The 99,423-nt window shown below is 45.3% G+C and carries 82 protein-coding genes, 1 tRNA gene and 1 pseudogene; 40 read left to right on the top strand and 44 right to left on the bottom strand.

All coding sequences use genetic code 11. The annotated features are described in order from the left end of the window. Positions 1-41: 41 nt before the first annotated feature. Positions 42-1,073: a hypothetical protein gene (locus tag AC438_RS08645; protein ID WP_053980853.1), complete on the bottom strand. Its 1,032-nt coding sequence runs from the start codon at positions 1,071-1,073 to the stop codon at positions 42-44. Between the two features lie 496 nt (positions 1,074-1,569). On the opposite strand from AC438_RS08645, the gene AC438_RS08640 reads away from it, so the two are divergent. From AC438_RS08640 to AC438_RS08630, 3 genes are all read left to right on the top strand, one after another. Then, complete coding sequence (locus tag AC438_RS08640) at positions 1,570-2,010, top strand: molybdenum cofactor biosynthesis protein MoaE (RefSeq protein ID WP_053980852.1); 441 nt, start codon at positions 1,570-1,572, stop codon at positions 2,008-2,010. A gap of 14 nt (positions 2,011-2,024) precedes the next feature. Then, positions 2,025-2,342, top strand: coding sequence for a hypothetical protein (locus AC438_RS08635; protein ID WP_238376357.1), 318 nt, complete (start codon positions 2,025-2,027; stop codon positions 2,340-2,342). A 93-nt stretch (positions 2,343-2,435) separates the two neighbouring features. After that, complete coding sequence (locus tag AC438_RS08630; RefSeq protein WP_053980851.1) at positions 2,436-4,937, top strand: diguanylate cyclase domain-containing protein; 2,502 nt, start codon at positions 2,436-2,438, stop codon at positions 4,935-4,937. A gap of 67 nt (positions 4,938-5,004) precedes the next feature. On the opposite strand, the gene recJ is transcribed toward AC438_RS08630, so the two are convergent. The 5 genes from recJ to AC438_RS08605 all read right to left on the bottom strand — a co-directional run bounded on the left by recJ (position 5,005) and on the right by AC438_RS08605 (position 13,058). Beyond that, entirely contained in the window at positions 5,005-6,726 is a 1,722-nt protein-coding gene (recJ, locus tag AC438_RS08625) for a single-stranded-DNA-specific exonuclease RecJ (RefSeq protein ID WP_053980850.1), read from the bottom strand. Between the two features lie 83 nt (positions 6,727-6,809). Further along, entirely contained in the window at positions 6,810-7,646 is an 837-nt protein-coding gene (locus AC438_RS08620; RefSeq protein WP_053980849.1) for a nitrate- and nitrite sensing domain-containing protein, read from the bottom strand. A gap of 422 nt (positions 7,647-8,068) precedes the next feature. Further along, positions 8,069-9,463: a threonine synthase gene (gene thrC / locus AC438_RS08615; protein ID WP_053980848.1), complete on the bottom strand. Its 1,395-nt coding sequence runs from the start codon at positions 9,461-9,463 to the stop codon at positions 8,069-8,071. A gap of 34 nt (positions 9,464-9,497) precedes the next feature. Beyond that, positions 9,498-10,802 (bottom strand): homoserine dehydrogenase, encoded by a 1,305-nt coding sequence (locus AC438_RS08610; RefSeq protein ID WP_053980847.1) that lies wholly within the window; start codon positions 10,800-10,802, stop codon positions 9,498-9,500. Between the two features lie 675 nt (positions 10,803-11,477). After that, entirely contained in the window at positions 11,478-13,058 is a 1,581-nt protein-coding gene (locus AC438_RS08605; protein WP_053980846.1) for an AbgT family transporter, read from the bottom strand. Positions 13,059-13,532: 474 nt separating this feature from the next. Here AC438_RS08605 and AC438_RS08600 point away from each other — a divergent pair, with 474 nt between their 5' ends. Beyond that, positions 13,533-14,333, top strand: coding sequence for a haloacid dehalogenase type II (locus AC438_RS08600; protein WP_082354045.1), 801 nt, complete (start codon positions 13,533-13,535; stop codon positions 14,331-14,333). A gap of 311 nt (positions 14,334-14,644) precedes the next feature. On the opposite strand, the gene AC438_RS08595 is transcribed toward AC438_RS08600, so the two are convergent. After that, positions 14,645-15,157 carry an RNA methyltransferase gene (locus AC438_RS08595; RefSeq protein WP_053980845.1) on the bottom strand — a complete coding sequence of 171 codons (513 nt, stop codon included), beginning with the start codon at positions 15,155-15,157 and terminating at the stop codon, positions 14,645-14,647. A 253-nt stretch (positions 15,158-15,410) separates the two neighbouring features. On the opposite strand from AC438_RS08595, the gene AC438_RS08590 reads away from it, so the two are divergent. Then, entirely contained in the window at positions 15,411-16,943 is a 1,533-nt protein-coding gene (locus tag AC438_RS08590) for a bifunctional GNAT family N-acetyltransferase/carbon-nitrogen hydrolase family protein (RefSeq protein WP_053980844.1), read from the top strand. Next, positions 16,943-18,103 (top strand): tRNA epoxyqueuosine(34) reductase QueG, encoded by a 1,161-nt coding sequence (gene queG, locus AC438_RS08585; protein WP_053980843.1) that lies wholly within the window; start codon positions 16,943-16,945, stop codon positions 18,101-18,103. The genes AC438_RS08590 and queG overlap by 1 nt, the downstream gene beginning before the upstream one ends. Here queG and AC438_RS08580 read toward each other — a convergent pair. Both AC438_RS08580 and AC438_RS08575 read right to left on the bottom strand, forming a co-directional pair. Next, entirely contained in the window at positions 18,084-18,515 is a 432-nt protein-coding gene (locus AC438_RS08580; RefSeq protein ID WP_053980842.1) for a protein YgfX, read from the bottom strand. The two genes, queG and AC438_RS08580, sit on opposite strands and share 20 nt — an antisense overlap. A gap of 105 nt (positions 18,516-18,620) precedes the next feature. After that, the gene (locus AC438_RS08575; protein WP_053980841.1) at positions 18,621-18,866 is read right to left on the bottom strand and encodes an FAD assembly factor SdhE; all 246 of its coding nucleotides are present in this window, start codon (positions 18,864-18,866) and stop codon (positions 18,621-18,623) included. Positions 18,867-18,988: 122 nt separating this feature from the next. Between AC438_RS08575 and ygfZ the strand changes: the two genes are divergently transcribed. From ygfZ to AC438_RS08545, 6 genes are all read left to right on the top strand, one after another. Next, the gene (gene ygfZ / locus AC438_RS08570; protein ID WP_053980840.1) at positions 18,989-20,038 is read left to right on the top strand and encodes a CAF17-like 4Fe-4S cluster assembly/insertion protein YgfZ; all 1,050 of its coding nucleotides are present in this window, start codon (positions 18,989-18,991) and stop codon (positions 20,036-20,038) included. Between the two features lie 94 nt (positions 20,039-20,132). After that, the gene (locus AC438_RS08565; RefSeq protein WP_053980839.1) at positions 20,133-20,984 is read left to right on the top strand and encodes an HDOD domain-containing protein; all 852 of its coding nucleotides are present in this window, start codon (positions 20,133-20,135) and stop codon (positions 20,982-20,984) included. A gap of 341 nt (positions 20,985-21,325) precedes the next feature. Further along, complete coding sequence (locus tag AC438_RS08560; RefSeq protein ID WP_053980838.1) at positions 21,326-21,700, top strand: HvfA family oxazolone/thioamide-modified RiPP metallophore; 375 nt, start codon at positions 21,326-21,328, stop codon at positions 21,698-21,700. A 192-nt stretch (positions 21,701-21,892) separates the two neighbouring features. Further along, a complete protein-coding gene (locus AC438_RS08555; protein WP_053980837.1) occupies positions 21,893-22,777 on the top strand; it encodes an HvfB family MNIO-type RiPP peptide maturase in 885 nt (294 codons plus the stop codon). Between the two features lie 8 nt (positions 22,778-22,785). Beyond that, entirely contained in the window at positions 22,786-23,562 is a 777-nt protein-coding gene (locus AC438_RS08550; RefSeq protein WP_053980836.1) for an HvfC family RiPP maturation protein, read from the top strand. A 49-nt stretch (positions 23,563-23,611) separates the two neighbouring features. Next, positions 23,612-24,265 (top strand): HvfX family Cu-binding RiPP maturation protein, encoded by a 654-nt coding sequence (locus AC438_RS08545; RefSeq protein WP_053980835.1) that lies wholly within the window; start codon positions 23,612-23,614, stop codon positions 24,263-24,265. A 327-nt stretch (positions 24,266-24,592) separates the two neighbouring features. On the opposite strand, the gene AC438_RS08540 is transcribed toward AC438_RS08545, so the two are convergent. Together AC438_RS08540 and ppc are read right to left on the bottom strand one after the other, a co-directional pair. After that, on the bottom strand, positions 24,593-25,873 hold the full coding sequence (locus AC438_RS08540) for a hypothetical protein (protein WP_053980834.1): 1,281 nt from the start codon (positions 25,871-25,873) through the stop codon (positions 24,593-24,595). A 381-nt stretch (positions 25,874-26,254) separates the two neighbouring features. Continuing rightward, on the bottom strand, positions 26,255-28,933 hold the full coding sequence (ppc, locus tag AC438_RS08535) for a phosphoenolpyruvate carboxylase (RefSeq protein WP_053980833.1): 2,679 nt from the start codon (positions 28,931-28,933) through the stop codon (positions 26,255-26,257). Between the two features lie 209 nt (positions 28,934-29,142). On the opposite strand from ppc, the gene AC438_RS08530 reads away from it, so the two are divergent. From AC438_RS08530 to AC438_RS08505, 6 genes are all read left to right on the top strand, one after another. Then, positions 29,143-30,351 carry a GAF domain-containing sensor histidine kinase gene (locus AC438_RS08530; RefSeq protein WP_053980832.1) on the top strand — a complete coding sequence of 403 codons (1,209 nt, stop codon included), beginning with the start codon at positions 29,143-29,145 and terminating at the stop codon, positions 30,349-30,351. A gap of 56 nt (positions 30,352-30,407) precedes the next feature. After that, positions 30,408-30,863 (top strand): hypothetical protein, encoded by a 456-nt coding sequence (locus tag AC438_RS08525; RefSeq protein ID WP_162230712.1) that lies wholly within the window; start codon positions 30,408-30,410, stop codon positions 30,861-30,863. A 96-nt stretch (positions 30,864-30,959) separates the two neighbouring features. Further along, complete coding sequence (locus tag AC438_RS08520; RefSeq protein WP_082354044.1) at positions 30,960-32,285, top strand: TolC family protein; 1,326 nt, start codon at positions 30,960-30,962, stop codon at positions 32,283-32,285. 70 nt (positions 32,286-32,355) lie between these two features. Continuing rightward, entirely contained in the window at positions 32,356-33,345 is a 990-nt protein-coding gene (locus AC438_RS08515; RefSeq protein ID WP_053980829.1) for an efflux RND transporter periplasmic adaptor subunit, read from the top strand. 12 nt (positions 33,346-33,357) lie between these two features. After that, on the top strand, positions 33,358-36,492 hold the full coding sequence (locus AC438_RS08510; protein WP_053980828.1) for an efflux RND transporter permease subunit: 3,135 nt from the start codon (positions 33,358-33,360) through the stop codon (positions 36,490-36,492). 246 nt (positions 36,493-36,738) lie between these two features. Continuing rightward, positions 36,739-37,308 carry a nicotinamide mononucleotide transporter gene (locus AC438_RS08505; protein WP_053980827.1) on the top strand — a complete coding sequence of 190 codons (570 nt, stop codon included), beginning with the start codon at positions 36,739-36,741 and terminating at the stop codon, positions 37,306-37,308. Between the two features lie 48 nt (positions 37,309-37,356). Here AC438_RS08505 and AC438_RS08500 read toward each other — a convergent pair whose 3' ends face one another. Next, positions 37,357-38,268 carry a 2OG-Fe(II) oxygenase family protein gene (locus tag AC438_RS08500; protein ID WP_053980826.1) on the bottom strand — a complete coding sequence of 304 codons (912 nt, stop codon included), beginning with the start codon at positions 38,266-38,268 and terminating at the stop codon, positions 37,357-37,359. 285 nt (positions 38,269-38,553) lie between these two features. Here AC438_RS08500 and AC438_RS08495 point away from each other — a divergent pair, with 285 nt between their 5' ends. Next, complete coding sequence (locus AC438_RS08495) at positions 38,554-39,177, top strand: alpha-ketoglutarate-dependent dioxygenase AlkB family protein (RefSeq protein WP_053980825.1); 624 nt, start codon at positions 38,554-38,556, stop codon at positions 39,175-39,177. A gap of 20 nt (positions 39,178-39,197) precedes the next feature. On the opposite strand, the gene AC438_RS08490 is transcribed toward AC438_RS08495, so the two are convergent. The 5 genes from AC438_RS08490 to AC438_RS08470 form a co-directional block, all read right to left on the bottom strand. After that, positions 39,198-39,614: a VanZ family protein gene (locus AC438_RS08490; RefSeq protein WP_053980824.1), complete on the bottom strand. Its 417-nt coding sequence runs from the start codon at positions 39,612-39,614 to the stop codon at positions 39,198-39,200. A 1-nt stretch (position 39,615) separates the two neighbouring features. Further along, positions 39,616-41,016 carry an ATP-binding protein gene (locus AC438_RS08485; RefSeq protein WP_053980823.1) on the bottom strand — a complete coding sequence of 467 codons (1,401 nt, stop codon included), beginning with the start codon at positions 41,014-41,016 and terminating at the stop codon, positions 39,616-39,618. Beyond that, the gene (locus AC438_RS08480; protein WP_082354042.1) at positions 41,016-41,759 is read right to left on the bottom strand and encodes a response regulator transcription factor; all 744 of its coding nucleotides are present in this window, start codon (positions 41,757-41,759) and stop codon (positions 41,016-41,018) included. Before AC438_RS08480 ends, AC438_RS08485 begins: the two co-directional genes overlap by 1 nt. A gap of 11 nt (positions 41,760-41,770) precedes the next feature. Beyond that, a complete protein-coding gene (locus AC438_RS08475; RefSeq protein WP_053980822.1) occupies positions 41,771-42,049 on the bottom strand; it encodes a hypothetical protein in 279 nt (92 codons plus the stop codon). Between the two features lie 695 nt (positions 42,050-42,744). Then, positions 42,745-42,990, bottom strand: coding sequence for a DUF1145 domain-containing protein (locus AC438_RS08470; RefSeq protein WP_053980821.1), 246 nt, complete (start codon positions 42,988-42,990; stop codon positions 42,745-42,747). A 359-nt stretch (positions 42,991-43,349) separates the two neighbouring features. Here AC438_RS08470 and ydiJ point away from each other — a divergent pair, with 359 nt between their 5' ends. The 3 genes from ydiJ to AC438_RS08455 all read left to right on the top strand — a co-directional run bounded on the left by ydiJ (position 43,350) and on the right by AC438_RS08455 (position 49,688). Further along, entirely contained in the window at positions 43,350-46,835 is a 3,486-nt protein-coding gene (ydiJ, locus tag AC438_RS08465; protein WP_082354041.1) for a D-2-hydroxyglutarate dehydrogenase YdiJ, read from the top strand. A gap of 312 nt (positions 46,836-47,147) precedes the next feature. Beyond that, entirely contained in the window at positions 47,148-48,020 is an 873-nt protein-coding gene (locus tag AC438_RS08460; protein WP_053980820.1) for a helix-turn-helix domain-containing protein, read from the top strand. 222 nt (positions 48,021-48,242) lie between these two features. Then, a complete protein-coding gene (locus AC438_RS08455) occupies positions 48,243-49,688 on the top strand; it encodes a DUF4139 domain-containing protein (protein ID WP_053980819.1) in 1,446 nt (481 codons plus the stop codon). A gap of 178 nt (positions 49,689-49,866) precedes the next feature. Here the strand turns inward: AC438_RS08455 and AC438_RS08450 are convergent, their stop codons facing one another. Together AC438_RS08450 and AC438_RS08445 are read right to left on the bottom strand one after the other, a co-directional pair. Further along, positions 49,867-50,997, bottom strand: coding sequence for a spondin domain-containing protein (locus tag AC438_RS08450; RefSeq protein ID WP_156317039.1), 1,131 nt, complete (start codon positions 50,995-50,997; stop codon positions 49,867-49,869). Positions 50,998-51,007: 10 nt separating this feature from the next. Then, on the bottom strand, positions 51,008-51,709 hold the full coding sequence (locus tag AC438_RS08445) for a spondin domain-containing protein (protein ID WP_202904728.1): 702 nt from the start codon (positions 51,707-51,709) through the stop codon (positions 51,008-51,010). A 15-nt stretch (positions 51,710-51,724) separates the two neighbouring features. Here AC438_RS08445 and AC438_RS16805 point away from each other — a divergent pair, with 15 nt between their 5' ends. The 6 genes from AC438_RS16805 to AC438_RS08420 all read left to right on the top strand — a co-directional run bounded on the left by AC438_RS16805 (position 51,725) and on the right by AC438_RS08420 (position 57,691). Then, the gene (locus tag AC438_RS16805) at positions 51,725-51,919 is read left to right on the top strand and encodes a hypothetical protein (protein WP_156312519.1); all 195 of its coding nucleotides are present in this window, start codon (positions 51,725-51,727) and stop codon (positions 51,917-51,919) included. A gap of 68 nt (positions 51,920-51,987) precedes the next feature. Continuing rightward, positions 51,988-52,992, top strand: coding sequence for an ArsR/SmtB family transcription factor (locus AC438_RS08440; RefSeq protein ID WP_053980817.1), 1,005 nt, complete (start codon positions 51,988-51,990; stop codon positions 52,990-52,992). A gap of 116 nt (positions 52,993-53,108) precedes the next feature. Continuing rightward, a complete protein-coding gene (gene metK / locus AC438_RS08435) occupies positions 53,109-54,263 on the top strand; it encodes a methionine adenosyltransferase (protein ID WP_053980816.1) in 1,155 nt (384 codons plus the stop codon). A gap of 73 nt (positions 54,264-54,336) precedes the next feature. Further along, positions 54,337-55,743 (top strand): adenosylhomocysteinase, encoded by a 1,407-nt coding sequence (ahcY, locus tag AC438_RS08430; RefSeq protein ID WP_053980815.1) that lies wholly within the window; start codon positions 54,337-54,339, stop codon positions 55,741-55,743. Between the two features lie 100 nt (positions 55,744-55,843). Then, on the top strand, positions 55,844-56,695 hold the full coding sequence (metF, locus tag AC438_RS08425; RefSeq protein WP_053980814.1) for a methylenetetrahydrofolate reductase [NAD(P)H]: 852 nt from the start codon (positions 55,844-55,846) through the stop codon (positions 56,693-56,695). Positions 56,696-56,965: 270 nt separating this feature from the next. After that, positions 56,966-57,691 carry a 16S rRNA (uracil(1498)-N(3))-methyltransferase gene (locus AC438_RS08420; protein WP_053980855.1) on the top strand — a complete coding sequence of 242 codons (726 nt, stop codon included), beginning with the start codon at positions 56,966-56,968 and terminating at the stop codon, positions 57,689-57,691. A gap of 73 nt (positions 57,692-57,764) precedes the next feature. On the opposite strand, the gene recQ is transcribed toward AC438_RS08420, so the two are convergent. From recQ to AC438_RS08380, 8 genes are all read right to left on the bottom strand, one after another. Then, the gene (gene recQ, locus AC438_RS08415; protein ID WP_053980813.1) at positions 57,765-59,567 is read right to left on the bottom strand and encodes a DNA helicase RecQ; all 1,803 of its coding nucleotides are present in this window, start codon (positions 59,565-59,567) and stop codon (positions 57,765-57,767) included. A gap of 167 nt (positions 59,568-59,734) precedes the next feature. Continuing rightward, on the bottom strand, positions 59,735-62,680 hold the full coding sequence (locus AC438_RS08410; protein WP_202904727.1) for a restriction endonuclease: 2,946 nt from the start codon (positions 62,678-62,680) through the stop codon (positions 59,735-59,737). A 9-nt stretch (positions 62,681-62,689) separates the two neighbouring features. After that, positions 62,690-64,744, bottom strand: a complete 2,055-nt coding sequence (locus AC438_RS08405; protein ID WP_053980811.1) for a site-specific DNA-methyltransferase — start codon at positions 64,742-64,744, stop codon at positions 62,690-62,692. Positions 64,745-64,749: 5 nt separating this feature from the next. Continuing rightward, positions 64,750-66,006: an RNA-binding domain-containing protein gene (locus AC438_RS08400; RefSeq protein ID WP_053980810.1), complete on the bottom strand. Its 1,257-nt coding sequence runs from the start codon at positions 66,004-66,006 to the stop codon at positions 64,750-64,752. Between the two features lie 22 nt (positions 66,007-66,028). After that, on the bottom strand, positions 66,029-68,866 hold the full coding sequence (locus AC438_RS08395) for an SNF2-related protein (RefSeq protein WP_053980809.1): 2,838 nt from the start codon (positions 68,864-68,866) through the stop codon (positions 66,029-66,031). 262 nt (positions 68,867-69,128) lie between these two features. After that, positions 69,129-70,394 (bottom strand): serine hydroxymethyltransferase, encoded by a 1,266-nt coding sequence (gene glyA, locus AC438_RS08390; protein ID WP_053980808.1) that lies wholly within the window; start codon positions 70,392-70,394, stop codon positions 69,129-69,131. Positions 70,395-70,644: 250 nt separating this feature from the next. Further along, positions 70,645-71,904, bottom strand: a complete 1,260-nt coding sequence (locus AC438_RS08385) for a c-type cytochrome (protein WP_053980807.1) — start codon at positions 71,902-71,904, stop codon at positions 70,645-70,647. A gap of 126 nt (positions 71,905-72,030) precedes the next feature. Continuing rightward, positions 72,031-72,621, bottom strand: a complete 591-nt coding sequence (locus tag AC438_RS08380) for a hypothetical protein (protein ID WP_053980806.1) — start codon at positions 72,619-72,621, stop codon at positions 72,031-72,033. A 214-nt stretch (positions 72,622-72,835) separates the two neighbouring features. Here AC438_RS08380 and ettA point away from each other — a divergent pair, with 214 nt between their 5' ends. After that, entirely contained in the window at positions 72,836-74,500 is a 1,665-nt protein-coding gene (gene ettA / locus AC438_RS08375) for an energy-dependent translational throttle protein EttA (protein WP_053980805.1), read from the top strand. Between the two features lie 98 nt (positions 74,501-74,598). Here the strand turns inward: ettA and epmA are convergent, their stop codons facing one another. Further along, on the bottom strand, positions 74,599-75,549 hold the full coding sequence (gene epmA, locus AC438_RS08370) for an EF-P lysine aminoacylase EpmA (protein WP_053980804.1): 951 nt from the start codon (positions 75,547-75,549) through the stop codon (positions 74,599-74,601). Positions 75,550-75,696: 147 nt separating this feature from the next. On the opposite strand from epmA, the gene AC438_RS08365 reads away from it, so the two are divergent. Continuing rightward, a complete protein-coding gene (locus tag AC438_RS08365) occupies positions 75,697-76,443 on the top strand; it encodes a pseudouridine synthase (protein ID WP_053980803.1) in 747 nt (248 codons plus the stop codon). A gap of 3 nt (positions 76,444-76,446) precedes the next feature. Then, the gene (locus AC438_RS08360; RefSeq protein WP_053980802.1) at positions 76,447-77,481 is read left to right on the top strand and encodes a DUF6635 family protein; all 1,035 of its coding nucleotides are present in this window, start codon (positions 76,447-76,449) and stop codon (positions 77,479-77,481) included. Between the two features lie 52 nt (positions 77,482-77,533). Here AC438_RS08360 and yfbR read toward each other — a convergent pair whose 3' ends face one another. The 5 genes from yfbR to polA form a co-directional block, all read right to left on the bottom strand. Beyond that, positions 77,534-78,169 carry a 5'-deoxynucleotidase gene (gene yfbR, locus AC438_RS08355; RefSeq protein ID WP_156317038.1) on the bottom strand — a complete coding sequence of 212 codons (636 nt, stop codon included), beginning with the start codon at positions 78,167-78,169 and terminating at the stop codon, positions 77,534-77,536. 21 nt (positions 78,170-78,190) lie between these two features. Continuing rightward, the gene (locus tag AC438_RS08350) at positions 78,191-78,424 is read right to left on the bottom strand and encodes an anti-sigma factor family protein (protein ID WP_053980801.1); all 234 of its coding nucleotides are present in this window, start codon (positions 78,422-78,424) and stop codon (positions 78,191-78,193) included. Between the two features lie 5 nt (positions 78,425-78,429). Continuing rightward, on the bottom strand, positions 78,430-79,077 hold the full coding sequence (locus AC438_RS08345; RefSeq protein WP_053980800.1) for a sigma-70 family RNA polymerase sigma factor: 648 nt from the start codon (positions 79,075-79,077) through the stop codon (positions 78,430-78,432). Beyond that, positions 79,067-79,693, bottom strand: a complete 627-nt coding sequence (locus AC438_RS08340; RefSeq protein ID WP_053980799.1) for a hypothetical protein — start codon at positions 79,691-79,693, stop codon at positions 79,067-79,069. Before AC438_RS08340 ends, AC438_RS08345 begins: the two co-directional genes overlap by 11 nt. Positions 79,694-79,754: 61 nt before the next feature. Then, positions 79,755-82,508, bottom strand: coding sequence for a DNA polymerase I (gene polA / locus AC438_RS08335; protein ID WP_053980798.1), 2,754 nt, complete (start codon positions 82,506-82,508; stop codon positions 79,755-79,757). A 174-nt stretch (positions 82,509-82,682) separates the two neighbouring features. Between polA and AC438_RS08330 the strand changes: the two genes are divergently transcribed. Then, positions 82,683-82,871, top strand: coding sequence for a DUF2986 domain-containing protein (locus AC438_RS08330; protein ID WP_156312517.1), 189 nt, complete (start codon positions 82,683-82,685; stop codon positions 82,869-82,871). A 23-nt stretch (positions 82,872-82,894) separates the two neighbouring features. On the opposite strand, the pseudogene AC438_RS17390 reads toward AC438_RS08330, so the two are convergent. Together AC438_RS17390 and AC438_RS08325 are read right to left on the bottom strand one after the other, a co-directional pair. Then, a pseudogene (locus AC438_RS17390) lies at positions 82,895-83,002 on the bottom strand (GNAT family N-acetyltransferase); the annotation flags it as partial. Positions 83,003-83,383: 381 nt separating this feature from the next. Beyond that, positions 83,384-83,740, bottom strand: a complete 357-nt coding sequence (locus AC438_RS08325) for a 4a-hydroxytetrahydrobiopterin dehydratase (protein WP_053980796.1) — start codon at positions 83,738-83,740, stop codon at positions 83,384-83,386. A 346-nt stretch (positions 83,741-84,086) separates the two neighbouring features. Here AC438_RS08325 and AC438_RS08320 point away from each other — a divergent pair, with 346 nt between their 5' ends. The 7 genes from AC438_RS08320 to AC438_RS08290 all read left to right on the top strand — a co-directional run bounded on the left by AC438_RS08320 (position 84,087) and on the right by AC438_RS08290 (position 90,249). Beyond that, positions 84,087-84,608 (top strand): FKBP-type peptidyl-prolyl cis-trans isomerase, encoded by a 522-nt coding sequence (locus AC438_RS08320; protein ID WP_053980795.1) that lies wholly within the window; start codon positions 84,087-84,089, stop codon positions 84,606-84,608. 186 nt (positions 84,609-84,794) lie between these two features. Next, complete coding sequence (locus tag AC438_RS08315; RefSeq protein WP_053980794.1) at positions 84,795-85,115, top strand: c-type cytochrome; 321 nt, start codon at positions 84,795-84,797, stop codon at positions 85,113-85,115. 158 nt (positions 85,116-85,273) lie between these two features. After that, positions 85,274-86,548 (top strand): hypothetical protein, encoded by a 1,275-nt coding sequence (locus tag AC438_RS08310; protein WP_053980793.1) that lies wholly within the window; start codon positions 85,274-85,276, stop codon positions 86,546-86,548. A 219-nt stretch (positions 86,549-86,767) separates the two neighbouring features. After that, the gene (locus AC438_RS08305) at positions 86,768-87,670 is read left to right on the top strand and encodes a MipA/OmpV family protein (protein WP_082354038.1); all 903 of its coding nucleotides are present in this window, start codon (positions 86,768-86,770) and stop codon (positions 87,668-87,670) included. Between the two features lie 49 nt (positions 87,671-87,719). Continuing rightward, a complete protein-coding gene (locus AC438_RS08300) occupies positions 87,720-88,124 on the top strand; it encodes a DUF3019 domain-containing protein (RefSeq protein WP_053980791.1) in 405 nt (134 codons plus the stop codon). A 45-nt stretch (positions 88,125-88,169) separates the two neighbouring features. Next, positions 88,170-88,862, top strand: a complete 693-nt coding sequence (locus AC438_RS08295; RefSeq protein ID WP_053980790.1) for a winged helix-turn-helix domain-containing protein — start codon at positions 88,170-88,172, stop codon at positions 88,860-88,862. 82 nt (positions 88,863-88,944) lie between these two features. Beyond that, positions 88,945-90,249, top strand: coding sequence for an ATP-binding protein (locus tag AC438_RS08290; protein WP_053980789.1), 1,305 nt, complete (start codon positions 88,945-88,947; stop codon positions 90,247-90,249). Here the strand turns inward: AC438_RS08290 and AC438_RS08285 are convergent. The 9 genes from AC438_RS08285 to rlmE form a co-directional block, all read right to left on the bottom strand. Continuing rightward, positions 90,229-90,840 carry a protein-methionine-sulfoxide reductase heme-binding subunit MsrQ gene (locus tag AC438_RS08285; RefSeq protein ID WP_053980788.1) on the bottom strand — a complete coding sequence of 204 codons (612 nt, stop codon included), beginning with the start codon at positions 90,838-90,840 and terminating at the stop codon, positions 90,229-90,231. The two genes, AC438_RS08290 and AC438_RS08285, sit on opposite strands and share 21 nt — an antisense overlap. After that, on the bottom strand, positions 90,840-91,784 hold the full coding sequence (gene msrP, locus AC438_RS08280) for a protein-methionine-sulfoxide reductase catalytic subunit MsrP (RefSeq protein ID WP_053980787.1): 945 nt from the start codon (positions 91,782-91,784) through the stop codon (positions 90,840-90,842). The genes AC438_RS08285 and msrP overlap by 1 nt, the downstream gene beginning before the upstream one ends. 217 nt (positions 91,785-92,001) lie before the next feature. Next, positions 92,002-92,086: transfer RNA gene (locus AC438_RS08275), tRNA-Leu, on the bottom strand. Positions 92,087-92,111: 25 nt separating this feature from the next. Further along, a complete protein-coding gene (secG, locus tag AC438_RS08270; protein ID WP_082354037.1) occupies positions 92,112-92,516 on the bottom strand; it encodes a preprotein translocase subunit SecG in 405 nt (134 codons plus the stop codon). A 55-nt stretch (positions 92,517-92,571) separates the two neighbouring features. After that, entirely contained in the window at positions 92,572-93,336 is a 765-nt protein-coding gene (gene tpiA, locus AC438_RS08265) for a triose-phosphate isomerase (RefSeq protein ID WP_053980786.1), read from the bottom strand. 218 nt (positions 93,337-93,554) lie between these two features. Next, the gene (gene glmM, locus AC438_RS08260; RefSeq protein WP_053980785.1) at positions 93,555-94,895 is read right to left on the bottom strand and encodes a phosphoglucosamine mutase; all 1,341 of its coding nucleotides are present in this window, start codon (positions 94,893-94,895) and stop codon (positions 93,555-93,557) included. A gap of 65 nt (positions 94,896-94,960) precedes the next feature. Next, entirely contained in the window at positions 94,961-95,803 is an 843-nt protein-coding gene (gene folP / locus AC438_RS08255; protein ID WP_053980784.1) for a dihydropteroate synthase, read from the bottom strand. Positions 95,804-95,874: 71 nt separating this feature from the next. Then, on the bottom strand, positions 95,875-97,797 hold the full coding sequence (ftsH, locus tag AC438_RS08250) for an ATP-dependent zinc metalloprotease FtsH (RefSeq protein WP_455324952.1): 1,923 nt from the start codon (positions 97,795-97,797) through the stop codon (positions 95,875-95,877). Between the two features lie 179 nt (positions 97,798-97,976). After that, on the bottom strand, positions 97,977-98,606 hold the full coding sequence (rlmE, locus tag AC438_RS08245; protein WP_053980782.1) for a 23S rRNA (uridine(2552)-2'-O)-methyltransferase RlmE: 630 nt from the start codon (positions 98,604-98,606) through the stop codon (positions 97,977-97,979). A 205-nt stretch (positions 98,607-98,811) separates the two neighbouring features. On the opposite strand from rlmE, the gene AC438_RS08240 reads away from it, so the two are divergent. Beyond that, entirely contained in the window at positions 98,812-99,111 is a 300-nt protein-coding gene (locus AC438_RS08240) for a YhbY family RNA-binding protein (protein WP_053980781.1), read from the top strand. Positions 99,112-99,423 lie beyond the last annotated feature (312 nt).

The following is a 99,423-nucleotide window of genomic DNA, read 5'->3' as shown; positions in this document are numbered from 1 at the left end:
GGCCCTCAAAAAACCAAGTAATTAGCCTATTTTTTATTGACCTATGCATGCTTAGACTCTAATAATTTGCGTAACGCTTCAGGTAAAAAGCTTCTTATTTTTGATGTGATTGCAAGTTCATTTTTTTGCCAAAGTATACCCAAATAAACAACGAATAGCCCAAACAAGGTTAACACAATGGGAAATAGCCAACTATCTCTAAATATATCTAAGGCTAAATGACCGATATAAATAGAAACACCTATAGCCCCAAATATAACAAAGACTCTCCTAATAACTAATACACCAAAAAAAATCATAAGCAGGTTAACGACGCAATATATAAACTTAGATAACTCGCTATCGGAGTATTGGAATGTCATTCCAACCCAAAAAGCGATCACGCCAAAAAGGTATATCCAAAATGAATAATCGGCTTTATTTTGAGACCTAATATCAATCCAAAAGGCTAATCCAATCATCAACAAGCCCGCATACATAGACACTAACTTTCTCAGCTCCCAGCTATAATTATCGCCGCCAATCATTACCGCAATATCCATCGTTAAATACCAAAGAGTCACTGCAATTGGCATCATCAAGAAGGGATATTTATACCTCCAGGCAATAATAACCCCTACTGCGAGCGTACTTAATTCCATATAGAGCCAATGCCATTTTATGTATCTGTGGTATTCGCGATACACACTGTCATCAGGCCAAACCCCTAAAGCATGCTGAAGGCCATACACCGCTAACGGTGTTAACGCTATAACAAAAGTCCCACATATTCCCGCCGGAACAGCTAAGCATTTAGCTTTAAAAACGTTGGTTAGCTTCAAACCAACCGAGGCATAAAATAAAGAGATAAACACAATACCCACACCACCAAAAGACTCCCATCCTAAGCCCATAAAAAGGGTCATTGCGCCAATAGCAATTAGGCCGCCTATGTAATAAAGCACATGAGTAAAATAAAATTTAGAGGGGGTATTAGGTTGTGCCTTCAAAAATTCGATGAGCTTTTCAGATTGCTCAAATGAAATTATTTTTTCAGCTACAGCGTCATCAATATTCTGTTTTGTAATATTCAATGTCGATTCCCTTTTATAACACATTTTTTATCGGACATAATTAGCACCGCTTAATCAAAAAACAGCAAACATCTAGATCACACAATACCCAAATAGATATCTATAGCAATCGCAGCCAGTAAGCTAATTATCGAAAAAATTAAAGGTGTTATTATAATTAAGGTAATTGTTGTTATAATAAAAAACACAGTTTCAAATTCAATAAAAAATCACATAGTAAACACATTATTTGCAGTTAGCTTACCAACAGAATATTGAGCATTTAACTATGTATCAGAGTATTACTTATAAATGAGTTTACGGCGATTTTTTGCTGGCAATACCCGACCGCATACTCGATTCCCCACAAAAATACAACCTCAAAAAACCCCTCTCTTTACAGCAACACTAATAAGCCTCAATATAGCGATAAGGCATAAAGATTTACTCAGTAACAGTGATTGGCCTAACGCTTAAATGTCACTAATTGCACTTATTTAATACCGTAGCTATTCCTATGATTAACATTACAATTCAGACACATGATTTTTGCCAAAACACCCTTTATGAGCAATTGCGAGGACATCGCCAAACAGGCGCGATTGTAACCTTTACAGGGCTCGTTAGGGAGTTTGCAGGCGAGCATGCCATGCAGCTTGAACACTACCCTACCATGACGCAAGCTGTGCTTAATACTATTGCCGAGCAAGCCACAGAGCAATGGCAGCTGCAAGCGGCCACTATTGTACACCGTGTGGGGCGGTTAACTCCTTGTGAGCAAATTGTATTTGTAGGTGTCGCTAGCAACCATAGACAAGCGGCTTTCGATGCTTGCCATTATATGATTGATTTATTAAAAACGCGCGCGCCATTTTGGAAAAAAGAAGGCGCGCATTGGGTTGAGGCAAAAACAACAGACCAAGAAGCAGCCAAGCGCTGGCTAGAAGCCAATAGTTAAGCAATACTTAGCGGATGAATACTCAAGCTAAAAACAAAGCTGTAACCAAGGCACCGCGCGTTAATAATCGCTATGTACAGCTACTGATCAATCATTACAGTACACCACTGGAGCCCATTTTTAAGCAGTTTCGCTTGGGCGTTATTGCTTTTGGAGCGGGCTTGGCCTGTATTATTATTGCCAACACGCATTTACTCCCCTCACTAACCCAAGAGCTTGCCGTATTAATTGGCCTCATTAGTATAGGGGCTGGCTTTACGATTGCTATGCTGGCACAAATACGACTATTTATTAGCCGTATATTACAGTTTATGTGGCGCGATAAATTTTAATACTGGCGTCCATTAAGCCCATCCAGCACACCCGTTTTAAACGACTAGCTTGCTATAGCCTATGCTGTATAAAAAGCATATGAGGCCCAAGCCATGGCATACCACCCGCTGCTCGAGCAACAAATTAAAGCCAACCAACAAAGCGCATCACCTAGCGATAAAACACTATTAGACGTTATTAACGCCACTTACTTGACCTTTGGTGCAGACTCCGCAGCATTCAATGGCGACGAACATAAACGCACCCAAGCACGTATTAAGCGCCAAAATGCGGCCCTAATAACACTCAGCCATGCACTTGATGCTAACCACAAAACAGACAGCCAACCCCCTCATAATCCTGACAACTCCAAAGCTAATAAAGCTCATTCTAATAATGTCAATATCGCCGTGGCCTTTCAAGAGATTTGTCGCAACTGTGCCAATACCTTAAATGCTTGCCGAGCCGGTATCTGGGTTTTTAATAGCGACCAAAGCCAACTCGAATGCGAGCACGAATACGACAAGCAAAGCGATACCTTTGTGCACGCTAACAGTATTCACACCTCGATTAACCCTATCTATTTTGCCGAGCTTGCCACGCGACGCGTAATTGCAACTAGTGATGCTACAAACCATGATGGCAACACGCCACAAAGTCTGCAATACCTGCAGGAGCACTCGGTGAGAGCCATGCTTGATACCCCCATTAAAGCCGACGGCCTATACTTAGGCGTATTGCGCGTATACCAAATCAATAACACGCGTGACTGGCACCCAGATGAGCAACAATACGTCGCAAGCCTTGCCGATATTACTGCTTTAACCTATCAGCAATATCGCAAACATGCCGCCATTGCGGCACTACATGAGAGTGAGCACCGCTTTCAAGCTTTAGCCCAATCGACAGGAGCTGCCATTTTTGCCTTTAGAGAATCTATTATTTATGCCAACAAGGCCGCCGAAGCACTCACGCAACTAGACCAATCGGCACTTAAGCTATTACCTATTTCGGTTATTTTTGGCGAAGACTTTAGCCAGCAATTTAACGATCGCACGCTGCTTAAAAATAATGCCAGCAAGGGTATAGAAATAGAGTTTTCGCGCAGCAGTGGCGAAGTCAGGTGGGCTTACATTAACGTCACTCAAACCAATTATGACGGGCAACAAACATGGTTAGCGAGTGCTTTTGATTTCACCGAGCGCAAGCGTGCCGAAATACAAATGCGCTACCAAGCCTTTCACGATAACTTAACCAGCCTACCCAATCGCACCCTGCTCGCCAAAAAACTCGATGAGTGTTTAAACAAATCCAGTCGCGACCGCTATTATCGCTTTGCGGTAAGCCAAATTACGTTACAAAATTTAAAAGATTTAAATCAACAGGTCGGTCACAGCACCGCTAATCATTACATTATAGATTTCGCATTACGCCTAAAAAAATCCTGCCATTTAACGAGTTTTTTAGCCAAAATAAATCAAGATACATTTATTATTATTCGGGAAAATTTAAACTCAAAAGAGCAGTTTATAGAGGAGTGTGAAGCACTTTATTCAACACTAAATCAGGAAGTTATACTAGAAGAAAACATAATTTGCTTACCCATAACTATGGGCCTTGTTTACTGCGATCACTTTTACAGCATTGGTGAAGATATTATTCGCCATGCCGCCATTGCCACCGAGCAAGCACTGCAAAAAAATCAAAAAATCACTCACAACCATGTGTGTATTTTTGATGCAGTCATGCACCAAAATTTTAAACAACAAAAAGAGTTAGCATCACGCTTACGTAAAGCACTTAGTGCGAATGAATTTAGCTTACGCTATTGGAGTATAGTACCGCTGCATGACCAGCAAACAACCGCCAAAAAAAACATTATAATAGAGCCACTAATCCAATGGACAGAGGGCAATGCCTACCGAATAAACCAAGGGCATTTTTTACTCACTCAAAAAGATCCTCACTTTACGCGCAGCCTAAGCTACTGGCTCATTAAAAATACACTCAAGCATTGTGCCACTCAACATCATTTAAGCGATATAAAAATCTGGCTAGATATTACACATAACGGATTTAATGAACCTCAAGAGTTTGAAGCGTTAATTACCACTATTGGCCAACAACATGTAGGTAATTGCACAGTGATATTACAAATACCTTTTGTACTAGCACAATATTACAGCTCCAACAGAACAGGCCATATCGAAAAAGTAAAAAGCATCAAAAAAACAGACTCTCATCCTACTCATAAACTGCAAAGTCTATTGCAAAAAAGCCATTGTCAAATAAGTTTAGATATTAGCCAGTGCAATCTTAACAACCTCGATATACTGCAAAACCTGCCCTTAACTTACCTCAAGTTATTACCCACCATTGCTCAAGGCTTACAGCCTAAAAGCCCGAGCACACACTTATTGCAAGCACTAATACACTACTGCCAAAGCTTAGGCCTAACGCTATTTATTCAAGGGTTAAACGAATACGATGCATTACACCATATTCGTCAACTCATTACGCCAATGGCTGCCGTTTGCGGGCAAGGCTATAGCCTAAGCAGCCCCATACTTCCTTGCGACCTAGGCAATGAAAGCAACCAAAAGGTAGTTACCTAGCATGAGATGGCAGACACTTTAATACGTCTTAAGCTAACAGTAATATGTATTAGCACTAGACTCACACTCACAAAGCTTCGATATAATCTATCAATAGCTGCACATTACGGCGACCATTAAACTCATTGACTTGCAGTTTATAGACAACTAAAACGCGATGACAAGTGTCGTTAGGCCATACAGAAACATCCACATTAAAACTAATCGCATCCATCGTTTGCTGTGGGTTTTGGGGTAATGCTAGCACCAGCTTTAAATGTTTTTGCCCAACAATGCGCTGGTTAACTAGAATAAATTCTCCACTAAACGTAGGCTCGGGGAAGGCTTGCCCCCAAGGCCCTGCATTTTCCAAAGCTTCAGCTAATGGCAAATTAAAATCCTCTGAAGTTAAAGCCCCATCGGTAAATAACACAGGAGTTAAGCCTTCTTGACCGGCTTTTTGTGCGACAACCTCATTAAAACTTTTTTGAAAATTGAGCAAGTGATGCTTCTCTAAACTTAAGCCTGCTGCCATAGCATGACCGCCAAATTTAGTGAGCATACCAGGATTTTTGGCGGCCACCTCATCAAGCACATCGCGTAAATGAATACCTGCCACCGAGCGGCCTGAACCTTTTAGTATACTCTCGCTATCATCGGCAAAAACAATAGTAGGGCGATGCAATTTATCTTTGACCCTAGAAGCCAAAATACCAATCACCCCTTGATGCCAATCACTTTGGTAAAGACATACGCCGCTTAAAGCCTCGTCTTCATTGTTATGGTTGAGCGCCTCTAATATAACGGCTGCATCAGCTTGCATAGACCCTTCAATAGCTCGGCGCTCTTTATTTAATGCGTCTAGCTCGCTAGCTAATGCTAAAGCCTCAGTGGGGTCGTCGGTGAGCAAGCAGCGAATCCCCAAACTCATATCATCTAAGCGTCCTGCTGCATTTAACCGCGGGCCTACCATAAAACCTAAATCGCTAGCGCGTAATTTGGTTATTTCACGGCCCGCAACTTTGGCAATGGCTTTAATTCCTTCGCAGGCCAAGCCAGCACGCATACGTAGCAAACCTTGCTGCACAAAAATACGATTATTATGATCAAGAGGCACCACATCAGCCACGGTACCCAGTGATACTAGGTCTAAAAATTGAGCAAAATTAGGGGCTGGTTTTTGACTGTAGTACTCCGATTGCATTGCAGCGCGCAAAGCACTTAAAACATAAAATATAACACCGACGCCTGCACAATTTTTAGTCGGAAACTCACAGCCTTGCTGATTCGGATTGACAATAGCACCAGCACTAGGAAGCTGAGCTCCAGGCAAGTGATGGTCGGTTACTAATACTTTCATACCCGCCGCTTGTGCAGCGGCAACACCTTCGATACTGGATATTCCATTATCAACAGTAATCAGTAAATCAGGCTCAAATTGCTTAGCCACTGTCACAATTTCAGGCGTTAGGCCATAACCATATTCAAAGCGATTAGGAACTAAATAATCGACACTATTAAAGCCAAGCGCTCGTAAGCAACGCACCGCCACGGTAGTACTGGTAGCGCCATCGGCATCAAAATCACCCACAATTAAAATGCGCTGTTGCTTGGCACGGGCTGCTAATAATAATGTTAAGGCTTGTTCAATACCTTTTAATTGACTCGGCCTAAATAAATGCTTGAGCGAATAATCTAACTGGGCGTTATCAAGTACGCCACGAGCGGCATAAATACGCGCTAACACTGGCGCTACGTCGGTAAGCATTGAATTGCTGGGCACCGTACGGGCCATAATTTTTTTTTGCATAAATCAATCACATTAGAGAGTTAAATAAATATTTTTTGCATATTTATTAATAATACTGGTGTACAAGGTATGATTTAAGATCATTACAGGCGGTCTTGGAGTTTCTTTATTTCTTTATCAAACTCCATATACAATGCATCCATAATGGCCGTTGCACTTTGGTGATAATGCTTAATAGAGCATTTTTTGGGGTTCTTGAGTAGAGCCTCGGGAAAGCACTCAATAAACTGTAATATGCTATTTTTCTGAGATTTCGAAACCGACTGATTACAGTCGTTCAATTCGAGTGCTTGCGTGAGCTCAGTCACCTTAGTTTGCAATGCATTGCGTAAACGCGGAGCCTGCTCACCACGCTCCATACTGGCAATATAAGCTAACCCTATCGCTCGTAATTGCCCAAGTCCTTCAGTTAAATCCAATAAATAACGCCACGAGGTTTGCCCTTGCAACGGATAACCTACTCTGGGTGTCCGTAAATTCAGCGTTGTAATAATCTCATCAATAAAGGCTAATAAGTTTTTAATAAGCTTGGTATGCTGATCTAAATTTTGACGGATATTTAAATACTGGTAGCGCCCCGCTAAACGTGCCCAATGGGCTGTAATGGCTAACCAATCGGCGGGAACATCTTTTTTGGCCCAATCAGCCTCTAACGCGATACATTGTAAGTCGCGACTGGTATTACTTTGCACCAATGCCAACTCGGCGAGCATGCTTTGGTCGCCATCGAGTACTGCAACCGACAATGTACGGTGTCGTTGAAGGTGCATTAGCATAGAGCGTAACGCTTGCAACGCTAAAAAATCTTTTGCTTGTAGATATTTTTTTTGCTGTCTGCGCACATTCCATACAAAAAAGATTAACACTAAAGCAATAGCTATTAGTACGCTAGCGATCATAATTAAATGCTTGGCTTCCATCAATCTATAGCCTATAAGTTATTAACATCAAAGATAAAACACATGCTGCAAGCGTGGTGCTTACAGTGTGCGCTGCTGCAACTATTCAGAGATACCGACATTAAGGGTTAATAAGCGATTAAGCTAATGCCCCTTTAATTGGCACGCCCACTATTGACATATACGCCACGTCTGCTCACCGCAAGTGCAAGCATTTTGCGCTCCAACTTTGTTAGCAGTCTTATGCCATGCAATACTAGCGGTCAGTGGCATTACACCCTTGGCCGCCACAAACAAAAACCGCCCATTTAAGGGCGGCCTAAATATAATGACACACAGAGTCATCCGAGTTAACGCTAGCATTCAAGTAGATTGATAGCGCACTCACAATATCACAGGCCACTCGACTGAATACTCAGTCAAGCGCTCAGCTCAAAACCTACTTACTCGTGAATATTTTTGCTAATGAAGCGGTGCACCAATGCTATATCATTATCGAGCACTTGATAGTGCTCTTTCCGGTCAAATAAATCACTCATATGGTGCGGTAGGACTGGATCATGACACCCTGCTTTTTGAATAGCCTCGGGGAATTTAGCCGGGTGTGCCGTTGCTAAGCAAATCATGGGTACCGCTTTATTACGCCGTGTTTTACGCGCCGCTTGTACGCCGATGGCGGTATGAGGGTCTAACAAATATTCTGTGCGATCATAAACCTGCGCGATAACCTCAAGCACTTCGTCATCATTTAAGCGATAGCTACTAAACAGTTCGCGCGCACGCGCCAGCGCGTCATCACTTAACGTTATGCTGCCGCTTTTAGAGGCTTCCATGAGCTTAGCAATAACATTGCCATCACGACCGTGTAAGTCAAATAGCATGCGCTCAAAGTTACTCGACACCATAATATCCATACTCGGTGACAACGAGTGCTCTAACGGCTGCGGCGAGTGATCATTGCGACTGATACAGCGGTGCAATATATCGTTTTGATTGGTGGCTATAACTAACTGGTCAATAGGCAGGCCCATACGGCTGGCTAAATAACCGGCAAAAATATCGCCAAAATTACCCGTCGGTACCGAAAAAGACACCTTACGTGCAGGTGAGCCCACCGCTACAGCCGCGTAAAAGTAATAGACAATTTGCGCCATAATACGCGCCCAGTTAATAGAGTTAACAGCAACCAGTTGACGACCTTCGGGCAAAAAAGACTGATCGGCAAAGCTGGCTTTCACCATATTTTGGCAATCGTCAAAATTCCCTTCTAAGGCAATATTATGCACGTTATCTTCGATGACCGTCGTCATTTGGCGGCGCTGCACCTCTGAGACGCGTTTATGCGGATGCAAAATAAAGATATCCACATGCTTGCAGTGACGACAGCCTTCAATAGCTGCCGAGCCTGTATCGCCCGAGGTTGCACCCATAATGACGACTTTTTGCTGGCGCTTTTCTAAAATAAAATCGAGCAAGTTACCTAAAAACTGCAAAGCAAAATCTTTAAACGCTAAAGTTGGCCCCTGAAACAGCTCTAAAATAAACTCGTTGTGGCCTGTTTGCACTAAAGGCGCAATAGCGTCGTGGCGAAAGGTCGCGTACGAACGATCGATAATATCTTTTAAATCAACATCGCTTACCTCGCCATCTACAAACGGCGCCATAATTTTAAATGCTAACTCGTTGTAAGGCAGGCCGCGCATCGCTTCAATATCGGTGGTGCTAAATTGTGGAATAACTTCAGGCAAATATAAACCACCATCGCTTGCCAACCCCGTTAATACAACATCTTCAAAACTTAGCGCTGACGCTTGGCCGCGAGTGCTTATAAATTTCACAGTTTCTTCTCTCTAAATTGAACAGGGCGGTTAATTAATTGAGTGCTTCCACGCGAATACGTACAACACTACCCAATACCGTATCCAGCGCTTCGATTTTATGCATCGCTTCATTCATTTTTTGCTCTAACACTTTATTGGTTAAAACAATGACAGGGACTTCAACTTGGTCTTCTTTGGGCTCTTTTTGAATCAATGCCTCAATACTAATCCCAAGATCACTCAATATTTGCGTCACCTTAGAGAGCACACCGAGCTTATCGGCAGCGCTTAAACGCAAATAATAGCTGGTTTCGACATCGCTCATGGGCAATATCGTGTGGTTTTCGAGCCTGTTAGTAACAAAACCTAAATAAGGTACACGATTTTCAGGGTTGGCCGAAAGCATGCGCGCTAGGTCAATCACATCTGAAATCACCGCTGATGCCGTCGGCTCGCTGCCGGCGCCGGGGCCGCAATACAGTGTTGAACCAACCGCGTCGCCATGGACCAAAATGGCATTATCAACACCGTCAACCTTGGCAATAAGTTGGCGCTCAGGAATCAGCGTAGGGTGTACGCGCAGCTCTATCCCATGGGCATGTTTGCGCGCGATACCCAAATGCTTGATACGATAACCTAGCTCGTTGGCATAGCGTACGTCTTCTGGAGCTATAGCGCTGATACCCTCACAGTAAACTTTATCAAACTGCAGCGGCATACCAAAAGCCAAGGAGGCCAAGATAACTAGCTTATGCGCCGCATCAACCCCCTCGACATCAAACGTGGGGTCAGCTTCGGCATAGCCTAGCGCTTGCGCTTCGGTTAATACATCTTCAAATGTACGGCTTTTATCGCGCATTTCGGTCAAAATAAAATTGCCCGTGCCGTTAATAATACCGGCCAACCACTCTATTTTATTGGCACTTAAGCCTTCGCGCAGGGCACGAATAATAGGAATACCCCCAGCGACAGCGGCCTCATAAGCCACGGCAACACCATGGGCTTTAGCGGCGGCAAAAATTTCGCTACCAAATTCGGCAATTAAGGCTTTGTTAGCCGTCACTACATGCTTGCCCTGTGCTATGGCCTGCATAATTAAGTCTTTAGCGACCGTGGTGCCGCCTATTAGCTCGACGATTATGTCAATGTCTGGGTCATTCACTACTGCAAAAATATCACGGCTTAGCATGATCTCAGAGGTATCTGTATTGGGGTTGTCGCGGCGTGCCCCCACGTGAGTGATGGCAATATGACAACCCGCACGTGCATTGATCTCTGCTTGGTTGCGCGCAATAACATTAAATGTACCGCTGCCTACAGTACCAAGACCACAAATACCTATTTTTACGGTTTTCAAAACTCACCTCATGCAGACTAATCAGTGATAACAATGCTACGACTCAAGCCTAGAAAACGCAGCAAAAAGGGCCAATACGATACTGGCGGCAGAGCTAGGTGTCAATGCCACAGGTCGGCAGAGCAGTCAACCCAAAGGACTATTATGACGCTTAATAAGCACACTAAGATCGTTTTTTTGCCTTTCATTAGCATTTTAACGCCAATAAACACTAATAAAGCCTAAAAAATAGCGCACAAATTAAAAGCCATAAGATGACAGCTAAGTGCAAAATAGTAAAAAGGAGGAAAAAGAACAGGCAAAGCCTAAGGGGCGAGGCGACAATACTTTACCTCATTTAAGTCGGGTTCTGCTTTCTCGGCAAAGCGCCCTAAGGGGCGCATGCCGAGCCATGTAACACTGTGAGCAACGCTGCTGAAGAAGCAGAAGCCACGTGTTATTGAGTAATGTACTTTTTTCCCTCGTCCCTAATCCCTGCTGTGGAATGAGACTGTGCCTAAAAGTAACCCATCAGCACCTTATTAGGTGAGGTTTATTCGTATAACTAAATACTGTATTACAGTAATATGCAAAGCAATACGCCACTGCAAAACCCGGTATGCGCACATACAACCTAGCATTGAAGTCACTCTTGCATTAAAACCACTAGGGATGGAGCCACTAATATTGCATCGGCTAAGGCTGAAAATAAATAGCTGCACCAGGCCCAACGGGTAAACCCAAAGCAAAAACCCAAAGATAAAACAACGCAATCCAACCCACCAAAAAGGCCATACTGTAAGGCAGCATTGTGGCAATGAGTGTTCCTATACCCATGTCTTTTTTATATTTAGTAGCAACAGCTAAGATCAAACCAAAATAGCTCATCATCGGCGTAATCAGGTTGGTCACAGAGTCACCAATACGGTAAGCCGCCTGTATGGTTTCAGGAGCATAGCCAATTAGCATAAGCATGGGGACAAAAATCGGCGCGGTCGCTGCCCACTGCGCCGATGAAGACCCCAGTGTTAAGTTAATCACCGCACACATTAAAATGAATAAGATAAAGACTTCTGGTCCCGTCATGCTCAGTGTTTGTAATAACTGGGCGCCATTAATCGCCAAAATAGTGCCTAAATTAGTCCACTTAAAAAACGCAACAAACTGTGCGGCAAAAAACACTAAAACAATATACATACTTAATGAGCCCATACTCTTGCTCATCGCATTAATCACATCAACATCGTTTTTCATAGTGCCAACCACTTTGCCATACACAAAACCTGGTATTGCAAAGGTCACAAAAATAAAGGCCACAATTCCTTTAAGAAAAGGCGAGCCTTTAACAAGGCCTGTATCGGGGTGCCTTAAAATACCATCGGCCGGAATAATTGTCAGCGCCAATAGAATCACTAAACCCAAAAAGGTTAGCCCTGCATACATTAAGCCTTTGCGTTCAAGAGCTGATAAGCCTTCGACACTGGCGCTCAGTACTTCACTGGCCTCCTCTTCATTGTATTTACCCAGCCTAGGTTCAACAATTTTTTCAGTAATCACCGTACCTAAAATAGCAATTAAAAAAGTCGATATCATCATAAAATACCAATTAGCCTCGGCGCCTACTTGGTAGCTAGGGTCGATAATCTGAGCCGCTGGTGTAGTGATACCTGCCAGTAACGGATCAATGGTGCCTAGTAGTAAATTGGCACTATAGCCCCCCGACACACCCGCAAAGGCAGCAGCCAAGCCCGCCAATGGGTGGCGCCCCAAACTATGGAATATCATCGCCGCTAGTGGAATCAACACCACATAGCCCAGCTCAGAGGCGGTATTTGATAAAATCGCCGCAAATACAATCATGAAGGTGACTAAGCGCTTAGAGGCGCCCATTACCATGCCGCGCAGTGCAGCCGACAATAAACCCGAATGCTCAGCAACACTCACACCCAGCAAAGCCACCAAAACCGTCCCTAAAGGGGCAAAATTGGTAAAGTTAGTCACCAAGCCTGTGACTATTTTTTGCAAACCTTCCGCGCTCAGTAGGCTGACCACCTCAATAATGCCGTCGGGGTCGCGTCCGACGGCACCAATGGGCCGAGGGTCTATAGCACTCAAACCAAACCAATCAGCAATGCCGCTAAAAACAACAATAAAGAGGCAAAACAAAGCAAACAACGTGATGGGGTGCGGCAATAAATTACCTAAAAATTCAACCGTTGATAAAAACCGGTTAAACCAACCCGACGCAGGGGCCGGCTGTGTTGTTTTTATTGACATACGTAGACACCTAAATAATAAAAAGGCGTAATTTAACATTCCATGCCACAAATGGCTAAGTTTGCAGTCTTTCTAACTATTTTCTAACAACTCCACTCACCTTTTTAGTCATCACTGTAGCCATGCAAAAGCAATTCAAAGGTGCAGCGAATGGGCACTGATGAGTCATTGGGGTAACACACCTTAACGGAGATACCACCTTAAGCGCCGTTATGGGCCGTGTAACAAGCGCTGCGCTAAGCGCCTACGGTCAGGTCCGCTCGATAAACCATCATAAGGGACGATTCTTTCCGCAATCATCTAACAAAATACGGATATTGCGGTCTATTCACGCCATTCATGCAAAAGCTTTCTTTTGGCGCTCTTGTTTGAATGCTTGTTTAAACGGCTACTTGAGCCCTGAATAAGCCTTTGCTAAACAGCAATACCACCCTCTCACATTCACATCAACCAATTACATACTGTCGAGGTATTATGAACATTCGCGCTTTACTCCCTAGGTTTGCTACTGCTTTACTGTTTACCGCCAATACTCTTTTTGCCGATCAAGCCGCACCAATTCAAGCCCCACCGACCCAAACAACACAAGCGCAGCTCAGCAAACCCAAAGTCATTATTTTTGATGTTAACGAAACCTTACTCGATCTAGAAAGCATGCGTAAGTCGGTAGGTGCTGCACTCGGCGGTCGCGAAGATTTACTACCATTGTGGTTTTCAACCATGCTGCATCACTCTCTTGTTGTGTCGGCGACAGGCGATTACGAGAGTTTTGGTAATATTGGTGTCGCGGCACTACAAATGGTCGCCGAAATTAACCATATTGATATAACTCAAGCACAAGCCAAAACCGCTATTTTAACGCCTCTACGCTCACTGCCACCGCATCCTGATGTAGCCAAGGGTTTAGCCAAGCTCAAGGCGCAAGGTTATAAGCTGGTCACACTCACCAATTCGTCTTTAGAGGGTGTTCAATTACAGCTTAAAAATGCGGGTTTAAGCCAATACTTTGCCGCAAATTTAAGCATTGAATCGGTTGGTGTCTTTAAACCTCACCTCAGCACCTACCAATGGGCATTAAAAAACTTGGGCGTCAATGCCGATCAAGCCTTAATGGTCGCCGCTCACGGATGGGATATTGCAGGTGCTCACAAAGCGGGCTTGCAAACAGCTTTTATTCAGCGCAAAGGTAAGGTGCTTTTCCCGCTGGCGGCACAACCTCATTACAGCGTATTAGACATTAATGCGCTAGCAAGTGCTTTGAGCAAGCTTAAGTAACGCTATAATTATTGTAACTATTCAACCAAGCTAACAAACCTTACTGATAAAGCGCCCGTCCCAATATGGGTGCGTAGGAAATAGGCCCTGCGCTTGAATAAGAATGAGTCAGCTAAACAAATTTGGGGCTTCAAGAGCATAACATCGAGGCGTACAAAGCCGCAGAAGCTTGAGCGGCCCAATCAATGATTTATTAGCGCTCATTTTCGGTAGCTCTGAAAGTGACTCATTATTAACGATGAATAGAGCCTAGGTTAAATACCTGCGCTCTATTTAACAATCCCCTTAACAACCTCCCTTAACAACCTCCCTTAACAACCTTCCTTAACAACCAAGCGATTATTCACATCGCGGCTTTTTTGAATAATGGCTTGATGGTCAACCGGCGTGTTACTTTTTGCGAGCCTGTCATACAATACAACATTCACCGTTGCCGCAAGGTTCATACAGCCTATAGTCGGCACATACACCACCGCGCAAGCTTGATCGATAATATCTTGTGCAATAGAACCATCTTCAGGGCCAAAAATATACAGGCTTTTAGCGGGGTGCTTGAATTCAGGTAAGGCGATGGCGCCCTCGGCTAACTCTACACACACAATACTCACGTCAACAGGCAAATCTTCGGTTAAACTCTCAACACCTAACAGCGGTATTTCACGCTGGCGATTTTTAGTGTCTGTTTTAAATTTAGCTGCCCGCGCAAAACGCTCGCCGGTATAACTCACAGCATCAACGCCATAGCAACCTGCCGCGCGCATAACAGCCCCCACATTAGAGGGGCTTTTGGGGTTACATAAACCAATCGTTACATCATTTTTCATGTTTGTTACTCACATTTTTTACCATTTTAACACAGCCCCACTAACAGCTTTAGCCACTTGAATGCAGGCTTTATGATGCGTTGCATTAAAAGCTTTTGTGACTGTACGCTAAATGCCATAATATTCATCCAATCAACTCTGCTGATAGTAGACATAATACTCAACCCTAATGAATTTGACGGTGTAGTGAAGCCTGACTCCACGTATCACCGCGACTCTCGACACATATTTTCCAATCATCGGATCACCCAATATGACAGCTGAGCATACGCGCTTAGAGCTTTGTAATTTATCCATGGCTTTATACCCTCAAGTTAAAGACTTAATGGATAACGTTTATTCTACGTTAGGCGGCGCTTGGCCAAGCCATACGATTGAGTATTTGATTAATGAATTTCCAGAAGGCCAGATTGGTATTTTGGATGATAATCAACTCGTCGGTATTGCGCTGAGTGTACAAGTCGATTATTCGCGCTTTTCTAACCCTCACACCTATGAAGATATTGTTGACACCAACGATCAAGTCAACAACAACCCCAAAGGTGATGCACTTTACGGCTTAGATGTGGTTATTGCTAAAAGCCATCGTGGCATGCGCTTGGGGCGTAGGCTTTATGATGCACGCAAAGAGCTCTGCCGACAGTACAATTTACGTGCAATCTTAGCTGGCGGCCGCATACCCAACTACCATCAACATAGCCAGCAGTTCTCGCCTATGCAGTATATCCGTGAAGTAGGCCAAAAAAGTATTTATGACCCGATATTAAGTTTTCAATTATCGAATAACTTTCAAGTTAAGCGCTTATTAAAAAAATACCTCCCCGAAGATGCTCAATCCGTAGGTTACGCCACACTGCTCGAGTGGAATAATATTTTATACGAGCCACAAGACAGCGTATTAGAAACCACCAAATCTATTGTGCGTGTGGGCGCTGTGCAGTGGCAAATGCGTGCAGTTAATAGCTATGAACAAATGCTAGAACAAATAGAATTTTTTGTAGACACAGTCTCAGACTACCAAAGTGATTTTATTTTGTTTCCAGAGTTTTTTAATGCGCCGCTAATGGGGTTAAGCGCACAAAGCTCTCAAACCGAAGATATTCGTCGTTTAGCACACCATACTGAGCGACTCAAAAATGATATGTCGCGCATGGCTATTGAATATAACGCCAATATTATTACCGGCTCGATGCCTTTAGAAGACGCTGGTAAACTTTATAACGTCAGCTATCTGTGCCACCGCAATGGTCATATCGATGAGCAACGTAAAATTCATATCACTCCGCATGAAAAAAATGATTGGGTTATTCAAGGGGGGGATACCGTCACAGTGTTTGAAACCGATGCTGGTCGCGTTGGTATTTTAATTTGTTACGACGTTGAGTTTCCTGAGCTATCGCGTATTTTGGCAGAGCAAGGGCTCGATATTTTATTTGTCCCTTTTTGGACGGACACTAAAAACAGTTATTTACGCGTTAGACTGTGCGCTCAGGCACGCGCTATCGAAAATGAATGCTATGTTGTGATTGCTGGTAGTGTAGGCAATTTACCGCAAGTTGAGAGCCTTGATGTACAATACAGCCAATCGGCAGTACTCACCCCTTCTGACTTTCCTTTTCCGCATGATGCGGTATTAAATGAAGCCACCCCCAATACTGAGATGCTGTTGTTTTCTGATTTGGATATGGCCAAACTAAAAGTCTTACACAGCGAAGGCTCTGTCAGAAATTTAAAAGATCGTCGTACCGATTTATATAATATTGTTGTGACAAAGAAGCCCCAATAATGCCAGAACAACTAAGCGCACACTTTTTACATACACTCAGTCAAAACATTAAAACCTGGGGCCAAGAACTGGGTTTTGATGATGTGGGCATTACCGATACCAACCTCGACGGTTACCGTGAAAAGCTCCAACAATGGCTCGCTAAAGGCTATCACGGTGATATGAATTGGATGGCCGATCACGGCACTATGCGCCATACACCCGAGGATTTAGTGCCCAATACTGTGCGCGTTATTTCGGTGAGGCTTAATTATTTAGCGCTTAACAGTGACCATATTAAAACACTAAAAACGCCCAATAAAGCCTACATTGCACGCTATGCACTAGGCCGTGATTATCACAAACTCATGCGCAAACGCCTTGCAACCCTGACCCAAAAAATTAATACCGCCGCTCTAGAGGCTGGACTTACCCCCCCCAGTCAGCGTGGTTTTGTCGATAGCGCTCCAGTACTCGAGCGCCCACTGGCCGAAAAAGCCGGTCTAGGCTGGATAGGTAAAAACACCTTAGTGATACATAAAGAAGCGGGAAGCTGGTTTTTTTTAGGGGAAGTATTTACCTCTTTACCCTTAATTACTGACGATATCCAAAGTGAAGATCACTGCGGGACCTGCACGGCCTGCTTAAAAGTATGCCCCACCGATGCCTTTCCTGAACCCTACACTCTAGATGCCACTCGCTGTATTAGTTATTTAACCATCGAGAATAAAGGCGCTATTCCTGTTGAGTTTCGCGAACCTATGGGGAACCGCGTTTTTGGTTGCGATGATTGCCAAGCTATTTGCCCTTGGAATAAATACGCTCACACCACCACTGAACCTGATTTTAACGCACGCCATCATCTGAATAATATTGAATTACTCGATTTATTCTTATGGGATGAAGCAACATTTTTAACACGCACCGAGGGCTCACCCTTGAGGCGAATCGGCTACCGTGGTTGGCAGCGTAATTTGGCCGTTGGCCTAGGTAATGCTCCTAATGATATCCGTATTATAGAAGCCCTAAAGGCGAAATACACCAGTGCCGATACTATGGTACAAGAACATATTGCATGGGCAATACAACAGCAAGAAAAACAACAAAGCCCTCACTTTAGGCGCAAACGCAAAATTAAGAACACAGCAAAAAAGTCCATCACTAACCACAATGCGTTTTAACAAAAACTTTAAGCTGCCTAAATTCATCACGGCTTACGGCATCTGCAGCAATGCCCCAGCAATATTGCTGACCATCTTCCCTGACAATATTTAATTCGACTAGCCAAGGTAGTACACGCTGACGACCCACAAGGTGAATAAGCTCGGGCTCTGATGTTTGCCCATGACTAAAGCCTAAAATTAAATTACCGCTTTCAAGCCTTAGCTGGCTGTAGTGTCGAGTCCTGTTTAACTGGTACCAATAATACACACCTATGCCAAGCCAAATGGCGATAAATAATACTTTAGCCACAGTATAAAATGGTCCCAATAACGCAAGTACCACTGCCGCCCCCCATAGCACAAAGGGGGTTACAACCATCAAGCGCGAAGGCTTAACAGTCAATTGAAAATTAGTACCTGAATAATTCATCGTATACTATCGGCATAACACGGCCTTCTGTACTCGAGGCTGATAAGTCATATTAAGTCTCGATTATTGAAAATACTGCTTCTATAGCGCTGTACTTGGTAAGAGTTAGACCTTAAGACCTGTATTATCCAGTACAATATCAACAATACCCTTTAGCTCAGGCGTAGGTGGCTCTTTATGCTGCATTAGCCAACCAAACATATCTTGGTCTTCACAGGCCAAAAGGTCGACATACCAGCTTTGCTCTTGCTCACTAAGCGTTAAATAAATATTTTCCAAAAAGGGCATGAGAATCAAATCAAGCTCTAACATACCACGGCGGCTTGCCCACTTTAGGCGGTTGTATTCCATAAAAATACCTCAATTATCGTGCCTTAGCACTTTTTACATTTATTACTGACTGTCATTACTTGCAGTATTATACGCTGTATTTGCCAGTTCAATTTACAGGCTCTATTTAATAGGTATATACCATGACTCACCCTTGGGCGCCTTTTTTACCTCTCAATACGTCACTAATGGCCAATACCGCTCACAATGACACCTCAAAAGAAGGCGGCAACCTAGGCCTAATTCCTCTGAGTGACTACCGTATTATTACCTTAACAGGGCCCGATGCCCTGGCTTTTTTGCAAGGTCAATGCACCTGTGATTTTGGCGTATTCGCTCAAGAACAATGGCTGCGAGGCGCCCACTGCAACCCCAAAGGGCGCATGATCAGCAGCTTTACCGCCGCACAACTCGCCCCTGAAGTCATTGGCCTGCGTGTACACCATAGTATTGCCACGCAAACGATTGAGGCCTTTAAAAAATATTTAGTCTTTTCTAAAGCACAGTGCGAGCTTAGCGAGTATTTAGCGGTAGGACTAACACAGGCCAGCGTTGCAGCACTCGCTGTGGTTTTACGCCCAGAGCCATCTTTGACTCCAGAACAACCTTTAACCCCAGAGCCTGCCAGAGCCCCCGAGCCGCCCATCAACTTAGCACAACTGGTAACGCGTACGAGCACTTATGGTTTGCTGCTCACGGGTCATCATATGGCCGAGCTATGGCTCACGCCCGAGCAGCTGCGCGCATTAATAGACTATTTGATCCAGCAAAATATAGCGCAACCATTACTCGCGCCGGCGCTATGGCAACACATGATGATCGAGCAAGGCATTGCGGAAGTCACCGAGCTAACCACACAGCGATTCTTACCTCAGGCTTTTAATTACGATGCCATTGGTGCAGTCAGCTTTAAAAAGGGCTGCTATACCGGACAAGAGATCATTGCACGCATGCACTATAAAGGACAAAGCAAGCAGCGCTTACATTTATTGCGCAGCCATGACGCCAACCTAAGCCTTGGCCAACCTTTGTTAAATACTGCCGGCAAGGCCGTTGGCGAGGTGATTAATGCCAGTGGCCACCTAATACTGGCCTGTAGCAGTGCTTACTTAGGTGATGAGCCTTTGCACGTAAAAAGCGCAAATAATGCACCACTGAGCGCCGTTGCGCTACCTTATTCATTAGTGCAATAGCAGCCTCAATTCACCGAAGGACGTAGCTTAAGTACTGCAACAACACGAGCTGTGCTATACCTTAAGAGAGCGACAATTCTTTTGAGGGAGCACAATGTCTATACAGTCACTATCACCGATATCGCAAAAGGTTTATAAAGCGATATGTGACGCCATTGAGGCCGATAAACTCGTTTTACCAACGATGCCAGAAATGGCCATTAAGGTACGCGATGCTACCGATGATCCAGAAACAGACATCAAAAAACTGTCTGGAATTATTGGCCATGATGCCGCGCTAACCGCCCGCATTATTAAAGTGGCTAACAGCGCCCTATACCGAGGTAGTAAAGATATTGAAGACCTCAACATGGCACTTATGCGCTTAGGTCTTGCCACCACATCATCACTCGCTATTGGCTTAGCTATGGAGCAAATGTTTCAGGCAACAACCGATATGGTTGATCAGCGCTTGCGCCAAGTATGGGCAACCTCTTCGGAGATGGCCGGCATGTGCAGTATGATTTGTAAATTTCAAACTAAATTGCGCCCCGATATGGCCACTCTAGCGGGCCTAACGCACAAAATTGGTGTACTGCCTATTTTACAATTTGCTGAGCATTTCCCCGCTTTATTGCGCGACGGCATGACGCTCGATGGCATCATCCAAGAAATACATAGCTTACTGGGCACCAAAATTCTCACCGAGTGGTCCTTTCCGTCAGAGATACGCAACGTACCTAGTAGTCACCTAGACTTTGGCCGCATAACCGCAAAAGCGGATTACTCCGATATTGTCACTGTTGCTATGCTGCAAAATATGGCCGCCAATGGCCAGCGCTATGGCGACCTAGATTACAGTAGCGTCACCGCATTTGACCGTTTAGGGCTAGATTTTGACATCGAGTCCGCAATAGCCGAAGGCGTTAATGACGATATAGCAGATGCCATAAAACTGTTTAAATAAGCACAAACAGAGCCTTAAAGCTCTTGTTTACTGGTGTGTATTACGCCCTCGAGTCATCGGTTGTCTCACAACCGATGACTCGAGGGCTTTTTGATCATGGCGTACCAACACCCGTTGTTACAAAAAAGTGAGAAATAAACTGTAAGAATCCTGTCACACTAACGACTAATACAACAAAGGCCCTGCCAGCAAGGCTCAAGCGTATTAAGCTCTGGGGAGTAATTAAGCGTAGAGTCAGCACGGCACATTACACTTTATCATGCGCTATAGAACTTTTTGCACAAACAAGAGCCATAGCTCACCCAACTTTACGTTAAATATTAATTAATAAGGTACTAATTATGAACCAGCAAATCAAAAACATCACTATTAGCTCAGCTGTTGCCATTGCTCTTGCCGCGGGTAACGTTAATGCCACCGAAAACCCCTTTAGTGCAACAGCCTTAGAAAGCGGCTACCAAGTTGCGGCCGCAGAAGGTGCCTGTGGCGGCGACGCTAAAAAAGCAGACGGTAAGTGTGGCGAAGCTAAATGTGGTGCTGACGCAGCCAAATCACACAAAAAAGCTGACGGCAAATGCGGTGAAGGTAAGTGTGGTGGCGACGCTAAATCAGACAAAAAAGCTGATGGCAAATGCGGCGAAGGTAAGTGTGGCGGCGACGCTAAATCAGACAAAAAAGCTGACGGCAAATGTGGCGAAGGTAAGTGTGGCGGCTAAATGCCGCTAGTACCGCTTATTAGCAGGGCGCTTTACGCCCAACTTAGCGATACTGAACCAACATGGCTTTGCCTGGCGCACACATCCAGTCAAAGCCATGCGCCTCAACCGGAAGCTCGCATAGCCAATTAACAGCTTAAAGTGTATGACTCTGACATTAGCGACTGAACCTTGTATTTTATGAAACACACTATGACTCAAAAACACTCCATCACCGAGCAATCGCTACGCGGAGCAGGCCTAGGCTTTCGGCGCGAGATGCTTAATGAACTCAAAACCGGAGACCTCACTGGCATCGATTTTTTTGAGTTAGCGCCAGAAAATTGGCTGGGCTTAGGCGGTCGCTACGCAAGCGATTTGCGCAGCTTTACGGAGCGCTTTAATTTTGTGTGTCACGGTTTATCACTATCCATTGGTAGTGCATCAGAGTTGGACACTCAATTGTTACGCAATATCAAAGGATTTATGAAGCATCATAATATCCATTTATACACCGAGCATTTATCGTGGTGTTCTGATGATGGCCATCTCTATGACTTACTGCCCATTCCCTGTACACACGAGGCAGTTCACTGGGTAGCCGATCGAATCAAGCAAGCACAAGACATACTAGAGATGCCCATCGGCATCGAAAACGCTTCGTATTATTTTGCTCCAGAAGGCGCTCAAATGCGCGAAGAAGAATTTATTAGCGCCGTGGTACAGGCATCTGGCTGTATGCTACACCTCGATGTCAATAACATTTATGTAAATAGCCAAAACTTTGGTTTTGATGCGCATGACTACTTGAAAGCTTTACCTCTTGATAAGACTTGTTATTTACATGTGGCGGGTCATTATGTGGAGCCCGATGGCTTTATTGTTGACACGCACGGCGCTGATGTCATCGATCCGGTCTGGGAGCTACTTAAGCAGGCTTACCAGCTTATTCCTCATGCAGCACAAGTACCCACCTGCTTAGAGCGAGACTTTAACTTTCCAAGCCTTAATCAACTGCAACAAGAACTCAACCATATTAAGCGCTTACAAAGCCAAGCTCCTAAGGCACCACACACCATAATTAGCGCGGCTCAATAGGGGCTACTATGACGCAATTTAGCCCTAAGGCCCCCAAAGGTTTAGTTGATTTTCAAGCTAGTTACGGTGCATATCTACGTCAACCCAATGCACGCCAAAAACCTAAAAACATTCCCGCTCGGGCTAGCAGAATTTATGAAGAGTTATTTTTTAATAACATTTGCGGCTTTATCAGCAATTGCTTCCCCGTCGCTAAAAGCTTGTTCCCCGCTGATCAATGGCTGGCTTTTAGTCGGGCTTTTTTTACTGAGTGGCGCTGCCGTACACCTTATTTTAGCGAAATTCCTAAAGAGTTTGTCAGCTACATTAAGCAAGGCGAACACACACTATGCCTACCCCCTTGGTTTTGTGAGCTTATCGAGTATGAATGGTTAGAGCTCGAAGTCGACATTTGCAATGCAGTGCCGCTCAAGCAGCCTACAGCGCCAGCCAAAAGCTCATCAAACCAAGACAATATACTGTATGCCAACCCTACGCTACGCAACCACACCTTTGAGTGGCCAGTACATACCATAAGCCCCGACTGCATACCCGAGACACCTGAGACTACTTTTTTAGCCATCTACCGCGACCCTAGCCATCGCGTACAGTTTATGGCAATGAATGCCATGACTTGTGCACTGCTTGAAATAATAACTAAGCATTCAAGCACAGCAGAGCACGCGCTGCTGTGCTTAGCCGAAACCATTCATCATCCCGACCCAGCTCAGATAGTCGCCTTTGGTACCCCTATAATTGACGATTTTTTACATCGCGGCATGTTAGTTAGCCTACACCCAAGCTAGTCGTTTCAACGCGACTCACCTTTAAACCTCTCCTTAATTGAGCCAAGCTATGAATAAAATACTCGGTCTGAGTCGTTGCGCCCAACAACTGCTCGACAAAACACGAACAGCGGATTTTTTAGCGCCGCTTTTTTTACGCCTGTACCTTGCCCCTATTTTTATATCGGCCGGTTTCAATAAACTCAATAGCTTTGAAAGCACGGTAGAATGGTTTGGCAATAGTGACTGGGGGTTAGGTTTACCGGCTCCTTTTTTGATGGCCTTTTTAGCCACCGCCACCGAAATTATTGGCGGTTTTGCCTTGTTACTAGGCATTGCCACACGCTGGTTTGCGGGCCCGTTAATGTTCACAATGATTATTGCAGCCACAACGGCGCACTGGAGCAACGGCTGGTATGCCATAGCCCCTTCTAGTACCCAAACTAGCATGTCTAATGTCTTAGCCCCTATTGGCTTTCCGGGCGCTGAGGCTAGCTTACAAAATAGTGAAGAAGTGGGTGCTCGGCTAGGCGCAGCGAAAGGGCTATTGCGCGAACACGGTAACTACGAATGGCTAACCGAGACCGGCAACTTTGTTGTACTTAATAATGGTATTGAGTTTGCTGTGACTTATTTTATTATGCTACTGGCCCTGTTTTTTATGGGTGCAGGCCGCTATGTCAGTATGGACTATTGGGTAAGAAGAAAACTTAATCCGGCTTAAGACCGCATTAACGTAAACAATATGTAACTATTCAGAGATACCGACATTGAGCACTGATGAATCATTGCCTGGACCGTTCAAGCTATCCATGGCGCTATATGACACTCCCAGCATTAAATGCCCAGAAGATATCCATCAGTGCCCTATCAGGTGAATTTTTTCAGCTTGGCTGAATAATTACAACAATATAGCATTTAAAAGTACGCACTATATCATTTAAAAGTACGCACCTAGCAGCAAGTCACAGTACACAACATCGACTGTTAAAAAGGCAGCGTACAATACGCTGCCTTTTTGAGAGCTTGTAACCTGTTATTACTTTCGTATTTAATTGTTAACTTCTTGCTTTTGCAATACCAAAATATGCTCAAAAAAGTTTGGGGCCATGCCGGGCTTCATGATAAAACTACTTTCATAGCTGGCATCGCCCAATATTTTAAGCAAACGAATAGCTGTTAGGGGCAAATGCGTATTACAGTATTCTTGTACTTCTGGTAAATGCAGTGTGTGAGTATTTTTAATGTAGTACTTATCCGGTGTAGTCGGCTGAGTATAGCCAGCATAAATCACAACGTGAATTTTTGTACTTTCATGAATATGTGGCAATAGACGTTCTTTTAAAGCAACTAATTGTTCTTGCGTACAATACCCCAATAACCCCCACGTAAAAATAACATCAAACTTTTCATCGGGCTCACAGTTTAATAGGGCCTCATTAACAAGAATATCTTCGGGCGCAATATTATTTTTAAGATCATCGTATAGTTGCGCAAAAACAACATGACTAGAAAAATTATTATAAAACTCTAAATTTGTGGCGATATTAGCACCCAGGTCTAAGATTCGCGGCTGTTCAATATGCGCTAAATGATCACATAAAACCTCTAACGCGTAAGAGCGATGAGGCTCGCCTGCTAAAGAGCCTGTATCAACAGCAGGCACATCAAGCTTAGCGCCATGGCGCAATACATTTTTTTTAGAGGGTAAAAACCGAAAGACATCTTCACTAACACCCATAGGCATACCGCTTTGCTGGGCAAAGCACGTATCAAGATGATAAAACGGTAAATGGCGAACCAAATCGGGCAAGCTATGCGGTGCGCGTATAGCCGCTTGATGCCGATCAGCCAGTGTTTTGACTTCGTGATCGCTGACTATTTGAAATTGAACGGGTGCCAATGGCGATTGCTCAATATAGCGCACACTATGCAATAAACTATTCTCGTGGCAAAAGTGTCCCAACATTTCCATCAGCCACTCAATAGTTTCTAAATCTAAGAAACTAAAGAGATCCCAAGTGAGCACCACATCAAATTTTTCGTGACTGCGAAAGCCACCAAGATACCCTTCAAGCTGTGCTCGAATAGCCTTAGAGTCACCGCGCGACTCTACGGGCCCCGATACTTGATCAGCCACAAATTGACTAATATTTTCAAAGCGTACCGTACAGCCTTTGCGCATAAAAAAATTAAAACTTGCCGCCGATGCAGAGCCCAAATCGAGTACGCGACGACTACTGTTAATACTTAAAGCTTGCGCAATAAATGTAATGCCCGGGTAGCGATGTTTAGCATCTTGAGTATGTGAAGCATTCAAATGTGTAACCATGGTCAAGTCTCTTGCGGATAGCCGAGCAACAAACCATGTGCTACGTCCATCATCTCCTAAACCGATTGAATTTAGGGGTTTTTAGGTATTGATTAAAGCGTGATATGCAGTGTTATACCGTATTGACATCCTTTCAAAAAAAGGCGCTATCTAGCGCCTTTCAATAGCCACTAGCCTAAAACTTAATGCTAAGCATAGGCTGTAAGGCAACAATTATACGCCTAAGCGCTTTTGAACTGACAGCTAAGTTTTTACAGCTACGTTTTTACAGCTAAGTTTACACCTAAGGGATATCTAAGCTTTTATATCTAAGCGTTTAAGCTTGAATTAAACCTAAGCCGTTTAAAAATCTTGGTGTTTTTTTAAAACGGCTTAGTGCTTTTAGCCCGTATTGCGCATGCCGGCTGAGATGCCTGTCATAGTCACTTTAAGTGCCCGCTCCAAATCAGCGCTAATACTACCTACTTTACGCTCTCTTTTTAATAGTTCAACTTGTAAAAAATTTAGCGGGTCGACGTATGGCTTGCGTACGCTCAATGTTGTTTGCAATACAGGGTCGTGATCGAGCAGTTGCTTTTGCCCTTTTATGGACAAAATCAACTCTCCTAACTCAGCCAAGTCTGCACGTAATTGCTGACCTAGCGGGCGAACACTCGCATCGACTAGCTGGCTTTCGTAATGGGCATTGACCTGTAAATCTGCTTTACCTAAAACCATTTCAAGCAAATCCATATAACTCGCAAAAAACGGCCAAGCCACCAGCATATCTTGAAACGTATCGGGCGCTTGCTTTAGAGCAAATTTGAGTGCTTGCCCCATACCCAACCAAGCCGGTAAATTTAAACGTACCTGCATCCATGCAAACACCCAAGGAATAGCGCGCAGACTCTCAACGCCCCCAGTCGATTTACGCTTTGCTGGGCGGCTTCCAAGTGCTAATTTATTGAGTTCTTGCTCGGGGGTTAAGCTTCTAAAATACGGTACAAAATCGGGGTTTTCGCGTACCACACTGCGATAAGCATGCAGGCTAACTTTAGACATTTGCTCGATCAATTCTCGCCACTCGGGCTTTGGCGCAGCGTCGGGGGCTAATGTTGCCATCAGGTTGGCCGTAACGTACGTCGACAAGCTATTAAAGGCCACGCGCTTGCGACCAAATTTATAGCGGATCATCTCGCCTTGCTCCGTTACCCGAATAACGCCTTTCACCGAGCCCGGCGGCTGTGATGCCATAGCTTTTTCGACGGGGCCGCCGCCTCGACCTACGGTACCGCCACGACCGTGAAATAAAACCAATTTCACACCGTACTTATCGGCGATGCTCACTAACTGCTCTTGCGCTTTATATTGCGCCCAAGTTGCCGCTAACTTACCCGCATCTTTAGCCGAATCTGAGTAGCCAATCATAACGGTTTGATCGCCAGCGCTGTAAGTTTGATACCAGTGCATTTGCCATAAGCGGTTCATAACACTTGGCGCGCGATCTAAATCATCAAGTGTTTCAAACAGAGGCACTACAGGCATATTCCAACGCATGCCGCTTTCTTTCAGTAATAATGCCACAGCTAGCACATCACTGGGTTGTTGCGCCATAGAGATCACATAATGAGACAGCGCTTCGCGCGGTTGCTGGGCAATAACGCGGCAAGTATCCAAGACTTCTTTTGAATCTTCACTCATTGGCCACTCACGTGGCAACAGGGGGCGCTTACTGTCTAATTGCTCAAGTAAAAAAGCTTGGCGCTGCGGCTCGTCCCACTGGCTATAACTACCGACATCGCGATAGCCCGGCATCTCTAAATAAGCCGTCAGTTCATCTAAAACCTTAATATGGCGTTCACCATCTTGGCGTACATCTAAAGGCACCAAATTAACACCAAAACAATTTAAACGGCGAATAAAGTCCATCAGCGGGCCGTCGGCAATTTCTTGCAAGCCTTCGCTACACAGCGAGCGATAACACAACTGCGCCGCTTCAAGTACTTGCTTACGCTCAGTAAATACATGCGCGCTATTGGTATAAGCATCTTGACCGCGCAACTGATTATCAGCCCACTCTACAGTATTTTCTAATAAGTGAATCGCAGGCATTAGTGTATCGCGATAGGGGGTTGTACTGGCGCTGGGTAACTGAGCCAGTAACTCATGTGAGGCGGTACTCATACTGAGCTCGCCAGCCAGTAATTTTAAATCTTTAAGGTAGAGCGTCGCGGCCATCCAGCGGCCCAACAAAATAACCTTTTGAGTGACATCATGGGTAACATTCGGGTTGCCATCACGGTCACCACCCATCCACGAATAAAACGAGAAAGGCGCGGCATTTAAGGGTAAGCCAGCACCTAGACGTTTGCGCGAAAGCCCATCAAGGTGACGAATAAAATCAGGGACAGCCTGCCACAAACTACTTTCAATAACTGCAAACCCCCAGCGGGCTTCATCAACCGCTGTTGGGCGCTCATTGCGAATTTCATCGGTGGTCCAAATTTCTTCGATCAAGCGACTCAGACTGTTTTGCTCTTTGCTGATTTCGTGCGGTAGTAAATCGGCTCGGCGAAGACTGCTTAAGCTGTCAGCGATTTTGTCATATTTATGAATTAAAGTACGGCGTGTGACCTCGGTCGGGTGCGCGGTTAATACCAATTCTATTTTTAACGTATTCACCACTTCGGCGAGTTTATCTTTACCGAGCTTATCAACCTGCCGACTCAATAGCGCATCTAAATGATCACTAATATCCGCTTCAATACTGGCGCTGTATTCTTGTTCTGCAATGTTTGCAAGATTGAGGAACTGATTAAACGATCGAGCAATGGGCAAGACTTCAGCGTCTTCTACACTGCTGAGTAAAGATAAAAGGGGTTGATCATCTTGAGCACCGGCAATAACATTTTTACCTTGCGTACGGATGTCTTCTACTTTTTTAAAAATTTTAGCGCCTTCATGTTTCAGCAAAGTATCCCCTAAAAGTTCACCGAGTAATCTCACATGATCGCGCAGAGAATCAGGTAAATTGATTGCAGAAACCAGTTCAGCAGGCTGTGAAGAAACTGAGTGCGACATAATATGACTCCTCGACATAGTATTGCTTCTCGACATAGTATTGCCTCTTAAAACCCTTAACATAAAGGTAAAAATACACAGTGAAGAGCCATTCTAGCACTTAGGTGACTACTGACTACAACCCTTAAATATATTCACGACTAAAGCACAATGATGCATCTTCGACTAGTCTTAATCTATTGAGTCATAAGCCACTAGCGAAAACAGCTATGAAAAGTGCCCCTCTACATAAAAATGAACAGCAACGCTTACTCACACTCAAACACTATGAGGTTCTCGATACCGAAGCCGAGAGCATGTTTGATGACCTCACCGACCTCGCTAGTCGCATATGCGGTGCACCTATTTCGCTGGTGAGTTTAGTCGATACTGACAGGCAGTGGTTTAAATCCCGCGTAGGGATTGATGCTACGCAAACAGATCGTAGTATTGCCTTTTGCAGTCACGCCATTTTGCAAGATGATATTTTTGAAATCCCCAATGCGCTCGATGACGAGCGCTTTCGCGATAATCCTTTAGTAGCTAGCGCACCAGCGATTCGCTTCTATGCTGGCGCGCCTTTAGTGGCACCCGATGGCTCACCTATTGGCACACTGTGTGTTATTGACGATAAGCCTCATCAATTAACCGAAGACCAAAAGCAAGCACTGCGCATTTTGTCTCGCCAAGTGATCACTCAATTAGAGCTGCGCCTCACTAATCGGCAGCTTAAACGTACCGCAAAAGAGCGCGAGCACTTTTTCACTTTACTCGCGCACGATTTGCGCTCACCCTTTAATGCCATTTTAGGCCTTTCAGAACGTCTCGCCAATACCGCCGATACTTTAACGCCGCAACGCATTATTAAATCGGCATACGGTATTTTAAGTTCGTCCATTAGAGCTTTTACGCTACTAGAAGAGCTCCTGCAATGGTCACAATTACAAATTGATCAAAAGCAACTGACGATTAATGAAGAGCAACTACGGCCACTGGCCAGCCAAAGCATCGACTTTTTAAGCGATGCGATTAGCCTCAAAAAAATTACCATCGACAATACAATAGCCCGCAGCCTCTTAGTGTTAGCCGATGGCACGCTAGTCAAAACCGTTTTGCGTAATTTATTATCCAATGCCGTTAAATTCAGCCCCGAAAAAGGCACAATTACCCTATGCGCAACAGAGAGTGAAAAAACCATAAAAGTCAGCGTACAAAATACAGGGGAACCCATGAGCCCTCGCGCTGCCCAACAGCTGTTCAAAAGCGCAGTTGATAGTACACAAGGGACGCAAGGCGAGGAGGGTTGCGGGCTTGGCCTAATGCTATGCCAGCAGTTTATCGATCGGCAAGGCGGCCGCATTTGGTTAGATACCCATTTTACAGCGGGCACTAAAATATGCTTTACTTTGCCAAGTGCTGCACCGCTGGCTTGGCATTAATTACCACCGTCTGTCGCTTGCAATGCACCCACGGGTCGATCACCCCACTAATCATTATGATGAAACAACGCTACTTCACCTATTTACTGCTCTTACTGGTTGCCCTGCAATCGGTAATGACTGTGGCCGATACACACTCGTTTCATCAGCTGATTAATCAGCGCCACCAAGCGCTAACTCCAGACAGCGATTCCGCTCATCCGAGCAGTCATCGTGTCACTGCAAATATGCCATTAGCACGATCAGGCTTAACCCCCCCAAAAAGCCCGATTGCTCACCACAAACCTCAGATTTGCTTATCGTGCGACTTAAGTACCCAACCCCCTAACAACAGTAACGATGAGTCTAAAGCATGCCAGCATTGCTGCCATTGCCACGGTACAACCTTTAGCGCATTGGCCGCTTCATTATTGACCAAGCTCCCTCTTATTCAGCAACAAAGTCATACTCGCTACCTAAAGCGTGCCGTTCTTGCACCGCCCTCATCACTGTACCGCCCTCCGATTGCTTAAAGCTTAATATCCGAATACCGATTCCAGCATCGCTGTATCCCCGCACTGCGCATAAATGCAGCGACTTTGCATTAATATTAAGAAACGAGCTACACCATGAAAAATATAATCCTAAGACCGATATTACCGGCCTTAACTCTCGTGATCGTCAATATCACATTATTAAATATGAGTTATTCCTCCAGCGCTTTGGCTGATGCACCTATCGTCACAGACGCGACGAAAAGTCTCCATTCGCATTCACAAGCACTCACACTCGAAGCCGCTTTGGAGCGCACACTCAAGCATAATCCAGCACTATCGCGCTTTAAGTTTCGCAATCAATATTTGCAAGCACAAAAAACACAGGGGCAATTACGCCCAGCTCTCGCATTGGATATAGCACTCGAAAATGTTGCCGGTACGCAGCAATATCAAGGCTTTGACTCTGCCGAGCTGACGATGGCCTTATCATCGGTTATCGAAAGGGGTGGGCAACGCCGTGCCCGTGGCGCATTGAGTGATACATATTTATCCCAGTCGCAGTTACATCAACAACTAAAGTCTCTTGATGTATTGGCCAACGTGACACGCCTTTATATCGATACATTAGCCGCACAAGAGCGCGTGGCTCTTGCCAAGCGCTCATTACTTTTTGCACAAAAAAATGATGCAACGGTACGCCAGCGTGTAGACGCCGGAGCCGCTCCTAGCGCCGATGCCAGTCGTGCCCAGTCGAGCGCACTTCAAGCGCAGCTAACGGTACAGGCCGAGCGCCAACACCTAAACACCCTTAAAATGGCATTGGCCGCGCAATGGGGCAGCTATAAACCAGACTTTAACAAGCTCACCGGTAGCCTTTACCAGCAGCCTTCGGCACAAGCGTTTGAGGCATTATTTGAACATGTTAAAAAGAGCCCTAATGTGCAAATTTATACCGCACAGGCACGGGTTAATAGTGCACAACTGCGCCTAGCCGAAGCCGAGTCGGCCACCAACATTGGCTGGTCTGTGGGTGTTAAGCAATGGCAAGACGCTAGCAGTCACAATAGCCAAGCCTTAACCGCCAGTGTCAGCCGTCCACTGTTTAGCGCTAAACGCAACAAAGCTTCTATCGCAATGATCAAAGCCAACCAAGCCCAAGATACTGTTCTCCAAGAGCAGGCACTACTGAATTTTTATAATCAGCTATACCGCGCGTACAACAGCCGCCAACAAGCACTGCTCACATTAAAAACATTACGCGATCACATTATTCCGCTCCTTAAACAGGCACGCCAACAAACACAGCAAGCCTATCAAAAAGGGCGCTATAGCTATCTCGAATATATTAGCTCAAATACCGAGCTCATTGCGGCCGAGCGCGCGCAAATTGATAGTGCCGCCGCTGCTTTAAAGTACAACACACAAATAGAGCAGTTAACCGGTCAATTACAACCTTAATTGACTCCGTATTCATGGCAAGCTTTTGTACTTTTACTCTATTTTTAATCACAAATTTTGGATGTACCCCATGACATTAAAAACACGATTAGCCTTTCCATCATCAGGCTATAACGCAGTACTTAACCATATAATAAAACGCATCACTTACAACACCACTCAATATCGAGTCACTGCCATCGCGCTATTGATCGCCTTGCTGCTGACTCCGCTCACGCACGCAGGGAGTGATCACAAGCATGGCGATGAAGACCATCACGACGCCACAATAATTAGCGAAACTATGGCTAAAACAGTGGGGATTCAAACAGCTGAAGTAAGCGCGGTCACGCTACAAAAAACAACGCAAATCTACGGCAAAGTAGCATTAGCGCCAAACAAAGTGAGTCATCTACGTGCTCGTTTTGCCGGTGTCATTAAGAACGTTCGTGCCACGATTGGCGATCATGTAAAAAAGGGCGACATACTCGCCGACATAGAATCTAACGAAAGCTTAAAGCGCTACACATTAAAAGCACCCTTTGACGGCATGATCACCGCGCGCCACGCTAACGCCGGAGAGCTCATCCAAGAAACACCGTTATTTACCCTAACCGATACCAGCCAATTATGGGCAGAGTTTAGTGTCTTCCCCAGTCACGCTGAGCATGTTGAAGCCGGCAAAAAAGTTTCCATCAAGCATAAAAATACACCCATCCATACCGTGATCGCCCATATTTTACCCAGCGAATCCAATCAAGCCTATATCGTGGCACGGGCGCCTTTACCTTCAAATACTCACTTAACACCTGGGTTATTTATTGAAGGGGCAATAGCAACGCAAACAATCACTGTCGCATTAGCTATTGACAATAATGCCATCCAAACAATGGAAGGCAACCGCGTCGTTTTTGTTAAAAAGGGCGAGCGCTACGAAGCGCATGCACTCACCTTGGGCCAAAGTGACGGCCAATATACCGAGGTCCTTAAAGGCCTGCACGCCGGTGATGAATATGTCACGGATAACAGTTTTTTAGTCAAAGCTGATATTGAAAAATCTGGCGCCGAGCATTCGCATTAATTGGGGCACATTATGATGACATTAATTTTACGCACCGTTATTGCTCGCCGCGGAATAACCCTCGCTTTATGCTTATTGATTATTGGGGCAGGTTTATTAAGCTTTAAAAATTTACCCATCGATGCTGTACCCGATATTACCAATGTGCAAGTACAAATTAACACTGCGGCGGTAGGTTATTCGCCCTTAGAAGTTGAGCAACGCATTACATTTTCAATCGAAAGCGCTTTAGCCGGTATGCCTAAGCTTGATTATACACGCTCTATTTCGCGCTACGGTTTATCGCAGGTAACGGTTGTATTTGAAGAAGGCACTGATATTTATTTTGCAAGGGCGCTCGTCAATGAGCGCCTTGCCACCGTTAAAAGCACCTTGCCGCAAGGCTTAAAGCCTGCAATGGGGCCAATGGCAACAGGGTTGGGCGAGATTTTTACCTACAGCGTACAAGCGCAACCCGGCGCTCTACAAGGTAATGGTAAACCCTTTGATGCAATGGCTTTAAGAGAAATACAAGATTGGATTATTAAACCGCAATTAGCACAGGTCAAAGGCGTCACCGAAATCAACACTATTGGCGGTTTTAATAAGCAATATCATGTCACACCCAACCCGCTGAGCATGCAAAATTTTAATGTTAGCTTACATGATATCAGTCAAGCACTCGCCCTTAACAATCAAAACCTAGGAGCCGGTTATATCGAAAAAAACGGTCAGCAATTGTTAGTGCGTTTACCTGGGCAGTTGCAAAATATTCAAGACATTGAGCAGGTGGTCATTAAAACCCTCAATACCGCGCCGGTATTTATTCGTGATGTGGCGAGTGTCGCTATTGGTAAAGAGCTACGCACAGGCGCCGCCACGCAAGATGGTAAAGAAACCGTCTTAGGTACCGCCATGATGTTAATGGGCGAGAATAGTCGTAGTGTGGCGCTGGCTGTCGCTCAAAAATTAGAAGAGATAAAACCCTCTCTGCCTCAAGGCGTTATGATTACGCCAGTGTATGACCGCACTACGCTAGTCAATAAAGCCATAAAAACAGTGAGTAAAAATTTAATCGAAGGTGCGCTACTGGTTATTGTTGTTTTATTTTTATTATTGGGCAATTTTAGGGCAGCTTTAATTACCGCCGCCGTTATTCCCCTTGCTATGCTCGCGACGATTACTGGCATGGTACGTACCGGTGTGAGTGCCAATTTAATGAGCCTAGGCGCACTCGATTTTGGTTTGATTGTTGATGGTACGGTGATTATTGTCGAGAATTCCGTGCGTCGTTTAAGCCTAGCTCAAGCGCAAAGCGCAAAACCGCTAGACACTCAAACACGCTTAAATACCGTATTCCAAGCCACTAACGAAGTGGTGCGCCCCAGTTTATTTGGCGTGCTGATTATTACCATTGTTTATATCCCTTTATTTTCGCTCACAGGGGTAGAAGGTAAAATGTTTCACCCTATGGCCGCCACCGTCGTGATGGCACTACTTGCCGCCTTGGTATTATCTATCACTGTAGTACCAGCTGCCGTGGCTGTTTTTATGCGCGGTAAAATAAGTGAGCACGAAAGTCCCATTATTCGAGTATCCAAAAATGCTTATAAACCGCTGTTAACGGCAGCGCTTAAAATGCGCGGGTTAGTACTGAGCATTGCCTTAACGCTCACTATAGCCGGTGCATGGCTGGCCACAACGCTCGGCACAGAATTTGTTCCTAAACTTAATGAAGGTGATATAGCCTTGCATGCTATGCGTATTCCAGGCACCGGCTTAGAGCAATCGGTGGATATGCAGTTTGCTCTAGAGCAACGCATTGCCGAATTTGCCGAGGTTGATAAAGTTTTTGCCAAAATGGGCACTGCTGATATTACCACCGACCCTATGCCACCCAATATTTCCGATGTGTTTATTATACTAAAACCACAGGCACAATGGCCAGATCCCAGCCAAACACAAGCACAGTTTGTACAAAAATTAGAAGCCGCCGTTGCCCCGATACCGGGCAATAACTATGAATTTACACAACCAATAGAAATGCGCTTTAACGAGTTAATTTCAGGTGTGCGTGCCGACTTAGGCATCAAAATATTTGGCGATGATTTAGCCCAGCTCAGCATCGCAGCCAACAAAATTTTACAGGTGATCAATACTATCGAGGGCGCTGCCGACACCAAAGTCGAGCAAGTCACAGGCTTACCAATGCTAAGCATTGAGCCTAAAAAAATTGCGCTTGCACGCTATGGTTTAACTGTAAAACAATTACAAAGTACCTTAGCCACAGCCATTGGCGGGGCCTCAGCGGGTTTGATTTTTGAAGGTGATCGGCGCTTTGAATTAATAGTGCGTTTACCCGAGCATTTACGTACCAACACCGATACGCTAAAAGATTTACCCCTGAGTTTGCCGCAAGGCGGTTACGTGCCGCTCTCTGAGGTTGCCACGCTCAGCATCAATCCCGCGCCCAATCAAATTAGTCGCGAAAACGGTAAGCGTCGGGTCGTTGTCACCGCTAATGTCCGCGGTCGCGACTTAGGCTCATTTGTTGATGAGGTTAAAAGCAAAGTACGCCAAGAGGTAAAATTACCAGCCGGTTATTGGGTTAATTATGGCGGTACCTTCCAGCAACTAGAGTCGGCCAGTCAACGGTTATCGCTCGTGGTTCCCATTACGCTCGCTGTCATATTTGCTTTATTAATGATGATGTTTGGGTCTTTTAAAGATGCGTTGATTATTTTTACCGGTGTTCCACTGGCTTTAACCGGCGGCGTCATCGCACTTTGGTTACGCGATATGCCTTTATCGATTTCGGCAGGTGTTGGTTTTATTGCGCTATCGGGGGTTGCTGTACTTAACGGCTTGGTCATGCTGTCTTTTATCCGCGAGCGGATAAAGACTATGAATCACTTTAATGAAGCCATTATTGAGGGCGCACTCATACGCCTACGCCCAGTGCTTATGACCGCATTAGTGGCCAGCTTAGGGTTTATTCCTATGGCGCTTAATAGTGGCACAGGGGCCGAGGTACAAAAACCATTGGCAACTGTTGTCATCGGTGGGATTATCTCATCGACTTTGTTAACCTTATCTGTATTGCCAATTTTATATGGATTATTTCATCAGCCTAAAAATCACAAGCCATTGAAACAAAATACGCCATAAGTTATTCACAATAAAAATTATCAACGCTGACTAAAAAGGCTCGACTCTCCCCATAGTTTTAGAGAGCTTTCGAGCCTTTTTAGGATAAATCACAAAAAAACAGTATATTGTTTACTCAGATCAAAAAAGGTAGTATTGCCAATGAGCCAATAATGTGATTTTTAATTATTGGTCATATTTTGAAATATTTCATCAAACAACATACCGACATTGCGTATACAGCGATAGTTGATCAGAAGAAAAAATATGGACTTGATTTTACAGTTATGGGGCGGGTCATTTTACCTGATCAATAAGGTATTATTTGCACTGAGTGCAAAGCACCGTGGCGAAGTCCAAAAGCGCCTAAAAATTGCAGGCTGGTCAATGTATATTCTGGGTGTGCCGGCATGGGTTATCTTATTAATTAGCCATCAAAATTGGATAGCCGCATCAATAGAGGCCGGTGGCGTACCCGCTATGTTGCTGGGTTTATACAACACCTACCATAACAATAAAAAGCCTCACAAAAAATTTAACCTTTTTGTCACAGTGTGCACTTACTCGTCTTTGGCTTTTGGACTTACCTATAGTCTGAGTGTTCACGGCGGTATTACGTCGATATCTCAGGTGATTGAAATGGGTGTCATGCTAGGTTTTTTAATGGGTAGCTATTTTATGGCAAAAAACAGCCCTAAAGGTTGGCTGTTTTTTATGCTGATGAATATTAGCATGGCAGCGTTAATGCTCTTACAAGACAAACCGCTATTAATGGCGCAGCAACTTTTATCTCTTTGCTTTGTCATTTATGGCTTTAACAAAGCCAGAGACAACTAATTTAGCCTATATAGCCTAACCAACATAGCCTAACCAATCATACACACATCAAAACGGTGCAAAGTCATCAGCGATAACCGGCGGTATTGTCCAGCGTTGAGCCGGCTCAATAAGCTTTCTCGGTGTGCTGTGGGGAGGTATTTGCCCGCGCTCCCCGTATAGCCATAAAACAAAATTAGTCCGCTCACCGCTGCTAATGGGGTGGGCCTTATGCGCAACACTGCCTCGATGAATGACGGCGGTACCGGGCTTAAAAGTAAACGCCTTCACTTGCCCTGTCGCTGAGTTGTAAAAATCAACGACAGACCCTGTAAATACTTCACCAGGCTTATTCAGGTTAATATTCAGCGTGACCGCCGAGGCATCCGTGTGCAAGCGCAACGACGTATCTTTGCTGGCTTGATACTGAATCGAAAAACCAAACGTTTGCGTATCATAGCCCGTCACCTCAGGAAATAAGAGCCGTGCAATGGGCCGCATATACCGATCCAGTAACTCACGGTAAAAGACTTGGAAACCCGGGGCCGCCAAAAAACCTTCTGAGCGACGATCGAGCATTGCACCCCCACGGTTAAGTGCGATGCCGTAAGGCGGGCGCATCGGAATATTGGCCATCGATACTTTATCGAGATAATCGCGTAAGTCCGCAAGGCGCTCTGGATCAAAGAACTGACATTCAAAAACATCAGGGGCGAGCTCTTGCCAAAGCTCTTGCACAGCCGACTCTTTAGTCGGATTTTGCCAGGCTTGTGCAACCGTCTGACGCAAGTTGGCATCCAGCAGCGAATCGTCAAGAGCTACTAGGTGGTCTTTCTCGCTGTGCTCCCACTGCGCCCACGCATCACTGAGTAAAAGCTGGTTATCCATCCAAAACTGCTGAACTGACGGGGCACGCTGAAGCATGGCTTCTCGTGACGGTAAATCTAAAGCGCGAGCACGCTGTAATTGATTCAGTGACATAGCTATTTCATTCCTCTGCTGACTTTCATATTGGCTGGCTTATCATGATTCGGCTTATATCTGGGTGTAATCACCAGTTACTCCGTCACCGTGGCGCTCATTGCATACGCTGACGAGAAAGTGACTTTATTCGATTCAATCTTGCAGATAAACCGCGCCAAAAAAGAAACAGTATCCATATTTTTTATATAATCGATAGGCCAGCCGAAATAGGCCGTATGAACACTTATTCAGTGACACCAATACACTATCAATACATGTCTCTCAAACAGGTAACTCTATTTTATGGATTTATTGAATCAGCACGCGGTAGGGTCATGGCACACACATGATAATCTCAGCCTATACTGGCACCCAGATTACATACAAAGCCACATGCATTTAGACCCCAACACAACTTACACACAGCTGCTTGAGCAATTAACTTGGCGGCAAGGTGAGGTGACCGTGTATGGTAAAAAACATTTAGAGCCTCGCCTAAGTACTTATTACGCAGACCCTCATACAAACCACAGCTACTCAGGCAAAAGGCTTGAAGCGCAACCTTGGCACCCGCTACTACTGATAATAAAAAACACCCTTGAGGCAACACTTGATACACATTTTAATGCCGTACTGTGCAATTATTATCGCAATGGTAATGATGGTATGGGGTGGCACAGTGATGATGAGCCTGAACTGGGTGCAACCCCCACTATAGCCTCCGTCAGCTTAGGTAGCCCACGTCAATTTAACTTGCGTAATAAACAAGACAAAACACAAAAAATGGCTTTTAATTTGGGGGGCGGCGATTTATTGGTAATGACGGGTAAGACTCAGCGTTACTGGCAGCACAATATCACCAAAACAACACAAGCCATCGAGGGCCGCATTAATTTAACATTCCGCCATATTCAGCCCAGAATATGAAGTATTACCCTACAAAGGCTCTACCCGAGGAGCTTAGCCAGCAACCGCTGAAACACAGCAGACACAACAGCCCCAACACCCAGGCCTGTAATATTCACGATCATATCTTTGGCATCGACCATACGGCCCGGTGAAAAGTACTGGGCCAGCTCAATAGCGCAGCTAAAGGGCAGTAAGCAAACCGCTAACTTAATAATCGGAAGACGTCCCCACAAAGCCACCCAAGCAGAAACAAACAACAAGACATTGCCTACAAAATGCATAGAGGTATCAGTATGGTTGCCCACAAATTGAGGCGCTGGCGATAAAGCCGCATAACAAAAAATAATCAATGCCACCGCAAACTGTAATATGCGTATAGGCAGTGTAAATCTTTGAAAGCGAACCAACCGAGAGGGCCCGGCAATGACTAAGCCAGTATGAACATCAGGGCACAAGTTATGACTCTCCGTGCGCAGGTAGGGAAATATTGAAGCTAGCCCCTCCTAAATTGGAGCGGCTAATTTGAAGACTGCCACCATAACTACTCACAATATCAACCGCAACCGATAAACCAATACCTTGACCCGATGTCGCCGTGTCAGCACGAGCGCCGCGGGTCAAAATTGTGCTCTTAAGAGTATCCGCGACACCGGGGCCATCATCTTCAATGCTAATCAGTAGATCATCACCTACAATATTTGCACAAATACGTACTTGACTATTACCGTATTTACAGGCGTTTTCGATCAAATTACCCGCCACCTCCATCAAGTCGGCTTCATCACCCAAAAACGGTAGGTTATCGTCAATAAACACTGAGATACTCACCTCTTTTTGTTGATACACTTTTTGCATTGCCACCGCCAATCGCTCAATTAGCGGCTTAACCAACACCCGTGCATAAACCGCATTTTGCGTGACCTGAGCACTGGCGCGGCGTAGTTGATGGTCAATAATCATACTCATGCGATTAATTTGCTCATTGACCACCGCTGTGAGCTCTTGTGGGTTGCTAGCCGCAGTCTCTAACTGCCCGCGCACCACCGACAGGGGTGTTTTCAGACTATGAGCCAAATCACCGAGCGTATTGCGATAGCGCTCACGCTGAGCTTGCTCGGCACGCAGCACCTTGTTGAGGTTTTCGGTGACGGGGCGAATATCGGCAGGATACTGCCCTGCCAGCGCCTGGCTTTTACCTGCCTCCACTAGCTCTAAGTTGCGCGCTAAACGACGCAAAGGCAACAAGCCCCATCGCGCAATCACACTTTGCACCACAATAAGGAGCAGTGCTAAGCCCACCACCCACATCAATAAACGCTCACGGTAAGCGGCAAGGCTGGCTTTTAAATCGGCTTGACTATGCGCAACAACAAATCTGAAAGGGCGATCTGCGCCCCCCACAGGCCAAATCGTGTCGTAACTCATGACATAAAAATCATCGGCATTAAAGGCGCTGCTAAAAAAGTGTTTAATACCGGCATTAAAAGGCGATACCAAAGGCGGGAAGTAATCGGCAGGAATAAGATCCGTCGAGCGGGACTGCCAAATGACCTGCCCCTGACCATCAACAATCCAGCCGTACAGGCCCGAATTAAGCTCACCAAAGCGTGGCTCGGTTAACGCCGGTGGCATCTCGAGGGTGTGCTCATCGGGCTCGGCCACACCGAGCAATAAATACACTTGGCTGCGCAGAGCATCGCGCTCGGCCGTTTCTAAGCTGAGCTTAAAAGCGTAGTCGAGCATCGTGGCGCTAAAGCCCAGTAAAAACGGCAACAAGACCACCGAGGCAAAAAATAACCGTATACTTAGCGATGACGCTGACAATCGAGGCCAACCCACCGCCGTCAACCAACGCATTAAGAGGCGGTATTATTGTGCGCGGCGCCGGTATCACTGTCAGCGTCAGGCGCATTAACAGCCGGGGTATTCGGTTCAGGGTTAAAGCGGTAGCCACGCCCACGAATTGTTGTAATCAACTCTAGCTCGCCTTTAGGATCTAGCTTTTTGCGCAAGCGCCCAACAAAGACTTCAATCACATTGCTATCGCGCTCAAAGTCTTGTTGATATAAATGCTCAGTTAAAACTGTTTTTGTAATGGCCTCACCTGCATGGTGTGCTAAATACTCTAGGGTATTGTATTCGTAACTCGTCAAATCAACTTCATTACCACTGAGCAATACCTGCTTGCCAGCGGTATCAATAACAACGGGGCCAAACTCTAGCTGCGGCTTCGCATGGCCAGAAGCACGGCGAATAAGCGCATTGACGCGCGCGCGCATCTCTTCATTATGAAAAGGTTTAACTAAATAATCATCTGCACCGGCTTCAAGGCCTGTGACTTTATCTTGCCAGTTACCGCGCGCAGTCAAAATCAGTACCGGGTAGCTTTTGCCGGCTGCGCGGGCCTTAGTGATCAACTCTATGCCGTCTATTTCAGGCAAGCCGATATCGATAATAGCCAAATCGTAATCGTACTCGGTAGCCAAAAACAAGCCTTCACGGCCATCAGCGGCAACATCCACAGCAAAGCCTTGACCACCCAAAAACTCAGCTAATTGCGTACGAATAGCCGCTTCATCTTCTACTACTAATAAACGCATGACCTAGTTCCTTATTTTTTTTGACGGGCATTGCCCTTGGCATCAACCACAATAATATCCACATGTCCCTTAGTATCTAAACGGACTTCAAAAATTGTGCTGCCATCACTGGCTGTTGTTTTTTTGATTTTCCCGAATAGCTCGCCACCAAATTTACTTTGGGCTATTTCGGCAGCACGGCCTTTATCGATCACGCGTCCTGCTTGAGCCTGCACATGCCCCCCCACCAGAGCGCTAACCATGGCGACACCCAGCACCCAACATTTTTTACAAAAAAACAAACGCGTCATATGAAATCCTAATTAGAGGCTTTATCGCTCTTGCTGACAAGTCATTGAACTCAACCTTAAAGCTTACATCGCCTTTTCTCAAGCCTTCAAGCTCACTTCACGCTAGAAGATAAAGGCATAAAACAACTTACTCTATAATGAATACTGAATATAACTAAAGCACTGGAATCAAAGTGTACTAAGCGCAAACTGAACCCACGCTAAATTCCAGTGGCGCAGCGTAGTATCTGCACATTAATAAAAGCCACCACGTCACGCACATGACCACTTAACGCGCTATTAACACAGCGGGTTCTCAATGGTATTTCTGTGATACCTAGTTTCATGCGGCTTTATTTGAAGTACGTATTTCGAGCACTTATCTCTAAAGCACAACACAAAATAAAGCAACTTTATAAACCTGACTTACTTTGTAGGTATGCAAACAATATCCATACGATATTACTCACAATAACAAACACTGGGTCAGTGATAGCTCATTATATTGTAAGTGTTTAGCCAAGCTGACACCTTTCACCTGATAGGATGCTGATGGATTATTTGCTGGGTATTTAAGCGTCGGCCTTGCAGGGAAAGCGAGGATTAGGCTTTGAGGAACACAGAGTCGAGAAGCAAACGGTCAAGAGCGCTTGTAGCGCGCCCAATCCCAGTATGGATATAGGGGGGCGCAATGTTGTTACCTCTGAATAGCGATATTATTTTTTTACCATGGGCAACCAATGACCACAGCCATAAATCATTGTTTTAAAGAAGCTAATAGGCTTACGCATTATTAATCGCACAAACACATATTCAATAGAATGAATCATGCATAACAGCACACCTAGCACAATCAACACCTGTCGACCGCCTACAGTAAGCACTATCAGTACATTAATGGCAACGCCTAACCAAAATATTAACGTCACCCACTGAATAATACTGGTTACTTGACTAGACATATTAAACCCTTATTCATCATTCATCGAATCACTGGACTCAGGCATAAGCTCAAGCCAAAATGATAAAAATAAATCATCTACCGCTCTCATTTAGTCATAAATAAATTCATTAGCAGCCATTGGTATGACCCAGAAAAGTAGGATTCACACTCTACAGTGCACCTCAGCATAGCCAACACCGGATTGCCGCCAAATTTTTTATATTTACACAAAACACGACCAGCATACAACATCTGCACACAACATCTACAAACAGCACCAATGCACAAACCTAAACACACCGCTGACCTATCAATCATTTGGAAGCTGGCGCGCGTACAGGTAGAATAACCGATCAAAAATGTTTGAGCTTTTAACCAATGATTCCACGAATACAGCAAACGTCTAGCATCCAATCACTCTATTTACAGTTTTTAGAGTCACTTAAAGAAGCAGATTTTGAAGGTGACATCTCGCCGGACTACGCCAGCCGTACCGTGTTATCCACGGATAACTCCATTTACCAAGTTTTACCCCAAGGTATTGTATATCCCAAAAATATCAATGACCTAACACGCCTAACAGAGCTTGCTGCCCGCTTGCATTATCATAGTATCGTACTGTCGCCGCGCGGAGGGGGTACCGGGACAAATGGCCAGTCATTAACCGATGGTCTAGTGGTTGATATGAGTCGCCACATGAACAACATCCTCGAAATAAACGCTGAACAAGGCTGGGCACGTGTACAAGCAGGGGTTGTCAAAGATCAGCTCAATGCAGCCATCAAGCCCTATGGCTTATTTTTTGCTCCAGAACTGTCAACCAGTAACCGTGCCACTATTGGCGGTATGATCAATACCGACGCATCAGGCCAGGGCTCTTGTCGCTATGGCAAAACACGCGATCACGTACTAGAGCTCACTACCGTTTTGATGGACGGTAATGTATTGCGCAGCCACGCTATCAGCGACGAGCAGCTGGCCACCAACGGTGAAGAGCAAAATATTTGCGGTCTGGCCCATCGCTTGGTCAATAATATTCAGCAAGAGCACCAAGCACTGATCAAAGAAAAATTTCCACCGCTAAATCGCTGCCTCACCGGCTACGACTTGGCGCATATTCGCGATGCTAATGGCCAGTTCAATTTAAACAATATTTTATGTGGTAGTGAAGGCACTTTAGGGTTTATAGCCGAGGCAAAGATTAACCTACTCACTATTCCTCAATATAGCGCATTAGTCATTGTTAACTATGACAGTTTTGACAGCTCATTACGCGATGCCACACACCTTATGAAAGCTGGGCCAACCAGTATTGAAACCATTGACTCACGCGTATTAGCACTTGCCATGGGTGACAGCGTTTGGCACGACGTGGCCGCTTACTTTCCTAGCGAAAACATCGATAAAATTAAAGGCATGAATTTAGTTGAGTATACTGCCGACACTAAAGAAGAGCTCAGTAATGGTATTGCGCAACTGATAACGGTACTAAAAAGTGATGAAGCCGGTAAAGGTGCCGTTGGCCACGGCCTGGCAATGGGTGATGAGGCCGTCAAAAAAATATGGAATATGCGCAAAAAAGCCGTCGGTCTATTGGGTAATGCCAAAGGCGAGGGCCGACCAATTCCCTTTGTTGAAGATACTGCCGTTCCCCCCGAAAACTTGGCCGATTATATTGCCGAGTTCCGTGCAATTTTGGATAGCTATAATTTAACCTATGGCATGTTTGGTCATGTAGATGCTGGCGTTTTGCATGTGCGCCCAGCCATTGACATGAAAGATAGCACCGCACTTAAAATGGTACGTGATATTACCGATCAAGTCAGCGCACTCACACAAAAATACAACGGTCTATTATGGGGCGAACACGGTAAAGGTGTACGCAGCGAATACGCACCAGCTTTTTTTGGCGAGCTATTTGTGCAACTGCAACGCATTAAAGGCGCCTTCGATCCGCGTAATCAACTTAACCCAGGCAAAATTGCAACACCGGTTGATAGCGGCCAACTCTTAAAAATTGATGAAGTCCCCACACGCGGGCAAAATGATCAAACTATTCCGGTTAAATTGTGGGACGGTTTTAGTGAGGCTGTTTACTGCAATGGCAATGGCGCTTGCTTTAACTGGAATACCGCCGATGCCATGTGCCCTTCTTATAAAGTCACTCGCAACCGTGTGCACTCCCCGAAAGGTCGCGCTTCGCTGATTCGCGAGTGGATCAAGCAACTCGGCGAGCACGGTTTTAACCCCGAAAACTTCGAGGGTAATTACGACAAACTCCCCGCTGCCGACAGCTTTATGCAGCGCCGCAGAAATAGCAAAGACAGCAACCTTCACACTAAAAACGCTACCCCCAGCGGCGGCGTAAAGCAATACGACTTTTCGCATGAAGTCATGGACTCTATGAGTCAGTGCTTAGCCTGCAAATCATGTGTTGGACAATGCCCAATTAAAGTCGACGTTCCCGAGTTTCGCAGTAAATTTTTAGCGCTTTATCACACTCGCTATGCCCGCCCGCTCAAAGATTATTTTGTTGCCAATCTCGAGCGCTTTGTCCCTAAAATGGCTCATATTGCTGGCATAGCCAATTTTATGCAAAGCCTGCCACCGGTTAAATATTTTTTACAACGTGCCGTGGGCTTTGTGGATAGCCCAAAGCTTTCACGCATTCCGTTTAATCAGTGTTTAAAAGAGCTCGGCATTCAATATGCAACAACCGCTAATATTCAGAACATCCGTGACGAACAAAAAAGTCAGAGTGTGATTTTAGTACAGGATGCCTTCACACGCTTTTTTGAGGCTCAAGTAGTTCTCGACAGTATCAGTATTTTACAAAAACTGGGCTTTAATGTCTTACTGGCACCCTATCGCCCTAATGGCAAACCCATGCATGTCCATGGTTTTTTAAAAGAATTTAAAAAACAAGCCACCGTCACTGCTGAGCATTTAAATACTTTAGCCCAAAGCGGTATTCCCCTTATAGGCCTAGACCCCGCCATGACACTGGCGTATCGCAGTGAATACGTCAAAGCGCTAGGCGAAAAAGATGCTCCTAAAGTGCAACTAGTCCAAGAATGGTTAGCTACTCATCTAGAATCTCTTACCGACAAAAAAGCCTTGTTCAACGAAGGCACTTTTAAATTATTAGGGCACTGCACCGAAAAAACCAACGCGCCTGCCAGTACGAGCCTATGGCAGAGCGTCTTTAGTAAGCTTGGTCAAACCCTCAACATTGAAGCCGTGGGCTGCTGCGGTATGGCTGGCACCTTTGGTCACGAAACACAAAACCGCGAAGCCTCGGCCAAAATATTTGACCTTAGTTGGCGTCAGCCAGTCACCGCCGCCGAAAACAAAGACGCGCTAGTAGCCACTGGCTACTCCTGTCGCAGTCAAAGTTTACGCGAAGCTGGCGTACACATTGCTCACCCTTTACAGGCCTTGCTTGCCAACTTTATCGGTGAAAGCTCAGGCAAACCGACCCATCATGCCAAAACGATAGCGCCTCACACGGCCGCCACTTACGTAAAGCCAACCGACGGTTCAGTTGCCCCCGCACAGACGGTAGAATCAACTATTGTAGGACCGACTATTGTAGGACCGACTATTGTAGAACCTGCCATTGTTAAGCCCATAATTGAAGCGCGGGCGGCAGAAAGCCTAGCCCCCCAAGAAAAGCTAGAGCCCGTTCAATTGATTGAGTCCACAGCTCCTGCTGAGTCTGTAGAAATCATTATCCCCGCTTCCAACAATCCAGCAACACAGGCAGACGCCAATGACACTGTCGACCCCATCACTAAGGCATTAGAAGATGAAATTAAAGCGCTGCTCAACAACTCACAAGAAGAAACCCATACAACAAAATAACGCACCTAAAAATAGCAACGCAACGTCAATTTTTTGTTGATTCTTTAACTAAGCAGCCAAACCTTACCTGTAGGATGCTAATGGATTACGCTCTAGATATGTAAACGCCCAGCCGCAGCATGGATGCGTGGGGTAGACCTTGCACCCGTCTAGGAGCATACAAAGTAAGACTTAGAGGAACACAAGCACCAACGGTTTGAGCAGCCCAGACAGTGATTCATTAGTGCCCAATTTAGGTACCGCGCAAGAGTTACTTTTCATTTATAATTAAATTTTTGAATAAAATTTTTTATTAATGAAAAGCATATGGCTATGAATAAACCCTACTTTGAAAATGTTGTGCTAGATGCGAGCGAGTCTATTCGCGTTTTGCAGTTTTCTTGCCCCGCCTTTCAGAGTAATCATACTTGGCATTTTCATCCCGAGTATGAACTCACTTTAATTGTAAAAGGCAGCGGTAAATGCTTTATTGGTGATCATATTTCGGCGTTTTACCCCGGGGACTTAGTGCTTATAGGGCCTAATATTCCTCATTGCTGGATCAGCGATGAGGAAGAAACCGAAAATGAAATGTTTGTAATCCAATTTGAACGCGACTTTTTAGGGCATGATTTTTACAATATTCCAGAGTCGCGTGGCGTACAGCGTTTATTAAGTGACTCTAACAAAGCCATTTTATTTGACAGCTATGGGGACGATATTCGTCAACAGCTTGCCTGTATGCGCACCAGCGAAGGATTGCCGCGCATTGCTCAATTGCTACTCACCTGCGACTTACTCAGCCAATGCCCGCAACACATGCTCACCAGTGATGATTACCATTTAGAAAAAGAAATACGCGGAGTCGATCGCCTGACTACCGCCATTAATTATGTTAAACAGCACCTGCACGAAGAAATTAAACAACCCGATGTCGCTAAGCAAGTACACATGGCACCACAAAGCTTTTCACGCTTTTTTAAGGCCCAGACAGGCCGTACTTTTGTGTCGTTCGTTAATGAAATTCGCATAGCCGAGGCATGCCACCTATTAACTACCACCGATAAAGATATTTTGCATATCGCGCTAAGTTGCGGATATGGTAATAACTCACATTTTAATCGAAAGTTTCTCGAAAACAAAAAAATCACACCCAGCCGCTACCGTGAAAATCAACGCTTAAAAGCTCGCTCTGCTCTACTATAGTGCACAGAGTCATAGGGTAAATAAGGTAAGAGCGATGCAAGCTGAGCGACAACGGTATAACAATGTGAAAAATGTATCATCATGTAACACTCGGAATCTCTGAATAGTTATGCATTTTATTATAACGTGAACTAATTTCTTGCTAGCAATTCTAATCGCTTGTGCATAGACTCAAAGTCATACACACCAACCTTCAATATCGATACCTGCCAAAGGCCTCTTATGTTAATGACACCCAAAGCTTTTACACGCCTTAGCGCGCCAATAGCCTTAGCCGCTTTATTGGCTAATCACAGCTATGCAGCTGACTCAACCATTAACAGCCAACTGCAAGATCAAACAGGCCTTGCAGTGACTATTTATAACGGTAATCTTGCGCTTGTCAAAGATCAGCGCCGCTTAAATATACCCAAGGGCGAGCACGATGTTGCCTTTATGGGAGTTAGCGCCTTAATCAAGCCTCAAACCGCATTGTTACGAAATACCCAGGATGCTAATGCGATAAAAGTCTTAGAGCAAAACTTTGACTTTGATTTACTAAGCCCACAAAAATTGCTTGAAAAGTCGCTAGGCAAAACTATTAAAATAGCACGCACCAACCCTGCAACAGGCAAAGAAACCCTACAAAATGCCGAAGTATTATCGACCAATGAGGGCGTGATTGTAAAAATTGGCGACACCCTCGAAACCAACCCCCAAGGGCGTTTTATTTTTGACGAGCTCCCCCCTAATTTACGCGCTCAACCCACGCTTACCAATACACTAAGAAATAATCGCAGTGGCGCACAAACCTATGAGCTAAGCTATCTCACACAAGGCCTTAATTGGCAAGCCGATTATGTCGCCGAGATTACCAGCAGTAATACACTTGATTTAGCCAGTTGGGTAACGCTGACTAACAATAGTAATACCGAGTACCGCGATGCTAAAATTCAATTGATTGCTGGCGATGTTAACCAAGTGCAGCCGCAGCAACAGCGCCCCATGATGATGGCATCAAGAGCGCTCAACGAGTTAGAAGATGCTACACCAGCCGAAGATTTAATGGAGTACAAACTCTACACCCTACCGCGCAAAACCACCTTGGCTAATGCACAAACAAAACAAGTGTCGCTATTTAATGCTAGTAATGTGCAAAGCCTACAAAAGCTCATTTTTAACGCCAGCACTATTAGCCGCTACAATAAAGATCAACAATCTCAATCGCTAAAACCCACCGTCGAGCTACACGTTACAAACAGTAAAAAAGCCAATTTAGGCTTAGCGCTGCCTAAAGGCATTGTGCGTGTCTACCAACGTGACAGCCAAGGTAATGCACAGTTTGTTGGCGAAGACTCCATTAACCATACCGCCGAAAACGACACTTTAAAATTAACCTTGGGTAAAAGCTTTGACGTTGGCGCTAAACGCAGTCAAACAGCATTTAACATACTCGAGCAAAACAATCGCCAAACCATTACCTACAGCACAAGCTACAATGTAGAATTCACCAACGCCAAAGCCGAGCCTGTGACCGTGAGTTATGTTGAGTCGTTTAGCGGCGAGTGGGAGCTCACTCACAATAGCTTAAAGCCACACAACACCGCAGCCTATCAAGCAACATGGCAGATCACCATTCCCGCTAAAGGCAGCACCAATTTAAGCTTTACCGCTAAAGTCAAGCAATAGTGATAAAGCTATAACCATAAAGCCATCAATAATAAGTCATAAAAAAGGGAGCTGCATTACGCAGCTCCCTTTTGCTTTTTAGCCTCGATCAATTAAGCTTTATCAATGGCTGTCACTAGGCTTTTTATTGTTGTCATGTTATCAAGCCTATCACTGCTATCGCTCATTCAGTGCGCGCCTATTGAGTACGTGTGACTTTTACCTTAAAGCTACCACTATCAAAGCGATGCATTTCACTTAAATCGGAGCTGCTCAGCTCGGCATTACTCACAACACCTGGGTGCAAAGTAACCTGATCATTACCCGTTAGCTCGTTGCGCTCAGCAGCATAACCGGCACCTGTAACACCCAAACCTGGCACAGTCTCTTTAGTTTCGGTATTGGCTTCGGTACCAGCATCTAAAATATAAGCATCGATCATCATGCTATGGCCAACGGCTAAACCGTCGATCGCCACATTTTGAATACTCACAACCGCATCGTTGGTCAAAATGGGCATAGAGGCGACCGATAAAAATGTAGGCTTGCCTGCCATCATTTCAAAGGTGGCTGTATTTATTTCGCCTTGTGATGTCAGCGCAAGTGTCGCATTGGCCAAACCAGGGTTTTCATCGAGTAGCATTTGTGGAGAACCCGATTCGGCTAGCATTTCTAGTGCTTTAGTGGCTGGTGCACCGATGGTCCACAAGTTGAGTGGCTCGCTATTTAAAATGACAGCCGCCGGCGACAATTTTTGCCCTGCACTGGCGTTAATTAAGCTGACTGAGTACTCAGCCATTGCCGCAGCACATAGCGGGGTATCGGTTAACGATTTAATATAGACCGCCAAGTTAATACCACAGTCTTCATCACACGTACCACCTGGTGGTGGCATATAGGCACTGATAAAAGCCGCTAAATCTGTTGAGGTATTACCATTGTAAACATAGCTAGTGGCATTCGCATCAAAAGGGTCGGCATTAGCAACACCACCAATAGCAATACCATCGTCATCAAATAATTGATGACAAAATGCGCAGTCTTTCTCGTATATTGCCTGACCTTTCGCTGCTGTATACAGGTCGCAATCGAGTGCGTTAGCAGGCTCTGATGAGCTAGACATCGAAGAACTCATCATTGAAGAGCTAGACATCGATGCACTAGATATCACAGAACTCATCGATGAACTAACAACAGAGGATACGCTCGTCTGTGACGACGATTCAGTAGTCATGCTAGAGCTTGCCGTGCCGTTACCGTTAGAGCTACTACCGCAAGCGGCTAAGGCCACTGCACTAGCTAACGTGAGTGAAAGTGTTCGTAAATTCATAAAGCTCTCCCTACTTAACGGTTACAGTAACGCGAGCAACAGGGTTCAACCAACGGTGAATGCGATTGTCAAAATCACTCTGGCCAGCATCTATCTCACTATCGCCTAAATTACCGCGATGAATATGCACAAAGCCTTCTACCTCAGCGGCGATACCTGTGGCACCGCTACCACCGGTCATCACAAAAGGTGGCGCAGGCGTGTTGGTATCAGCGCCACCAATAATTTCATTGTTGGCCTCGGTACCGGCATCATAAGCATTTACATTAATGGTATAGGTGCCAGGCTCGGTAGGTATCGTCCAATTATTCAACCCCAAAAAAGCATCATTGGTTGGCAGCAACATAGAGACCACACTTAGCTGCGTATTAACGCCGGTACTTAAATCAACCATCGGAGTTGACGCCCCCGGCGCTAAAGCACCGCCAGCGGGATTATTATAATTAACAGCACCTAGGCTTTCGGTGGCGGTAATCAACGGCGCTATATCACCGCCTTCGGCCATCATTTTGAGCGCGTCAGAGGCAACAGCACCGACCTCAAATAAACTATCATCAGCACCGTGAGACGATACCAGCAAAGGGGTAAAGTACATGCCATGCGTGAGGTTAGTGACACTCACAGATATTTCGGCGGCGTTAACAGCCGTGGCTGATGCAAGTAATGCCGTTGCGCACACGATTTTTTTGTACATTAATTGTTTGAAGGTCATGTTCGGTTCCTGTCAATGAGTAAGCCAGTGTTATCAATGGGTGGCAAGCGAGGCGTAGTCGCTCGTCAAGCACAGGCACACAATACAAAACAGGTATCACAAGGTAGTCACACCCTAATCACACTTTTATCACGCTTGTTAACATTTTTATCACTGTCAAAAAGTCCCGTTACCCAAGGCGCAGACGATGGAGAAAAGTACATTGGCTAATGCGCCTAAAGAGAAAACCTATATCAAAATATTTTGATATAGGTTTTAAGGACTGCTACACTGCACTCATGCAAACATCAGAGCGTTCTCTTATCAAAACCCAAAGTCACCTTGGCGGCCTTAGTGCACTGCTCAAAGCGGCAGGCGATGAGTTGCGCTTGGGTGTTTTGCAAGTACTCGCGCACGATTCGTACGGCGTACTTGAGCTCGCCCAAGTCTTTGGCGTTAAACAATCGGGTATTAGCCACCACTTAAAAGTGCTGGCTAACGCCGGCCTTGTGAGTACCCGGCGCGAAGGTAACTCTATTTTTTATCGCCGAGCCCATGTGGCCACTAACGATGCGCTAGCGATCACCAAAAATGCTATTTTTACACAAGCCGATAGCCTTGCAATGCCGGCAGAGCTACAAGGGGCATTGGCCAATATTTGGCAGGTGCGCAGCCAAACGAGCCATCAATTTTTTTTAGAAAACGCCAATAAATTTAAAGCCCAACAAGACCTCATCGCCAGCTACGACGTATACGGTCAACAAGTGGTCGAACTCTTAAAACTCACACCCTTTAAGCATCGTAACAATGCGCTAGAGGTAGGCCCTGGCGAAGGCGAATTTTTAACACCGCTGAGCGAGCACTTTAAACACGTTGTGGCGCTAGATAACAGCCCGCAAATGCTGGCTAATGCACAGCGCAATGCCTGCACGCTACACAATATAAAATTTATATTAGGCGACACACAAGCGCTCAGTACTCACACTCAAACATCGGAGCCCGACACCACAGCAACCTTTGACTGCGCCATTTTAAATATGGTGCTGCATCACACACCCTCACCGGCACAGGTACTAGCCGATGTGAGCCAGGCGTTAAACCCTCAAGGCGCATTGATTATTACCGAACTCTGTAGCCACCCACAAAGCTGGGCGCGCGACGCCTGCGGTGATGTCTGGTTAGGCTTTGAGCCCACGGATTTAAGCCGCTGGGCACAGGCAGCAGGTTTAAGCCCAGGGCAAAGTACGTATTTTGCCTTGCGAAATGGTTTTCAAATTCAAATACAACAATTTTTTAAACTTTAACTTTTAAACCCTGTTAAAAACACTGATTAAAAACACTGATTAAAAACCTGTTAATAACTTTATTACAACGAATACTTTTCATCTTTTACATTAAACATCAACGCTGAGGCTTTACTATGGCGCAATACAATGTTTTTACTTCAGAGTCTGTCTCTGAAGGTCACCCCGATAAAATGGCAGATCAAATATCTGATGCCGTATTGGATGCCATTCTCACCGAAGACAAAAACGCACGCGTCGCCGTCGAAACACTTGTCAAAACCGGCATGGCCGTAATTGCCGGTGAAGTACGTACCAGCACCTACATCGACCTTGAAGATCTAGTGCGCCAAGTTATTTTAGATATTGGCTACAACAGTAGCGATGTCGGCTTTGATGGCGCCTCTTGTGCCGTGCTCAATGCCATTGGCAAACAAAGCGTCGATATTGCTATCGGCGTCGATGAAGCCAGCGATAAAGACTTAGGTGCTGGTGATCAAGGCTTGATGTTTGGTTATGCCTCTAACGAAACACCAGTATTAATGCCCGCTCCTATTTTTTATTCGCATCGTTTAGTTGAGCGTCAAGCACAGCTGCGCAAAAGTGGTCAAATCGATTGGTTGCGTCCCGATGCCAAAAGCCAAGTCACCTTACGCTACGAAAACGACAAGCCTGTTGCTGTTGATGCTGTTGTGCTATCTACGCAGCACAGCCCTAATGTCTCGCAGGCAACGATTAAAGAAGCCATCATGGAAGAAGTTATTAAAGAGGTTCTGCCTGCTGAATGGTTGCACAAAGACACTCAATTTCACATTAACCCCACCGGCCAATTTATTATTGGCGGCCCAGTGGGCGATTGCGGCTTAACGGGTCGTAAAATTATTGTCGATACCTACGGCGGTATGGCGCGGCATGGCGGTGGTGCGTTTAGTGGTAAAGATCCCTCAAAAGTCGATCGCTCTGCCGCCTATGCCGGTCGCTATGTAGCAAAAAACATTGTGGCTGCAGGCCTTGCCGATAAATGTGAAATACAAGTGAGCTACGCCATTGGTGTTGCCGAGCCTACATCTATTTCGATTAATACTTTTGGCACCGGTAAAATTAGCGACCTTGCCATTGCCACACTTGTACGTGAGCACTTCGATTTACGCCCACGTGGCTTAATCGAAATGCTGGATTTATTGCGCCCTATTTATCGTGCAACTGCCGCCTATGGGCACTTTGGTCGCGAGCTACCCGATTTCACATGGGAAGCCACTGACAAAGCCGAGCAATTAAAAGCGGCACTGTAATTTTATTTATTCAATATCAGCATAACGTCCACATTACACATTTTAATCGCGCATGAGCGCAAGCGAGAACACAATGACCATTACCGCCGCCAATAATTTTACCGACTTTAAAGTCGCCGCCAAAGATCAAGCTCACTTTGACGAGCTAGCCGCTTACGGCCGCCGCGAAACACAAATTGCCGAAGGCGAAATGCCTGCGCTAATGGCTTTGCGCAAGCAGTACCACGCCGAGCAACCGCTTAAAGATGCAAAAATTATGGGTTGTATTCACATGACAATCCAAACAGCCGTCCTTATCGAAACCTTAGTAGCTCTGGGTGCCGAAGTGCGTTGGTCTAGCTGTAATATTTTTTCAACACAAGATCACGCCGCTGCCGCTATGGCCGCTGCGGGCATTCCTGTTTTTGCTTGGAAGGGCGAAACCGAAGAAGAATTTTTATGGTGCATCGAGCAAACCATTCAAAAAGAAGGCGTGACTTGGGAGCCTAATATTATTTTGGATGATGGCGGCGATTTAACTGAAATGGTTCACAGTCGTTTCCCCCACTTACTCGATAACATTCACGGCATTTCAGAAGAAACCACCACCGGTGTTCATCGTTTATTAGAAATGATGGAAAAAGGCGAGCTTAAAGTACCAGCTATCAATGTTAACGATGCCGTCACCAAATCTAAAAACGATAACAAGTATGGCTGTCGTCATAGCTTAAACGATGCCATTAAGCGCGGTACCGACCACTTATTATCAGGTAAAAAAGCCCTGGTTGTCGGCTATGGTGATGTAGGTAAAGGCTCAGCAGCATCACTGCGCCAAGAAGGCATGATTGTTAAAATTAGCGAAATTGACCCCATTTGTGCGATGCAGGCGTGTATGGATGGCTTTGAAGTGGTATCGCCTTATAAAGGTGGCGTGAATACTGGCAAAGTAGAAGACATCGACACATTGTTGTTAGGAACGACCGATTTAATTGTGACAACCACCGGTAATGTTAACGTGTGCGATGCTGCCATGTTGCAAACATTAAAATCACGTGCGGTTGTGTGTAATATTGGCCATTTCGATAATGAAATCGATACCGCTTTTATGCGCAGCAACTGGGAATGGGAAGAAGTTAAACCGCAAGTACACAAAGTTTACCGCGACAAAGCCACTGACAATCACTTATTGCTTTTATCTGAAGGCCGCTTAGTGAACTTAGGTAACGCTACCGGTCACCCAAGTCGAATTATGGATGGCAGTTTTGCCAACCAAGTACTGGCGCAGATTCATTTATACAAAGCTAAATTTGCCGACTTACCTGCTAGCGAAAAAGCACAAAATGTGTATGTCAAAATCTTACCTAAAAAGTTAGATGAAGAAGTGGCTAAAGCCATGGTAGAAGGCTTTGGTGGTGTATTAACACAATTAACCACAAGCCAAGCCAACTACATTAATGTGCCACAAGAAGGCCCTTACAAGCCCGAAAGCTACAAGTATTAAAATTTAAATTATTTAATACTGACAAGCGATAGCGTAAAAGCATTCATAAATTCTGCTACTCTATCGCTCTACACTACACTTTAACCGCCAGGTACATGCCATGAGTGATTCAGATAATCTCCGCTTAAGTTTTGAGTTTTTCCCTCCCAAAACCGAACAAGGCCGCACTAAGCTTGCCGCGGCCCATCAAGAACTCGCCCAGTGCGAGCCTGAGTTTTTCTCGGTCACTTATGGTGCCGGCGGCTCAACGCGCGACAACACCCTCGGTAGTGTAAAAGCTATTCAAGCGGCAGGCAGCAGTGTTGCACCACACCTTTCGTTTGGTGGCGACGATGATGAGTCAATGATTGCCCTACTAAATGAATATAAAGACCTAGGTATTGATCGCATTGTCGCTCTGCGTGGCGATATGCCATCGGGCATGGGTGGCGCTTATCAAATGGTTTACGCCAACCAATTAATTGAGTTTATTCGTAAACACACGGGTGACCATTTTCATTTAGAAGTCGCCGCCTACCCCGAAATTCACCCCGAAGCCAAAAGCTTTGACAGTGATATTGAATTTTTAAAGCAAAAGTTTGATGCCGGCGCCAATAGCGCAATTACGCAATATTTTTACAATGCCGATGCTTACTTTTATTTTATTGAAAGCTGCCTAGAAGCGGGCATCACTCAGCCTATTTACCCCGGTATTATGCCCATTAGCAATTACCATAGCTTGTCGCGCTTTAGCATGAATTGTGGCGCCGAAATACCACGCTGGATGCACAAGCGTCTTGAAGCCTTTGGTGATGACCAAGAAAGCATTAAAGCCTTTGGTTTAGATGTCATTACCGAGCTAAGCGAAGTACTGCTCGAAAACGACGCACCAGGGTTGCATATTTACACTATGAATAATGCCGAGCCCACCATGAACTTAATGAATGAGCTGGGTTTATTGCCCGGCGAATAAGCTCATAAGCGGCTCTCAATAAGTAAGCCCTAAGGGACGAGGAAAAAATACATTATCCAATAATATTTGTTTTCTGCTGCGTTGCTCAAAGCGTTACATGCCCCGGCATGCGCCCCTTCGAGCGCCTTGCCGAGAAAACAGAACGCTACGTCTAATTGGACAAACTATTATTGCCTCGCCCCTAATAAGTACACAACTAAAGCGCTTTATATTGCCCAGCAATCAAGCGCTTTAATTTTTTACAACCTCTACTCGCCTACCCCCTTATTTATGCGTATTCCACGAATTTACACAACAACTCCACTAGCAAGCCAAACACACGTTAACCTTGAAGAATCCATTGCACATTATTTAGGCAAGGTTCTACGAATGACTGCTGGGCGCGAGCTTGTTTTATTTAACGGCCAAGGCGGCGAATACCAAGCAGTGATTAGCGCCATCACTAAAAAAAGTATTAGTGTTGAGGTTGGTGCGTTTAATACGCAAAACAGAGAGTCGCCCTTAAGCACACACTTAGCCATTGGGCTATCGCGTGGTGAGCGCTGGGATTTAGTCTTACAAAAAGCCACCGAGCTAGGGGTTAGCCAAATCACACCCTTATTTACCGAAAACAGCGAAGTTAAATTAAGTGGCGAGCGCCTAGAAAAAAAATTTAACCATTGGCAAGGTATTATTGTAAGTGCTTGCGAACAGTGCCAGCGCAATATTTTACCGGTCTTAAACGCCCCGCAACATTTTAATGACTTTATTCAAGGCGCTCACAGCGAGCTCAATTTAGTCTTGCACCATCGCAGTACACAAAAGTTTAGCGACTATAGCCAACCCCAAAGCTGCAGCCTACTCATTGGCCCCGAAGGCGGCCTAAGTGCCGATGAAATAAGCCAAGCACAACGTCATCACTTTAATGCTCTCACATTAGGCCCGCGAGTATTGCGCACCGAAACCGCCCCGCTCACGGCATTAAGCTTATTACAGATGGCCTGGGGGGATTTTTAGCGAGCAAAGACTAAATTAAGCGTGGCTTAATAAAATACGACTTAAAAAGCCACCCAACACAGTAGTAAAAAATTTAACGCCCAGAGTATTCATATTCGCGTAATACATCTAAAAAGGATTGGCCGTATTTTTGGGCTTTTGCATCGCCCACACCACTGACCTGCATTAATTGCTGTGTGCTTTGTGGGCGTACCTCTAGCATATGCTTGAGCGATGCATCGTGAAAAATCACATACGGTGGCACGCCGTACTCTTCAGATAAACGCCTGCGGCACTGTCGCAGCGCATGCCATAGTGGTAGGTCTTCGTGATCGACTTCGATGGCTTGGCGCTTGCCGCGTTTAGTGGTGATTTTGGCATCTTTGCGCAACTCTACATTCACCTCGCCGCGCAATAAAGCGCGGCAGCTTTCAGTTAATAATAAGCTACCAAATTCACGATCAACATCTAAATATCCCAATGCTGCCAGTTGCCTAAATAAGGCTTTCCACTCGGTTTGTGAAACACCAGCGCCAATACCAAACGTACTGAGTTGATGATGCTCCATACTTTTAACGCGCTCGGTTTTTTCGCCGCGCAGTACATCAACAACGTGCTGTACGCCGAAGCGTTGGCCCGTGCGGTACACACACGATAGCGCCTTTTGCGCCGCCTCGGTGGCATCCCATGTAAGCGGCGGGGTAATGCAGGTATCGCAATTGCCGCACGGCTCGGGCAAGTCATCATCAAAGTAGCGCAGTAATATTTGACGGCGACACGTTGCTAGCTCGCACAAGGCCAGCATGGCATTTAAGCGGTCTTGCTCGGCGCGCCTAAAGGCTTCGCTGCCTTCGCTATTACTGGTCATTTGTCGCAGCTTTACCACATCTTCAAAGCCATACAGTAAAAGCGCGGTGGCCGGTGCGCCATCGCGCCCTGCACGGCCCGTTTCTTGATAGTAGGCCTCAATACTTTTGGGCATATCTAAATGCGCTACAAAGCGTACATCGGGTTTATCAATGCCCATACCAAAGGCAATAGTCGCCACCATCACTACGCTGTCTTCGCGCAAAAAGCGGCGCTGATGCTTGGCGCGTATTTCTGCTGGTAAGCCGGCATGATAAGGCAAGGCATCAAAACCTTCTTCGCGCAGCCACATCGCTGTTTTTTCGACTTTATCGCGTGACAGGCAATAGACAATACCAGCATCGCCGTCATGCTCTTGCTTTAAAAATTTAATGAGTTGCTGGCGGGCACGGTCTTTGGGTTGAATGCGGTACTGAATATTAGGCCGATCAAAGCCACTTATAAATTGCCGTGCATTATGCAGCGCTAAACGATCGATAATTTCTTGCCGGGTGCGAGTATCGGCTGTTGCCGTTAAAGCAATACGCGGCACCGCAGGAAACTCATTATGTAACACCTCTAAGCGCAAATAATCGGCTCTAAAATCATGCCCCCACTGCGCCACACAATGCGCCTCATCAATGGCAAATAATGATATTTGACTGTGGCGTAACAAGTTAATGGTACGCGCTTGCACAAGGCGCTCGGGCGCGATATAAATGACATCAAAATCACCCGACTGCAAGGCTTGCTCGTTATCGTAAAGCTCACGCGAGCTGAGTGTGCTATTTAAATAACCGGCACGCACACCCAGCGCACGCAAAGCCTCGACTTGGTCTTGCATTAGCGCAATCAAAGGCGACACCACAATAGCCACACCAGGGCGCAATAACGCTGGGATTTGATAACACAGCGATTTACCACCACCGGTCGGCATAATCACCAACGCATCATCGCCACCGGTAACGGCCTCAACAATAGCCTCTTGCTGACCACGAAATTTATCGTAACCAAAAATGTGCTCTAAAACTGATAAAGGGGTTTGTTTCATATTTAATTTTTTATGAATACTTCTAACGAGGATTTATTGTGGCATCAGTCTTTATTTTTGGGACTCGCTGTAAATACACCCTTGTACGCTTGATGTCGGCCTCCTGCCTCCAACAGCCTCAAAAATAAACGCTGATACCTTCTATACATCAAGTAACAATGAGGCTATCACGTAGTAACTACCTCCGCTACGGTAGTTGCCACTCTGTAATCTACATCGCCCAAGGCTTTAAAATGCGCTTCGCCACAAATAATTTTTAAATTTTCTTCCACGCGGCGCTTGTCGCTGTCGTGTGTGGATTTCGTTTCACGTATTAAGTAGATTTTTTTATCCGCTTCTAATACAACAGCCCAATCGGGATTGTAATCGCCAACGGGGGTTGGAATTTTAAACCAGCGCGGTAGTTTACAGAAGAACTTTACATTTTCTGCGCCATCTAGGGCATAGGCGGTTTTATGCTCTATATCTGATTCGTACTCAATATAATCATAAGGCGTTTTCGTGTGACCATCGACTGCACCGCTTTGCACTTTATAGCCTCTATCTAAATAAGCTTCCAACTCAGCTTCATCAAACAGCGTCATACTGTAATGCTCATCAGCTAGCCTTTCGTAACGAATACCATCCACCAGTAATTCATCTAATGCCTTATGTATTTGCTTGGCCGCTTCGGCCATAAAACCTTGGGGATTATTTTTGAACTCACTCAAACGACCGCAGCGCTTAACAATAGCTAACACACTAGAGCGGGTTAGTTGCGTTCGCTCTTGCAACTCAGAGATAAGGTCAGGCAAAACGTCATGCGAAGTAACATACTGCGCTTTAGGCGTTTGTACCTTTAAACCTGCACCAAAGCCCGCATCCGTGAGCGAAGCTTGCGTATGGTCTACCAGTAATGCAATAGGCTTAACAACAGGCATTGTTTGTAATTTATGACTCGATAAATCAATAAGCTCCTGTGTTGAGAATTCAATACGATACTGGGTTTTGTGTTTTATTTTATCCCACAAAGCCTCAAAATCGGGGTTAAGTTCAACACGCTTATTGTAGGTAATAGAGGTTCGCGTGCGCTCGTTTTTAACACGCCCAGCAAACATAAAGCTACGTAGCTTATCAATAACCTCACTCTCAATAGTCTGGTAGCCTTCTGGCAATTTTAAATGAAAGTGCAAATCATTCGGTTGGAATTTGGCGGTAATATCACCGCCTTTATCAATATAACCATCAACTTTAAGTGATTGCCAAAGCTGTTTGGATTTTTCTTGCCCCAAACTGGACTCGCCATCTAGCGATAGCGGTGCAAAAGCAATAGCGGGCACACGGCCAAACTTAAAGCCGCCACCAATATCTTTTTCCATTTCATTCTGGAGGTTTTTGGCGTACTGCTCAAAAGATTCACTCGCCACTACGGTTAAACGGTTAACGGCGGGGTCATAGATTCGGTCACCATTGGCGTTTACCGCTAGACGTAAACCGCGCCCCAAGGTTTGGCGGCGCTCCTTCTCGCTGCCTATTTCGCGTAAGGTGCATATTTGGAAAACATTGGGATTATCCCAGCCCTCTTTTAATGCTGAGTGGCTAAAAATAAAGCGCAGTGGTTCAATGTCATCCAGCAAGCGTTCTTTATCTCGCATAATGAGTTCATACACTTCGGCATCACTGGTCGTATTTCCGCTGGTATCTTTAAGCTCTACCACTTTGCCGCGCTTTTTGACTTCGGCAAAATAGCCATTATGAACTTGTGCTACATCACGTTGGGCCAACCCACTGTACTGTGGCAAAGCAGCCACTTCGCTATAGGCCTCTTCAAACCATTGTGCTAGCTTACCTTTTTGAACAGACCCTTGTTCATCGTAAAACCGGTAATTGGCAACCCTATCAATAAAGAATAATGACAAAACCTTTATCTGTAAACCTTGCTTTTGTAGGTTGCGCTCCTTTTTAAAGTGAGCTTCTACAGTTTCGCGGATTTGCAGCTTTAGTATGTCATTGTGCATACCGTCTTTTTCTTGCTCTGGCTCTAACACGACATTATTCGCAAAGCGTACATATTCACTGCCGGGCTCAGCGTAAATCTCATCAACAATATAACCCGCATAACCTTTACGGTTAGTATGGTCGGCTAAATCTGTTTTTTGTTTGAGTTTAACTGTTTTTTCTTTGGTGCCGTTAGGTGTGTCTTCAAAAATAATCACCGAGGCGGTGGGTGTTTTCGCTTTACCCGTAAAGCCCACCTTGGCTAACTTGATATAGTTTTGGTTGATATTATTTTCTGCCTGAATAGACGCCACCGATATTTGCTTGACCAGTTTCATATCATAAGCTTTTACTGGCCCTAACTGATACACCACATTGTAAGGGTTTTTATGCGTGGCAGAATAACGTAAGGCTACAAGCGGGTTAAGGTGATTAATGGCTTTACGGGCTTTGGGTGTAGCATCTACAGATTGCGGTTCATCAATAATTACCACGGGGCGCATTTGCTGAATAAAATCAATAGGTTTACCCTGCATACGGTCTAAATCTTGGTGAATAATATTGACCATTTTTTTACCCGTCGCGGTATCGGCGTCGGCATCTTTTTGGAAGGCCTGAATATTAATAATCATAATTTGCAAAGTATTCGCCGTGGCAAATTGGCGCACCTTGGATAGGTCTTTTGAGTGATACACATAATGGTCAAAAGGCACGTTATCGTACAGCTGCCTAAAGTGCTCACGCATTAGCGCAAGCGATGATAATACCCCTTCACGAATCGCCACCGAAGGCACCACGATAATAAATTTTCGCAGGCCCTTATGTTTATGCAGCTCAAAAATGGTGCGCAGGTACACATAGGTTTTACCCGTACCGGTTTCCATTTCTACCGAAAAATTAGGGAAGCTATAATCATCAGCCTCAGTAAATAAACTGGCCGACTTCTCGATAAATTGCTGTTCTTGAATAACGTGTAAATTTTCGAGTAGTTGATTCGGATCTAAGCGTAAACTATTGCCAATACCACGCTCGGTATAAACAGCACCGTCTCCCGCGAGACTATCAAACAAGCCGGTAGTCGCTTGAATCGCCTCTTGCTGATACGCTAAATTGGGGTCAAATTTTAGTTTCATCATTCTGCCCCGCTAGACCGTTTGAAATTCAATGCGATCAATACTCTCTTTACCTTGATTAAAAGCCTCAAAGGTTTTGGCGGCATTGGTTTTAAGCTGGTCATTACCCCGAAAGGCATCATCTAAACAGATAAACTGCTGCGGTGCATGCGTCACTACGGCCTCAATTAAAGCCGGCTGAATATTTAACGCCAAGTGAATAAGTAAAATCCCTTCAGCCACAGAGTAAAGCGAATGCCCAGCCAGCTCAATAGCTTCAATTTTGACCGTTGGTTTAACGCCCGCTTTAATCAGTAGCTCGTAAAGTAAATATTCTTGGGGTGTATTCGGGTCAATATGATCAACATTTAATTCAAACTGCTTAACCAAATCTTCATCACTAACCTCTTTAGTGGGCGCTTGCCATTGTTTGAAATTGCTTTGGTTGAGTTTTAGGACTTTGAAGCCAAAATCTAGGTTTTTATTATTATCTAGATCTAGTTGGCCTTCTTGTTCTTGACGAATTTTATTGCCTGCACGGCGAATACGCTCTTTAGATATTTCAGATATAACATTAAAGCCAGAAAGGTATGCTTGACTTTTAACATTCACCGGCTCAGGAAGCTGCACCAGAATGAATTTAAACTCTTTTTTGGATTTTATCGATGCGGTGAAACATGCATGACCAGTTGTGGCTGATCCACAGAAGAAATCCAAAATCAAATCTCCATCATCACAGACATACCGAATTAGACGCTCAATATCTGATATAGGCTTTGGGTTATCAAAAATTCTTTTACCATCAAATATTTCAATAAATTCATTAGTCGCAGTTTGGGCATAGCTAAAATTAACACTATTCATTACTTGTTTGGAGTTTTCAAATAAATTGGTTCGAATTCTAGGGACGGTACTCTCATCTACGCCAAATACAACTCGCCCTGTTTTATACTCCTCCCAAAAACGCGCCTCAGAAGGATAACGCCACCCACTCTTTGGGACTTTACAAGGTGCCCCAGTCTTTGGATGAAGAACTTCGTATCGAGGGCCGTTCCCTCCCGGCCAGTTTATATTTCCGTCATCACGATACGGTCCATGGGTATCTATTTTCCTAAATCGTTTAATGGCTTCTCTGGGATCACCTTTTGTTATATTCGAGCACCATTCATCATAATCTTTTTGAACAAGAGTTAAATCACCTTCATTTTTATTCAGTGACTCTTTGAAAAAACCTTTGAGCTCTTCCACCCCATCTTTATCTATCCTAAACTCAACAGATAATTCAGAAAGATATGCTTCCCGTTTTGCATAGACAAGCATATATTCATGACCAACAGAAAAATATTTAGCATCATTTTTTCTGTTTTTATCCCAGACTAAGCATGCAATTTGATTTTCCTCTCCAAAAATCTCATTACACATCCTGCGTAAATTTTCGATTTCACTATCATCAATGGAAATAAATATCACACCATCCTCACGCAGTAAATTTCGTGCCAAATACAAGCGTGGAAACATCATATTAAGCCATTTAGTATGATAGCGGCCATCATCCTTATTGCTAGAAGAGCTCCATTTTCGGCCAGAAGTACCAACCTCTTTCAATCCAGCACACTCTAAATAAGTATCGAGACTTTCAGAAAAGTTATCCTGATATATGAAATCTCCATTTCCGGTATTGTACGGCGGGTCAATGTAAATCATCTTGACCTCGCCGTAGTAGCTTTTTTGCAGCAGCTTTAGTACCTCCAGGTTATCGCCTTCAATAAACAGGTTTTCGGTAGTATCAAAATCGACGGATTCTTCACGGCAGGGGTTAAGGGTTGCCTGTGAGGGTTCCTGTATTAAACGCAGGCAATCCTTTTTGCCCGGCCAATCCATGCCATAGCGCTCGCGGCGATTATCATAAATTTCACTACTTTCGCCAAGCTCCGCTTTTAAGCGCTCTACATCTAATGTTTTAACCAACTCGCCATTATCGTTTTTGGTTTCGGTCCATATTCCGGGGAATAGCCGCTCTAACTCTTGCTGTTTTTGCTGGGCGATATTTAAGGAGTCGCCGTTCATTTGGGTCTTGTTATTAGGCATTGTATTTACTCGAATTCTTTACTGGCGGCATATTTATTCGCGGCATAAATAGTAAGCAGTAGCTCGGCATCATCAACCATGCGGTATTCGGGCTCTTTACCACTGAGTGTGTAGCTGGCGTTCATGATTTTGGGTACGCCTTCGCCTCGGCGCTCGATTAAGGCTTGGCGGCCGGCTTCTTCGCGGGCGTTGTAATAGCGGCTTAATAAATTCACTAATGCTTCGTTACGGGTGACGGTGTTTTCCATTAGGCCATCAATGGTTAAGCTATTAGATAACTGCCCTGGGCTAAATAGCTCGAGTCGATCGGCAAACAGATGTAGTCGAATTTTACGGCCTGTCATGGAATAGTCACGGTGGGCAACGGCGTTCACAATGGCCTCAAAAACAGCGCCTAAGTCATATTGCGGTATATCAATGCGGCCGGTTTCTTTTTTGGCTTGTATACGCATATTGCGTTTTACAAAATCGAGCGCGCCATTAATTTGCTGATCTACTGGGCCGGTGTGGTCTTGTGCGTCAAGCTGGTCATTAGCATCGCGCTGAGTACCGCTATAAAACACACACTGAATATAGGCATTATGCAACCATTGCGTTGGCTCGGCGGTGAGTAATAATACGCCACTGACCGATAAGCCTTGGTCGTAGTCGTCTTGCGCGCTAAGGTGCAATTTTTTAAATTGTAAATGCTCTGGCATACCCACTTTTATAAAGCGCTGAGTTAAGGTTTTGTCTACATCGCTTAACGCGGTGCCGGGCACTAAGGTCTCATCAAAACGAATCAGGCGCGATTGCGAGCGCTGCTGAAATAGGCGCGCTAGCACTTCAGGTTTCATCTCTTGTTTTGTAGAGCCGATACGCTGGTAATAACGGCCTGCACTTTGGTGCACAGATATACTGCGCGGCACCTCAACATAAATAACCGTTTTAAGCTCGCCACGGGTATTGGGTAACTGTAATAGGCGAGTGTGTATTTTTGCCGGCGGGCTAATGGTTTGCTGACTTAAGTTAACAACCCATTCTTCGGTTACCGATACCTTGTCATCTTCAAAACCAATCACCTCGCGGGTTTTATCTTCTACGCCTAATAAAATACTGCCCCCCTGGCCATTGGCAAAAGCGGCAATTTCGTGAGCGATACTGTCGCGGTTAGGGCTTTTTATTTTTTTGCCCTCAAAGACTATTGCTTTGAATTCGATACTGGAATCTTCACCCAAACGCAGATGAAACATTAACTCACGGACGAGTTTTTCGCGGTCCATAATTACCCCTTAAAAGTTTGCCCTAATGGTTAAGCTGCCAGCGCACTTGAAAAATCATTTTAGCTTCACACGATAATTCGAGCTTGCTACTCACCTCATCCAGCAAACGATCTTCTTCTTGCTCGATGCCTTTTTTGGCATGATGAAACACCTCAAAAGCATCATCGCGTTGACGCTCTAGCTTGCGTAGTGATTTTTTAGCTTCTATTTTTTCTTTGGTACTGGCAAGCTCGCGCGCTGTTTTTTTAAATTGGCGAATGTCTTCGTCTAGCTCTTTGACGGTTTGCTCTAGTGCATCGCGGCGGTCTTTGGCCCAAAACTCTAGCTTTTGAGTTTCACGCTCAAGGTATTCACCTAGCTCCTCTTCTTTCACACCCGTTTGCTCCTCCACCAGCTTACCCAGCTGGCTCGAGAGTGCACCATGATTAATGCTGTGTTGCAACGGTGCATGCTGCCCCGGTATACAAAGTAGGTGGTCGGCCACTGCAGCTGGCAGCCACTCGCCCTTATCGGTACGTGCCAATACAAAAATTTGAGACGGCCGTGTTTTGCCTTGGTTATATGAAAACGTCATATTTACTACGGCAAGGTCGCCAGCCTGACCAATGTAAGGGCGTAATGCACCGTAGTTACCTTGCTGTAATTGGTCATAACTCAGTTGCAGGCTAACCTCTGGTAGCTCGCGTGCTTTAGCCATTTTTACCAAATCCCACGCTTTATAATGCTCTGCGGCTTGTAAACGGAAAAACTCAGAGTCATTTTCTTCTGCTAGATGCCAGCGCACATCAAAACGTTTACCTTCATATACAAAGTGTGTGTCTTCAAATTTCGCACCCGGTAACTCTGCTTTTGCTAAATCAAGCAGCATATGCTCATATTCTTGCAGGAATATTTTGTTTTTATCCCGCGAATTTTTAAGATTTGCGACAACCTCACGATCAAAATTAGCCAGCAAGCTTTCACGTGCATTCGCCTCGCGTGCCGTTAGTGATTCACTCATTTCTTCTTGCAAGCGGTCAAACTCATACTGTACTTGCTCATCACTGCGGCACTTTTGAAAAATTTCGTAAATGCGCTTTTCAATATCGATGCTGCTCGCCACCGCACCTAAAACCTCATCCGAAGCACCAAAAACCCCTTCAAATAAGTGGAGCTTTTCACTGAGTAATTGATAAACGCGCTGGTCTGCAGGGTTTTTGCGGTTAACAAAATTAAAAATAACAACATCATTTGTTTGACCGTAGCGATGCACACGCCCTATGCGCTGCTCAATTTTTTGTGGGTTCCATGGCAGGTCGTAATTAATCAGTAAAGAGCAAAATTGTAAGTTAATGCCTTCGCCGCCAGCCTCGGTAGAGATGAGTATATCGGCTTCATCACTTTTGAATTTTTCGACCAGTGCGGCTTTCATATCAGCGGTTTTTGAACCACTGATCCGTGATGAGCCGGCGTGCTTTACTTTCCATGCTTGGTAAATAGCCTGTGAACCTGAATCTGTATTTGAGCCATTCAATAAAACCAAACGGCCTTGGTAGCCATTTTTCTCAAGCTCATCAAACAAATATTGCTGTGTACGGCAGGATTCGGTAAATATCACCGCCTTGGCCTGGCCCCCTAGGTTTTCGGTGTTGGCCATTGCATTTTTGAGTACTCTGAGTAAGGCCTCGCCTTTGGCATTACTTTTGATGTTTTCGGCTAGCGCTAGGCAATCGGCTAATACGGCTATTTCTTGTTGTATTTTGCTTTTTGGCGCCCTTTCTTGACTGCTTGCATCATCAGCGCTTTCACCAAAATCGACATCTTGCCAATCATCTTTAGCATCTAGGTCTGCAATATCATCATCATCCAGTAACTCGGCCTCTTTTAACCGACGTACCATGCCTCTTAAGGTATCTGCAACAGCAAAAGACGACGACGCCAAAATTTTACGCAAACCCATACTGACTAAGTGCTTAGCTTTTGGGTGTATCGCAATGTTATCGGGATCTTGCAGGTATTCGGATAACCGCTCGTACAGCTCCCACTCTGGCCCGGAGGGCGTAAAATCTTCGGTAAAGGCGTAGCGATTAGTGAATTTAATGCCGCCTTCTTCTTGTACCTGCCGGCGCAAGGTGCGGTGACACAGCGGTTTTATTCGCTCTTTTAATTCCTCTAATGCCAGTGTATTTTTTTTGCGTAAATAACGGCTTCTAAATGATTTCTCATCACCAAAAAAATGCTCATCAATAACTTGGCTTAAACCATAAAGCTCCATCAAATCATTTTGAATAGGTGTGGCCGATAACAAGACCCGGCTAGCCGCACTGGCCGTCGCGTTGAGGATTTCTTTAGCGCGCTTGCTACCCTTTTTTTTATGTACATTACGCAGTTTATGCGCCTCATCAAATACGACAAGATCCCACAGTACTAACTGCACATTTGCACACTGGCGCGCGACATAATCATATGAGCAAATTACAATTTTATCGTCATGCTCAAAGGGGTTATGTGCACCCTCTTTTTTAAGGGCGGCTGCAATCTTGCTATCAATCACTATAGACGGCAATTCAAACTTTTCTTGTAGCTCTTGCGCCCACTGTTTACGCAGTGATGCCGGCACTACCAGCAATATATTTCGCTTCTGCTCTGCCCACTTTTGCGCCATAACCAAGCTGGCCTCAATGGTTTTACCTAGACCCACCTCATCAGCCAAAAGTACACCCTTCTCTAATGGAGACTTAAGCGCAAAGCAAGCAGCCTCAACTTGGTGCGGGTTCATATCTACACGTGCAGATGCCACAGCACGTGAAACTTGCTCTTCAATTTTGCCGGTTTGGGTTAACCAATAAGCAAAATAAGCACTTTGATGGGGGGTAAACATACGATTAGTATCCTTTATTAGGCTCAGGTATTGAGTCGATATTCGTACCTGCTTCATGTACCAGCACCCTTACCAGCTTGCTTTATCGCTGAGCATTGTCTTATCTCATACACTTTTGTAAAGGGCCGAGTGGCATTTAATAACAGCTGTCAACAAGTATACCCCGTGCTAATGTACTTTTAAGCTTTGCATGTTAAGGCGTACAGCCAAGCCATGGGCACAAAAAAGGCGGCCATTGGCCGCCTTTTTTTATTGCTTAATACTATTCGCCATAAACGGGGAATTTTGAGCAAAGCTCTAATACTTGACCTTTGACTTTAGCAATCACTTCTTCTGAATTACCGTTTTCTAGGCTATCAAGAATATCGACCATCCAGTGGGTTAATTGCTCACATTCTGCTTCACCAAAACCACGGGTTGTTATGGCCGGTGTACCCACGCGCAAGCCCGAGGTGACAAACGGTGAGCGTGGGTCGTTAGGTACGGCGTTTTTGTTAACGGTAATGTTAGCAGCGCCGAGTGCGGCATCGGCATCTTTACCGGTGTACTCTTTACCGATGAGATCAACCAACATAAGGTGATTTTCGGTACCGCCAGACACAATATTAATGCCGCGCTTAATAAAGGTATTAGCCATGACTTTTGCGTTTTTAACCACTTGCTGTTGGTACACTTTGTACTCATCGCTCATGGCTTCTTTAAAGCTAACCGCTTTAGCCGCAATAACATGCATTAATGGGCCGCCTTGGCCACCTGGAAATACTGCCGAGTTGAGTTTTTTCTCGATTTCTTCGTTGGCTTTAGCCAAAATAATGCCGCCACGTGGGCCACGCAATGTTTTGTGTGTGGTTGAGGTCGTGACATCGGCAATGCCAACTGGGCTTGGGTAAACGCCCGCGGCCACTAAACCGGCAACATGCGCCATATCAACCAGTAAATAAGCGCCTACTTTATCGGCGATATCGCGAAAACGCTGCCAATCGGCAACTTGTGAGTATGCCGAAAAGCCCGCAACAATCATTTTAGGCTTATGTTCAAGCGCTAAACGCTCAACCTCGTCGTAATCGATAAGGCCGGTATCGGTGTTTAAGCCGTACTGTACCGCATTGTAGTATTTACCCGAAAAGCTCACTTTAGCGCCGTGTGTTAAGTGGCCGCCGTGGGCAAGGCTCATGCCTAAAACGGTATCGCCTGGGGCGCACAATGCCGCGTAAACAGCCGCGTTAGCTTGCGAACCTGAATGCGGCTGCACGTTGGCGTAGTCGGCACCAAAAAGGGCCTTGGCGCGCTCAATGGCTAAGCCTTCAGACTTATCGACATACTCACAGCCGCCGTAGTAGCGCTTACCGGGGTAGCCTTCGGCATACTTGTTGGTGAGTTTAGTGCCTTGTACGGCCATAACTTGCGGGCTAGTGTAGTTTTCGCTGGCGATGAGCTCGATATGCTCTTCTTGGCGACGGCTTTCATCTTTTATAGTGGCCCAAATTTCGGGGTCAAAATCGGCAACGGTTTGGTTTTTATCAAACATGGGAATCCTTGAATCACAGCGACGGCCTAGGCCTGCATGGGGTTAGTCAATAGGTACGTAACGGTCACAATAAAGGCCTCGATTGTACACTAATTGCCGTGATGTGGAGCCCCCAAAAACAAAAAAGGCCAGCCCTGTAACAGGCCGGCCTTTTAATATTGTGTCGCTTACACGCTGAATAACTAAGCCCTTAATAACTGGGCCCTTAATGACTAGGCGCTAACGCCCGTCACTCAGCGCTTATTTAGGCTTAAGGCTTTACACCGCCGTCAGCGGTCAAGGTGTACCCTAAAAATTCAACCCAAATGTAGTCAGCTATTTGCGCACCACAATCACTGGGTGAATCACATGCAGGCATACTTGGCGCACCGTTAGTGATAATAGCATCGATTTCATCATAGCTTAGCGCTGTATTATTGATTGCCTTAAAGATTCCACCTTCACCACTAGCACCATGACAACCACCACAATTTTTACCAGTATAAAGAGCCTTACCCGCTGCCACGCGTGCATCAACCTCGGCTTGTGTTGGCCCGCTTGGCGCTGATGATGAGCTCATCATAGAAGATGAACTCATCATAGAAGATGAACTCATTTCACTGCTCATCTCAGAGCTACTTGAGTTGGCATTCGCCACTTCACACCCTACGCGTGCATCGGCAACCACAATGTCATCGAGTAAAAAGGTAAACTCATCGCCTTGATAGTTTTGAATACCAATACGTAACTCGGGGATAACAGCAGGGATTGGCGTCATCGCTAATTCATCATCAGAGGCGTAATTTTTAGCGTTTGTAAGATCGGTTGAATTGGTTTCTGTACCGCGATTAGCGAGGGTGATTTCGGTGCCGTCTCTAAATAAGTGAAATTGTTGCTCGGTGGTATCTACCGACCACTCAATACAGACCCACTCGCCATCATAGCTATTTGTGTAGCTACCCTCTAACGAAAGATCGTTAGGTTCGGTATTGTATAAATGCTGATACTTACCGGCATCGGCTGCGCTATCGGGTGCCGCAACCATATCTACAAAGCGAAAGTGCGCAGCGCCATCAATACCCGACACTAAAGTAGTGTGCGAATAATTGGCAATAGCCGCTGGCTTTGCGGTATTTTTATAATACATACGACCCCAGTGGGTACCGGTAAAGTCTGCTAATGATAAGTAGCTGGCGCCAGCGCCTGATACTTTAAGGGCTAAATCGCCACTGTAAGCGCCTTCGCCTTCAACGACTTCAACGCCTGTACCGGTCAGATTAAAACCGTCAGGTATCGCCCCTGGCGACATATCGTCAAAGTCTAAAGAAATGGCAGTCGTCATAGGCGCAGCAACTGAAGAGCTCCCCATACTTGACATATCGCTCGAAGCAGCAGCACTACTGGTGGCTGTCGTTGATGAGCTGGTGGTAACAGGACTGCTATTATTATCACTGCCACAAGCGGCAATCATTAATGCCAACAAGCCGGTCGCCGAGAGACGCGCCGTATTTAAATAGATATTTTTATTCATAAAATTCCCCAAGTGTGTGTCATTGTTGTGTGGTTTACTGTCATTATTATGGCTAAAATTAGCTTATAGGATGCACACAAATATAGTAGTGCCAACAAAAGACATCAAGTACTAAATACAAACGTTTTAACGAGTAAACCCACCGATCGGAATAGTCATACCCAAGAGTATATAGGAGTCTTTGGCATTGATATTCATTTCAGCCACATAACCTATACCCACATAACGGCCAAAAGAGGCTGTCGCCCTTAAAGGGATACCCAGAGTCACAAATTGCTTAAGGTCGCACTCTTCCGAACGCCCAAAGCCCTCCATGGTAGACCTTGCACAGTTAACGCCCCATCGGCCTTTTAACAGGCTACCACCGACCGACACACTGGCATAGCCAAGCCTATAGGGCCAGTGCCACAACTTAGAGACGCTGTACGCTTTTATGTTGCCATTGATAGAGTTACCGGTGGCTCTATCGACGGGGTCCCTAACAAACACAAAACTCTGATGCAAACTATTATAACCCAGTGTCCAATTATGCTTATCGGTGTGCATATTCAAGTGCAATCCTAGCGCCCCTCCACCACCCAGCCTTCTCAAAAACGATGTCTCAAGCCAATAATGTTTTTTGGCAGGCTTAATGGTATCGCCTTCTTGTGCATACGCAGAATTCAACAGGCTGGTGGCCATCACACATGCACCGAGCACACCCTTTAATAACGTCATAATAATGCCTCCTTATATTATTTTTTAGGTACACAAAAAAAATAGATTGTATACCACTAATAACTGAGATGACAGCCACTAGGGTGGCATTGTTCTTTATTTGGGTGGGCCGTAGCATTGCATTCCGATCTTAAGCTAAGTACCCTTCTTTGCATTCACTTTTGTCATTTTTTGGCATGCATTTTTTATCAAACTAATTTTTGAGGCTGTTTCAATGGCGCAATATGTTTATACCATGAACCGCGTGGGCAAGGTTGTCCCACCTAAGCGTGAGATTTTAAAAAATATCTCACTGTCGTTCTTCCCTGGCGCCAAAATTGGTGTACTCGGCTTAAACGGTTCGGGAAAATCAACCTTACTAAAAATTATGGCTGGATTAGACACCGACATTCAAGGCGAAGCGCGCCCTATGCCTGGTATTAAAGTGGGCTACTTACCCCAAGAGCCCGCACTTAACCCCGATAAAGACGTGCGCGGCAATGTCGAAGAGGGCGTATTTGAAGCCGTTAATGCACTCGCCGAGCTAGATCAGGTGTACGCCGCCTATGCCGAGCCCGATGCCGACTTTGATGCCCTAGCTAAAAAACAAGCCAAATGCGAAGACATTATTGAAGCTTGGGATGCACACAACCTGAACCACACCCTAGAAATTGCCGCCGACGCATTGCGTTTACCCGCATGGGATGCCGATGTGACTAAACTATCGGGGGGTGAAAAACGCCGTGTTGCATTGTGCCGCTTGCTACTATCACGCCCTGATATGCTTTTGCTTGATGAGCCGACTAACCACTTAGATGCGGAGTCGGTTTTTTGGTTAGAGCAATTTTTGCAAAACTTTAGCGGTACCGTTGTGGCGATTACCCATGACCGTTACTTTTTAGATAACGCTGCCAGCTGGATACTAGAGCTTGACCGTGGCCATGGCATTCCTTACGAGGGTAACTACTCGAATTGGCTAGAGCAAAAAGAAGCTCGCTTAGCGCAAGAGCAACGCGGTGAAGCCTCACGCCAAAAAGCCATGAAAGCCGAGCTAGAGTGGGTGCGCCAAAACGCAAAAGGTCGCCAATCTAAAAGCAAAGCCCGCTTGGCCCGCTTTGAAGAGATGCAAAACCAAGACTTCCAAGCCCGCAACGAAACCAACGAAATTTACATCCCGCCGGGTGAGCGCTTAGGCGATAAAGTTATCGAGTTTCACAATGTGAGTAAAGGCTTTGGTGACAGGCTGTTAATCGATAATTTAAACTTTAGTGTGCCTAAAGGCGCTATTGTGGGTATTGTGGGTGGTAACGGTGCAGGTAAATCAACGTTATTTCGCATGATTGCTGGCACCGACACGCCCGATAGCGGCGAAGTGGTTATTGGCGAAACCGTTAAAGTCGCCTATGTCGAGCAAGGCCGCGAAAACCTCAATAATGACGAAAGCGTTTGGGAAGCCATTAGTGGCGGCGCCGATATACTCAAAATTGGCAATTACGAAGTGAGCTCTCGCTCTTACGCGGGCCGCTTTAACTTTAAAGGCACCGATCAGCAAAAACGCGTGGGCGATTTATCGGGCGGTGAGCGTGGCCGTTTACATCTCGCCAACACTTTAAAGCAAGGCGCTAACGTATTGCTACTGGATGAACCCTCAAACGATCTCGACATCGAAACCTTACGCGCCCTAGAAGAGGCCATCGAAAGCTTTCCAGGTTGCGTGATGGTTATTTCGCATGACCGCTGGTTTTTAGATCGTGTAGCCACCCATACCTTAGCCTATGAAGACGAAAGCGAAATTGTCTTTTTTGAAGGCAACTATAGCGAATACCACGAAGACTTTATCAAGCGTAAAGGCAACAACGCACAACCTAAACGCGTTAAATACAAGCCACTCAAAAACTAAGCATTGCAAAAAAACGTGTCGAAAGGCTGCCCATAAAGCAGCCTTTTTTATGTCACTATTGAGAGGTCCCGAAATTGGGCTAACTATTATTGCCTCCCTTAACCCTGCGCAAAGGGTATAACGGCGGCAATATCTTTTTCCTGTAATAAACACATTAACAAGCGATCAACACCCAACGCGACACCGGCGCACTCTGGCAAACCGTGCTCCATAGCCGCTATAAAATGGGGGTCGGGGGTGATCGGTTGCAGGCCTTGCTTGCTGCGGGTTGCATTATCTTGTTCAAAGCGCGCGCGCTGCTCTTGTGGGCAGGTTAGCTCCCAATAACCATTCGCAAGCTCTAGGCCCTGCCAATACAATTCAAATCGCTTCGCGACTTTTTGGCCCGCGCTATTGTTGGCAATTTTTGCCAATGCACACTGGCAAGCCGGAAAGTCAAAAACAAATGTAGGCTCTAAAAGAGTGGGCTCTACGTGTTGGCTAAAAATTAAATCTAACCATGTACTTTTGGGGGTATTAGGCCAAGCGACATCAAAGTGTTGCAAGGCGTATTGAGCAAGCGCATCATCAGCGCCCTCGCCGGCAGTATGCGGGTTGAGCCCTGTTACACGCTCAAAGACCTCACCGTAAGCGACCTGTTTAATAGGCTCGCTCACGCCAACAGCTTGCAATAGCCCAGTAATATCGGCCATTAATGCGCCATCATCAAAACCACAACGGTACCACTCGAGCATGGTGAATTCAGGCCGGTGCCGCGAACCGCTTTCATCGGCCCGGTAAGCTTTGGCTAGGCTATAAATATCACCCATTCGCGCTGCCAATAAGCGCTTCATATAAAACTCTGGCGAGGTTTGTAAATATTGCGTGCTATTGCCGACCTCAACGACTAAGGCGGCCAAGTGCACATCAGTCACACTAAAATGGCCCAAAGCCGGTACATCGACCTCGGTAACTTGTTGCTGTAAAAAGTACGCTCTAATGGCGGCTAATAACTGCGCGCGGGCTTTTAGTGTTTTTATTGTGGCTGTGGGGGTAAAACCGGTGGTCATAAAATACTCAAATATCGCGTTTTAAAATAGTATTAGGTTACCCAAAGTTGCTTATAAATACTATGTGCGCCTAAATACTCTGTGTGCCGCTATGTGATAGCTCAGTGAATGATATGATGGCAGTCCTCAAAAAACCTATACCCTCTTATGAAACTCTCTCGCACCCGCCTCGATAGGTTTGTTAGCCTGCACACCGATATTGCCAAAAACAGTATCAGATTATTGATTGCCCAAAAAAAAATCACTATCAACGGCCTACTCGCTCACAGCGCCAACCAAACCATCACACCCTTTGACCAAGTAAACGTCACCGGCAAAATGCTCCCGCATAAAACCGCCCATTATGTTGTATTGCATAAACCTAAAGGTGTGGTTAGCGCAACACGTGATGATAAAAACCAAACCGTACTGGATATTATTCAGCACCCACATAAAGACGAGCTGCATATTGCAGGGCGATTAGACTTTAATACTACAGGGCTCATGCTACTGAGCAATGATGGTTTTTGGACACGCCATTTATCACTACCGGAGCTGTGTATTCAAAAACATTACCTTGTCACAACAGCCGACCCTATTACCGAGCAATATCGCACGCAATTTTTAGCCGGTATTGACTTCAATTTTGAAGGTATTACAACAAAACCCGCTGTACTCACAATCATCAACAGCCATCAAGCCGAGCTAGCACTGACCGAAGGGCGCTATCATCAAGTAAAAAGAATGTTTGGCTTTTTTAATAATACAGTCACACAGCTGCACCGCTTTGCGATTGGCCCATTACATTTACCCGCCAACTTGGCACCAGGCAATTACGCTGAGCTCACGCAGCAGCAAGCCTACAGTATGTTAAAACCCAATAACTCAAACCAAATTACACCAAAACCAGATTAGAATATGACCGAATCAAATAATACCTTCCAAGATGTAACACCGGCATTGCAAGCGGCGATTAACCGTGGTGCCCAGCGCTATTTTGAGCATTGTAAAAAGCGCATTCCAAGCTTTACTCAGCAGCATTTTAGCTACCCAGGTGCTTGGCACACCAATAAAGTCGCTTTTGGTTGGGATTTAATCAAAATGCCTGTTAATTTAATGTGGGCGCCTTTTTTTGTTTTATTGCAATTAACCGCTTTTATTTTGGGCAAGTGCAACCAGCACGCCTGGCGCAACCGCTTACTCAAAATACCTAATGGCTTTGGCACTGATGTACAAAAGCACAGCGTCAACATTATTAATCAGCATTTATTAGGTAACCGGCAAGACCCAAAAAAAGGAGAGCTACACCAATACATCGCCGATGAACTCGCCCGCACCTTGCAATGCAATCTGCATCAAGGTGACAACAATAAAAATAACAATCACAGCAGTAATAACGACACAATCAATACCGAAGCGCACAATCAAAGGTTACACGCGCAACGACAAAAAATCATTCAGGCTATCGACCCCATTACCACACAGGCACTCGAGCAATACGCCATTACACGCACCGCATCAGCCGATATTACCAATACGTTAATTAGCACGATTGCTGGGGCTTTAGCTTTTAAAAAATTCACCCCTGGTGGGCTGGGTTTAGGGATTATTGTGGCGGCGCTTAGCGCTAAACACCAACAAACCCAAACTTTTATTTTAGGCAGTACGCTAGGCGGGTATTACTACGAGATATTCCCACCCTCACCCTCCGCTGCGCTCATTATTACTTGTAGTTTTGGTGTTATGTGTACATTGGCCGTAGTGGCTTCTTTTTCGGGTTTAATCACCGACCCCATACAATACTATACAAGACTGCATCATTATCGCCTGCGCAAACTGATCACGCATTTAGAGCGTGATTTTATTCAGCAAAATAGCAGTAGTTTTAAGCCAAAAGACCAATACATTGCCCGTATTATGGATATATTTGACACCTTAAAAACACAATTTTAAAGGCTATAAAACGATGACTAAGGCGCTAAGGAACGAGGCAAGTGATTGCGCCCTATTGCGCCGGTAAACTACGCACTTTTTCGCTACCATTTAAAAGCTCATCAAGCGTGAGCTTATAGCTGGGGGCAAAGACTTCTAAAAATACATCAACCGCTGGAATATCTGAGCGCGCTAGTCGCATAGCAATATCTTCTGCCGCCTTAGAGAATTCACTATTACCCGCTTTAAGCTCTTCTTGGCATTTTAAAAAAGCTGCAATGGTATCGGCCCCTTTAATTAATTGCTTAATATCTTTAGGCACTTGCGAGCTAACCACTAAGGGCTCAAAGTCTTGCTGTAAATCGCGGGGAAGCAAGGCTATAAGCTCACGCTCAGCTTGCACCTCAACCTCTTTAAAAGCTGCTTGCATACCTTTTGAATGATATTTAATGGGTGTTGGCATGTCGCCAGTAATCACCTCTGAAACATCGTGATACAGTGCAGCGGTAGCTACGGCATTAGCATCATAGCAGCCCTCAAAGCGCCGGTTACTAATGAGCGCCAGTGCATGTGCAATCGTGGCAACCTCCCAGCTATGCTCCATCACGTTTTCGGGAATGGCATTACGCTTTAGGCCCCAGCGCACAATCCATCGAATTTTACTAATGTAAGCAAAAAAATGACTCACTGTTTGATTCATTTGCCCCATAAAAACTCCATCACTCTATTTTCACTTTAATTGGCTATCGCTATCATCGCTGTCGCTGGTATCAGTTTTTTGATCTTTGTTGTCATCGCCCCTTAAAAAGCTTTGCATTGAATGACTCAACTGTTCAATATTTTTATTAAAGTTACGGCAGTGTTTGCATATTAAAAGGTGAAACTTTAGGCTTATTTTTTTTGACAACGATAATGGCTGATCGTATTGACGAGAGGCAAGCTCGCTAGCTTTTTGACAATTCATATCAATTACCGATTTTTTTGGCTGGTATGCGTTAAATTTTTTTTAATGCTTTTTTGTAGTGTTGCCTGACGATCATCATGCAGCCAGTTATTGGCCATGCACTTTTGCAAACCCATTCGGGCTCGATACAAAAGTACATGCAGGTTACTTTCGGTAATTTCAACCTCTGTGCAAATTTCGTCAGAGGACAAGCCCAAAAATTCACGCATCATAAAAACTTGCGCCTGACTGCCTGGCAGCTTGTTTAAGCACAGCTCCAGTATCACCATAAATTGCTCTTGTTTTAAGCCTGCCTCAGGGCACTGCCACGGCATGGGCTTAGCCTCTTGCTGCCAATGGCCTTTTTCATTAAATTCTTCGGCATCAATGCTGTGCGTTGCTGGTGCTCGGCCTTGCTTGCGAATATGATCGAGCATTTTATTTTTTAAAATAGCGAACACCCAGCTTCTAAAAGCGGCACGCCCAGCAAAAGCCTTGAGGTTTTTAACCGCACCTAATAAGGCCTCTTGCACAATATCTTCGGCAATTTCGGCATCGCGTAGCTGGGTCTGTGTAAAGCGAATCATTTGCTCGCGCAACTGAGACATAAACCCCACATCATTAAAGTGTTGCGTCACTGAACTTTCAGCGTGCAATAGTGCATTACTTTGCATTGGGTAAACTCATCATTAAGAAACCACAAAAAGCCGGGTTATTGGGCTTTAAGCTTTCATCGATATGTGCTTTCATCTGTAAGATTTGCGCGCGATAATGTTGATAAAACGCCCAACTAGGGCTTGGCTTATAAAGTAAATCGGGTAACTCAAAGTGCGCAATAATGCCTTTAACCGTATTAGGCTTCATAAAAATTTCATCGTGTAGGCGATAATAAGCAGGTACAGCACTGATCAATGTCCACTTAGCCAACTTATCACGCTTTAGTAAATCACACTGCAAACTAAATCCAATACTGGCTTTGCCGTGTAATATTTCGTAAAGGCTATCAACCAATACCTTGCGCTCATCGCCCATCGCGGTATTAATAAAGCCTTTAAATTTAGGCTTCTCAAATAACGAGATCATTGATGAGCGACTCACCACCTTCACCCAATTATCGAGTAGCTCGTCGGGCTGGTTAAATCGCTCTTCGGCGAAGGACTCTACACAAAAATCAGCCAATTTATGCACATTATGCTTTTTACCGATAGCTATCATATCGGGGTGACTAAAACCACCGGGGTAGGCGCTGAAGAACTGCTTTTGGGCGTGTTTTAATTTTTGTAAATTCATACATTTACCCTAGAAATCTACCCAGCCGGTTGCCATTGCAGATAGAATACTTATTCATTATTTAGTGCGCTTCATCCCAGTTGTCGCCCATACCCGCCTCAACCAATAAAGGCACATCGAGTGTCATAGCCTGGCCCATTAAATCACACACCTCGTCTTTAAAGGTTTCGACGGCATCTTCTTTGACTTCAAAGACCAATTCATCGTGTACTTGCATAATCATTTTGGCGGGTTGGTTGGTTTCGGCCAGCCAATTATTCACTGTAATCATGGCAATTTTAATAATATCGGCGGCGGTGCCTTGCATGGGTGCGTTAATAGCGGTGCGCTGCGCTGCTTGACGGCGCATACCGTTGCGGTCGTTAATTTCGGGTAAATATAAACGTCGGCCGCCAAGGGTTTGTACGTAGCCCTTTTCGGCGGCATCGACGCGGGTGTTGTCCATATAATTTTTAACACCTGGGTAACGTTCAAAATATAGGTCAATATACTTTTGCGCCTCGGCGCGGCCAATATGCAATTGTTTGGCTAAGCCAAAAGCACTCATGCCGTAAATCAAGCCAAAATTAATGGCTTTAGCGCTGCGGCGCTGCTCAGCTTGTACATCGTCTAAAGCGACACCAAACACTTCTGCCGCAGTTGCGCTGTGTATATCTTTACCGTCATTAAACGCCGCGAGCAAGGTTTTATCACCCGATAAATGCGCCATAATACGCAGTTCAATTTGTGAATAATCGGCCGCGACTATTTTATATCCAGGCGGCGCGATAAAGGCTTTACGAATGCGCCGGCCCTCGGTGTTTTTAATAGGGATATTTTGCAAGTTAGGGTTATTAGAGCTTAAGCGCCCTGTTGCAGTGACTGCTTGATGATAAGAGGTATGCACACGACCTGTGTCTGGCGCAATCATTTGCGGGAGTTTATCGGTATACGTCGATTTAAGTTTGGCTAGGCCACGATGCTCTAAAATAAGTTTAGGCAATGGATAATCAAGCGCTAACTCTTGCAGTACTTCTTCGGCGGTAGACGGTGCGCCGCCTTTGGTTTTTTTAAGTACGGGCAAACCTAATTCATTAAAAAATATTTCGCCTAGCTGTTTAGGGCTAGCTAAATTAAATTCGCGCCCGGCTAAGTCAAAGGCCTCTTTTTGCAGCTCGGCTAAGCGCAGCGTTAATTCTTGGCTATGAGTATTGAGAACATTAGCATCAAGCAATACACCGTTGCGCTCTATGCTGTGCAATACATTCACAAGCGGCATTTCGATGCTATTAAATACCGATAATAATTCAGGCTGCGTCTCTAATTTTGGCCATAAAGCCAAATGTAAGCGCAAAGTAATATCAGCATCTTCAGCGGCATAGGGCGCGGCTTTGTCTAACTCGATTTGATTAAAGGTGAGTTGCTTAGCCCCCTTACCTGCGATTTCTTCAAAGCTAATATTGGCATGACCTAAGTGTGCTAACGCCAAGGTGTCCATATCATGACGCCCTAGCGAGTTAGACACATAGCTTTCTAGCATGGTATCGTATTTAAACGCTTTAAAGTCTATGCCGTGGTTGCTCAATACATTGGCATCGTATTTTAAATTTTGCCCCACAATGGGTGTATTGGCATCTTCGAGCAGTGGTTTTAATTGTGCGAGCACCCAATCACGCGCTAACTGCGCTGGCGCACCTAAATAGTCATGCCCAAAGGGTACGTAAGCGGCGCTGCCGGGCTCTACCGCAAAAGAGACACCAACCACTTGTGCTTGCATGTAATCAAGACTGGTGGTTTCGGTATCGAAGGCAAATAATTTTGCCGCTTTTAACTTTTGAAGCCACACATTAAAAGAGGCCTCATCGAGTATGGTTTCATAATGGGTTGGCGTACTCGGTGTTAATACCTCATCGGCGCTTTCGAGCACCGTGGGAGCCTCGGCTTTTGAAACTGTAGACTCAGCACCTGCCGCTTTCACCCAGCTTTTAAATTCAAACTCGGTAAACAGGGTATTTAGGGCCTCTTGATCGGGGCCGGTATTGGCCAGTTCATCGAGCGTAAAATCAAGCTCAACATCTTGCTTAATCGTTGCGAGCAAATAAGACAGCTCGGCCTGCTCTTTATTAGCTTCAAGCTTTTTGGCCATGGTTTTAGCGCCGCGAAAGCTGAGTGTTGCGACCTCGTCTAAGCGCTGATAAATTTCTTTAATACTGCCTAAGCCTTGCAATAAACCCAGCGCTGTTTTTTCGCCAACCCCTGGCACCCCTGGGATGTTATCGACTTTATCACCCATTAGCGCCAAAAAGTCGATGATTAGCTCAGGTGGAATACCAAATTTTTCTTTTACACCTTCGACATCCATTTTGGTGTCTGTCATTGTATTAACGAGCGTCACATGTTGATTGACCAGCTGCGCCATATCTTTATCGCCAGTTGATATGACAAGGTCACGCGAGTGCTCGGTGGCTATACGACCTAAGGTGCCAATAACATCATCGGCCTCTACGCCTTCAATGCAGATAAGGGGAAGACCCATCGCGCGAATAATGTCGTGTATGGGCTGAATCTGGCAGCGCAAATCGTCGGGCATGGGCGGCCGATTGGCTTTGTATTCGCTGTAAATTTCATCTCTAAAGGTTTTGCCTTTAGCATCAAAAATGACCACCACGGTACTTTGCGGGTAATCTTTGATGAGCCGACGCATCATATTAATGACGCCCTTAATAGCCCCTGTTGGTTGGCCTTTAGAGTTATTGAGCGGTGGCAGCGCATGGTAAGCGCGAAACAAATAAGAGGAACCATCAACAAGCACCAAAGGCGCGGCGGCAGCAGTCATAATAAAACCTAGTCGTAGAATAAGGGCAAAGAGGCCATACAGGCCTTGGAATAAGGCAATATTACCTCATAAGGCGCTCGCTTGCCGCTCTATGCCTTGCACTTGTCTGTGAAAATATCGCAGTGGCCTGTTAAAATGCCGCGCTTATATTTTACCCACTGCTATAGGCCCATTATGAACCGCCGTAAAAAAGTGAATCAAATACTGAAAAAGCGCGCAAAAAAACAAACGGCTGGCCAACTTCCCAAGCAAAAATCGAGTTATATCGCTAAAGCCAATAGAGTACCAAACGCCGAGCTAAGTAATGCCATCGATAGCAATACGGTTTATCCCGTCGCCAACGAGCCCGACAATAACGTTTAATGGCTAGATATTTTTGATAAGTGCTATTTGATGAGCATTAAAACCTCTAATGTCATTTTGCAACACCCGCGCTCCATGGCTATCTGCTCGACAAACTTAAACATTTGACGACTCACCCCCAGACCTCGATAAGAGGCAAGTACACGTTAAAATACCCTATTGTTATCATGTCACTATTCAGAGGTACCGAAATTGGGCACTAATGAATCATTGACTGGGCCGCTCAAGCCATCTATGACTTTGTACTCCCGCAAAATCTACCCCCACGCATCCATGCTGGGGCGGGCGCTATATAAGCACTCTCGACAGTTTACTCCTGCACTGTCTAACCCTTGCTTTCCCTGCAAGGCCCAGCGCTTAAATGCCCAGAACATAATCCATCAGCACCCTATCAGGTGAACTTTTTCAACTTGGTTGAATAGTGACGTCACAACAAAGATGAACACTATCAGTATTTAATAGAATACCGAGTGAAAATATCAACATAAGACCCGTATGCCACCTATAGCCGCCTACCGCACAGCATGGGGAGCCAACCTGTTATATATGCGCTGTGTTTTGGCAGCCATAACTACATCGGCGTGGTGTATATTTTGAATGTTGTGCGTCCACCATTGTACGCGCACTTGCCCCCACGCCACAGCCAATGTGGGGTGATGCTGATACTGCTCAGCCAGCGCCCCAACCGCGTTAGTAAAAGCCAATGCTTCGCTAAAATCTTCAAAATGATACGTGCATTCAAGCTTTGGGGCGTTGCCCGCGATACAGTCCCAAGAGGGGAGTTCTGCCAGCGCTTGGCTAAGCTCAGATGATGTTAATGCTTGCCCGTTTCTACCACATGGCAAGCAGTGTTGATCCGCCAATGTCATGCTCTCGTCCTCTCATTGGTGATTGAGTGTATTTATACGCAACCATTTGTATGCACCGAACTTGTATGCACCGAAATTGGGTGCTAATGCATCATTGACTGGGGCACTGTTGTCGTCTGCGACTCTTCGACTTTATACTCCTTACACAGTCTAATCCTGCACTTCATTATGCAGGTGCAAAGTCTATTCTATCCCCGCGCATCCATGCTGGAGTAGGCGCTATATCAGTGGTTCAGGCATTTAAATGCTCAGAATATAATTCGCCAGCATACTATCAGTGTGAGATTTGTCAGCTTGGCTGAATAGTTACGTTTATACTAACCACTTTACCAATCAAAGTAATGCTATGACCACTCATCAATATTTACTTACGCTCTTTGGATTAATCGCTTTAACTGGTTGTGTCAGCCATCCTATTGCTAACCCAACTCATCAAAACCAAAACGCCAAGACCAACTTAGCCTTTGCCGAGCAGTACTTGGCAGGTGTAAAGCTGCAACCGGGCACTCAGGTAACCGACAGCGGCCTCGCTTACCGTGTATTAAAAACAGGTTATGGCTGCAAGCCTACCGCCGACAGCGATATTACTATCTATTATCAAGCACAGCTCGCCGATGGCATGAAAGTGGTTGATAGCAGTTACTTAAGAGGCAGGCCCGATACCTACCCGCTCAACCAAATGATTGCCGCTTGGCGCGAGGCTTTACCAATGATGGCCGAAGGCAGTAGCTGGGAGCTGTATGTACCTCCACATCTAGCTTACGGCAGCCAAGGCGCAGGGAGAGCGATTCCACCCAATGCCGCCATGGCCTTTAGAATCGAGCTATTAAAAGCAGGCACCTGCGCTATGCAATTTAAGCGCGGATAATCTAGAGTTCATCGCAAATTCAGCTACAGCTTATATAATACTGAGCGCTGAAGGTCATCGAGCTAGGGCTTTTTTTCGTAAAATAACGTGATCGCCCAGCTGTTATATTGCCTAGTTTTTTATATCGCTGAGCAACTGCCCCAAGTACTTGCGCTTACTTTCTAATGGTTTTAACAGGAATTCAATATGAAGACAATTAATCACGCTATTATCGCAGCAACATTAGCCGCCAGTGTATTTGCCACTCCCGCTATCGCTGGTGATATTGCTGCAGGCAAAGCAAAAGCCGCCGTATGCGCTGCTTGTCATGGCGCCGATGGTAAAGCCATAATCCCAACATACCCCAACCTTGCAGGCCAACACGAAGAGTATTTAAAGCTCGCACTTAAAGCGTATAAAAACGGCGAGCGAAAAGGTGGCCAAGCTGCCATTATGGCCGGCATGGCAATGCCATTGTCAGATGCTGACATTGACAATCTTGCCGCTTACTTTGCCTCACTAAAATAAATTTCGCTCGTTCATAAAATAAAAAAGCCCAAGCACTCACTGCTTGGGCTTTTTTATTTCACACCACAAAAATATAATCCCAATATTCAACGCTAGATATCATTTGCGCTTATGCGTAGAATGCCGCGCTCTTTAAAATGTTGTATAGGAGCGGTAACATGGAAAAGCCATGGATTTTTTTACGTGCATTGATCAGTAGTGCAGTTTTGGCGGTCAGCCTTATTAGTTGTGGGAGTGGTGGCGGTGATGATGACAGTAGCGCGAGTAAAACCGGTGCGCCCAGCAACATTACCATTACATCGTTAAGCGATCAAAAAAACCAATACAACGAAGGCGAACGCGTCACATTTGACCTTAACACGCAAAACACGGCGGCAAGTATTGTCACTTATGACTGGGAAGTGGCTTTAATCGGTCAGGGTAGTATAGAGTTTACCGGCCAAGGTACCTCATCGATTAGCTTTATAGCCCCAGAAATTGACCGCGATAGCACGGTTTCTATTTCTGTAAAAATTGGCTTAGCTAACGGTACAATATTTGGCAATGATGAAGAAAGGACCTCGATAAGTATTATCGACATAAACACGCCGGCAATCACACTGATCTCGGGTAATGCCTTTAAGCTTGCATCAACACCTGTTGCCGCTATCGACCTAAGTAATATAGGAACGGAAGGCACTTGGCTTATCACTGAATATACCCGAGAGCAAACTACATTAGAGGGCATTGAATTAGTCACCGACATTGCTACGCGCCGCATTGCCTATACCCAACAAAACAGCAACGATGAAACGACTTTGCGCGGATGCACTAGCGATGTAAGCGACCCATTGAGCAATGTGCTTGACGCCCGTCTATTTACCTTACTACGCTGCCCCTCCGATAATATAGCCCTCCAATACTATCAAGACGGTAACAATATTACTGTCGAGCGCTACTGCGAGGGCACACTCAATAACGCTACCAACTTTCAATATATTAGCTCGGGCCATCGCAATGATCTTGGTCAACTGAATATCACTTTTGATAATTACGAGACGCTAGATCAAACCACTAACGTTTGCTTTAGAACAACTCGCCTTATCGCTCAGGGCGTAGACGACAGCAATATTAAGCTATCGCTATCCAGCGTCACTATTGAAGCTCAATATCAACAAAAAGCCTTCACAGCGTTATTATCAATGGATAATCTGCTTGACGGGCCTGAGAGCTATTTTCTTGGAAGCATATTTAGTGACTTCAATGAGCTCACCTTAACCAATGAGCTTTTACCCACCCTCAGCGGTCAAAAAATGAGTGCCGGAAGCATTCGCTTTGATAGTGCCGACCGAACAGGTCAGCTAGAGGGTAGGTTTAATGCAACGTTAAGCGATGAAGACAGCAACGACATTGATACAATTAACGGGACATTTTCCTTTAATTTAGAGATGTAATTGATCAAGCGTACCATCGATGAGCTCTGCACTACCTGATTGGTAAGGCAGGGCTCCATCTGTTATACACCAAAATAACTGCCCACGTAAGCCACCCCGCCAATTGCCAGCTCGCATGCACTATACACAAAACACACATGCTTATCAGCCGTTAGAGATTATGACATCCATTACAATTCTTAACGGTTTTATACGTAAAGGCATGGCACACTAAAGCCTATGACTAGACTATATCATCTTATACATCCTATCACTCAGGTGCAGCACTTTTTCATGCTCGGCTTGTTGGTCTTAAGCCTCGCACTGCTAATGATGCTGTTTAGCCTCAGTATTCAGGCCGAAGAGTCTAGCTGCCAAGGGGATTGCGTACCCGTAGGAAAATGGGATATTAGCGTAAGTGTTGGGCTCGGTATACGAACCAACCCCGTCATCAAACAAAAGAATGAAATATTTACCCTTGTGCCTAAGATAAGCTATTACGGTAAACGATTTTTTTTCGAGAACTACGATATAGGCTATACCCTTATCGACCAACAGGCCCACCAATTTAACGCGATACTGATATCCTCTGGATTTGAACAAGTCTTTTTTAATAACGGGCGTATTCACAGTATCGAGCTTGATAATAATACTGCACATTCAGACACTCCAGTCACAGATCACTCACGCCCAACACTCAAGCTCCATAAACGTCGTACTGCTGGACTCTCGGGCTTTGAATATACTTATATTCACCCTAATTTTGATTGGCAAACACAAATTTTACAAGATGTTACTCATATTCATGACGGTCATAAAGTTCGTACTGCCATAACAGTTCCTTGGGTGAACCAAAAAAGCCGCTGGGCATTTAGTACTGGCGCAACTTGGCAAAGTCAGCAGCTCATCGATTATTATTATGGTGTGGACGACACCGAAGTTTACGATGCTTCAAAAGCCTACCATGCTAACGCAAGTACGGCTTTTTATATTAAAGCGCAATGGGAGCGCCCGCTCAGCCAGCACTGGGGGCTACGCGCATTGGTCGACTATAAATGGCTAGGCAGTAGCGTTACGCGCAGCCCCATCATACAAGAAGACGCCCTATTAACTGCGTATTTTGCGGGGGTGTACCATTTTTAGCTATACCTTCCGTTTTGATTGCGTACGAGCTTTATCAAATCCCCCAACCATGCTGGCCTTTATCACAGGTTGCCTAGCAACACTTTTAAGCACAATACCTTTAAGCGCAAGCGCTGAAAATATCGCGCTGCCTGCTATTGAGCTCACACTTAAACCCAAGGTCTGCGTTTTAAGCCGTCGAGAAGAAGCTTGTTATGATGAAATTGATATTGCCTGGCAATCGGGCGCAGCATTAAATATTTGCTTGTATCAAAAAACGCAAAAAAATCCTCTTGCCTGCTGGCAAAATGCTCATTCTGGTAGCCATACAATGACTTTAAATACAGGAACAAGCCTCGCGTTCTTATTACGAGAAATGGACAACAATCAATTACTCGCCAGTCAAACATTTGAAGTTATTCAAGATCATAGGCAGTACCGCAGAGCGCGTCGTAATGCTTGGGCATTTTTTTAGATTCACCACAAACCTCTCCTGATAGACCTCCATGATAGGCATTCCATGACAGACACTATTTTATTAGCCGAAGATGATCTACGCCTTGCTCAGCTAGTCCATGATTATTTAACAGTCAATGGCTTTACCGTCATTATCGAGAGCAACGGTCTTAACGTGGCCGAGCGAATTAGACGCAGCATGCCCGCGCTATTAATTTTAGATGTTGGCTTGCCTGGCAAAAATGGTTTAGATATTTGCAAAGATATTCGCAGCCACTTCAACGGCCCCATTCTCATGCTGACGGCGCGTGATAGCGATGCGGATCAAGTATTAGGCCTAGAGTACGGTGCCGATGATTACGTCATAAAACCTGCCGACCCACGTGTATTATTGGCGCGCATCAAAGCACTATTACGCCGCAAGCAAACGCAACAGCCCGCAAGCCAACCCAATTTAATATTTAATAATTTTGTAATTAAGTGCGGACAACGTATTGCAGAGCTCGACGGTAAAGCACTCACTCTCTCAAGCCATGAATTTGATTTACTGCTATTAATGGCCAGTCAAGCCGATGAGGTACTGAGCCGTGAATATTTATTTACTAAAGTATATCGGCGCGAATACGACGGTCTCGATCGCTCCGTTGATGTCCGTATTTCACAACTACGCAAAAAACTCAATGGCAATCAAGATAGACCCGAAAAAATAAAAACTATTTGGGGTCGAGGTTATTTATTTGCCAGCGATGCATGGTAATGGCGAGAACTAATACTCTAGCTACATTTCAAAAATCATCGCTCTTTTTTGCATTTTTTATTCAGCCGGTAAATAAACCGTTATGAATCGTACGTTTTTATCACTCTATGCTGTAATTGTTTTATGTGTAATACTCGTGGGGTGGGGGCTTGATGAGCTTTGGCAGTATTTTAGCCCGCCCCCAGTACTCACTCCCGCCCAGCTCGACCTACTGACCTTAATCGAGCGACAACTCGATACACCCGCCGCGCCCCAGCACTTCGATACACTCGGCAGTCAGGTTGATATATTGCATTTAGATGACTTTGCTCAATCCTCTTTTACCCAAAAATTAGCAACGGGCGCACCCATTTTATTACACAACAAACAAGGAGAAGAGCAAATTTACAAACGGGTGCAAAGTCATACAATTCAAAATCATAAGGTTATTCGATTAACCCTACCAAATGCTACGGCACGCAAGCACAATAATATTTTATATCCGTTGCTACTCACCTTATTTTATAGCTCCATTGGCTTGGCTGTTTTTCTTTGGGTGTGGCCGCTTATGCGTGATGTGCGTAAACTTGAGCGCCACACTCAGCATATTGGCAAGCACAGCCTCCCAGAAGTGGTCACCGTAATGCGTGGCTCGGCACTTAAAAACCTTGCCAGCGCTTTTAATATCATGGCCGGCCGTATTAAAGACTTAGTCGCAAGCCACAAAGAAATGACCTATGCAGTCAGCCATGAATTGCGCACACCACTGGCTCGCATGAAATTTGCGTTGGCCATGCTGCAAGATACTAGTGACACACAAAATACTCTAGCGAATAATCATATCAGTGGCTTAGCTCAAGATATTAACGAGATGGACGCCCTGATTACGCAACTGCTGAGCTATGCCGGTTACGAGCAAAGCTGCGGTCCCTTAGAGCAACAGCAAGGCGATATGGCCTTTTTAATTAGCGAGCTAATTCAGCGTGCAAAAAAAACTCACTCAAGTCAAAGTCAACACACTTGTGCCATCAACATTACCCTTGTATGCAAAAACCAGCAAACTCATGCAAGCTGCGACTGGCAACTCATGGAGCGGGCTATCTTTAATCTTATACATAACGCACTACGCTTTGCACGCAGCCAGATAGTGGTATCTTTTGATGCGAGTGATTCGGCGTATTATTTAATTAGCGTGGCAGATGATGGCCCTGGTATTCCAAGTGAGCAACAAGCTAGAATTTTTGAGTCATTTGTGCGCTTAGAGTCAACACCTAATGCACAAGTACGCGGATTTGGCTTAGGGTTGGCCATTGTACATCGCGTACTAAAATGGCATGAGGGGACAGCCACAGCTAACACAAGCGCCACAGGCGGCGCTCAGTTTATTTTACAGTGGCCGGCTAAATAATGTAGTGACCACTTTCAATCTAAACATCATAAGAAATAAATAAGCGCCGGCATACCACCAAAAGCTTGAATAATCGGCCCGAATGAGCCAAAAAAAGTGCACCAAAACCAAGGCATCTATCAGGTAAACCAAACGGTGCAACGCTATCCAGCGCTTTCCCAGTGCGCGTTGCGCTTTTTTATTGGAGGTAGCCACTAAAGGCAGCAATAAGCAAAGCGCTATAAATCCTACCGCTATATAAGGCCTATCTTTGACATCGGCCCATAAAAAATGAAAGTCAAATGACAAGTCAAAAATCAAATAAATTAAAAAGTGAAGGACCGCATAAAAAAAAGCGTACAAGCCCAAAATTTTGCGCCAAGGCATTAAATACTTAACATGCCATTTTCGATCAAACCGCAACCACCTTACCGCAGGGGTGACAGCCAAGCTCAGTAATAAAGCCGTTAAAGCCCAGCGCCCAGTTTGATGGGTGAGCGTTTCAATAGGGTTAGCGCCTAAGCCTCCAAACGCGGAAAGCGCCACCAGATACAATGCAGGTAAGACACCCAAAACGTGCCCAAGCCACCGTGTGAGAGTTTTGAGCGCCATTAAATAAACCGTGCGAGATCCATATTTTTATATAAATGCGCAACCTGTTCTTGATAACCATTAAACATTAATGTTTCACGCTTAAAGAGTTCACCAATACGCCGCTCGCGCGCCTGACTCCAGCGTGGGTGGTTGACTTTTGGATTAACGTTGGAATAAAAACCATATTCGCTCGGCTGCAATGTATTCCAGCTGGTTTTTGGCTGCTCTTTCACAAACTCTATTTTCACAATCGATTTAATACTTTTGAAGCCATACTTCCACGGCACAACTAGACGAATTGGCGCACCATTTTGGTTGGGTAGTGTTTTACCGTATAAACCTACCGCCATAAAGCTTAAAGGGTTCATCGCCTCATCCATACGCAAGCCTTCACGATAGGGCCAGCGAATGACCGGACGGTTTTGCCCTGGCAATGGCCGACCCTCATCATACAATGTATGAAACGCCACATATTTGGCATCACTGCTAGGCTCAAAGCGCTTGAGTAATGAGGCCAAGCTAAAGCCCAACCAAGGGACAACCATCGACCAAGCCTCAACACAGCGCAAACGGTAAATGCGCTCTTCAAAGGTGTGGGGCTGTAGTATGTCTTCGAGGGGGTATTTACCCGGCTTTGCACATAGACCACCCACCTCAATACTCCAGGGGTCTGTTTTAAGCTTATCGGCATTTTTGTAGGGGTCTGTTTTGCCAGTGCCTAGCTCATAAAAATTATTGTACTGCGTAATATCTTCAAGGCTATTGAGTTTTTCATCAATCTTATACGTCGTTTTTGCCGCAGCCGCCTTTTGCTCGAAGGGCGTACCCGCTGCAAAGCTCGGCATTACTGTAACCCCTAGTGCACCAGCTACACCAGTACTTAAAAAATCACGTCGCTTTAAATAGGTCGCCTCTGGCGTAACTTCAGACTCACTCAGCGTAGGAATAACGGACTTAACCATAAAACGACCTCTAAGAATAAATGGCGGCTAATGACATACAGCCTATAACTATACGCAGCAAAAGTCACAAAGGCATCACAGGTTTATTATAGTTGTACTTCAAGGCTTATTGAGCAAGAGCCATAACTAAGATGAGCTACAACGAACAAGTACCAGAAACAAAAAAAGCCCCGCAATGCGGAGCTTTTTGAGTACTTAGATTAATCTAAGGTTTTTTTGGTGCCCTGGGCCGGACTTGAACCGGCACGACCGAAGTCACTACCCCCTCAAGATAGCGTGTCTACCAATTTCACCACCAGGGCGAGGACGCGCATTCTACTGGCTTTACTACTCTGTTTCCAGTGCTTTTGCAGCGTTTTCTAAAGTTTTTTGGGGATCGTTAGCGTCACCCTCCAAAGCCTCTGCACTACCTGCCTGTAAATCAGTCGTATTGTTTTCAATATCACCAACAGCAGACTCTATGACGGCTGAGTCAGGTAAAAAATCTTCATCAATAACCGAGCTATTTTTAGCCACAACAGCCAAAGTCACACTCGTGATGAAAAATAACGCCGCTAAAATGCCAGTCATACGAGAAAAGAAATTACCGGTACCTGCAGCGCCGAATACAGTTTGCGATGAACCAGAACCAAAAGATGCACCCGCTTCTGCTCCTTTACCTTGCTGCAGCATGATTAAGCCAATAATGCCCAGAGCCAAAAGAACATGAACGACGAGAATAAAATTTTCCATAACGCTTTGCCTTTATAAAGTGCTTTTATTTATTGCTAACAACCAAGTTAATGAGTTAAAGCTCGGCAGCTTTGCAGATTTCGATAAAATCGTCGGCTTTGAGGGCTGCTCCGCCTACAAGGGCACCGCCGATATCCGGTTGGGTAAAAAGTGCTTCGGCATTCTCAGGCTTAACACTTCCACCATAAATTATTCGCGTAGCTTGACCGGCTGGACCAAGTAGCTGTCGAATAAATGCATGAACCTCTTGGGCTTGATCAGGTGTTGCAGTAACGCCCGTACCTACAGCCCAAAGGGGCTCGTACGCAATCACGCATCGGCCCAGTTTTTCTTGTCCGCAGTAGTCAAGTACCGCACCGACCTGACGCTTAATAATAGCCAGTGTTTCGCCCGCTTCACGCTGCTCGGGTGTTTCACCCACACATAAAATGGGAGTCATTAATGCTTTATGCGCCAAATCAAATTTACGCGCAACTAAGGCGTCAGTTTCATTATAAAATCGGCGACGCTCTGAATGCCCTGTAATAACAAACTGGCAACCCAAGTCATGTAGCATTTCTGCCGAAACATCACCCGTATAAGCGCCCTCTTCAAACTGACTACAGTCTTGTGCGCCTAGGGCGATATTGGAGTGCGCTAAGTGAACACTGCTCGCTTGGCCAATGTGAACAAATGCAGGACAAACAACAACTTCAGCTTGATGAACACCTGTCCACTGCTCTGTAATGCCTTCTAATAGCTCACTTACAAATGCGCTGGTGCCGTTTAGCTTCCAGTTGGCAATAATAAGGGGGCGCCGTTTAGTACTATTATTTACCACGCAACTATGCCTTACTCACCCAGTGGCAACGCACTCGGTGATGACTTAAATAAATATACACAGACAAATCCTTAACCACTAGAGCGCGTTAAACATTTTGTCCAGATAAAAAGGCTGGCAATGGTAGCGAAAGAGGCCCACTAACACAATAAAAATGCTCAGATAAGCCGTAAAATTAGAGCTATACGGCTTTTTTTAGTCTTTAACGACTTGTATTGTTATAAGCCCGCCTCTTCTACCGCTGCTGCGAGCTGTTCGGCCACAGTTTGGACTTGCTGCTGATCTTTGCCCTCCACCATCACTCGAACAACAGGCTCAGTACCCGATGGCCGCAGTAAAACACGCCCAGCATCACCCAACTCTAATTCAGCATGCGCTAGTGCTGCTTTTACACTGTCATTAGTGTTGAGTGCGGCCTTGTCTGTACAAGGTACATTGATCATAACTTGGGGCATTTTTTGCATACCTTGTTTCAATATGCCCAGCGGTTTATCTGATGACTTCACCGCCAGCAAAGCTTGTAACGCCGCAATAATACCATCGCCAGTGGTGGTTGCGCAGCGACACACAATATGACCTGACGACTCACCACCTAGGGTCCAGTCGTTTTTGTTCATCTCCTCAATAACGTAGCGGTCGCCCACGTTGGCACGAATAAAGGGTATATCCAGCTTTTTAAGTGCGACCTCAAATCCAAAGTTGCTCATCAAGGTGCCGACAACACCTTTAAAGTCATCGTTGTGCTGACTTTTGTACGTCGCTATCAGATAAAGCAACTGATCACCGTCGAGCACTTCACCTTGATCATCAACAAACATGACCCTGTCACCATCGCCGTCAAAGGCAACCCCCAAATCGGCATGGGTTTCGAGTACATGACGCTGTAAGGCCTTCATTTTGGTTGAGCCGCAATCAAGGTTAATATTTAACCCGTCAGGGGCAATGCCTATAGTGGTTACATTGGCGCCCAATTCACGAAAAACCTTTGGAGCTACACTGTAGGTTGCGCCATTCGCGCAGTCTAAAGCAATGTTCAAACCTTCTAAATTAAAGCCCCAAGGCACACTTCCCTTACAAAACTCGATATAACGCCCTTCGGCATCTTCTAGCCTGCGCGCTTTACCTAATTTTTGAGCAGTCTGCATGGGTTTTTCAAGCTCAGCTTCAATCGCAAGCTCTACCTCGTCACCTAATTTGGTTCCCTGCGAACCAAACAGCTTAATGCCGTTATCGGTATAAGGATTATGGGAAGCGCTAATCACTATACCGGCAGCGGCTTGAAAAGTTCTGGTTAAGTAAGCAATAGCAGGTGTTGGCATAGGGCCAACTAAACCGACGTCAACGCCTGCGGCAATCAAACCAGACTCCAAAGCCGCTTCAAACATATAGCCCGATATACGCGTATCCTTACCAATAATTACCATTGCAGGTGCGCCACCGACTTTATTTTTCGCCAAAACACGGCCCACAGCCCAACCCAACTTCAGGAAAAATTCAGGGGTGATGGGTGCCTCACCGACTAACCCGCGAATACCATCTGTACCAAAATATTTTTGCATAAATACCTCTTAAAATTCTTATAGGCTCGCAAACCATGTTGCCCCGCAAGCCCGCGTCCCGCCGCTTACTTAGCGTGAGTTAGCTGATAAACCTTTACCACATCTACCGTTGCGGCCACATCATGTACTCGTAATATTTTTGCACCTTGTTGCAGAGCAACTAATGCTAGCGCTAAGCTGCCGGATAGGCGCTCATGCACTTCACGGCCCAACAACCGGCCCACCATCGACTTGCGTGATGCACCAAACAAAACACCAGCGCCCAGATCTGTAAATATCTGCAAATGCTTGATTAATTCCAAATTATGCTCATCTTTTTTACCAAACCCAATGCCCGGGTCTAACAGTACCTGCTCCGATGGCATACCGGCATCGCAGCAGGCTTTTAGGCGCGAATACAAAAAAGTATAAACCTCTTTTGTGCAGTCTGCGTACTCAGGGTTGTGTTGCATAGTTTGAGGGTCGCCTTGCATATGCATCAAGCAAACAGGTAACCGAGTGCCTACCGCTGCCGCCATAGCCCCCTCAAGCTGAAGCGCCCGAACATCATTAATCAAGCCAGCCCCAGCCGCCGCGGCCGCTTTCATCACTAGAGGCTGGCTCGTATCAACTGAAATCACTACGTCGAGGTTTTTGTGGATCAGTTCAATGACTGGCAGGACTCGTTCAAGCTCTTGCTCAACATGAACGCGAGAAGCCCCTGGCCGCGTTGATTCACCGCCGACATCAATAATAGAGGCACCCTCTTTAACCATTTGAGCTGCTTTTATTAAAGCTTTTTCGGCATTAAGCCGACCTTCACTATGAAGCGCTGCGCCATCAGAAAAGGAGTCAGGCGTGACATTGAGTATGCCCATCACCTGAGGTTCAGACAAGCATAGTGCTCGAGTTGCACACTGTAATTTCATGAAATACCGTCAAAAACAAATAGCCATAAAAAAGGCCAGGGGGAAACCTGGCCTCAGCATGACGAATACATTTAGCTTTCTTTTGCTGGACCGCCAACAACAGGCTTAGCCGAATCGTCGTCTTGTTGTTTAGAGGCGCCGGGATCATTATCGGAGCCGCCACCAAAGTCACCTTCACCCCAACTGCGAGGTGGACGAACTTTGCGCCGAGCCATCAAGTCAGCAACTTGTTCAGAGTCAATCGTCTCATATTCCATTAGCGCATCTTTCATCGCCTCAAGCACATCACGGTTCTCTTCTAATAATGCTTTAGCTCGCTCATAGCAACTATCGATAATAGCCCGAACTTCAACATCAATGGTCTTTGAAGTCTCTGATGAATACTGTGGATTACCTGACCCTGGCATACCTGTTTCATCTTCACCATAATGCAAAGGTCCAAGAGCCTCACTTAAACCCCATTTAGTTACCATGTTACGAGCCATTTGGGTAGCCCGCTCAATATCATTTGATGCGCCGGTTGTTACGCCATCGAAACCTAAGGTCATTTCTTCAGCAATGCGTCCACCAAACAAAGAACAAAGCATCGACTCTAAGCCGCGCTTACTGTAGCTGTGCCTGTCCTCCTCTGGAAGATATTGAGTAACACCTAAAGCACGCCCACGGGGAATAATACTCACTTTATGTACAGGGTCATGCTCTGGTACTAGGCACCCAATAATCGCGTGGCCAGCCTCATGATAAGCTGTGTTAATTTTCTCATTCTCATTCATTACCATAGATTTACGCTCAGCGCCCATCATGATTTTATCGCGTGCACGCTCAAACTCTTCAACACCGACAAGGCGCCGATTAGAGCGCGCCGCAAAGAGTGCTGCCTCATTAACTAAATTGGCCAAATCGGCGCCAGAAAACCCCGGTGTGCCTCGCGCAATCACAGAGGCAACAACAGCTTCATCTAAAGGCACTTTGCGCATATGTACTTTTAATATTTGCTCTCGACCACGAATATCAGGTAACCCTACGAAAACTTGACGATCAAAACGTCCTGGTCGCAATAATGCTTTATCGAGCACGTCAGGGCGGTTAGTTGCCGCAATCACAATAATACCCTCGTTACCCTCAAAACCATCCATTTCTACAAGCAGTTGATTAAGTGTTTGCTCACGCTCATCATTACCGCCACCATGACCGCCACCACGATGACGGCCAACAGCATCAATTTCATCAATAAAAATGATACAAGGCGCTTGTTTTTTAGCTTGCTCAAACATATCGCGGACGCGCGAAGCGCCTACACCAACAAACATTTCAACAAAATCCGAGCCCGATATAGAAAAGAAAGGGACTTTAGCCTCACCAGCGATGGCCTTGGCTAACAACGTCTTACCTGTACCTGGAGGGCCGCTCATCAAAACGCCACGAGGTATACGCCCCCCAAGGCGCTGAAATCGAGAGGGGTCTTTTAAGTAATCTACAAGCTCTTGTACTTCTTCTTTAGCCTCATCCACACCTGCAACGTCAACAAAAGTGGTTTTGATTTGGTCTTCACCCAATAAGCGAGCCTTGCTTTTGCCAAAACTCATTGGACCACCTTTACCGCCAGCTCCGCCTTGCATTTGCCTCATGAAAAAGATGAATACGCCAATGACGATCAAAATAGGAAAGCTAGCCACTAATAACTGCTCCCAAATGCTCGGACGCGAGATTTCAGTACCAGAAACTAAAACATTTTTATCGAGTAAATCGTCAATTAATTTGTCATCCGGAATATTGGGCCTCACAACACGAAATGATGTATTGTCAGTGCGCATACCATAAATCATCTCTGCCTCGGTACGCACTTGAGCTACTCTACCGTTTTGCACCTCTGTGACAAACTGGCTATAGCTCAGCTCATTTCTAGGGGTGGTATCGCTAAAGTTTTGGAACACTGAAAATAGCACCAAAGCAATAACGAGCCATAAAATCACATTTTTCATCATATCGTTCAAAAGGGTTCCCCTTTAATTACCTCAGCAAATGGTAAATTTCCATTTTGCATATAATGTATTGCATCGACTGCAGTATAGCGACTTTAAGCATTGGCACTATTCATACATATACTTGACAGCAGATCATCTTTTATTCTCCCCCTACTAATACGCGCATAGCCCATACAAAGCTTAAAACATTAATTAGAATGAGGGTTATAACCTTTAGCAACTAAATAAACCTCTCGAGAGCGCGCGCGCGAAGCGTTAGGCTTACGAGTCATTACTTTTTTAAAACAAGTCCGCACATCTTGAATCCATGTATCAAACCCCTCTCCCTGAAACACCTTGCAGGTAAATGAGCCGCCAGGCTTTAACACGCTGCGGGCCATATCTAAAGCCAGCTCAACAAGGTACATAGATTTAGGCTGATCAACATCTGCAATCCCGCTCATATTGGGGGCCATATCAGAAATTACAACATCAACAAGTCGCCCATCAAGTCGTGCTAGCAATGCATTAAAGACACTAGCCTCTGTAAAGTCACCCTCAACAAACTCCACACCAGCCAATGAGTCCATGGGTAAGATATCACTCGCCAATACAAACCCTTTGTGGCCTACAAGTTCTGCTGCCACTTGGCTCCAACCTCCCGGTGCCGCACCTAAATCAACAACCGTCATACCAGGTAATATCAACTTATCCTTTTCATTTAGCTCTTTTAACTTATAGCTTGCTCTTGATCGATAACCATCATCTTCAGAAGCTTTGACATAAGGGTCTCTAAAATGCTCCTGTAGCCATTGACCACTACTTTTCGACTTACCCATACTTTATAATGGCCTCATAATAACCGATTAACCTTTTTTTACCCCACATTCACCTTTTATATTTATAAAAGGGTAGAATAAGGACATTCTCTGCCAAAACAGGGTATGTTACGCAAACCCTTCTATAATGAGAAGCCCAACCTTAAAGTGCGCAGTTATTTTCTCTTTGCGCCCAAATGCATACGTAACACTAAGGCTTGTGTATATGCCACTTTCAGCTGCTTTAAAAAAACAATATCGGACCGTAGGTCACAATTTAAACCCCATTGTTACCATTGCGGGTAACGGGCTCAGCGAAACGGTCCTTGCCGAACTTGAAAGAGCTTTAGAGGATCACGAGCTCATTAAGGTTAAGCTCGCGATTACAGATCGCTTAGCACGACAAGAAACCATTCAAACGCTCTGCAATTCGTGTCGAGCGGAGCTCGTTCAAGAAATTGGCAAGGTTGCGCTAATTTATCGAGAGGCTCGTCAACCCAAAGTGCATAAATCTAACATACGCTAGTGAATGCAAGCCCACAATGGAAGGTTAAATACTTATGTAATTAACCTTTTTTATTAACTAAAATTTTGTTTGCTTACTAAATATTTGCAAGCACGCGCTCATATTACCTGCAGCTCTTCTATATATTTTAAGCGCCATTCTATTACTCGCGAGAACCAACAAGGTATATTAATCTCACGACCACCTCATATCCAACCCTCAAAACCTTCGCACTTAAGCAGCCTTCAATCATCCATCAGAAGGGACTGCGCTCTCAATGGCAAACCATAATAAAGAATAGGCTAAAAAATATACTTAACGTAAAAACCCCCT

Origin of the sequence: Marinagarivorans algicola, from assembly GCF_001292705.1 — a bacterium.
Classification (GTDB): Bacteria; Pseudomonadota; Gammaproteobacteria; order Pseudomonadales; family Cellvibrionaceae; genus Marinagarivorans; species Marinagarivorans algicola.
The sequence above is the reverse complement of the archived record's forward strand: the minus strand, read 5'-3'. Positions and strand labels throughout refer to the sequence as shown.

What these genes read in the sequence shown, in the direction of transcription:
- AC438_RS08640 (WP_053980852.1), top strand. Translation starts at nt 1,570, where the DNA reads ATGATTAACATTACAATTCAGACACATGATTTTTGCCAAAACACCCTT.
- AC438_RS08635 (WP_238376357.1), top strand. Translation starts at nt 2,025, where the DNA reads ATGAATACTCAAGCTAAAAACAAAGCTGTAACCAAGGCACCGCGCGTT.
- AC438_RS08630 (WP_053980851.1), top strand. Translation starts at nt 2,436, where the DNA reads ATGGCATACCACCCGCTGCTCGAGCAACAAATTAAAGCCAACCAACAA.
- recJ (WP_053980850.1), bottom strand. Translation starts at nt 6,726, where the DNA reads ATGCAAAAAAAAATTATGGCCCGTACGGTGCCCAGCAATTCAATGCTT.
- AC438_RS08620 (WP_053980849.1), bottom strand. Translation starts at nt 7,646, where the DNA reads ATGGAAGCCAAGCATTTAATTATGATCGCTAGCGTACTAATAGCTATT.
- AC438_RS08605 (WP_053980846.1), bottom strand. Translation starts at nt 13,058, where the DNA reads ATGTCAATAAAAACAACACAGCCGGCCCCTGCGTCGGGTTGGTTTAAC.
- AC438_RS08600 (WP_082354045.1), top strand. Translation starts at nt 13,533, where the DNA reads ATGAACATTCGCGCTTTACTCCCTAGGTTTGCTACTGCTTTACTGTTT.
- AC438_RS08595 (WP_053980845.1), bottom strand. Translation starts at nt 15,157, where the DNA reads ATGAAAAATGATGTAACGATTGGTTTATGTAACCCCAAAAGCCCCTCT.
- AC438_RS08590 (WP_053980844.1), top strand. Translation starts at nt 15,411, where the DNA reads ATGACAGCTGAGCATACGCGCTTAGAGCTTTGTAATTTATCCATGGCT.
- queG (WP_053980843.1), top strand. Translation starts at nt 16,943, where the DNA reads ATGCCAGAACAACTAAGCGCACACTTTTTACATACACTCAGTCAAAAC.
- AC438_RS08580 (WP_053980842.1), bottom strand. Translation starts at nt 18,515, where the DNA reads ATGAATTATTCAGGTACTAATTTTCAATTGACTGTTAAGCCTTCGCGC.
- AC438_RS08575 (WP_053980841.1), bottom strand. Translation starts at nt 18,866, where the DNA reads ATGGAATACAACCGCCTAAAGTGGGCAAGCCGCCGTGGTATGTTAGAG.
- ygfZ (WP_053980840.1), top strand. Translation starts at nt 18,989, where the DNA reads ATGACTCACCCTTGGGCGCCTTTTTTACCTCTCAATACGTCACTAATG.
- AC438_RS08565 (WP_053980839.1), top strand. Translation starts at nt 20,133, where the DNA reads ATGTCTATACAGTCACTATCACCGATATCGCAAAAGGTTTATAAAGCG.
- AC438_RS08560 (WP_053980838.1), top strand. Translation starts at nt 21,326, where the DNA reads ATGAACCAGCAAATCAAAAACATCACTATTAGCTCAGCTGTTGCCATT.
- AC438_RS08555 (WP_053980837.1), top strand. Translation starts at nt 21,893, where the DNA reads ATGACTCAAAAACACTCCATCACCGAGCAATCGCTACGCGGAGCAGGC.
- AC438_RS08550 (WP_053980836.1), top strand. Translation starts at nt 22,786, where the DNA reads ATGACGCAATTTAGCCCTAAGGCCCCCAAAGGTTTAGTTGATTTTCAA.
- AC438_RS08545 (WP_053980835.1), top strand. Translation starts at nt 23,612, where the DNA reads ATGAATAAAATACTCGGTCTGAGTCGTTGCGCCCAACAACTGCTCGAC.
- AC438_RS08540 (WP_053980834.1), bottom strand. Translation starts at nt 25,873, where the DNA reads ATGGTTACACATTTGAATGCTTCACATACTCAAGATGCTAAACATCGC.
- ppc (WP_053980833.1), bottom strand. Translation starts at nt 28,933, where the DNA reads ATGTCGCACTCAGTTTCTTCACAGCCTGCTGAACTGGTTTCTGCAATC.
- AC438_RS08530 (WP_053980832.1), top strand. Translation starts at nt 29,143, where the DNA reads ATGAAAAGTGCCCCTCTACATAAAAATGAACAGCAACGCTTACTCACA.
- AC438_RS08525 (WP_162230712.1), top strand. Translation starts at nt 30,408, where the DNA reads ATGATGAAACAACGCTACTTCACCTATTTACTGCTCTTACTGGTTGCC.
- AC438_RS08520 (WP_082354044.1), top strand. Translation starts at nt 30,960, where the DNA reads ATGAAAAATATAATCCTAAGACCGATATTACCGGCCTTAACTCTCGTG.
- AC438_RS08515 (WP_053980829.1), top strand. Translation starts at nt 32,356, where the DNA reads ATGACATTAAAAACACGATTAGCCTTTCCATCATCAGGCTATAACGCA.
- AC438_RS08510 (WP_053980828.1), top strand. Translation starts at nt 33,358, where the DNA reads ATGATGACATTAATTTTACGCACCGTTATTGCTCGCCGCGGAATAACC.
- AC438_RS08505 (WP_053980827.1), top strand. Translation starts at nt 36,739, where the DNA reads ATGGACTTGATTTTACAGTTATGGGGCGGGTCATTTTACCTGATCAAT.
- AC438_RS08500 (WP_053980826.1), bottom strand. Translation starts at nt 38,268, where the DNA reads ATGTCACTGAATCAATTACAGCGTGCTCGCGCTTTAGATTTACCGTCA.
- AC438_RS08495 (WP_053980825.1), top strand. Translation starts at nt 38,554, where the DNA reads ATGGATTTATTGAATCAGCACGCGGTAGGGTCATGGCACACACATGAT.
- AC438_RS08485 (WP_053980823.1), bottom strand. Translation starts at nt 41,016, where the DNA reads ATGCGTTGGTTGACGGCGGTGGGTTGGCCTCGATTGTCAGCGTCATCG.
- AC438_RS08480 (WP_082354042.1), bottom strand. Translation starts at nt 41,759, where the DNA reads ATGCGTTTATTAGTAGTAGAAGATGAAGCGGCTATTCGTACGCAATTA.
- AC438_RS08475 (WP_053980822.1), bottom strand. Translation starts at nt 42,049, where the DNA reads ATGACGCGTTTGTTTTTTTGTAAAAAATGTTGGGTGCTGGGTGTCGCC.
- AC438_RS08470 (WP_053980821.1), bottom strand. Translation starts at nt 42,990, where the DNA reads ATGTCTAGTCAAGTAACCAGTATTATTCAGTGGGTGACGTTAATATTT.
- ydiJ (WP_082354041.1), top strand. Translation starts at nt 43,350, where the DNA reads ATGATTCCACGAATACAGCAAACGTCTAGCATCCAATCACTCTATTTA.
- AC438_RS08460 (WP_053980820.1), top strand. Translation starts at nt 47,148, where the DNA reads ATGAATAAACCCTACTTTGAAAATGTTGTGCTAGATGCGAGCGAGTCT.
- AC438_RS08455 (WP_053980819.1), top strand. Translation starts at nt 48,243, where the DNA reads ATGTTAATGACACCCAAAGCTTTTACACGCCTTAGCGCGCCAATAGCC.
- AC438_RS08450 (WP_156317039.1), bottom strand. Translation starts at nt 50,997, where the DNA reads ATGAATTTACGAACACTTTCACTCACGTTAGCTAGTGCAGTGGCCTTA.
- AC438_RS08445 (WP_202904728.1), bottom strand. Translation starts at nt 51,709, where the DNA reads ATGACCTTCAAACAATTAATGTACAAAAAAATCGTGTGCGCAACGGCA.
- AC438_RS16805 (WP_156312519.1), top strand. Translation starts at nt 51,725, where the DNA reads ATGAGTAAGCCAGTGTTATCAATGGGTGGCAAGCGAGGCGTAGTCGCT.
- AC438_RS08440 (WP_053980817.1), top strand. Translation starts at nt 51,988, where the DNA reads ATGCAAACATCAGAGCGTTCTCTTATCAAAACCCAAAGTCACCTTGGC.
- metK (WP_053980816.1), top strand. Translation starts at nt 53,109, where the DNA reads ATGGCGCAATACAATGTTTTTACTTCAGAGTCTGTCTCTGAAGGTCAC.
- ahcY (WP_053980815.1), top strand. Translation starts at nt 54,337, where the DNA reads ATGACCATTACCGCCGCCAATAATTTTACCGACTTTAAAGTCGCCGCC.
- metF (WP_053980814.1), top strand. Translation starts at nt 55,844, where the DNA reads ATGAGTGATTCAGATAATCTCCGCTTAAGTTTTGAGTTTTTCCCTCCC.
- AC438_RS08420 (WP_053980855.1), top strand. Translation starts at nt 56,966, where the DNA reads ATGCGTATTCCACGAATTTACACAACAACTCCACTAGCAAGCCAAACA.
- recQ (WP_053980813.1), bottom strand. Translation starts at nt 59,567, where the DNA reads ATGAAACAAACCCCTTTATCAGTTTTAGAGCACATTTTTGGTTACGAT.
- AC438_RS08410 (WP_202904727.1), bottom strand. Translation starts at nt 62,680, where the DNA reads ATGATGAAACTAAAATTTGACCCCAATTTAGCGTATCAGCAAGAGGCG.
- AC438_RS08405 (WP_053980811.1), bottom strand. Translation starts at nt 64,744, where the DNA reads ATGCCTAATAACAAGACCCAAATGAACGGCGACTCCTTAAATATCGCC.
- AC438_RS08400 (WP_053980810.1), bottom strand. Translation starts at nt 66,006, where the DNA reads ATGGACCGCGAAAAACTCGTCCGTGAGTTAATGTTTCATCTGCGTTTG.
- AC438_RS08395 (WP_053980809.1), bottom strand. Translation starts at nt 68,866, where the DNA reads ATGTTTACCCCCCATCAAAGTGCTTATTTTGCTTATTGGTTAACCCAA.
- glyA (WP_053980808.1), bottom strand. Translation starts at nt 70,394, where the DNA reads ATGTTTGATAAAAACCAAACCGTTGCCGATTTTGACCCCGAAATTTGG.
- AC438_RS08385 (WP_053980807.1), bottom strand. Translation starts at nt 71,904, where the DNA reads ATGAATAAAAATATCTATTTAAATACGGCGCGTCTCTCGGCGACCGGC.
- AC438_RS08380 (WP_053980806.1), bottom strand. Translation starts at nt 72,621, where the DNA reads ATGACGTTATTAAAGGGTGTGCTCGGTGCATGTGTGATGGCCACCAGC.
- ettA (WP_053980805.1), top strand. Translation starts at nt 72,836, where the DNA reads ATGGCGCAATATGTTTATACCATGAACCGCGTGGGCAAGGTTGTCCCA.
- epmA (WP_053980804.1), bottom strand. Translation starts at nt 75,549, where the DNA reads ATGACCACCGGTTTTACCCCCACAGCCACAATAAAAACACTAAAAGCC.
- AC438_RS08365 (WP_053980803.1), top strand. Translation starts at nt 75,697, where the DNA reads ATGAAACTCTCTCGCACCCGCCTCGATAGGTTTGTTAGCCTGCACACC.
- AC438_RS08360 (WP_053980802.1), top strand. Translation starts at nt 76,447, where the DNA reads ATGACCGAATCAAATAATACCTTCCAAGATGTAACACCGGCATTGCAA.
- yfbR (WP_156317038.1), bottom strand. Translation starts at nt 78,169, where the DNA reads ATGGGGCAAATGAATCAAACAGTGAGTCATTTTTTTGCTTACATTAGT.
- AC438_RS08350 (WP_053980801.1), bottom strand. Translation starts at nt 78,424, where the DNA reads ATGAATTGTCAAAAAGCTAGCGAGCTTGCCTCTCGTCAATACGATCAG.
- AC438_RS08345 (WP_053980800.1), bottom strand. Translation starts at nt 79,077, where the DNA reads ATGCAAAGTAATGCACTATTGCACGCTGAAAGTTCAGTGACGCAACAC.
- AC438_RS08340 (WP_053980799.1), bottom strand. Translation starts at nt 79,693, where the DNA reads ATGAATTTACAAAAATTAAAACACGCCCAAAAGCAGTTCTTCAGCGCC.
- polA (WP_053980798.1), bottom strand. Translation starts at nt 82,508, where the DNA reads ATGACTGCTGCCGCCGCGCCTTTGGTGCTTGTTGATGGTTCCTCTTAT.
- AC438_RS08330 (WP_156312517.1), top strand. Translation starts at nt 82,683, where the DNA reads ATGAACCGCCGTAAAAAAGTGAATCAAATACTGAAAAAGCGCGCAAAA.
- AC438_RS08325 (WP_053980796.1), bottom strand. Translation starts at nt 83,740, where the DNA reads ATGACATTGGCGGATCAACACTGCTTGCCATGTGGTAGAAACGGGCAA.
- AC438_RS08320 (WP_053980795.1), top strand. Translation starts at nt 84,087, where the DNA reads ATGACCACTCATCAATATTTACTTACGCTCTTTGGATTAATCGCTTTA.
- AC438_RS08315 (WP_053980794.1), top strand. Translation starts at nt 84,795, where the DNA reads ATGAAGACAATTAATCACGCTATTATCGCAGCAACATTAGCCGCCAGT.
- AC438_RS08310 (WP_053980793.1), top strand. Translation starts at nt 85,274, where the DNA reads ATGGAAAAGCCATGGATTTTTTTACGTGCATTGATCAGTAGTGCAGTT.
- AC438_RS08305 (WP_082354038.1), top strand. Translation starts at nt 86,768, where the DNA reads ATGACTAGACTATATCATCTTATACATCCTATCACTCAGGTGCAGCAC.
- AC438_RS08300 (WP_053980791.1), top strand. Translation starts at nt 87,720, where the DNA reads ATGCTGGCCTTTATCACAGGTTGCCTAGCAACACTTTTAAGCACAATA.
- AC438_RS08295 (WP_053980790.1), top strand. Translation starts at nt 88,170, where the DNA reads ATGACAGACACTATTTTATTAGCCGAAGATGATCTACGCCTTGCTCAG.
- AC438_RS08290 (WP_053980789.1), top strand. Translation starts at nt 88,945, where the DNA reads ATGAATCGTACGTTTTTATCACTCTATGCTGTAATTGTTTTATGTGTA.
- AC438_RS08285 (WP_053980788.1), bottom strand. Translation starts at nt 90,840, where the DNA reads ATGGCGCTCAAAACTCTCACACGGTGGCTTGGGCACGTTTTGGGTGTC.
- msrP (WP_053980787.1), bottom strand. Translation starts at nt 91,784, where the DNA reads ATGGTTAAGTCCGTTATTCCTACGCTGAGTGAGTCTGAAGTTACGCCA.
- secG (WP_082354037.1), bottom strand. Translation starts at nt 92,516, where the DNA reads ATGGAAAATTTTATTCTCGTCGTTCATGTTCTTTTGGCTCTGGGCATT.
- glmM (WP_053980785.1), bottom strand. Translation starts at nt 94,895, where the DNA reads ATGCAAAAATATTTTGGTACAGATGGTATTCGCGGGTTAGTCGGTGAG.
- folP (WP_053980784.1), bottom strand. Translation starts at nt 95,803, where the DNA reads ATGAAATTACAGTGTGCAACTCGAGCACTATGCTTGTCTGAACCTCAG.
- rlmE (WP_053980782.1), bottom strand. Translation starts at nt 98,606, where the DNA reads ATGGGTAAGTCGAAAAGTAGTGGTCAATGGCTACAGGAGCATTTTAGA.
- AC438_RS08240 (WP_053980781.1), top strand. Translation starts at nt 98,812, where the DNA reads ATGCCACTTTCAGCTGCTTTAAAAAAACAATATCGGACCGTAGGTCAC.